Consider the following 111,174-nt stretch of genomic DNA (forward strand, 5'->3'; position numbering starts at 1 on the left):
CCCCGTGCTGCGGGGCGAGCAGGCCGTGCAGCTGCGCGAGGCCACGGCCCAGGCCACGCCCAAGCGCTCGCGCCGCGCCGAGGTGGCGCGCGAGCACAACCTGCCGGCCTACGTCATCTTCCACGACGCCACGCTGGCGGCCATCGCCGAGCGCAACCCGGCCAGCATGGCCGAGCTGCAGGGCATCAGCGGCATGGGCACCAAGAAGCTGGAGGCCTATGGCGAGGACGTGGTGCGGGTGTGCCGGCAGTAGGCCGCCGGCGCGTCCAGTGCGTCCCCCGGCCGCCGTAGCGACAGCCAGGCGAACAGCCAGCCCACGAGCGCCCCGGCCATCGCGTCCAGCGCCACGTGCTGCAGCGTCGCCAGCGTGGACCAGGCGATGGCCCCGCAGGCCATGGCGCTGGCGATGGTCCATCCGCGCGGCGCGCCCATGACCAGGAAGATCCGCCGCAGCCAGAAGGCGGCGAACACGGCGGCCGCCACATGCAGCGAGGGGAAGGCGTTGCCGCCGGTGTCCACGCTCTTGAGCAGTGACATGCCGGGGTGGCTGGCCCAGTCCAGCGCGTTGTCGGGTACCTTGGTGGGAAAGACCCAGAACACGGCCAGGCACACGGCGCACATCAGCCCAGCCCACAGGCCGTGCCACAGCAGGCCCCTCAGGTTGCCGATCAGCGCTGGCGGCAGCGACACATAGACCCACAGCGACGCATACACCGGGAACGCCAGCGGGGTGAAGCCTACCCAGTCGTCGATCCACGTCGTAGGCATGGTCCATACGGTCTGGCCGGGGGAGCGCAGCACGTAGAAGTACGCCTGGAAGAAGAGAGTGATGAAGAGCGTGGTGCCGGCTGCCTTCAGGGGCCAAAGGCAGGTCAGGCGCGGCCGCAGCTGGCTGCGCCAGGACGGCGGCTGGAGGGTGGGTGACGGGGCGCTGTGCATGGAGGGGGCCGGCGGCCAGGCGGCATCATATCGGCCGTCCGTGGCGGCAGGGCGGCCAGTGGAGCGCTCGTTAAAATAGCCGATTCGGGCAGGGGTCTTGGCGAGACCTCTGCCGCTGTCTACTTCCGTCCCTCACCACCATGGATTCGATCGAACTGATTCGCAAATTTCTCCAGGAACGCCTGGGTGTCGAGCCCGAGAAGGTCCAGAGGGATTCCGTGCTCGCCGATCTGGGCGTGGATTCGCTGATGGTGGCCGAGCTGATGTTCGAAGCGGAAGACCGCCTGGATATCTCCATCGACAACGACCAGCCGGTGCCCGTCACGGTGGCCGACATGCAGCTCATCATCGACCGGCTGCTCGCGCAAAAAAACGTACAGGCATGACGGCGCGCCGCGTCGCCGTCACGGGCCTGGGACTGGTCAGCCCGTACGGTGGCAACCTGCCGGACTTTTTCAGCCGCCTCATGGACGGTGAGTCCGCGGTCCACCATCTGCAGACCGACGACGTGCCGCGCCCGCTGTCGATGCCATTCGTGACCTGCCGCGACTTCGATGCGAGGGCCGCACTGGGCGGCCCGCTGGCCGCCATGATGGAGCGCTTCGCCCACCTGGGACTGGCCGCCGCCTTCGACGCCTGGGCCGACGCGGGGCTTGAGCGTCAGCCTTGCGAGAGTGAGACGCGCGAGGACTGGGGCTGCGTCTGGGGCACCGCACTGGGCGGCATCCAGGCCTTCGAGCGCGGCTACAAGGACATCTGGCTCAAAGGGCGCGAACGTCTGTCCCCGCTGTCGGTCGTGATGGGAATGAACAACGCCGTGAATGCGCACATTTCCATCCAACTGGGGCTGGGAGGCGTCAGCTCCAGCCATGCCGCCGCCTGCGCTTCGTCGGCCATCGCGATCGGCGAGGCCTACCGGCGCATCCGCGCAGGCCATGCCAGCGTGATGCTGACGGGCGGATCGGACGCCACGCAGACCTACGGCGTGGCCCAGGCCTGGCTGGCGATGCGCCTGATGTCCCCCGACGTGGGCGATGCCGCCGCACAGGCTTGCCGCCCCTTCGCCGCCGACCGTGCCGGCCTGGTGCTGGGCGAGGGTGGTGTGGCGCTGGTCCTAGAGGACTGGGAGCACGCCAGAGCGCGCGGCGCGACCATCCATGCCGAGATGGTTGGCTATGGGGTGAGCTGCGACCACACCCACCTGGTGCGCCCCGACGCCGGGGGGCAGGCGCGCGCCATTCGCGCGGCGCTGGCCGAAGGCGGCCTTGCGCCCGAAGACGTGGAGTACGTCAATGCCCACGGCACGGCCACGCCCGAGGGCGATCCCATTGAGATCCACGCGCTGCAGCAAGTGTTCGGCAGCCACGCCGCGCACCTGCCCGTGAGCGCCACCAAGTCCATGCATGGCCATCTGATGGGCGCCGCCGGCGCGATGGAGGCACTCGCCACGGTGCTGAGCGTGCGTGAACAGGCGCTGCCGCCTACGGCCCATCTCGAAGGCCGCCTCGACCCTGCGTGCGAGGGCGTAGACCACATCCTGCGGGGGCGGCATGACGTGCGCGTGCGCGCCGCCCTGTCCAACTCCTTTGCCTTTGGCGGCAGCAACGCGGTGCTCGCGTTCCGCCAGGCGTCCATTCAGTGAGCTCTTGCATGACCACCACTTCCATCGACACCCTGCGCTCCGAGGTCGCTGCCCTCATCGTCGAGGCGCTGAACCTGGACGTGCAGCCGCAGGACATCGACCCGCAGGCGCCGCTGTACGGCGACGGCCTGGGTCTTGACTCCATCGACATGCTGGAGATCGCGCTCGTGGTCTCCAAACGCTTCGGCTTTCAGCTCAAGTCGGATAACGAGAACAACCAGCAGATATTCGCCTCGCTGCAAGCGCTGACCGAGCACATCGCGGCCCACCGGACGCAATGACCTGCTGGCGCAACGCCCTGGCCGTGGCGCTGCTGCTGCTGTGGGCTGTTTCGGCCCACTTGGCCAGCACAGGTGTCGGCCCCATCGACTTGCACATCGCCGTCGCGGTCACGCCGCTGGCGTTCTCTGCATTGCTGCTGGCGTTCCAGATGCCATGGCCCGGCCTGGCCGCCAGTCTGGTGGCGGGCGTCAGCGGGCTTGTGCTGGCGGTGGCCTGGCCTTGGCTGCGCGGCCACGTCACATGGCTTTATTACCTGCAGCACCTGGGCGCGCATCTTGCGCTGGCGGCATGGTTCGCGCGCTCGCTTGGCGCGGGGCGCGAACCGGTGGTCAGCGCCATGGCGCGCATGATCGCCACGGGCCCCTTGAGCGCGCGCACGCGCCGCTACACGCGCAACGTCACCCTGGCCTGGGCGCTGTTCCTGGCGGGCAATGCCCTTGTCTCCACGCTGCTGTTCGCCTGGGCGCCAGCGGAGGTCTGGTCGGTGCATGCCAACCTCCTCACCGGCCCCCTGCTGGGCGTGTTTTTTCTGCTGGAGATGCTGGTGCGCCAACGGGTGCTGCCGCCCGAGGACCGGCCCTCCATCAAGGACGTGGCCCGCGCCTGGCAGGCCCAGCGTGGCCGCTCCCCGGCCTCGGATCGCGTTGCATGAGTGGCCTGCCTCTGGTCGGCGGCCGTGGGCCGGGTGACATCCTTGCCTGGCGCCCGCAAGGGCCGGTCAGCGTTGCGCGCTACTGCGCCGACGCCCTGGCGCTGGCCGCTGCGCTCCCCCCGGGGCGCTACATCGTCAACCTGTGTGAGGACCGCTACCACTACGCGGTGCTGCTCGCCGCCTGCGCGCTGTCGGGGCGCGTGAGCCTGCAGCCCTCGTCGCAGTCCGAGGCGACGCTGCGCCAGCTGGCCTGTACCTACGCTGGTGCGCTGGCCGTGACCGACGCATCCACGCCGCTGCCCCCCGAATTGCCCGCCTATCCGCTGCCCTCGCTGCAGGAACTGGCTGGCGAGGCCTGCGCGGACGTGCCGCACATCGCGCAGGACACGGTCGTCGCCATCCTGTTCACCTCGGGCTCCACCGGCATGCCCCAGCCCCATGCGAAGACCTGGGGCAAGCTGGTCGCCAACGGCCGCGCCGAGGCCCAGGCCCTGGGGCTGCTGGACGCGCCGCACACGCTCGTCGGCACGGTGCCGGCGCAGCACAGCTACGGTTTTGAATCGACCTTCCTGCTCGCGCTGCATGGCGGCTGCAGTTTCTGGAGCGGCAAACCCTTCTATCCGCAGGACCTGGCCGACGCGCTCGCCGCGGTGCCCCAGCCGGCGATGGTCGTCACCACGCCTTACCACCTGGCGAGCGTGCTGGCCTCGGGCGTGGCGCTGCCGCCGGTGGCGCGCTGGCTCTCGGCCACCGCGCCGCTGGACATGCCGCTGGCCGCGCAGGCCGAGGCCGCCACCGGCGCGCCGGTGCACGAGATCTACGGTTCGACCGAATCCTCGCAGCTCGCCACGCGACGCACCACGGCCGGGGCCGAATGGACGCTCATGCCCGGCGTGCGCCTGGAGCAGGAGGGCGATACCACCTGGGCGAGCGGGGGCCATGTGGAAGGGCGCGTGGCGCTGGCCGACATCCTTGCCTTGCAAGAAGACGGACGCTTCACGCTGCAGGGTCGTCATGCCGACATGGTGAACCTGGCGGGCAAGCGCACCTCGCTCGCCTATCTCAACCACCAGTTGCGCACGATCCCAGGCGTGCAGGATGGGGCCTTCTTCCTGCCGGACGAAGAGGAAGCGGCCCGTGCCGGCCGGCTGGTGGCCTTCGCCGTCGCGCCGGCCGGCGAGCGCGCCGCGGTGCTGGCCGTGCTGCGCACGCGGATCGATCCCATCTTCATGCCGCGTCCGCTGGTGCTGGTCGAGGCGATCGCGCGCAACGCCACGGGCAAGATCGCACGCAGCACGCTGGAGGCATTGCATGAGCGGTGGATACGCAATGCCCGCTGACTGGACCGTCCCGGTCGAACATCCGGCGTTCGCCGGGCATTTCCCAGGCCGGCCCATCGTGCCCGGCGTGGTGCTGCTCGACCACAGCCTGCTGCGCGCCGGCGCCTTGCCCGCGGGCCGGCGGTGGTGCATCGCGCAGGCCAAGTTCCTGCGCCCGGTGGGCCCGGGTGAGACGCTGCGCTGGTCGTTCACCCCCGCCTCGGCCGGCGCGCAGCGCTTTGCCATCCACGCCGACGAGGCCCTGGTGGTCAGCGGTGTGCTGCAGCAGGAGGATGTGGCGTGAGCCAGGCCGCAGCCTGGGCGCGAGAGGGCGAGCGCAGCCACGTGTGGCTGCTGCGCCTGATGGTCTGGATCTCGCTGACGGTGGGGCGCAGCCTGGGCCGGGTCGTGCTGCACGGCATCGCCCTGTACTTCGTGCTCTTCGCGCCCAGGGCGCAGCGCGCGAGCCGCGCCTACCTGGCACGCATGCTGGGCCGGCCGCCGCGCTGGCGCGAGCGCTACAAGCATGTGTTGTGGTTTGCCACCACCATCCACGACCGGGTGTTCCTGCTGCGCAACCGAGGCGCCGGGCTGCAGGTCGAGGTGTGCGGTGCGGATGCTCTGCACGCCGCGTTGCGCGGCGGGCGCGGCGCGCTGCTGATGGGGGCGCACCTGGGCAGCTTCGAGGTGCTGCGCACGGTGGGCCAGAAGCGCGGCGGCATGCGCGTGGCCATGGCCATGTACGAGGACAATGCGCGCCAGCTCAACGCCACGCTCGCGGCCATCGCGCCCGATGCGATGCAGGACGTGATCGCGCTGGGCCGGATGGAATCCATGCTCGCGGTGCGCGATCGGCTCGATGACGGCTGCCTGGTCGGACTGCTTGCCGACCGCTCGCTCGCCGCCGATGATGCTTGCGCCCGCCTGCCGTTCCTGGGCGAGGAGGCTGCCTTTCCCCTCGGCCCCTGGCGGCTCGCCGCCATGCTGCAGCGCCCGGTGTTCTTCATGGCCGGGCTCTACCTGGGCGGCAACCGCTACGAGATCCGTTTCGAGCCCGTCGCCGACTTCCATGCCACGCCGCGCGCGCTGCGCCCGGCAGCGATGGCCGAGGCGCAGCAGGCCTACGTGGCGGTGCTGGAGCGCACGCTGCGCGATGCGCCCCTGAACTGGTTCAACTTCTACGACTTCTGGCACGCCCCATGATTCTGCGCACCCTGTTCACCGCTCTGTTGGCCTGCGCCTCGCTTGCCGCGCACGCTTTCGACGTGGACCAGCTCATGGGCGAGCTGGCCCAATTCAAGGGCGGCCGCGCACGCTTCGTCGAGACGCGCCATGCGGCCCTACTGGACGCGCCCGTGGTCTCCAGCGGTGAGCTGCGCTTCGCCCCGCCCGACCGGCTGGAAAAGGAAACGCTCAAGCCCCGACGAGAAAGCCTGGTACTGGAGAAGAACACGCTCACCGTGGAGCAGGGTGGGCGCAGCATGACCTGGCACGTCGGCAGCCGCCCCGAGGCCATGGCCTTCATCGAGAGCGTGCGCAGCACGCTGGCCGGCAACCGCGCGCAACTCGAAAAGTACTACCGGCTGGAACTGCAGGGCAGCGAGAAGGACTGGAAGTTGATCCTCCTGCCCGCTAATGCCGAAGTGCAGGCGCTGGTCACGCGCATCACGGTGAGCGGTCGCGGACGCGAGGTGCGCCGCATCGAGTACAGCCAAGCCGACGGTGACCGCGTCGAACTGGCCATCGAACCCCTTGCCGGCGAATGAAGCTCACGCCCCTGAAGGCTTTCCTGCTGTGGCTGGTCGCCGTGGCCGCGGGCGTGGCCTGGATCTTCCAGGCCCGCTTCACGGCGGATATGTCCTTTTTCTTGCCATCCGACCCGAGCCCGGAGCAGCGTGTGCTGGTCGACCAGATGAAAGAAGGCGCCGTCTCGCGCGTGCTGATGATCGGCATCGGGGGCGGCACCGAGGCAGAGCGCGCGAACGCCTCGGTCGCTCTGCGCAAGGCCATGACCGGCAGCGGCCTGTTCGTCTCGGTGCAGAACGGCGAGCCCGGCGGCCTGGAGGCCGAGCGCGACTTCCTGCTGCGCTTTCGCTACCACCTGAGCCCGGCGCTCACGCCCGAGCGCTTCTCGCCCGAGGGCCTGCGCGAGGCGGTGGGCCGCACCATCGACGTGGCGACTTCGCCGGTGGGCTTTCTGTTCAAGCCCTACCTGCTGCAGGACCCGACCGGCGAGATGATCGCAATCCTCACGCAACTGCACCCGGGCACCGAGCCCGACACCCGCGGTGGCGTCTGGACATCGCGCGACGGGCAGCGCGCCCTGCTGCTGGCCCAGACCCTGGCGCCGGGCAGCGATACCGATGGCCAGGAACGGGCCATCGAGGCCGTGCGCGCGCAGTTTGAGGCCCTGCAGGCAGAGCCGTCGCTGGCTCCGCTCTCGCTGACGATGTCGGGGCCAGGGCAGTTCGCGGTGCAGGCGCGCGAGGCCATCCGCTCGGAGATCGAGCGCATTTCGCTGGTCAGCTCGATCGGCATCGGCCTGCTGCTGCTGTGGATCTACCGCTCGCCGCGCATGACGGCGCTGGGCCTGCTGCCCGTGGTGGCGGGCACGGTGGCGGCCATCGTCTCCGTCGACCTGGTATTCGGCATGGTGCATGGCATCACGGTGGGCTTCGGCGCGGCGCTGGTGGGCGAGGCGGTGGACTATGCGATCTATTTCTTCGTGCAGTCCGGGCGCGTGGGCCTGCAATCCTGGCGCAAGACCTTCTGGCCCACGATTCGCCTGGGCGTACTCACGTCCATCGCCGGTTTCGGTGTGATGCTGCTGGCGGGCTTCCCGGGCCTCGCGCAACTGGGCGTGTACGCGCTCTCGGGCATTGCCGTGGCGGCGTTGGTGACGCGCTTCATCCTGCCGGTGGTGGCGGGGGACCGGCACGAGATCCCGCCCCCCGGCGTGCTGGGCAACACGACGCTGGGCTGGCTGGGCCAGGCCTGGCGCCTGCGCTGGCCGGCGTGGATCGTGACGGCGGTGGCGCTGTTCTATCTTGTGCAGCACCACGACAGCCTGTGGAGCACCAACCTGTCGACCCTGTCCACCGTGAGCGAAGCCGAGGCCGATGCCGACGCGCGCCTGCGCGCCGACATCGGCGCCCCCGATGCCCGCTACCTGGTGCTGGTGACGGCGCCTGACCAGGAGGCGGCGCTGGTCGAGGCCGAAACTGCTGGCCGTCGCCTGGACCGCCTGGTGGAGCAGGGCCTGATCGGCGGCTACGACAACCCGGCTCGCTTCCTGCCCAGCGCGCAGGTGCAGCGCGAGCGCCTGGCGGCGCTGCCGCCGAGACAGGCGCTGCAGCGCGACCTGGCGCAGGCGCTGCAGGACTCACCGCTGTCGGCGGGCCGGCTCACGCCTTTTCTGGACGCGGTGGACGCGGCGCGGCGGGGGCCGTTGATGACGCGCGCAGACCTGGATGGCACGGCCATGGCGCTGGCGGTCGATTCACTCATGTCATCAAACGATGGCCAGTGGCACGTGGTGCTGCCGCTGCGCCCGGCCGCCGTGGGCGTCACCGACATCCCGGTCGATCAGGTGCGGCAGGCGCTCGAAGGCACTGGCGCAGTGTTCATCGACCTGAAGGCGGAGTTCGAGACGCTGTACGCAGGCTACCTGCAGCAGGCGGTCTACCTGGCGCTGGGCGGCGTGCTGGCGATCACCGTCATGCTGGCCTTCGCCATGCGCTCGTGGACGCGGCTGTGGCGCATGATGTTGACGCTGGCCATGACGGTCACCATCGTGATGGCCACGCTGCATGCCCTGGGCACCGAGCTGAACCTGCTGCACTTGATTGGGCTGCTGCTGATCGTGGCCGTGGGCTCCAACTACACCCTGTTCTTCGACCAGATCGACGCCGACGGCGGGCTGGCGGTCGATGTCTGGTCGTCCATGAGCGTGGCCGTGGTAACCACGGTGATCGGCTTCGGTGCCCTGGCGGTGTCGCACGTGCCGGTGCTCAAGGCCATGGGCGTGACGGTGGCGCCTGGCGTGGTGATCGCGCTGGTGTTGTCGGCAGCCTTCATCGTGCCGCGCCGGGAGGCCGCCGCATGACGCCACTGTGGCGGACCGATGGCGCCGACGGTGCGTTGGTGCTGCTGCCCGGTGCCCAGATGGGCGCGGCCGATATGGCCCGGGCCGGGCTGCCGGACGTGCTGGCAACGTCGGGCGTTCGGCTGGACCTGTTCGCCCCCGAACTGCCCATCGACCTGGCCCATGTCGAGAACACCGTGCGGCTGCTCGCGAGCGACGTGCTCGCGCCGCTGCGCCAGCGCTACCGCCGCCTGTGGCTGGGTGGCATATCGATGGGCGGCTTGCTGGCGTTGGCCCAGGCGCAGCGCGATCCGGCTGGCCTGGCGGGGCTGTGCCTGCTGGCACCGTACCCGGGCAGCCGCCTGACGACCAACGCCATCGCCCGCGCGGGCGGGCTCGACGCCTGGCTGCCGACGCCTGCGCAGGCGGGCGACCTGGAATTCCAGCTCTGGCAGGGTTTGCGCGAAGGGCGGCCCGATCTGCCCGTCTTTCTGGGGATAGGGCGCGAGGACCGCTTCGCCTATGCCATGTCGATGCTCGCGCGGCGCCTGCCCCGGGCCGCGCCGCACGAAGTACCCGGTGGCCACGGCTGGGATGCCTGGCTGCCCTTGTGCCACCAGTTCCTGCGCTGGCTTGCGGAGCAGAAGCAGGAGCAGGAGCAGGAGCGCTGATGGTGAGGCGCTGGAAACCCACACCGTTCTTGGCGGGTTCGGCCGCGCTGCATGGCGCCGCCGCCCTTGGCGTGCTGGCCCAACCCGCGCTGTGGCCCTGGGCCGCAGGCGCCGTGGCGGCCAACCATGCCCTCATCACCGCCGCCGGGCTGTGGCCCCGTTCGCGGGCGCTCGGGCCCAACATCACGCGGCTGCCGCTGGTGCCCGCCGGCGTGGCCGGGCGCGTGGCCCTGACCATCGACGACGGCCCCGACCCGCAGGTCACACCGCGCGTGCTCGACCTGCTGGCCGAGCACCGGCTCAAGGCCAGCTTCTTTCTCATCGGTCACCGGGCCGAGCGGCATCCCGCGCTGTGCCGCGCCATCGTCCAGCAGGGGCACCGGGTGGAGAACCACGGCTACAGCCACTCGCACGCGCTGTCGCTGTTTGGCCCGGCGCGGCTGGCCATGGACATCGCGCGCGCCCAGGCGGTGCTGCAGGATGCGAGCGGCCAGGCGCCGCGCTTCTTCCGCCCCACGGCGGGGCTGCGCAACCTGTTTTTGGAGCCGGTGCTCGCCCGCCAGGGCCTGCAACTGGCGAGCTGGACACGCCGCGGCTACGACACGCGCGAGCCGCGTCCCGACCGGGTGCTGCAGCGCCTGACGCGGGCGCTGGGCGACGGCGACATCCTGCTGCTGCACGACGGGCACGCGGCACGCGCGGGTGACGGCCGGCCCGTGATCGAGCACCTGATTCCCCGGCTGGCTCAGCGCCTGGACCAGGCCGGTTTGACCACCACCACATTGCACGACGCTCTGGCATGACTTCCGTTCCTGCGCTTTCCCGCGCCCTCGTCGATGCGGCAAGCGCACGCTTCCGTCCGGCAGGGCGCTTTGCCTACCACTACGCACGCGGAAAAATCGGGGGCGATGCGGCGTTTGCCGCCCTGCTGCACCAAGGCGTACTGCCTGCGCGTGGGCGCTGGCTGGACCTGGGCTGTGGCCAAGGCAGCCTGTTCGCCCTGGTGCTGGCGGCCCAGGAGCAGCATGCAAGGGGCGAGTGGCCGGGAGACTGGCCCGCGCCCCCTCAGCCGCTGCACATGCGCGGCGTGGAGCTGATGCCGCGCGACGTGGAGCGCGCGGCGCAGGCCTTTGGCGCCGCCCACCCCGTCGTGCGCGTCGAGCAAGGCGACATGAACCAGACGGATTTCGGGCGGTGCGACGTGGTCACGATCTTCGACGCGCTGCACTATTTCGACCATGAAAGCCAGCGCCGGGTGCTGCAGCGCATCCATGCGGCACTGGCACCCGGCGGCCTGTTCATCACCCGCATCGGCGATGCGGGGGCGGGCCTGCCGTTTCAGCTCTCCCAGTGGGTGGACCGCATCGTCACCTGGTCGCGCGGCCACCGCATGCCGCCGCTGTACTGCCGCAGCCTTGCCGACTGGCGGGCCCTGCTCACGTCCATCGGATTCGAAGTCAGCAGCCAGCCCATGAGCGGAGCCCTGCCTTTCGCCAATGTGCTTCTGGTGTGCCGGGTGCGGGACAATGCCCCTCCCGCCGCCTGATATCGTCCACGTGTCTCCCCTGCTTCTTTCCGCCACCACGCTGACGACCTGTCTCGGAAGAGGCCTTGCCGCGCATGCCGAGGCGCTGCGCACCGGCCGATCGGGCCTGCGCCCCTGCGATTTCGAAACGGTGCGGCTGGACACCTGGATCGGCGAGGTGGAAGGCGTTGACGCCACCGCACTGCCTGCCAGCCTGCAAGAGTACGACTGCCGCAACAACCGCCTGGCCCTGGCGGGCCTGGAGGCCGACGGCTTCGTCGAGCGCGTGCGTGCCGCCGTGCAGCGCTACGGCAGCCGGCGTGTGGGCGTGTTCCTGGGCACCAGCACCTCGGGCATCCTGGAAACCGAGCTGGCCTACCGTGCCCGCGACGCAGCCACTGGCGCGCTGCCTGCCTCCGTCCGCTATGCCACCGCGCACTGCCCCTTTTCCGTCACCGACTTCGTGCGCCAGTACCTCGGGCTGGAGGGCCTGGCGCTGACCATCTCCACGGCCTGTTCGTCCAGCGCCAAGGTGTTTGCCGCCGCCGCGCGGCAGATGGCGCTGGGCACCATCGACGCGGCCGTGGTCGGCGGGGTGGACAGCCTGTGCCTGACGACGCTGTACGGCTTCGCCTCGCTGCAGCTCACCTCCACGCAGCCCGCGCGGCCCTACGACGCGCGGCGCGACGGCATCTCCATCGGCGAAGCGGCGGCGTTCGCGCTGCTGGAGCGTGCCGACGCGGCGCAGGGCGGCGGCGTCTGGCTGCTGGGCACGGGCGAATCCAGCGACGCCCACCACATGTCCGCCCCCCACCCCGAGGGCCTGGGCGCACGCCTGGCGATGCAGGCCGCGCTGCGCTCGGCCGGCCTCGCGCCGCAGCAGTTGGACTACGTGAACCTGCACGGCACGGCCACTCCCGCCAACGATGCGGCCGAGGGATTGGCCATGGCGGCGCTGTTCGGCGCCGGCGTGCCCTGCAGCTCGACCAAGGGCGCGACCGGCCACACGCTGGGCGCCGCCGGCGCGGTGGAGGCGGTGATCGCCGCGCTGGCGCTCACGCACGGCTGGATTCCCGGCAGCCCCGGCACGCAGGTGCTCGATGAGGCGCTGGCGCTCGACTACCGCCTCGCGGGCAGCGCGGCGCCGCTGCGCACGGTGCTCAGCAACTCCTTCGGCTTTGGCGGCAGCAACTGCGCGCTGGTATTGGGAGCGCGGCCATGAACCGAGCATTGACGGCCTGGATCGACGGCATCGGCCTGATCGCCCCCGGCCTGCCCGACTGGCCCAGCGCCGCCGCCGTGCTCTCGGGGGCGCAGCCCTGGCGCAGCGAGCCTTCGGTGCTACCCGCTGCCGCCCTGCTGCCGCCCGCCGAGCGCCGCCGCGCCAGCCGCGTGATCCGCCTGGCGCTGGCGCTGGGCCAGCAGGCCGCCGCGCAGGCGGGTGCCGACCTCGCGCAACTGGCCACTGTGTTCGCCGCCTCCGGCGCCGACGGCCACAACTGCCATGCGCTGTGCGAACAGCTGGCGGGCGACGATCGGCAGATCTCGCCCACGCGTTTTCACAACTCGGTGCACAACGCCGCCGCCGGCTATTGGGGCATCGCCACGCGCAGCATGGCGCCCTGCCAGGTGATCTGCGCCTACGACGGCAGCCTGGGTGCCGGTTTGATGGATGCGCTGGCGCAGGTGGCGCTCGATGACCGCTCCGTGCTGCTGGTCTGCTATGACAGCGAGTACCCCGAGCCGCTGCACGCCAAGCGCCCGCTGCCCGATGCGGCGGGCATGGCCTGGCTGCTGGCGCCGCGGCGCTCCGGCGCATCGCTGGCGCAGATCAGCGTGACGCCCGGCGGGCAGGACGCGCCCACGCGCATGCAGGAGGCGGCGCTGGAAGCGTTGCGCGCGCAATTCCCCTCGCTGCGCGCGCTGCCTGCGCTGGATGCGCTGGCCCGCCGCAGCACCGCCGACGTGGCGCTCGACTACCTGCCCGGCCACAGCCTGGGCCTGCGCTTGCAGCCATGCTGAAGCCCGACCTGCTACCCGACCACGCCTGGATCGCGGCGCACATTCCGCACCAGGGCGGCATGTGCCTGCTCGACCGCGTGCTCGTCTGGGACGCGCAGCACATCCGCTGCAGCGCTACCAGCCACCGCAGCCCCGCCAACCCGCTGCGCGAGCAGGGCCGCCTGGGCGCGGCCAACGCCGTCGAATACGCGGCCCAGGCCATGGCCGTGCATGGCGCGCTGCTGGCGGGTGCGGGCCGGCCGCTGGGCGCGGGCTACCTGGCCAGCGTGCGCGGCGTGCGCCTGCATGCCGAGCGCATGGACGACATGGCGGACGACCTGCAGGTCGAGGCCACGCGGCTTTCGGGCGACGACGCTGTCATCCTCTACGCATTCACCGTTGGCACCGCCGGCCGCTGCCTCGCCGAAGGGCGGGCATCGGTCGTGCTGGACGCCGCTTCCTTTCCCGCCACCCCATGAACACCCCTGCATCCCCTGCGCGCCGCGCGCTCGTCACCGGCGGCAGCGGCGGCCTGGGCGCCGCTATCTGCGAGCGCCTGGCCGCCTCAGGCCTGCACGTCATCGTGCACGCCAACCAGGGCCTGGCGCGGGCGCAGGCGCTGGCCGCGCAGCTGCAGGCCGGCGGCGCCAGCGCCGAGGCCGTGGCCTTCGACGTCACCGACCGGCCGGCGTGCGCGAGCGCTCTTGAAAGGCTGCTGGAAGAGGGCCCCATCCAGGTGCTGGTGAACAACGCCGGCGTCCACGACGATGCGGTGTTCGCCGGCATGGCCGGTGCGCAATGGGATCGCGTGCTGGACGTGTCGCTGAACGGCTTCTTCAACGTCACGCAGCCGCTCACGCTGCCCATGCTGCGCACGCGCTGGGGGCGCATCGTCAATGTCTCGTCCGTCACTGCCGTGGCAGGCAACCGGGGCCAAGTGAACTATGCCGCCGCCAAGGGCGGGCTGCATGCCGCCAGCCGCTCGCTGGCGCTGGAGTTGGCCAGCCGCGGCGTGACGGTGAACGTCGTGGCGCCCGGCATCATCGACAGCGGCATGGCGGAGGGCCAGTTCGGCGCGGACGCGCTGCGCCAGATGGTGCCCATGCAGCGCGCGGGCCGGCCGCAGGAGGTGGCGGATCTGGTGGACTTTCTCGTGTCCGAGCGCGCGGCCTACATCACCGGGCAGGTGATTTCCATCAACGGCGGGATGGCGTAGGGAGTTTGAGGCCAAAACGGCCTCCAGCGCTTATCCAGCAAGCGCGAGTAGCTATGATTTTTGAAGCTGACGCCACCGCGCCAGCTTCGGCTCCACGATCGGAATGGTCACCATGGTGCTGGCCACCGCCATCAGCAGCAGCGCGGTGAAGGTGGCGCTAGTGATGATCTGCCGGTCCAGCAGCACGTTGGCGAAGATGATCATGATGAGCGCCTTGGTCTGCAGCAGCCAGCCGATCATGCTTGCTTCGCCCGGGCGCCAGCCTAGCACCCGGCCCGCCAGGTGAACGCCGAGCAGCTTGCCGGCGACGGCGGCCGCCAGCAGCCAGGCCGCGGCCAGCACCACGTCCAGACCGCCCATGCTCCAGCCGGTGCGCAGGCCGGTCGAGAGGAAGAACACCGGCATCAGCGTCAGCAGCACGTGGTGGCGCAGCAGGTCCATCTGTTGCTGGTTGAACCATTCGGCGTCGAGTACGGCGCCGGCCAGGAAGGCGCCCACCATGAAGTGCAGGCCGGCCCAGTCGGCACCGAACGCGCACAGCGCCAGCCACACCAGCGCCAGGTACCAGCGGTCCTGCTCGGGCACGCGGCGCATGAGCCGGCGGCACAGCCAGGCCGCCAGGCCGAAGGCCAGCAGGAACAGCGCCTGCCGGCCCACACGCTCCCAGTCCATGACGATCAGCGCCAGCACGCCCCAGATGGCGATGTCGTCCAGGCTGGCGTAGCGCAGGATGCGCTGGCCCAGGGGGGCGCGCAGGATGTCCAGCTTTTCCAGCAGCAGGATCAGGATCGGCAGCGCCGTCACCGCGCAGGCCATGCCGATGCCGAGCACGAACTGCCAGGGCCGGGCCTCGGGCGTGAGCCAGCCTGGCCAGTGCAGCATGGCCAGGGCCGCGCTGCAGCCCAGCAGCATGGGCGTGCCCAGCGCCAGGCCGGCGGTGATGCCGCTCTCGCGCCGGTGCTGCCAGGCGGCTTTCAGGTCCAGCTCGATGCCGGCGATCATCACGAACAGCGTCACGGCCCACCAGGCCAGGCCGTTGAGGGCGTGGCTCACCTCGGGGGTGAACACGGCGCTGTAATAGTCCGGGTACCAGTGGCCCAGCACCCCGGGGCCGAGCACGATGCCCAGCAGGATCTGCACCACCACCAGCGGCGCCCAGCGGTCGGTGCGGCCCAGGCGCCAGATCAGCCAGGGGACGGTGAAGATGATCAGCAGCGCGATCAGGAAGCGCTCGGCGGTGCTCATGGCTGTGCCCGCGTGCCGGTGTATTCGCGGAAGATGCCCAGCGTCACGCCGCAGCGCACGTCCTGGAAGCCGGCGCGGCGCAGCGCGGTCAGCACGGTGTCGGGGTCCACGGCGGCCTCGATGGTGTCGCCGTAGTAGGCCCACAGGCGCTTGACGTCCGCATGGCGGCCGCTCAGGCGCGCCATCAGCGGGACCATGACGCCGATGTGCAGCTTCAGCAGCGCGCGGCCCAGGCGGCTCGCGGGCTGGCTGATTTCCATGATGCAGGCCTTGCCGCCGGGCTTGAGCACGCGCAGGTATTCGGCGAAGGCCTGGTCCATGTCGCCCACGTGCCGCAGCGCGTAGCCCATCGACAAGAAGTCCACCTGCGCGTCGGGCAGGGGGATGGCCTCGGCATAGGCCTCGACGGTCTCGCAGCTGAGCTTGCGGCGCAGCTCGGCCAGCATGCCGGGCGACGGGTCCAGCGCCACGACGCGGCCCTGCGGCCCGGCCAGCGCCAGCGCCTCGGCGGTGACGAGGCCGGTGCCGGCCGCCACGTCGAGCACGTGCATGCCGGGCCTGAGGCCTTCGCGCTGCAGCACTTCGCGCCGGTACCAGCTGCCGCTGCCCAGGGCCGTCAGCGCTTCGGCTCGGTCGTAGCCCGTGGCGGCCTCGTTGAACATGACCTGGGTCACCTGGCGCCGCTCGGTCTCGTCCGAGAAATAGGCCTTCAGGTGCGCGTCGCCGCTCTTCATGGCGCGCTGGGCGCGGGGGGTGGGTTCGGTCATGGTCTTTCTTCTGGTGGACGCAGGCGGCGCCAGGCCAGCAGGGGCAGGCGCAGCACGAAGCCCAGGAACAGGCGCGTGTGCATCCAGGTCAGCAGGGCGTTGTCGCGCAGGTAGCGAAAGTGCGAGACGCCGCCTTCGCTGGCGTGCAGGTAGCGCACCGGCGCGTCCAGGTTCACCGGCCGCACTCCCGCCCAGCACAGCCGCACAACGGCCTCGGGGTCGAAATCGAAGCGGCGCATGAAGCGCTGGCCGCGCATGACCTGCATCAGCGGCGCGATGGGATAGACGCGAAAGCCATAGAGCGAGTCGCCAATGCCAGCCCACAGGGTCTCCAGGTTGGCCCAGGCGTTGGACACCTTGCGCCCGTTGACGCGCAGGGCCGGCGCTTCGGGGCCGAACACCGGCTTGCCCAGCACCATGGCAGAGGGCTGCGCCTGCGAGGTGGCCATGAACGCCGGGATGCGGTCGGCTGGGTGCTGGCCGTCCGAGTCCATGGTCAGCGCGTGGGTGAAGCCGGCGGACTGCGCCTGGCGGATGCCTTCGAGCACGGCGGCGCCCTTGCCCTGGTTCACGGCCTGCACGATCACGCGCAGGCCGGGGTCCTGCTGGGCCATCTCGCGCAGCCAGGCGTCGCTGCCATCGGTGCTGCCGTCCACGACCACCCACACCGGGTTCCACTGGCGCCGCGCCGCGCGGACGGTGTCGATGACGGTGCGCCCTGGGTTGTAGCTGGGGATCAGCACCAGGTGCGTGCTGGAGGCGGCAGGGGGCGTATTCATGGAGTCGGGTGGGCCAGTTCGGTGCGGAAGTGCTGCTCCAGCGCCCGGGTGAAGGCGACGTGGTCGGCCGCCGGCTCGAAGCGCCCACCCAGCCGCGCCGTGCAGCGCAGCGGCAGCACGGGCGGCCTCCACAAGGGCCAGTGCTTGCCCAGGTAGGGCGTGGAGAACTCCAGCAGCACGGTCTGCACCGGCACCTGGGCGCGTCGGGCCAGCAGACCCAGCGTCCGTCCGAACGGGTCCAGCGGGAAGTGCTGCGTGCGCGAGCCTTCGGGAAACAGCACCACCTGCGCGCCTTCGGCCAGGCTGTGGCAGCCATGCCTGACCAGCTGCAGGGCGTCGTCGTTGCGCACGTAGCGCGCCATCCGTGCGGCGGCGCCGAACAGGATGTTGTCCAGCAGGCTGGCCTTCATGATGCACACGGCGTTGGGCAGGCGCGAGACCAGCAGCACCGCGTCCAGCAGCGACGGGTGGTTGGCGGCGATGATCAGCGCGCGCTCGTGGCGCAGCGCATCCAGCTCCGACAGATCGAACCGGCAGGCGCACAGCAGCGACAGCACGCCCAGGTAGAAGCGGAAGGCGAGCGTGATGACCCGGCGCCCCAGCCACTGCGCCTGCGCGCGCGGCACGATGGGGTGCAGCACGGCCGCGAACGGCAGCCACACCAGGCACAGCAGCGCCAGGGTGCCCAGGCCGATGCACATGGCCAGGCGCTCATACAGGTGCCACAGCGCGCGCGCCAGGCCCCGGCGCTGCAGGTCAGGGCTGGTACTGCGCTGCGTCATCGACCGTGCGGATGTTCCAGCGCCGCTTTCTCCAGGCCATGAAGGCGCGGCGCGGCTGCAGGACGTTGGCCGAGTAGTACAGCGCCTTGAACACCAGCAGCGAGCGCCAGATGGGCGTCTTGCCGAAGATGTCACCCGCCAGCACCGACAGCAGCGCTTCCTTCACGCGAAAGACGTTCTTCGGGTACATGAAGAAGTCGCGCATGATGGGGTTGGTCATGCGGTAGATGAACCAGGAAAAGTGGCGCGGCCCGTGGCGCATGACGCGGTCGAAACGGCGCAGCGCGGCCGGCGCGGCCGCCGGGTCGCGCAGGCAGGCGTCCACGGTGTCGGCGCCGACCACGCCGCTGTTCATGGCCAGCCAGACGCCGGAGGAAAACACCGGGTCCACGAAGGCGTAGGCGTCGCCCAGCATCAGGTAGTTGGCGCCGTGGTTGCGGCTGGCGGAATAGGAGAAGTTGCCGGTCGCCTCCACGGGCGTCATGCGCTCGGCGTGCGCCAGCCGCTCCTGCAACGCCGGGCAGGCGGCGATGTTGTCCATCAGGAAGCGCTCCAGGCTGCGGCCGGCGCGCGTCTTCATGTGGTGCGGCCAGGTCACCATGCCGACGCTGGTGGTGTCGTTGCTCATGGGGATGAACCAGAACCAGCCGTGCTCGAACCAGAAGATGGAAATGTTGCCCTCGGCCAGGCCCTCGTGCCGCCGCGCGTGGGCGAAGTGCGCGTACACCGCCGAGCTGTTGTGGTCCGGGTTGCGCTGCTTGATGCGAAAGCGGTTGGCCAAGAAGGTGTCGCGGCCCGACGCGTCGACCAGGAAGCGCGCGTGCCAGCGCCGCTGCGTGCCGTCGCCGTGTTTGGCGTCGACCTGCACGCTGCCGTCGTCGGCGAAGATCACGCCGGTGGCCTTGCTGCCCTGGTGCACCTGCGCGCCGCGGCGCTCGGCGTTCTTCAGCAGCAGCGTGTCGAACTCCGCGCGCTTGACCTGGTAGGCGTGCGGCATGGACTTGTCCCAGGCGTCGGCGAACACGAAGGTCTGCGTGTGCGCATGGTGCGGCGAGATGAATTCCGCGCCCGCCTTGTGCATGCCGATGGCGCGCATCTCCTCGGCCACGCCCAGGCGCTCGAACAGCGGCAGGTTGGCCGGCAGCAGCGACTCGCCGATGTGAAAGCGCGGGTGGCGGTCCTTGTCCAGCACCACCACCTTGTAGCCACGCTCGACCAGCAGGGCGGACACCGTGGAGCCCGCCGGCCCGCCACCGACCACCAGCACGTCGCAATGCTCTTCTTCGATGGGATGCGACGGGCTTTCAGAAACAGCGTTCATGGGAGTGTGGGCTCCTGGGAAAACGGGGAGTCGATCATACGTGCGGCGGGCGCTGGCGCAGGCCGCGCCCAGGCACCGTTACTTCGCGGCGACGACGGCCGGCAGCCACGTCGACAGCCCCGGCACGGCGGCGACCCGCACCAGCACGGCGATCACCGCCAACAGGAGGGCAGCGTGGCCCGGAACAGCGGGGCGCTGAAGAAATAGCGCAGCAGGAGCTGCGCCGCGTGGCGCGGCATGACGCGCAAGGGTTTTTCACTGTTTTTATAATCAGTATTTTGCGCGCAGCAGCCCATGCCGCCCCCACTACTCGCCCGCCATCACCGTACGCGCCTGCTCGAAGTCTGGCGCTCGGCCGGCTGGCCCTGCCAGGACGGAGTGGAGATTGACCTGCTGGCCGCCGGCCTGCTGGAGCGCTGCACGGACGAGTGCGGCCGCACCCTGCTGCGCCTGACGGACGCCGGCATCGCCCATCTGGCCGAGGCGCGGCGCGCCGGCAAGCGCAGCGAAAGCCTGCACGACCGCATGGCGCTGGCCTTTGCGCGCCAGCAGCTGCTGCCTGCCGGGCGCGTGGTCTGGCGCGAGCTGTCGCTGCGTGCGGCACTGGAGGTCGAGGAGGAGTCGCCCTGCGCCGCCGAGGGCGCTGCGCCTGCCGCCCCGCCGGCTGCCCAGCCCCTGCCCGCCCTGTGGGGCGACGACGCACCCACGCCCGCCGCGCGCCGCGCCGCCCGGCTGTGGCGCGTGGCGCGGCCGGATTTGTTCTCCATCCGTCACACCACCGTGCCCGGCTACCTGCGGCCCATGGTGCACGAGGTCAAGGCCAGCCGCGCCGACCTGCAGTCCGATCTGCGCCACGCTGCCAAGCGCAATGCCTACCAGTGGCTGTGCGAGGAGTGCTACTACGTATTTCCCGCCGGCATCGCCGCGCCCGACGAGGTACCGGCGCAGTTTGGCGTGTGGCTGATGCACGGCGCGCCGGGCGAGGATGGCCGGGGCGCGCGCTTCGAGCTGGCGCGCGCCGCCCGGCATGCGCGCTGCACGCTGCCCTTCGACGTGTGGATGGCCCTGTGCCGGGCCACGCCGCTGGCAGGCGCGCCCGTGCCCGCCCAGGACGGCCTGGGCGCGCCATGACCGCGCCCGCTGCCTGCGAGCCGCAGGACGATGCGCTGCGCTACACGGTGGCCGTGCGCGCGCTGTGCGAATTCACCGCCCGCTGTGGCGACCTGGACCTGCGCTACACCCCGGCGCCCACGGCGCTGGAGGGCATCGCCGGCCACGCCCGCGTGGCAGCCGGCCACGGGCCGGGCTACGAGGCCGAGATCGCCCTGCAGGGCCGCTACGGCCCGCTGCGCGTGCGCGGCCGGGCCGACGGGTTCGACCCGGCGCTGCGGCGGCTGGAGGAGATCAAGACCCACCGCGGCAGCCTGGCGCGGCACAACCCCGGCCAGCGCGCGCTGCACTGGGCGCAGGCCAAGGTCTACGGCTGGCTGCTGTGCGCCGCGCGCGGCCTCGATGCGCTGGAGGTGGCCCTGGTCTACCTGGACGTGGACAGCGGCCAGCAGACGGTGCTGACCGAAACCCACACCGCCGAGGCCCTGCGCGCGCATTTCGACGGGCAGTGCGCCCGCTACCTGGCCTGGGCGACGCGCGAGGCCGCGCACCGTGCCGCGCGCGACGCGGCGCTGGCGGCGCTGGCCTTTCCGCACCCGGCCTTTCGCAGCGGCCAGCGCGAACTGGCGGCGCAGGTCTGGCGCGCGGCCACGGCCGGCCGCTGCCTGCTGGCCCAGGCCCCCACCGGCATCGGCAAGACGGTGGCCACGCTGTTCGCCCAGCTCAAGGCGGCGCCGGGACAGCGGATCGACCGGGTGCTGTACCTGGCGGCCAAGACCTCGGGGCGGCAGATGGCGCTGGACGCGCTGGCGCAGCTGGCCGGCAGTGGAGGCGCGCCCGTTCCGCTGCGCGTGCTGGAGCTGGTGGCGCGCGACAAGGCCTGCGAGCACCCGGGCAGCGCCTGCCATGGCCAGTCCTGCCCGCTGGCGCTGGGCTTTTTCGACCGTCTGGACGCGGCACGCGGCGCGGCGCTGGACGGACACGTGCTCACTCAGGCGCGGGTGCGCGAGGTGGCGCTGGCGCACGGCATCTGCCCCTACTACCTGTCGCAGGAGCTGGCGCGCTGGGCCGACGTGGTGGTGGGCGACTACAACTACTGGTTCGACGGTGGCGCGCTCTTGCACGCGCTGGCGCAGTCGCTGGGCTGGCGCGTGGCGCTGCTGGTGGACGAGGCGCACAACCTGGTCGAGCGCGCCCGCGGCATGTACGGCGCGCAGCTGCCGCCTGAGCTGCTGCGCCAGGCGCGGCAGTCGGCCACCGCCGCGCGCGAGCCCGGCGTGAAGAGGGCCCTGGCCGCAGTGCGCCGCGCCCTGGCGGCCCTGGAGCGCGGCATGGAAGGCGATTACGCCGTGCACGACGGCCTGCCCGCACCGCTGGCCGGCGCGCTGGCGCGCTGCGCCCAGGTGCTGTCGGAGCACATGGCCGCGCACCCCGAGCAGTTCGACGCGCCGCTGCTGCAGTGGTACTTCGCGCTGCTGCAATTCAATGGCCTGTTGGAGGGCTTCGACACGCAGCACGCGCTCATCGACAGCCAGCGCGCCGGGCCGCGCCAGCCGTGCACCGTCAGCCTGCGCTGCATCGTGCCGGGGCCGCACCTGGCGCCGCGCTGGGCCGCGGCGCACACGGCCACGCTGTTTTCCGCCACGCTGCAGCCGGCGCACTACCACGCCGACCTGCTGGGCCTGCCCGACACGCACGGCGCGACCGAAGTAGCCGCGCCGTTCGCCGCCAGCCAGCTGCAGGTGCGCGTGGCGCGCCACATCTCCACGCGCTGGGCGCACCGGGCGGCCTCGGTGACGCCCATCGTGGCGCTGCTGGCGCGGCAGTTCGCCGCGCAGCCGGGCAACTACCTGGCTTTCTTCAGCAGCTACGACTACCTGGACCAGGTGGCCGGCGCCTTTGCCGCGCAGCACCCCGGCGTGCCGATGTGGCGCCAGGAGCGGCGCATGGGCGAGGCGGCGCAGCGCGACTTTCTGGCCCGCTTCACCGAGGGCGGCCAGGGCATCGCCTTCGCCGTGCTGGGCGGCGCCTTTGCCGAGGGGGTGGATCTGCCCGGGCGCCGGCTGATCGGCGCCTTTTTGTGCACGCTGGGCCTGCCGCAGGTCAACCCGGTGAACGAGCAGGTGCGCGCGCGCATGCAGGCGCTGTTCGGGCGCGGGCACGACTACGCCTACCTCTACCCTGGCCTTCACAAGGTGGTGCAGGCGGCCGGCCGCGTCATCCGCTCGCCCGAGGACCGCGGCGTGGTGCACCTGATCGACGACCGCTTCGCCCGCCCCGAGGTGCGCGCGCTGCTGCCGGCGTGGTGGCGGGTGGAGGGGGGCTGACCGGGAGCCAGTCGCGGACGAAAAAAAAGCCGGCCCGAAGGCCGGCTGTAAAAGCAAGGTGCCCCTATGCCCTTGCCGATGGAAAGCGTTTTCGGGCTCCAGCGCACGCCAGGAAAGCGCTGGCAGCTATTGAAAAATGAGCGGCGGCGCTTATGGGACGCACACGGCTTCCTGCGCCTGCTCGATGCGCGGGTAGAAGTCATGGTCTTCGCGGCGCATGCGCTCGTAGACGCTGCGCAGCGCCACGTTGGCCTCGGCGCGAAAACCCTCTGGGTCGGCGGCCACGCGCTCGGCGGTGTTCCAGCGCCGGGCGAAGGCCGCGTAGCTGCCGGCGATCTCGCCCATCTCGTGCTGGAAGCGTGCGCCCAGGCGGGCCAGGTCGGCGTCGCCGCCGGCCTGCAGCGCGGGGTACAGCAGGCGGTCTTCCACGGCCAGGTGCAGGCGGATGGTGGAGCTCATGGCGACGATGCCGCGGGCGATCTCGGCGGCGTGCTGCGCCGGGCCGGCATGGCTCAGGGTGCGCAGCCGGTCGATCTGCGCGAGGATGTCCACGTGCTCGTGCTTGAAGCGGTCGATGTTCATGGCAGACAGTCTTGAAAGGCGGGGGGAAGGGGAGCGGCGGGGCGCGCCAGCGCGCCCCGCCGTCCGCGTCAGCGGGCTGCGCCCACCAGGGTGCCGGTGCCGGGGGCGGCGCTGGCGCGCGAGCTGAACAGCACGCCGCTGATCACCTGCCAGGTCACGCACAGGGCGCCGGTGATGAACACCACGTCGCCGAAGGTGCGTACCCAGCGCAGCGTCACCAGGAAGGGCTGCTGCATGAAGGCTTCGCTGCGGGCGTACCACAGGCCTTCGGTCACGCTGGCGTGGAACTGGAACAGGCCGATGGGTAGCAGGCTGGTGGCGATCATCAGCACCAGGCCGGCGTTGAGCCACCAGAAGCCCGTCTTCATCAGCCGCTCGTTGAACTGCAGCTCGGGGCGCACGTAGCGCAGCACCATCAGCGTGAAGCCCAGGGCCAGGAAGCCGTAGACACCGAACAGGGCGGCGTGGGCGTGCACCGGCGTGGTGTTCAGACCCTGGATGTAGTACAGCGAGACGGGCGGGTTGATCATGAAGCCGAAGACGCCCGCGCCCAGCATGTTCCAGAAGGCCACGGCGACGAAGCACATCAGCGGCCACTTCAGGCGCTTCATCCACTCGGCCTTGTGCTGCAGGCGCCAGTGTTCCCAGGCCTCATGGCCCAGCACCACCAGCGGCACCACTTCCAGTGCGCTGAACGATGCACCCACGGCCATCACCGGGGTGGTGGTGCCCGAGAAGTACAGGTGGTGGAAGGTACCGGGCACGCCGCCCAGCATGAACAGCGAGGCAGATGCCAGGCTGGCAGCTGTGGCCATGCGGTAGGACACCAGGCCCAGGGTGGAGAAGATGAAGGCCAGCGCCGTGGTGGCGAAGACTTCGAAGAAGCCCTCCACCCACAGGTGCACCACCCACCAGCGCCAGTACTCCATCACCGAGATGTGGGTGCGCTCGCCGTAGAACAGGCCGGTGCCGTAGAACAGGCCGATGCAGACCACCGAGGAGGTCAGCAGCGCCAGCAGGTTCTTGTCCTGGCCGTTGGGGGCCAGCAGGGCGGGGAAGATGGCGCGGGCCATCAGCACCAGCCAGAAGGCGATGCCGGCGAACTTGCCGATCTGCCACAGGCGGCCCAGGTCCACGTACTCATAACCCTGGTGGCCCAGCCAGAAGTTCAGGTTGGGCGGCAGGATCTGCGCGATGGCCAGGTAGTTGCCGATGAACGAGCCCACGCAGACCACCACCAGCGCCCAGAACAGGATGTCCACGCCGAGCTTTTGGTACTTGGGGTCCTTGCCGCCGTTGATCACCGGCGCCAGGAACAGGCCTGCGGCCAGGAAGCCGGTGGCGATCCAGAACAGCGCCGCCTGCAGGTGCCAGGTGCGCACCAGCGCGTAGGGGAACCAGCGGGAGATGTCGATGCCGTAGAACTGCTGGCCTTCCACCGTGTAGTGCGCGGTGAAGCCGCCCAGCAGCACCTGGGCGGTGAACAGCGCCACCACCAGGAACAGGTACTTGCCCAGCGAGCGCTGCGAAGGCGTCAGCGGCACGCGGGTGAGCGGGTCGTGCGCGGGCACGGTGGGCTCTTTCTCGTCTTCCTTGCGCAGGAAGGCCCAGCCCCAGATCAGGAAGCCCACGCCGGCCATCATGACCACCACGCTGGCGATGGACCAGATGATGTTCTCGCCCGTGGGGTGGTTGCCGACCAGCGGCTCGTGCGGCCAGTTGTTGGTGTAGGTGGCGCCGTTGCCGCCATGGTCGGCGGGACGCTCGGTCGAGGCGACCCAGGCCGTCCAGAAGAAGAAGCCGGCCATCTGCGCGCGCCGCTCGGCGCTGGGCAGGGTGTTTTCCTTCATGGCGAAGTGCTCGCGCGACTTCTGCAGCGAGGCGTCGTCGCTGAACAGCTTGTCGTAGTACTGCGTCACCTCGGCGATGGCCTGGGCGCGCACCTTGGACAAGGTCGCCGTATCCGTCGCCTTGTCATAGGTGTTGGTGCGGTACTCTTTCTTCAGGCGGGCCTTCAGGGTTGCCTGGGCGTCTTCGTCCACCTGGGCGAACGGCTTGCCGTAGGTCTGCTGGGCGGAGATGTCCAGCCAGGCCACCAGCTCGCGGTGCAGCCAGTCGGCCGTCCAGTCCGGCGCCTGGTAGGCGCCGTGGCCGAAGATCGAGCCCAGCTGCATGCCGCCCACCGACTGCCAGGCGGTCTGGCCGTCCAGGATGCCGTCCTTGGTGTAGAGCGGCTCGCCGCTGCCTTCCACCAGCACCTTGCCCGGAATGGGCGGCGCGGTGCGGTACACCTCCGCGCCGTAGTAGCCCAGCAGGCTGAAGGTGACGATCAGCACGCCTATCAGCGTGTACCAGTACTTCGCGTACTTACCCATGAAGGGCCTCCATCATCGTGTAGTTGTGAAACGGAAAGGAAAGGGGAGAGAGAAGAAGCAGGGCGGCCGCGCCGCCGCACGGTGCGGCAGAAGGAGGCAGGGAGCGGGGCAGTGGCATGGGCACGACTTCAGCTTGAGGAAACGGTTTGCAACACCCAAGGGCGGAACAGCACCGGTACCCTGTCTTTGCAAGCCTTGGGCCAGCTCTGCAGGCTCCGAAAATCAAGGGTTTACACGGGTGAGGGTAGAATTCACCCCACTCGAATTGGGTTGAAAATACCGTAACAAGGTGAATATGACCGTATTCGAGGCCGCCGCTGCACCCGCGGCCGCCTCGCAAGACCCCCTGCTGGCCCTGTGCACCGACCTGGGCGCCGAGATGCCCCAGGCCGTCCGCCTGCAGCGCCTGGTGGACCTGTTGCGCGCGCAGTTCGGCTGCGGCGCCGTGGCCCTGCTGCGGCTGCAGGAAGAGCAGCTGCGCCCCGTGGCCGTGAACGGCCTGGTCAGCGATGCCCTGGGCCGGCGCTTTGCCGTGGCGCAGCACCCGCGCCTGGCAGCCATCCTGGCGCGCCACGAGGTCACCTGCTTCGAGCACGACAGCACCCTGCCCGACCCCTACGACGGCCTGCTGGACACCCTGGTCGGCGAGCCCCTGCCGGTGCACGACTGCATGGGCGTGGCCCTGCACCTGGAAGGGCGCCCCTGGGGCGTGCTGACGCTGGACGCGCTGGACACCGGCACCTTCACCGCCGCGGCGCGCGAGCGCCTGGCCCAGTGCGTGCCCCTGGCCGAGGCCGTGGTGCGCGTGGCCCGGCTGGAGCAGGAGCTGCGCACCCTGCGCATGGCCGCCACCGCGCCCGGCCTGGGCGGCGCCGGCGAGGTCGGTGCTTCTTCGTCCTCCTCCGCCCGGCGCGCCGGCGAGGTGGAGATCGTCGGCGAAAGCCCGGCCCTGGCGCGCCTGCTGCACGAGCTGTCGGTCGTCGCCGCGTCCGAGCTGCCCGTGCTGCTGCTGGGCGAGACCGGCGTGGGCAAGGAGCTGTTCGCGCGCCTGGTGCACCAAAGCTCGCCCCGGCGCACCCGGCCGCTGGTGCACGTCAACTGCGCGGCGCTGCCCGAGTCGCTGGCCGAGAGCGAGCTGTTCGGCCACGTGCGCGGGGCGTTTTCCGGCGCGGTGAGCGACCGGCCCGGCCGCTTTGAGGCGGCCGAGGGCGGCACGCTGTTTCTGGACGAAGTGGGCGAGCTACCCCTGGCCGTGCAGGCCAAGCTGCTGCGCACGCTGCAAAACGGCGAGATCCAGCGCCTGGGCGCCGACCGGCCGCGCAGCGTCAACGTGCGCGTCATCGCCGCCACCAACCGCAACCTGCGCGAGCAGGTCGCCAGCGGCGCCTTCCGCGCCGACCTGTACCACCGCCTGTCCGTCTACCCCGTGCCCATCCCGCCGCTGCGCGAGCGCGGCAACGACGTGCTGCTGCTGGCCGGGCGCTTCCTGGAGCTGAACCGTGCCCGCCTGGGGCTGCGCAGCCTGCGCCTGTCGCCCGACGCCCAGGCCGCGCTGCGCCGCTACCCCTGGCCGGGCAACGTACGCGAGCTGGAGCACGTCATCAGCCGCGCCGCCCTCAAGGCCCTCTCGCGCGGGGCGGACGCCACCGCCATCGTCACGCTGGAGGCGGGGCTGCTGGACCTGGATGCGCTGGATGCGCCGGCCACCGCCGCGCCCCCCGCGCCGCCGGGCGCACCTGTTCCTTCGCCAGCCACCACCACCACGCTGCGCGACGCGGTGGACGCCTGCCAGCGCCAGGCCATCGACGCTGCCTTGGCGCGCCACGGCGGCAACTGGGCCCAGGCCGCGCGGGCGCTGGAGGTGGATGCGAGCAACCTGCACAAGCTGGCGCGGCGGCTGGGGATGAAGGACTGAGCTTGCTCAGGATGTGAGCCAAAACATCCTCCAGCGCCCTCCAATCAAGCGCCAACAGCTACATAAAAGATAGTAATACTGCGGCAAAGCCCGCTTCCCAGGCGCCCCCACCTGAGCCACCATGGCTGCTTTCCATCGCCTCGGGAGCCGCCAGTGGCCGTCAGCGTTTTCGACCTGTTCAAGATCGGCATCGGGCCGTCCAGCTCGCACACCGTGGGGCCCATGCGGGCGGCGCGGCTGTTTGCGCAGCGGCTGGGGCGCGAGGGGCACCTGGCCTGCGTGTCGCGCGTGCGCGTGCGGCTGTACGGCTCGCTGGGCGCCACCGGGCGCGGGCACGCCAGCGACCGGGCCGTGCTGCTGGGCCTGGCCGGGCATGCGCCCGACACCGTGGACGTGCAGGCCATCGAGCCTTTGATCGCCCGCATCCGCACCACCGGCCGCCTGCCTCTGGCCGATGGGCCGGAGATCGCCTTCGACCCCGCCCGCGACCTGCTGCTGGTGCCCGAAACCACGCTGGCCGTGCATACCAACGGCATGCGCTTCGAGGCCTTCGACACGCGGGGCGCGCTGCTGGACGAGCAGGTGTACTACTCGGTTGGCGGCGGCTTCATCGTCAGCGAGCAGGCGGCGCAGGACGCGCAGCGCCAGGCCGAGCTGGCCCCTGCCACCGACGTGCTGCCGCTGCCCTTTCACAGCGGCGAGCAGCTGCTGGCGCGCGCCCGCGAGGCGGGCGGCTCGATTGCAAACGTCATGCGTACCAACGAGCGGCATTGGCGCAGCGATGAGGACATCGACGCCGGCCTGCTCGCCATCTGGCGTGCCATGCAGGACTGCGTGGCGCGCGGCTGCGAGACGGGCGGCGTGCTGCCCGGCGGCTTTGCCGTGCGCCGGCGCGCTGCGACGCTGCACAACGCACTGGTCGAGCGGCAGGCCTGGGACAAGGACCCGCTGCTGGTCATCGATTGGGTCAACCTATTCGCCCTGGCCGTGAATGAGGAGAACGCCGCCGGCGGGCGCGTGGTGACGGCGCCCACCAACGGCGCGGCCGGCATCGTGCCGGCGGTGCTGCACTACTACTGGCGCTACGTGGCCGGCGCCAGCCAGGCGGGGGTGATCGACTTTTTGCTCACCGCCGGCGCCATCGGCATTCTGTACAAGGAAAACGCCTCCATTTCCGGCGCCGAGGTCGGCTGCCAGGGCGAAGTCGGCGTGGCCTGCTCCATGGCCGCGGCCGGCCTGTGCGCCGTGCTGGGCGGCACGCCCGAGCAGGTGGAGAACGCCGCCGAGATCGGCATGGAGCACCACCTGGGCCTGACCTGCGACCCGGTGGGTGGGCTGGTGCAGATTCCGTGCATCGAGCGCAACGCGCTGGCCTCGGTCAAGGCCATCAACGCCGCGCGCATGGCGCTGCACGGCGACGGCACGCACCACGTCAGCCTGGACCAGGTCATCAAGACCATGCGCGAGACCGGCGCCGACATGCTGACCAAGTACAAGGAAACCTCGCGCGGCGGGCTGGCGGTGAACATCGTCGAATGCTGACCACAATGCCTGCCATGACCACCCACGTACACCCCCGCCCCGCCATTCGCGACCTGGGCGGCTCCCTGATCCGCGAAGTCGCCAACGCCGGCATGGGCCGCGCCGACGTGCTGCCGTTCTGGTTCGGAGAATCCGACCAGCCCACGCCGCAGTTCATCCGCGACGCGGCCATCCAGTCCATCGCCACGGGCGAGACCTTCTACAGCGAGAACCTGGGCCGGCCCTGGCTGCGGGACGCCATCGCGCAGTACCTGTCGCGCCTGCACGGGCGGGACATCGGCGTGCAGCGCATCGGCGCCGTGGCCTCGGGCGACGCGGGGCTGATGCTGGCCAACCAGCTGCTGCTGTCGCCCGGCGACCGCGTGGTGGCCGTCACGCCGCTGTGGCCCAACCTGCTGGAGATGCCGCGCATCCTGGGCGCGCAGGTCGAACGCGTGCCGCTGGCTGTGCGCCAGGGCCGCTGGGCGCTCGACCTGGACCGGCTGCTGGCCGCCCTCACGCCCGGCACGCGCATGCTCATCATCAACTCGCCCAACAACCCCACGGGCTGGACCATCGACGAGGAAAGCCTGGCCGCCGTGCTGGCGCACTGCCGCCGCCACGGCATCTGGATCCTGAGCGACGACGTGTACGAGCGCCTGGTGTACGACCCGGGGCAGGCCAGCGCCCCGTCCTTCCTGCGCCACTACCAGCCGGGCGACCGCCTCATCTCCGTCAACAGCTGCTCCAAGGCCTGGCTGATGACCGGCTGGCGCGTGGGCTGGATGGTGGTGCCCGAGTCGCTGGAGGCCGACCTGGGCAAGCTCATCGAATACAACTTCTCCTGCATCTTCGAGCCCGTGCAGCGCGCCGCCGCCACTGCCCTGGCGCAGGGCGAGGCCCACGTCGCCCGGCTGCGCGCCGGCCTGGTGGACAGCCGCCGGCTGCTGGCCGACGCCCTGCGCGCCGTGCCCGGCGTGGAGGTGCCGGAGGCCGGCGGCGCCATGTACGTGTTCTTCCGCCTGGCTGGCGAGGGCGACTCGCTGCAGCTGGCCAAGCGCCTGGTCAGCGAGGCCGGCCTGGGCCTGGCCCCCGGCGCGGCCTTCGGGCCCGAGGGGGAAGGCTGGCTGCGCTGGTGCCACGCCGTGGCCGACGGCGCCAGGCTGCTGGACGGCGTGCAGCGCCTGGCGCGTTTCGTGGGCAATTAGGCGATTCTTCAGCTGGGTGCGTGGTGCGTCTGCACCGCCGCCATCAGCGCCTGCACGTGCGCGGGCAGGCCGTCCAGCTGGCGCACCAGCATGTGGCGCGGGCGCACGGCCCAGGCGTCCTGCAGGCGGATCTGGTGCACGTGCGCGCCGTCGGCGTAGCGCTGCGCGCCGCTTTCGGGCACCACGGCGATGCCCACGCCGGCCGCCACCATGCGGCACATGGCGTCGAAGCTGGCCAGCTGGATGCGCAGCTTGAGCGTGGCGCCCAGCTGCTGGGCCACCCCGTCCAGGAAGGTCTGCAGCGTGCTGCCTCGGTGCATGCCCACGAAGCGCTCGTGCAGCACCTGGGCAAACGGCAGCTCCTGCAGCGCGCGCCAGGCCGGCGTGGGCGGCGTTACCAGCACCAGGCGGTCGGTGCTGAAGTGCACGCTGGCCAGGCCGTGCGTGTCCACCTCGCCGGCGACGATGCCCAGGTCGGCCCGGCCCTCGCGGATGTCGTCGGCGATGCGCGCGTTGGGCCGCTCCTGCAGGTCCACGCTGATGTGCGGATGCGCCATCAGGTAGGCGGCCAGGATGTCGGGTAAAAAGTCCGTCACCGCCGTGGTGTTGGCGAACACGCGCAGGTGGCCGCGCAGGCCGGCGCCGTACTCCTGCAGGTCGGCCTGCAGCTGGCGAGACTGCTGCAGCATGGCCTGGGCGTGGTGCAGGAAGGCCTCGCCCGGCGGCGACAGGCGCACGCCCCGAGCCTCTCGAATCAGCAAAGGCATGCCGGCCTGCTCCTCCAGCGCCCTGGCGCGCGCGCTGGTGGCCGCCAGCGACAGGTGCGATTGCTCCGCGGCCCTCGTCAGGCTTCCGGTTTGCGTTATCAAAACGAAGAGACGCAAGTCCTTCAGATCGAATTGCATGGAGGTTCAGGGTTTCTATTGAAAAGGGCGAGCCTTTGGAAAAAGCGAAGGCTGGCTTGCAAACTGCGAGATTGTAGAAAGCCGGCGCGCCGGGGAAGATCGCCGCATGAGCCGTACCAGCAGCCCCGCAATCCAGCCCCTCGACCCCGCCACCCTGGCCCACCTGCAGTCCTGGCAGGGCAAGAGCGAAACCACGCCCGACACGGTGACCGCCGCCCCGCTGCGAGCCCTGTCGGCCACGCTGGACCGCGACGATCCGCCGCCCGCCCCCGGCACCGAGGTGCCGCCACTGTGGCACTGGCTGTACTTTCTGCCGCATGCGCGCGCCAGTGAGATCGGGCCCGACGGGCACGCCCGGCGCGGCGGTTTTCTGCCACCCGTGCCGCTGCCGCGCCGCATGTGGGCCGGCGGGCGCCTGCGCTGGCAGGCAGGCAACCCGCTGCAGGTCGGGCAGGAGGTGCGGCGCACCTCCACCATCCGGTCCGTCACGCACAAGGCGGGGCGCTCGGGCGAGCTGCTGTTCGTGCTGGTGGAGCATCAGTTCCACAACGACCACGGCCTGTCGTTGACCGAAGAGCACGACATCGTCTACCGACCCCTGGCCCAGCCCGGCGACGCCGCCCCGCAGCCACAACAGCCGCCCGCGCAGGCCGCCTGGTCGCGCAGCATCGTGCCGGACGACGTGCTGCTGTTTCGCTACTCGGCCCTCACCTTCAACGGCCACCGCATCCACTACGACCGCAAGTACGTGACCGAGGTCGAGGGCTACCCCGGCCTCATCGTGCACGGCCCGCTGATCGCCACGCTGCTCGTCGACCTGCTGCGCCGCAGCCTGCCCGGTGCGCGCGTGGCGGCGTTCGACTTCCGCGCCGTGCGGCCCACCTTCGACCTGCACCCGTTCAGCGTGCACGGCCAGCCGTCGGCGGATGGAAAGACGGTGGCGCTGTGGGCGCAGGACCACGAGGGCTTTCTGACCATGCAGGCCACGGCCACGCTCGCTTGAAGACTCTTAAAACAATAGCTGCCAGCGCTTGCTCAGCAAGGGCTGGAGGCCAAAAAGGCTTGAAATGATCGAACGCACCAGCTCCGACAACCACCACGAGATCCGCGACGCCATCCGCGCCCTGTGCGCCCAGTTTCCGGATGAGTACTTTCGCAAGGTGGACGAGGAGCGCGCCTACCCCGCCGCTTTCGTCGATGCGCTGACCCAGGCCGGCTGGCTGGCCGCGCTGATCCCGCAGGAATACGGCGGCAGCGGCCTGGGCCTGACCGAGGCCAGCGTGGTCATGGAGGAGATCAACCGCTGCGGCGGCAACTCCGGCGCCTGCCACGGGCAGATGTACAACATGGGCACGCTGCTGCGCCACGGCTCCAAGGCGCAAAAGGACACGTACCTGCCGAAGATCGCCTCGGGCGAATGGCGCCTGCAGTCCATGGGCGTGACCGAGCCCACCACCGGCACCGACACCACCAAGATCAAGACCAGCGCCGTGAAGAAGGACGGCCGCTACGTGGTCAACGGCCAGAAGGTGTGGATCAGCCGTGTGCAGCACAGCGACTGGATGATCCTGCTGGCGCGCACCACGCCGCTGGCCGAGGTGATGAAGAAGAGCGAGGGCATGTCCATCTTCATGGTCGACCTGCGCGAGGCCGAGAAGAAGGGCATGACCGTGCGCCCCATCGCCAACATGGTCAACCACGAGACCAACGAGCTGTTCTTCGAAGACCTGGAGATCCCCGAGGAGAACCTGATCGGCGAGGAAGGAAAGGGCTTCAAGTACATCCTGGACGGCCTGAACGCCGAGCGCACGCTGATCGCCGCCGAGTGCATCGGCGACGGCTACTGGTTCCTCGATCGCGTGACGAGCTACGTGCGCGACCGCCAGGTCTTCGGCCGGCCCATCGGCCAGAACCAGGGCGTGCAGTTCCCCATTGCCGACGCCTTCATCGAAGTCGAGGCCGCCAACCTGATGCGCTGGAAGGCCTGCGAGCTGTTCGACGCGCACCAGCCCATGGGCGCCCAGGCCAACATGGCCAAGTACCTGGCGGCCAAGGCCAGCTGGGAGGCGGCCAACGCCTGTATCCAGTTCCACGGCGGCTTCGGTTTTGCCTGCGAATACGACGTGGAGCGCAAGTTCCGCGAGACGCGCCTGTACCAGGTGGCGCCGATCTCCACCAACCTCATTTACTCGTACGTGGCCGAGCACATCCTGGGCCTGCCCCGTTCTTTCTGACATGGACACCCCCCTGAGCGGCTGCGCCGCTTCCCCCCGCTCTCGCACTGCTGCGCAATGCGGGCAGGGGGACGACGCCAGCGCGGCGGGGCGGCCCTTGCGCGGCGTCCGCTGGTCTGTGGCGCGCCGGTTGCATGCGCTGATCAACCCAAGCCAATCCAGGGAATGACTGATTCATGACCCCAACCATCCGACCTCTTGACGGCATCACCGTCGTTTCACTCGAACACGCTGTCGCCGCGCCGTTCTGCACGCGCCAGCTGGCCGACCTCGGTGCGCGCGTCATCAAGGTGGAGCGCCCCGGCAGCGGCGACTTCGCGCGCGGTTATGACCAGCGCGTGCAGGGCCAGTCGTCGCACTTCACCTGGATCAACCGCAGCAAGGAAAGCCTGGCGCTGAACGTCAAGCAGCCCCAGGCCAAGGCCGCGCTGATGCAGCTGCTGGCCACGGCCGACGTGCTGGTGCAGAACCTCGCGCCCGGCGCCGCGGCGCGCATGGGCCTGTCGTACGAAGCGCTGAAGGCGCACAACCCGAAGCTCATCGTCTGCGACATCAGCGGCTACGGCAGCGATGGTCCCTACCGCGACAAGAAGGCCTACGACCTGCTGATCCAGAGCGAGGCGGGCTTTCTGTCGATCACCGGCACGCCCGACACGCCCTCCAAGGCCGGCATCTCGGTGGCCGACATCGCCGCCGGCATGTATGCCTATACCAACATCCTCTCGGCCCTGCTGCTGCGCGGCAGGACGGGCGAAGGCAGCCACATCGACGTCTCCATGCTCGAAGCCATGGGCGAGTGGATGGGCTACCCGATGTACTACGCCTTCGATGGCGCGCCGCCGCCGCCGCGCACCGGCGCGTCGCACGCCAGCATCTACCCCTATGGCCCGTTCGTGGCCGGCGACGGCGGCACGGTGATGCTGGGCCTGCAGAACGAGCGCGAGTGGAAGGTGTTTTGCGACAGCGTGCTGCTGCGCCCCGAGGTCGCCACCGACGCGCGCTTTGACAGCAACGCCCGGCGCAACCAGCACCGCGCCGAGCTGCAGGCGCTGATCCTGCGCGAATTCGCGCAGCTCAGCGCCGCCCAGGTGGTCGAGCGGCTGGACGCCGCTGGCATTGCCAACGCCCGCGTCAACGACATGGCCGGCCTGTGGGCGCACCCGCAGCTGGCCGCGCGCGGGCGCTGGCGCAGCGTGGCCACGCCCGTCGGCGAGGTGCCGGCGCTGCTGCCTCCGGGCGTGAACAGCGCCTTCGACTACCGCCTGGACCCGGTGCCCGCCGTGGGCCAGCACACCGCCGCCATCCTGGCCGAGCTGGGCTGGAGCGCCGCGCAGATCGATGCCCTGCAGGCAACGCCTCAAGCCACCTAAAACCATAGCTGCCCGCGCTTGCTGCACAAGGGCTGAAGGCCAAAATGACCATGAATACCGACGCACCCATCCACCCCCTGGCCGCCTTCGCCGCCACGCTGCAATGGGGCGGCGTGCCGGCCGCCGTGCAGCGCCGCGCCGAAGACCTGTGGGTGGACTGGTTCGGCTCCGTGCTGGCCGGCTGCCGGGCGCGGCCCGTGGCCAGCATCGCGCGCTTCGCGCTGTCGCAGGGCCCCGCCCAGGGCCCCAGCGAGGTGATCGGCCTGGGCGCCAGCAGCTCGCCGCTGATGGCGGCGCTGGCCAACGCCGCCGCCAGCCACTTCGCCGAGCAGGACGACGTGCACAACGGCTCGGTGTTCCACCCCGCGGCGGTGGTCTTCCCGCCGGCGCTGGCCGTGGCGCAGAGCATCGGGGCCAGCGGCGCCGCGCTGATGGCCGCCTGTGTGGCCGGCTACGAGGTCGGCATCCGCGTGGGCGAATTCCTCGGCCGCAGCCACTATCGTGTCTTCCACACCACGGCCACGGCCGGCACGCTGGCGGCGGCCGCCGCCGTGGGCCGCCTGCTGGGGCTGACGCCCGTGCAGATGCAGCACGCCTTCGGCTCGGCCGGCACGCAGTCGGCGGGGCTGTGGGAGTTTCTGCGCACCGGTGCCGACAGCAAGCAGCTGCACACGGCCCACGCCGCCGCGGCGGGCCTCACGGCTGCTTACCTGGCCAAGGACGGCTTCACCGGCGCGCAGGACATCTTCACCGGCGCGCAGGGCCTGGCGGCAGGCATGTCCAGCGACGCCGATCCGGCCAAGCTTATCGACGGCCTCGGCACCCGCTGGGCCACGGCCGAGACCAGCTTCAAGTGGCACGCCTCGTGCCGCCACACGCACCCGGCGGCCGATGCACTGCTGCAGGTGATGCAGCAGCACGGCCTGCAGCCGGCCGACCTGGCCGAGGTCACCTGCCATGTGCACCAGGGCGCCATCGACGTGCTGGGCCCCGTGACGGCGCCCGCCACGGTGCACCAGAGCAAATTTTCGATGGGCACCGTGCTGGCCCTGGCCGCGCGCCACGGCCACGCCGGCCTGACCGAGTTCGACCGCGACTACCTGGCGCCCGAGACCGTGGCCCTGCGCGAGCGCGTGGCCATGGTGCTGGACGCCGAGGTGGACGCTGCCTACCCCCGCCGCTGGATCGGCAAGGTGACGGTGCAGACCACCGACGGCCGCCTGCTGCACGGCCGCGTGGATGAACCCAAGGGCGACCCCGGCAACACCCTGTCGCGCGACGAGATCACCGCCAAGGCGCTGCGCCTGGCCGCCTACGGCGGGGCCGTGCGAGGGCCCGAGGCCGAGGCCGCCGTGCAGCGCCTGTGGCAGGTGGCGCAGTGGCCGCGCGTGGGGCCACTCTTGGCATGATGCAATCCGCGCCGGCGCACTGGGGCTGCGCCGGCGCCTGTCCGTGAAAAAGACCCCGCACAGGCGCACCGCGCCATACAACCAGGAGACATACCATGAAGCACGAAACGACCATCCGCGCCCGCCGCCGAGCGGCCGCAGCCATCGCCTCCGCCTGCACCCTGCTGGCCGCGGGCCTGGCCCACGCCGCCCCCTGGCCCGACAAGAACGTCACGCTGGTCGTGCCCTACAGCGCCGGCGGCCCCACCGACGTGGTGGCGCGCCTGCTGGCCGTGCCCATGGGCCAGTCGCTGGGCCAGACGGTGGTGGTGGAGAACACCGTGGGCGCGGGCGGCACCATCGCCCCCAACCGCGTGGCCAAGGCCAAGAACGACGGCTACACCATCCTCATCCACCACATGGGCATGGCCACGGCGCCGGCGCTGTACAAGAAGCTGCCCTACGACCCGCTCAAGGACTTCGAGTACATCGGCCAGGTGCTGGACGTGCCCATGACGCTGCTGTCGCGCAAGGACTTTCCGGCCAATACCTTCCCCGAGCTGCTGGACTATGTGAAGAAGAACCAGGACAAGGTGACGCTGGCCAACGCCGGCGTCGGCGCCGTCTCGCAGCTGTGCGGCATGCTGTTCATGCACCAGGTGGGGGTCAAGCTGACCACCGTGCCCTACAAGGGCGCGGGCCCGGCCATGAACGATCTGATGGGTGGCCAGGTGGACCTGCTGTGTGACCAGACCACGCAGACCGTACCCGTTATTCAGGACGGCAAGCGCGCCAAGGTCTTCGGCGTGACCACGCCGCAGCGCCTGTCCACGCTGCCCGACATCCCCACCCTGGACGAGCAGGGCCTCAAGGGCTTCGACGTGAAGGTCTGGCATGGCATGTACGCGCCCAAGGGCACGCCCAAAGAAGTGATCGCCGCCCTCAACAAGGCGCTGAACGTGGCCATCAAGGACGAGACCGTGAAAAAGCGCATCTCCGAGCTCAGCTCCGACCTGGTCTCGCCCGACAAGGCCACGCCCGAGGGCCTGCGCAAGCACCTGGAGTCCGAGGTCGCCCGCTGGGACAAGGTGATCAAGGCCGCCGGCGTCAGCGCCGAATGACCTGCCTGCGCCCCGGCCCCGCAGGGTTCGCGGGCCGGGGCGCAGCAACCGGAGCCATCCACTCATGATCGACCGCCTCGACCACCTGGTGCTGACCACCGCCCACGAGGCGCAGTGCGTGCACTTTTATTGCACCGTGCTCGGCATGGCGCTGCAGACCTTCGGCGCCGGCCGCAAGGCCTTCGTCTTCAACGGCCAGAAGATCAACCTGCACGTGCAGGGCCATGAGGTCGAACCCAAGGCACAGCACCCCACGCCCGGCGCGCTGGACCTGTGCTTCATCGCCAGCGTGCCGCTGGCCCAGGTGCAGCAGCGCCTGGCCGCGTACGGCGTGGCCATCGAATGCGGCCCGGTGCAGCGCACTGGCGCGCGCGGGCCCATCACCTCGATCTACGTGCGCGACCCGGACGGCAACCTGGTCGAGATCTCCGAATACGCCTGACCTGGGCTTGCCCCGTGACGACCGACCTGGCCCGCAGCGCCTGCTCCTTCCTGTTCGTCCCCGCCACCCGGCCCGAGCGCCTGCCCAAGGCCCTGGCCAGCGGCGCGGACATGGTCATCGCCGACTGGGAGGATGCCGTCGCCCCCGCCGACAAGGCCGCCGCCCGCGCCGCCCTGCAGCAGGCCGTGCAGGCGCTGCCGGCCGCCGACCGCGCGCGGCTGCTGGTGCGCATCAACGCCAGCGCCAGCGAGTGGTTCGGCGCCGACCTGGCGGCCTTAGGCCCGCTGGTGGCTGCCGGCGTGGCCGGCGCCATGCTGCCCAAGGCCGAGGGGGCCGGCGCGCTGCAGCAGGTGGCCGCCGCCGCCGGGCCGCGCTGCGCGCTGGTGCCGCTGATCGAGAGCGTGGCCGGGCTGGACGCGCTGGACGCCATCGCCGCCGCCACGCCCCAGGTGGCGCGCCTGGCGTTCGGGCACCTGGACTTCCAGGTGGACGCGGGCATGCAGTGTGGCCCGGACGAGGGCGAGCTGCTGCCCGCGCGCTGGGCGCTGGTCATGGCCTCGCGCCGCGCCGGGCTGGCGCCGCCCATCGACGGCGTCACCACCGACACGCAGGACGCCGCGCGCATCGGGGGCGACACCCGCCGCGCCCTGCGCCTGGGCTTTGGCGCCAAGCTGTGCATCCACCCGGCGCAGGTGCCCTGGGTCAACGGCGTCTTCGCGCCCGATGCCGCCGCCGTGGCCCACGCCAGCGTCGTCGTGCAGGCCATGCAGGCCCGCCATGGCGGCGTGTGCGTGGTGGACGGGCGCATGGTCGACGCGCCCGTGCTGCGCCTGGCCGAACAGACCCTGGCGCGCCACGCCTGGGCGCAGCAGCGGCTATCGAATTAGGAGCTTCCAGCGCTTGTCTGGCAAGCGCTGGAGCCCGATTTCATGCATAAACCTGCCGCCCGCGGCGGGCCGGGCCGGCGCGCTGCTACGCTTGGCCACCTGCTTTTTTTATCCCCCCACCATTACCCCGAGGAGAGGCCATGAAGGTGTTGGACAGCGTGCGCGTGCTGGAGATCGGCGGCTTGGGGCCTGGCCCGTTTTGCGCCATGCACCTGGCCGACCTGGGCGCCGACGTGATCTCCGTCGTGCGCGAGCCGACGGGGCAGGCCATCACCTCCGACCTGCTCAACCGCGGCAAGCGCTCGGTGTTCGCCGACCTCAAGAGCGAGGCAGGCCGCGCCCTGGTGCTGCGCCTGGTGGCCGACGCCGACGTGCTGATCGAGGGCATGCGCCCCGGCGTCATGGAGCGCCTGGGCCTGGGCCCGGCCGAGTGCCACGCGGCCAACCCGCGCCTGGTCTACGGCCGCATGACCGGCTGGGGCCAGGACGGCCCGCTGGCCCAGCGCGCCGGGCACGACACCAACTACGTGGCCGTGGCCGGCGCCCTGTGGGGCAGCAGCCCGGCGGACGCACGCCCGGTCTCGCCCTTTGCCGTGCTGGGCGACATCGGCGGCGGCGCGCTGTACCTGATGGCGGGGCTGCTGGCGGGCATCGTGCAGGCGCGCGAGAGCGGGCGCGGCACGGTGGTGGATGCGGCCATCGTCGACGGCGCGGCGCACATGCTCAACCTGATGCTCAGCGCCCGCGCCACCGGCCTGGTGGGCGACGCGCGCGGCGCCAGCGTGCACGACAGCTCGCCCTTCTACGACACCTACGTCTGCGCCGACGGCGGCCACATCACCGTCGGCGCGCTGGAGCGGCAGTTCTATGCCCTGCTGCTGGCCACGCTGGGGCTGGAGGGTGACGCCGACTTCGCCGGCCCCCAGTGGGACCGCGCCGCCTGGCCGCGCCGGCGCGCGCGTCTGGCCGCGCTGTTCCTGACGCAGCCGCGGGCGCACTGGCAGGCGCTGCTGGAGCCCACGGATGCGTGCTTCGGCGTCGTGCTCAGCCCGCTGGAGGCGGCCGAGCACCCGCACCTGCGCGCGCGCGGCGTGTACCGGCAGGGCGAAGGCGGCACGCTGCAGGCGGCCCCGGCGCCGCGCTTCGATGGCGCGGCCTACGCCGCCGGCCCGGCCTGCGCCGCCGGCGCGCACACGCAGCAGGTGCTGCAGCAGCTGGAGAGCGGCGGCGCCTGGCGCGCGCGCTGAGCAGCCAAAAGCCTCAGCGCCCCGCGCCCAGCAGCGGCGAAGCCGGCAGCCGCCGGAAGGCCAGCGAGGCCAGCGCCAGCCAGGCGGCGATGGCCAGCATGACGGCGCGGTAGGGCTCCCAACCCTGCGCGGCGGCCCAGGCCGCCACGATGCCGGTGAACCACTGCATCAGCGCCACGCCCAGGAACATCGCCATGGTGAACAGCGACAGCGCCCGGCCCGTCAGCTCGGGCGGGTAGGAGGCGCGCACGTCGGCGTACTGCAGCACGCCGTAGCCCGACAGCAGGCCCATCAGCACGATGGTCGCCACGGCGGCGCCCGCGCCCTGCAGCAGCGCCAGCGCCACGAAGAACAGCGCCATCAGCGTGCTGGCGCGGGCGATCCAGGCGCGGCGGCGGCGCACGCCGGGGTCCATGCGGCCGAACGCCGCCGGGGTGAACAGGGCGATCAGCGACAGCACCAGCGCCACGTTGCCGCTTTCCACCAGCGTGAAGCCGAAGCGCTCGATCAGCAGCGGCCCCAGCCACAGCCCGCGCAGCGACAAAAAGGCCGCGTAGCAGGACATGCTCAGCACCAGGATGCCCCAGGTGTGCGGCAGGGTGAACAGCGCCCCCATGCGGGCGAAGGCCTGGCCCCAGCCCTCGCGCTCCTCATGAGCGGCACGGGCCGGGGCGTAGGCCGCCGGCGGCTCGTGCACCACGCGCCAGACCAGCAGCCAGGCCGCCAGCGACAGGCCGGTGAGCACGCCGTAGCCCACACGCCAGCCCCAGTGCTGCACCACCCAGGCCAGCGGCGTGCCGGTGAAGATCAGCCCCAGCCCGCCCACGCCCATGCTCATGCCAGAGAAGAAGGCAAAGCGCTCGGCCGGAAAGTGCCGCGCCACGAACAGCGTGGAGGCCAGGAACACTGGCGAGCAGCCCACGCCGATCAGCAGCTGCCCGGCCATCAGCCAGCCGTAGCTGGGCGCCAGCGTCGACAGCGCCGAGCCGGCGATGGCCAGCGAGAACGCGGCCAGCACCGTGCGGCGCAGGCCGTACACGTCCACGCCTATGCCCATCAGCAGCTGCGCCACGCCAAACGACAGGCCGAACAACCCGGCAAAGGCGCCCAGGGCCCGCCCGTCCAGCCCGAAGTCGGCCTGCAGGCTGGGCGCCAGGATGGCGGTGACGGTGCGAAAGGCCTGGCTCATGGCGAAGGCCGACAGCAGGGCCAGCAGCATCAGCGCCAGGCGAGGCGAGCGGGAAGAGGAGGGCGGTGGGGGCATGAAGGGGGCAGGGAGGCGGCGCGCCGGGCATTGTGCGCGAGGCCCGCGCGCCGCGCCGGCGCCGGCTGTCGAGCAGGGCCATGGCGGGGGCGGGCCAAAGCGGGCATGCTCGCGGCATGCGCCCGGCCCGCCGGGGCGCCATCAGGCCTGGGTCGATTTGGGCATCAAAAGTGCCTCCAGGCCAATACCGACAAGCGCAAGCAGCTATTGTTTCAGTAGTGAATCCCGTCCTGCCATGAACACCACGACCTCTCCCTCTTCCTCTTCTTCTCCCGCCGCCGGCGCGCTGGACGGCCTGCGCGTGCTCGATCTGTCGCGCGTGCTGGCCGGCCCCTGGTGCACGCAGAACCTGGCCGACCTGGGCGCGGACGTGGTCAAGATCGAAAAGCCCGGCGCCGGCGACGACACGCGTCACTGGGGCCCACCCTTTTTCCCTGACGAACACGGCCAGCCCACCGATGAGGCCTGCTACTTCGCCGCCTGCAACCGTAACAAGCGCTCGGTCACCGTGGACATGGCCACGCCCGAGGGCCAGCAGCTCATCCGCCAGCTGGCCAGCAGCAGCGACGTGGTGGTGGAGAACTTCAAGACCGGCGGCCTGGCGCGCTACGGGCTGGACTACGCCAGCCTGTCGGCGCTGAACCCGCGCCTGGTGTACTGCTCCGTCACCGGCTTCGGCCACACCGGCCCCTATGCCCAGCGCGCCGGCTACGACCTGCTGGTGCAGGCCATGAGCGGGCTGATGAGCATCACCGGCCATGCCGACGGCGAGGCCGGGGGCGGGCCGCTGCGCGTGGGCGTGGCCGTCATCGACCTGTTCACCGGCATGTACGCCACCACCGCCATCCTGGCGGCGCTGCACGCACGCGAGCGCACCGGGCGCGGCCAGCACATCGACATCGCCCTGCTGGACGTGGCCATGGCCACGCTGGCCAACCAGGGCGCGAGCTACCTGAACGCCGACGTGGTGCCGCAGCGCCAGGGCAACAGCCACCCCAGCCTGGTGCCTTACCAGGACTTTCCCACGCAGGACGGACGCATGCTGCTGGCCATCGGCAACGACGGGCAGTTCGCGCGTTTTTGCGAGGCCGCGGGGACGGACTGGGCGGGTGACGCACGCTTTGCCACCAACGCCGCGCGCGTGCGCCACCGCCAGGCGCTGGTGCCGCTCATGAGCGAGGTCACGCGCCAGCGCCCCACGGCCGCGTGGATCGCGCTGCTGGAGGACAAGGCCGTGCCCTGCGGGCCCATCAACGACATCGGCCAGGCCTTCGACGACCCGCAGGTGCGCGCGCGCGGCCTGCGCGTGGCGCAGCAGCGCTGGCCGGACGGCACGCCGCCCGCGGGCCGGGCGGTCAACACCGTGGTCAGCACCGCCAGCCCGCTGCGCCTGTCGGACACGCCCGTGCAGCTGCGCCACGCACCCCCGGCGCTGGGCCAACACACCGAGGAGGTGCTGCGCGAGCACCTGGGGCTGGACGGCGAGCGGCTGGCGGCGCTGCGCGCGCGGGGAGTGGTCTGACCGGCACGGGCCAGGCGTTGCCAGGCCGGTGCCTGGCAGCGCGGGTGCCTGGCGGCACGCAGCCCGCCAGGCGGCCCAAGAGCCGTTACGCGCCTGCCGTCTCGGCGCCGGCGCGGACGCGGCGGCGGTAGGCGCGCACCGCCTGCAGGATCGACAGCGCGGTCAGGGCCATGATGAACAGCGACAGCGGGCGGGTGAAGAAGCTGCCGATCAGGGTGGGAATGCTGTCCTGCACCAGGGCCATGGAGCGGGCCAGCTCGCCTTCGGCCATGCTGCCCAGCACCAGGCCCAGCACCAGCGGCTCGCGCGGCACGTCGAAGCGCTTCATGGCGTAGCCCAGCAGGCCCATGGCCATCATGATCCAGACGTCCACCAGCGACATGTTGATGGCGTAGGCGCCGATCACGCCCAGCCCGATCACCAGCGGGCCCAGGATGCTGGCCGGCGTCTTGATGAAGCTCACGCCGAAGCGCGCCACCATCAGCCCCACCGGGATGAAGAACAGGTTGGCCAGGAACATGCTCAGGATGAAGCCGTAGGTGATGCCGCCGCTGTCGGTGAACAGCCCCGGGCCGGGCTTGAGGCCGTGGATCATCAGCCCGCCCAGCATCACCGCCGACACCGCGTTGCCGGGAATGCCCAGCGTCAGCGCCGGCACCAGCGAGCCGCCGACCACGGCGTTGTTGGCCGTCTCCGACGAGACCACGCCTTCGGGGTTGCCACTGCCGAAGGTCTCGGGCGACTTGGAGACGCGCTTGGCGTCGTCGTACGCCAGGAAGCCCGCGATGCTGGAGCCCGCGCCCGGCACCACGCCGACGACGATGCCGATCAGCGTGGCGCGCAGCAGCAGCATCTTGTACTTGAGGATCTCCAGCATCTGCCGGAACCCGCCGCGCACCTCGGCCACGCTGGCCTGGGCCATGTTGGCGGGCTGGGACAGGTTCTCGATGATCTCCGGCAGCGAGTACAGGCCGATCAGCGCGACCACCATGGGCAGGCCGTTGAACAGCTCCGGGATGTCCATCGTGAAGCGGATGTCGCCGGTGAGCGGGTGCATGCCGATGATGGCCAGGAACAGGCCCAGCGTGCCCGAAATGAAGCCCTTCAGGATGTTGCGCTCGGACAGCGAGGCGATCACCGACACGCCGAACAGGGCCAGCAGGAAGTACTCCTGCGAGCCGAAGCGCAGCGCCAGCGCGGCCAGCGGCGGCGCCAGGAACAGCAGCGCGCCGTTGCTGACGAAGCCGCCGATAGCCGAGCCGGCGGTGGCCAGCGCGATGGCCTCGCCCGCGCGTCCCTGGCGCGTCATCGGGTAGCCGTCGAGCACGGTGCTGCAGTTGGACGGCGTGCCGGGAATGTTCAGCAAGATGGCGCTGATCGCGCCGGCGTAGGTGGACGAGCAGTACACCGCGCCCAGCAGCGACAGGCCCTGCACCGGCGACATGGTGAAGGTGACGGGCACCAGCAGGGCCACGCCCATGGTGCTGGTCAGCCCGGGCAGCGAGCCGATGACGATGCCGAAGACGGTGCCGAAGGCGATCAGCAGCAGGGCGACGGGGTCCAGCATCTGGGCGGCGCCCAGGGCGATGCCGTTGAAGATCGTGTCCATGGTGGGTCGGGGCCTCTAGTGCGGGTGGCGGGGGGTCAAAAGAGCAGGCCCTGGGGCAGGCGCACGCCCATGAACGCCACGAACAGCGCGTACGTCAGCGCCAGGAAGCAGGCCGTCACCAGCGCCATGACGGGCAGGCGCCGGTTGCCGAACAGCGCCATGCTGCCCAGCAGGAAGGCGGCGGTGGCCACGAAGTAGCCCAGGTAGTCGATCGCCAGGATGTACAGCGACGTCACCAGGAACACCTTCAGCGCCGGCACCAGCGAGGCCAGCACGCCCGGCTGGCCCTGCGGTGCGGCCTCCAGGGGCAGGCGCCAATGCTGCACCAGGAACACCAGCGAGAACAGCAGCTGCACGCCCATCAGGAACCGCGGAAACTGCGACGATTCCGCCGGGTACTGGAAGGACTGCGCGAGCAGCGCCGCCGAAAGCAGCACCAGGATCACGGCAAGGGCGCGGTCCCGCTTCTGGGAATGGAGTGTCATGGCGTGCGTTCCTGCACGGCCCGGGTGTCGTGCCAGGCCGGGCAGGCCCCGGGCCCGGCACGGCACCCAAGCCGCATCACTTCTTCAACAGGTCCTTCAGGGACTCGACTTCCTGGGTGGAGGTCTTGACCAGCGCCTCGGCGTCGGCCATGCCCATGTACTGGACGGCGATGCCCAGGTCCTTGGCCTCGGCGACGAACGCCGGGGCGGTGACGATCTTCTTGCAGGCGTCCTCCAGCTTGGCCAGGCGGTCGGCGGGAACGCCCTTGGGCGCCGCCAGCCCGCGCACCGCCATGCCCACCGGGGCGATGGGCTTGTCGAACACCTTGGAGGCGATGGGCACGTCGGGCAGCAGCGCGGCCGGCTCGTCGCTGAAGACCACCAGCGCGCGCAGCTTGCCAGCCTCGATGTTGGCCATGGCGGCGCTCAGCGTGGACGCCGCGACGTCCACCTGTCCGCCCAGCAGCGCCGTGATCGCCGGGCCGGAGCCGTTGAAGGAGATGAAGTTGGTCTGCAGGCCCAGCGCCTTGGCGGCTGCCAGGTGCTGCAGCTGCACGTTGCTCTGCGGGCCGTCACCGGCGACGTTGACCTTCTTCTTCGCGTCCATGGCCTGCGCGGCCAGGTCCTTGGCGGTCTTGAGCGGGCTGTCGGCGCGCACCACCCACACCACCGGGTCCGACTGGATGTTGCACACGTAGTGGAAGTCGTCCAGGGCGTACGGCGTGGCGGGCCGCAGCGCCTTGAGGATGACCATGGAGGGCAGGCTGGTGGCGCCGATGCTGTAGCCGTCGGCGCGCGACTTGGCGATGGCCGTCCAGCCGATCTGCCCGCCCGCGCCCGGCTTGTTCTCCACGATCAGGTTCTGTCCCAGCACCGGGGCAGCGTGCTTGGACAGCAGGCGCAGCAGGATGTCGTTGCCGCCGCCCGGGGAAAACGGCACGGTGGCGATGATGGGCTTGCTGGGGAAGTCGCCCTGCGCGTGGGCTGCGGGCAGCGCTGCCGCGCAGCACAGGGCGATGGCGCTCAGGCGGGCCAGGGAGGTGGTGCGGATGCTCATGTGTGTCTCCTCGAGGATGGGCGTGGCGTTGCAGGAAAGCCCTTCCGTGCAGGCGTGCCGGCAGCGGAAGGTCGGGGCGGGTCTCCGATGGTCAGGCGCCCACGATGCCGGACACGTCGAGCACGTACATCTGCCGCTCGTGCTCGTGCACCGAGTCGATGCAGACGGACTGGCCGTCGCGGCTCCAGCGCGGGTGCAGGTCGCAGCGGTTTTCCTTCTTCAGGTTCGGGTCCGCATAGAAACTGCCGATGTCGTGGCGCACGTTGTCGCGCGTGTCGTAGAGGAACAGGATGCGCTCGTGCGTGTCCGGGTCCGGGTAGGTGTCGCTCAGCAGCCAGCGCGCGTCCACCGGGGAAAACGACATGTGGCCGTTCTCGGTCAGGATGCCGCGGCCGATGACCTCGACCGGCGCGCCTGGCGCGTCGGTGTAGCGGTGGTAGTGGATGCTGCCCGCGTGCGGGCCCCAGACGATGATGCGCCCGTCCGCGCACCACAGCGGGTGCGAGATCTGGTACTCGGACTTCTCGTAGTCGTAGGTGCCGACGGCACTGGGGTCGAAGTCGTCGGCCAGCTGCGGCAGCGGGTGGTCGGAGTCCTCCAGCAGGCGCATGTCGGAGCCGTCCGGGTTGGCGGTGATCAGGCGGTGCAGGAAGCAGGTCTCGTCCTTGACCCGCTCGGTCCAGCGGTGCAGGAACAGGAAGCGCGACGAGTCAGGGCTGATCTCGATGTGGCTGACCCAGTGGATGGCCTTGTCCATCGACGCCACCGGGTGGAAGTTGCGCAGGTCCGCGTAGCTGATCACTAGGCGCGACTGGCCGGTGGCGATGTCCATGCAGTGGATGCCGTCTTCGGCCGGCGCGTTGGGCATGGCCTCGGGGGCCTGCGTCCAGGCGTAGCCGATGGTCTCGTGGGTGATGTACAGGCGGCTGTAGTTCACGCACAGGGCGAAGCTGCTGTCCGGCGCCACCGAGTACACGGGCAGGGGCAGCATGCGCTGCGCGCCGCTGTCCACGTCGTGCACCACCGAGGCATAGCCCGGATAGACCGCATCGGGGTTGTCCGCGCGGCAGTTGTAGATCAGCTGCCGGCCGGCCAGGCCGTCGAGCCACTGCAGCTGGCAGCCCATCTGCCAGTTCCAGGCGCGGGTGGTGCCGGCGCGGTGGAAGCGGTCCTGCTCCGTCAGATCAAAGAAACCCACTTCCGCTTCCAGCTCGGGCGTCAAGGGGGCGTCGGCCATGGGCACGCGGTTGGCCAGCACGTACCGGCCGGTGCGGTCCCACACGGTCTTGTTGTAGTAGCCGAAGAAATGGTGGCCCGCATCGCTGCCGAGGCGGCGGATGGGACAGGGGGAATTGATGATCGGTCCAGTCATGGAAGTGCCCTACGAACTGACAGGGGTAACGCGGTGCGCAAGCGCGCCGCTCCCGAAATAGCCATTGCCGGGGACACTGTAGGTCGCCATGGGGCATGCAATCCAATACTATTGCGGGCACTGGCTATGCATGCTGGATATAGGATTGCGCCTTTTTCCGTACCATCCGGACGGCGCGACCGGCCATTTGCGGAGCGCTCTGATCCGCAGACTCCCTGAGGTTTCCTCCATGGTCCGACCCCTCCAAGCCCGGGAAATCGAGGCCTTCCAGGCCGTCATCCAGACCGGCACCACGACGGCGGCCGCGCAGCTGATGCACACCACCCAGCCCTCCATCAGCCGGCTGCTGGCGCAGATGCAGGCGGCCGCGGGCGTGAAACTGTTCGAGATGCACAAGGGCCGGCTGCGTCCGACGCGCGAGGCCATGGAGCTGTATGCGACCGTGCAGCAGCACTTCGTCGGGCGCGAGCGCATCGAGCGCGAACTGGCGGTGCTGCGGCAGTCGGGCGCGGGCTCGCTGCGCATCGGCTGCACCCCGGCGCTGGCGCTGAGCGTGGTCCCGCCGGTCATGGGCCGGTACCTGCAGCGCTACCCCGGCGCGCACCTCAGCATCCAGACGCTGGGCGCCAACGAGCTGCGCGACGGGGTGCTGCACGGCAAGTTCGACCTGGTGCTCAGCACCATGGTGCTGGCCTCCGAGGCGCTGGACGCCACCGTCCTGCACCGCGGCCAGGGGGTGTGCGTGATGCACCCGGACCACCCGCTGGCCGGGCGCGCGCAGCTGCACGTGCAGGACCTGCAGGACCAGCTGCTGCTGACCCTGAACGCCAGCGACAGCATCTTCATGCAGCTGCAGCAGAAGATGCTGGCCTTCGGCGTGACGCCGAGCGCCACCATCGAGACCAACTACTCGTCCACCATCTGCCGCCTGGCGGCGCAGGGGTTGGGCGTGGGTGTGGTCAATCCCTACATGGCGGCGGTCTTCGACCAGGACCTGAAGATCCTGGCGCTGCAGCCCGAATGCTCGGTCGAGGTGGTGCTGGCCCTGCCGCCGCAATATGCCCCGTCGGCCCGGGTGGACATGCTCACCGCGTTGCTGCGCGAGCAGTTCCTGACCTATGGCTGACGCCTGAGGTCAGGGCGCCCAGGGCGCTTCACGCGCCGGCCGGCTCGGGCGGCCGGGCTGCCGGCGTGGCAGCGCTCAGGGGTACAGCCCGCGCATCTCGCGCGCATGCAGGATGCGCTTGCAGGCCACGATGAAGGTGGCGGTGCGCAGAGTCACCTTGTGCTCCTGCGCCACCTGCCACACGCCGGCGAAGGCCTCGCGCATGATGCGCACCAGGCGGGCGTTGATCTCGTCCTCGGTCCAGAAGAAGCTGGTGAAGTCCTGCACCCACTCGAAGTAGCTCACGGTGACGCCGCCGGCGTTGGAGATCACGTCGGGCAGCACCAGCACGCCCTTGTCGTTCAGGATGTCGTCGGCCTCGGGCGTGGTCGGGCCGTTGGCGCCCTCGATGACCATCCTGGCCTGGATGCGGCTGGCGTTGTCCTGGGTGATCTGGCCCTCCAGCGCGGCCGGGATCAGGATGTCGCAGGCCACGCCCCAGAACTCGGCGTCCTGCATCGTGTCGGCACCGGCAAAGCCGGCCACGCCGCCGGTCTGCTCCACGTGCGCCAGCAGGGCGGGCACATCCAGGCCGCTGGCGCGGTGCACGGTGCCGGTGTGGTCCTGCACGGCCACCACCTTGGCGCCGGCCTCGGCGAACAGCCGGCCGGCCGTGCCGCCCACGTTGCCAAAGCCCTGCACGGCCACGCGCGCGCCCTCGATGGGCATGCCGGTGAGCTTGGCCGCTTCGGCGCCCACGGTGAACACGCCGCGGCCGGTGGCCTCCATGCGCCCCAGCGAGCCGCCTAAGTCGACGGGCTTGCCGGTGACCACGCCGGTGGAGGTCTCGCCCACGTTCATGGAGTAGGTGTCCATCATCCAGGCCATGATCTGGCCGTTGGTGTTCACGTCCGGCGCGGGGATGTCCTTGGAGGGGCCGATGATGATGCCGATCTCGCTGGTGTAGCGGCGCGTCAGGCGCTCCAGCTCGCCGCGCGAGAGCTTCTTCGGGTCGACGCGGACGCCGCCCTTGGCGCCGCCGTAGGGCACGTTGACGGCGGCGTTCTTGATGCTCATCCAGGCCGACAGGGCCATGACCTCGGACAGCGTCACGTCCTGGTGGAAGCGCACGCCGCCCTTGCCCGGGCCGCGCGAGGTGTTGTGCTGCACGCGGTAGCCCTCGAAGTGGGCGATGGTGCCGTCGTCCATCTCGATGGGCACGTCCACGATCAGCGCGCGCTTGGGGCGCTTGAGCGTTTCCACCCAGCGCGCCAGGTTGCCCAGGTAGGGCGTGACGCGGTCCACCTGTTGCAGGTAGATGCCCCAGGGGCCGAGGTGGCTGGGGTCGAGGTAGGAGGGCAGGGTGTGGCGGGTGGCCGGTGCGGCGGGCTGGGCTGCGGACATGGAAGGGTTCCTCGGGCGGAGTGAAGCTTGCAGGCGGACCACTCTATGCCTGCGTCTGCGCGCTGTCCAACGCCGCCGTGTTTGCATGGCATGCACGGTTGGCATGGGTTGGGCATGCGCGGCGTCCCGTTCTTTCGCTATCAAAAAAAGAGCTGCCAGCGCAGTCTGGAAAAGGGTTGGAGGCCGATTTGACCCGCATGTGTGCTAGGGAATACCCCCGTTCCTATACTGCCGGCCATGCCAGCAACAACAACATCGGCCACGGGGCTGCAGGGCCCCCGGCGCCGGGTGGTCTTCGTCGCCCTCTACGAATTCATCGCCATCCTGGCCTCCAGCGCGCTGTTCATCGCCATCGGGCAGGAGGCCGCGGCTTCGGGCGTGATGTCGGTCGTCGCCTCCACGCTGGCCATTGTGTGGAACGTGACGTTCAACCACCTGTTCGAGCGCTGGGAGGCACGCCAGCAGGTCAAGGGCCGCTCGGTGCTGCGCCGCGTGGTGCACGCCGTAGGCTTCGAGGGCGGGCTGGCGCTGATGCTGATCCCGCTGATGGCCTGGTGGTTTGGCGTGGGCCTGTGGGAGGCGACGCTGATGGAGGCCGGGCTGCTGCTGTTCTTCCTGGTCTACACCTACCTCTTCAACTGGGCCTTCGACCGCATCTTCGGCCTGCCGGCCTCGGCCCAGCCCGCCGCTACGGGCGCCTGCTGATCCGGCGTGTTCCGATGGAGCCCATCGGCCGGCTGAGGTAGGGCGAGCCCGCCTCGCCAAAGCGCCAGGGCACGTCCGCGGCCTTGCTGATGCCGATGCGCGGGCCCGTGGCCAGCGCGGCCGGCGCCGCGCCACCGGGTGGCGCCAGCAGGGCAAAAGGCGGCGCGTCCAGCGGCAGGTGGTTCAGGCGCAGATCGATGCCCAGCGCCTGCGACAGCCGACCCGGGCCGGCGCACAGCAGCCGCTCGTCCTGCAGGCCGCGGCGTGCGCGCATCGCCTCCAGCCCATGCGTGGGCTGCAGTGCCCGGATCAGCACCGCCGCGCCGTCGCCCTCGCTGGCGCAGACCAGGTTCAGGCACCAGTGCACGCCGTACGAGCGGTACACATAAGCCCGCCCCGGCGGCCCGAACATGGCCGCGTTGCGCGCCGTGGGGCCGTTGAAGCTGTGCGACGCCGGGTCGCTGCCGTCATAGGCCTCCACCTCCACGATGCGCCCGCCCACGCCGTCGACCAGCAGGGTCACGCCGACGAGCAGCGGGGCCAGTTCGTGCGCGGGCCGGGTGAAGTCGAGGGCGGCAGGCTGTAGCGCCGGCGTAGCAGGAGGCGAGGAGGGGCGGGAGGTAGGCATGGCGCCGCCATCCTAAGCGGCCGTGCGGCCATCGTGTCTATGCAGCATGCCGCAAGGGGCGCGACGATAGAATCGCAGGCTTTCCCCCAAGGAGCGTTGCAGCGGGCCGCAGCCCGTCAGGCTTGGGGGCGCGCTCTTTCTTCTACTTTCGCAACGACGCTCACCTGTCCTCCAACTGTCTGCACAGGTGAGTCCGATGTCTGCTGCCCTCGTCCCCCCCATGAAACTCTCGGGCCTCGAGCCCGTATTGATCGGCCAGGGCAGCCTGTTCGTCAACGTCGGCGAGCGCACCAACGTCACCGGCTCCAAGGCCTTCGCCCGCCTGATCCTGGGCGAGCAGTACGAGCAGGCCCTGTCGGTGGCGCGTCAGCAGGTGGACAACGGCGCGCAGATCATCGACGTGAACATGGACGAGGCCATGCTGGACAGCAAGGCCGCGATGGTGCGCTTCCTGAACCTCATTGCCTCCGAGCCCGACATCGCCCGGGTGCCGGTGATGGTGGACAGCTCCAAGTGGGAGGTCATCGAGGCCGGCCTGCGCTGCCTGCAGGGCAAGGGCATCGTCAACTCCATCAGCATGAAGGAGGGCGTGGAGGAGTTCAAGCGCCAGGCCAAGCTGATCCGCCGCTACGGCGCGGCCGCCGTGGTCATGGCCTTCGACGAGAAGGGCCAGGCCGACACCTTCGCGCGCAAGACCGAGATCTGCGAGCGCGCCTACCGCATCCTGGTGGACGAGGTGGGCATGGCGCCCGAGGACATCATCTTCGACCCCAACATCTTCGCCATCGCCACGGGCATCGAAGAGCACGCCAACTACGCCGTAGATTTCATCGAGGCGGTGCGCTGGATCAAGGCGAATCTGCCCGGCGCCAAGGTCTCGGGCGGCGTGTCCAACGTGTCGTTTTCCTTCCGCGGCAACGACCCGGTGCGCGAGGCCATCCACACCGTGTTCCTGTACCACGCCATTGCCGCCGGCATGGACATGGGCATCGTCAACGCCGGCATGGTGGGCGTCTACGACGACCTGGACCCCGAATTGCGCGAGCGCGTGGAGGACGTGGTGCTCAACCGCCGCCCCGACGCGGCCGAGCGTCTGCTGGAGATCGCCGAGGCGGCCAAGGGCGCGGCCAAGGACGACAGCAAGAAGCTGGAGTGGCGCGGCACGCCCGAGCAGCCCAAGAGCGTGGGCGAGCGCCTGTCGCACGCGCTGGTGCATGGCATCACCGACTTCATCGTCGAGGACACGGAAGAGGCGTATCAGCAGATCGTGGTGCAGGGCGGCGGCCGTCCGCTGCACGTGATCGAGGGCCCGCTGATGGACGGCATGAACATCGTGGGCGACCTGTTCGGCGCCGGCAAGATGTTCCTGCCCCAGGTGGTCAAGAGCGCGCGCGTGATGAAGCAGGCCGTGGCCCACCTGATCCCCTACATCGAGGAAGAAAAGAAGGCGCAGGAGGCGGCCGGCCTGGACGTGTCCAGCAAGGGCAAGATCGTGATTGCCACCGTCAAGGGCGACGTGCACGACATCGGCAAGAACATCGTCACCGTCGTCCTGCAGTGCAACAACTTCGAGGTCATCAACATGGGCGTGATGGTGCCCTGCCATGAAATATTGGCGCGCGCCAAGGCCGAAGGGGCGGACATCGTCGGCCTGTCCGGCCTGATCACCCCCAGCCTGGAGGAGATGCAGTACGTGGCCGGCGAGATGAGCCGCGACGACTACTTCCGCATCAAGAAGATTCCGCTCCTGATCGGCGGCGCCACCTGCTCGCGCGTGCACACCGCCGTGAAGATCGCGCCGCAGTACGACGGCCCCGTGGTCTACGTGCCCGATGCGTCGCGCAGCGTCAGCGTGGCGCAGAGCCTGCTGGGCGAGAACAAGGACAGCTACCTGGCCGAGGTGCGCGCCGACTACGACCACGTGCGCGACCTGCACGCGAAGAAGAAGAAGGTGCCGCTGTGGCCCATCGAGCGCGCCCGCGCCAACGCCGCGCGCGTCGACTTCGAGCGCTTCACGCCCACCACGCCGCGCGCCCTGGGCCGGCGCGTGCTGCGCAACTTCGACCTGTCCGAACTGGTGCGCTACCTGGACTGGGGCCCGTTCTTCCAGACCTGGGACCTGGCCGGGCCCTATCCGGCCATCCTGCAGGACGAGGTGGTGGGCGAGGAGGCGCGCAAGGTCTTCGCCGACGGCCAGGCCATGCTGAAGAAGATCATCGACGGGCGCTGGCTCACCGCCAACGGCGTGATGGGTCTGTACCCGGCCAACCGCGTGGGCGACGACATCGAGTTCTACACCGACGAGACGCGCAGCGAAGTGGCCATGACCTGGTACGGCATGCGCCAGCAGACGGAAAAGCAGGTGGACGCCGAGGGCAACCTGCGCCCCAGCCGCTGTCTGGCGGACTTCGTGGCGACCAAGGAATCGGGCGTTCGTGACTACGCCGGCCTGTTCGCGGTGACGGCCGGCATCGGCGCCGAGAAGAAGGAAAAGGAGTTCCTGGACGCGCTGGACGACTACTCCAACATCCTCTTCAAGGCCATCGCCGACCGCCTGGCCGAGGCCTTCGCCGAGTGCCTGCACGAGCGCGTGCGCAAAGACCTGTGGGGCTACGCGGCCGATGAGGCCCTGGGCAACGAAGAGCTCATCAAGGAGAAGTACCAGGGCATCCGCCCCGCCCCCGGCTACCCGGCCTGCCCCGACCACACGGCCAAGGTGGGCCTGTTCCAACTGCTGCAGGCGCAAGAGATCGGCATGGAGCTGACCGACAGCTTCGCCATGTACCCGGCCTCCAGCGTCAGCGGCTTCTACATCGCCCACCCCGAGGCGAAATACTTCAGCGTGGGCCAGATCGGTGACGACCAGGTGCAGGACATGGCCGCGCGCCGCGGCATGGACCTGGACGAGTTGCGCCGGCGCCTGGCGCCCAACCTGGGCTGAGCCGCGCCGCACGGTGCTGACTACTCCTGAAAAAGGAGCTGCCAGCGCATGCTGGATAAGGGCTGAAGCCCAAAAAGGCTTGCAATTCCTGCGGCCGCGGCCGAGCTGGCGCGCCGCCTGTTATGCCGTGGGCTTGAGGCTCTGCAGGGCGAAGTCGGCGAACGTTTCGGCAATGTCCGGGCCGGCGGCGGGCCCCTGGTCGGAGAACCAGCGGTTGATGTTGTTGATGGCGCCCATGATGAAGAACACCGCGAACTTCGGGTCGCAGGGCGCGATGTCGCCGCGCTCGACGGCCTGGGCCACCATGTCGCGCAGGCCGCGGTCGATCACGCGGCGGCGCTGCTGGATGCGCTCGTTGTGCTCGGCCGTCATGGAGTAGTACTCGGTCAGCATGACGCAGGTGCCCAGCTCGCTGGTCATCTTGCGGATGTACAGCGCCACGAAGCTGCGCAGCGCTTGCAGCGGCGCGTCGGCGTGCAGCTGCCGGGCCTGCTCCAGCGCCTCCTCGGCCAGCCCCACGGCCATGCGGTGGCATTCGTACAGGATCTCGTGCTTGTTCTGCACGTAGCGGTACAGCGCCGGCTTGGTGACCGAGAGCGCGCTGGCGATGTCGTCCAGCGTGGTGTTGTGGAACCCCTTGTCGCCGAACACCCGGCCCGCGGCCAGGATCAGCGCGCGCTTGCGCAGCGCATGCGGGTCGGGCGTGGCAGCCAGGGCGTTGTTCCAGCGCGCGGGCGCGGCGGTGGGCGCGGTACGGGGCGAGGGAGCGGACTTTTTCATGGACAGGGATTTCCCGGACAGAGGGCGCGGCAGCAGCCATTGTGCTTGACGCTGGCAGTCCGGGGGTTTTAGGATTCACTCGGAGTTACCGAGCAGTAACTCAGAGTGACCTACAAGCAAACCGTGGCTGCACGCACGCGGATCCCAGGAGACACCATGACCTTTCGACGTTTCGCCCGTTCGGCCACCGTGGCCGCCTTGGCCAGTACCGCCGTGCTGGCCTGGGCCCAGCAGCCGCCCATCCGGGTGGCGCACATCGACACCTTCTCCGGGCCGACGGCTTCCACCGGAGCGACGGTGGCCAAGACGCTGCTGTACGCCGTGCAACGCATCAACGAGCGCGGCGGCGTGCTGGGACGCAAGTTCGAGGTCGTGCAGATGGACAACGCTGGCGACTCCAACAAGGCCGTGGCCAGCCTGACCAGCACCGTCGACCAGAACATCCGCCTGCTGGTGCAGGCCGGCAATTCCGGCATCGCCGGCGCGCTGCTCACGGCGGTGGACAAGCACAACCAGCGCAACCCCGACAAGCGCGTGCTGTACCTGAACTACGGTTCGGCCCTGCCCGAGCTGACCGAGGCCAAGTGCAGCTTCTGGATGTTCCGCTTCGAGGCGCACCAGCGCATGAAGATGCGCGCCATTGCCGACTACGTGGCCAAGACCCCTTCGATCCAGAAGATCTACCTGCTCAACCAGGACTACAGCTTCGGCCACGAGGTCTCCAAGGATGCGCGGGAGATCATCGGCAAGGCGCGTGCGGACGTGCAGTTCGTGGGCGACGAGTTCCACCCCTTCGGCAAGATCAAGGACTTCTCGCCCTACGTCCTGAAGATCAAGCAGGCCGGCGCCGACACCGTGCTCACAGGCAACTGGGGCAACGACCTGGCGCTGCTGGTGCGTGCCAGCAAGGAGGCGGGCCTGAAGACCAAGTACATCACCTACTACGGCGGGCTGTACGGCGTGCCCACCGCCATTGGCCCGGCCGGCGAGGACACGGTGCTGCAGATCGCCTCCTGGCACCCCAACGTGCCGGTGGAGGACAAGCAGCCCGAGCTGGAGAAGCTGCAAAAGGACTTCAAGGCCAACTTCGGCGAGGACCTGTACTACACCTCGATCCTGGTGCAGATGGACATGCTGGCCAAGGCCATCGAGAAGGTGGGCAACGCCGACGACGTGGCGGCCATCGCGCGGGCGCTGGAGGGGATGGAGTACGACTCGCCCTTCGGCAAGATCAAGATGCGCAAGGATGACCACCAGGCCACGCATCCGCTGTACATCAACCAGCTCGTCAAGGGCGTGAAGTACGACGCCGAAGGCCTGGGCCTGGGCTGGAAGACGGTGGCCAAGGTGGACGGCTCCGTCACCGAGCCGCCGCTGGCGTGCAAGATGAAGCGGCCCGACTGATGCCGCAGCACCCTTACACGGCCGAGGACCACCTGCAGGGGCGCGTGGCCGTGGTCACCGGCGGCGCCTCCGGCCTGGGCGCCGCCGCCGCCCGGGCGCTGCAGGCGCGCGGTGCCCAGGTGGTCGCGCTGGACCGCGCCGCACCGGGGGATGCGCCGCAGGGCATCGCCTGGATGGCCGCCGACGTCAGCGACGACGAGGCCATGGAGCAGGCTTTCGAGCGCATCCGCGAGCGCCATGGTTCCGTCTACGTGCTGGTCAACTGCGCGGGCGTGGCCCAGCCGGGCAGCGTGGTGCGCAAGGGCCAGGCCATGCCGCTGGCGGAGTTCGAGCAGGTGATCGCCGTCAACCTGCTGGGCAGCATCAACGCCATCCGCTGCGCCGTGCCACAGATGATCGAGGCCCGGCAGGACCCTTCGGCGCAGGCGGGTGTGGTCATCAACACCGCGTCCATCGCCGCCTTCGACGGGCAGGTGGGGCAGGCCGCCTACGCTGCATCCAAGGGCGGGTGCGCCGGCATGGTGCTGCCGCTGGCGCGCGAGCTGGGCGAGTGGGGCATCCGCGTCATGGGCATTGCGCCGGGCGTCTTCGAGACGCCCATGACCCTGGGTTTGGCGCCCGCCTCGCGCGAGGTCGTGTTTTCGGCCGTGCCGCCCTTTCCCCGGCGGGCCGGCCGGCCCGAGGAATTTGCCCGCCTGGTGCTGGACATCGTGTTCAACCCCATGCTCAACGGCGAAGTCATTCGCCTGGACGGCGGGCTGCGCATGCCCGCCCGTCTGTGAAGGAGGGACAGGCCATGCAACTGCAAGACAGCATTGCCGTGGTGACGGGGGCGGCGTCCGGCCTGGGCCGCGCGACGCTGGACATGCTGCGCCAGCACGGCGCGCGGGTGGTGGCCATCGACCTGCCAGAGGCCCTGTCGGCCCTGCCCGCCGCCCCGGACCTGCTGCCCCTGGGCGGTGACGTGGCCGACGCGGCGGCGATGGAGCAGGCCTTCGCCCAGCTGCGCGCCCAGTGGGGCGCGCCGCGCATCCTGGTCAACTGCGCCGGCGTGCTGGGGCCGGCGCGGGTGTTCCGGCGCGACCGGGACAGCGGGCGCTTCGTGCCGCGCGAAATGGAAGCGTTTCGCCGCGTGATCGCCATCAACCTCACGGGCACCTTCAACACCCTGCGCCTGTTTTGCGAAGCGCTGGTGCAGGCCGGCGCCGGAGCCGACGGCCAGGAGCATGGGGTGGTCGTCAACACTGCCTCGGTGGCGGCCTACGAGGCGCTGTCGGCCCAGACGGCCTACGGCGCCTCCAAGGCCGGGGTGGCCAGCATGACGCTGCCCCTGGCGCGCGAGCTGGCCCGCTACGGCATCCGCGTCGTCGCCCTGGCGCCGGGCACCTTCGAGACCGGCATGTACGACGTGATCCCCGACCACACGCGCCGCACCCTGATCGAGGACGTGCCCTTTCCGCCCAGGCCGGGCCGTCCCGAAGAATTCGCGCACATGGTGCGGGCCGTGCTGGAGAACTCCATGATGAACGGCTGCGTCGTGCGCATCGACGGCAGCGTGCGCATGCGCGAGCCGCAGGCTGCCGCGCGCGGCGGCTGAACACCCCACGGAGACGACATGGACCGCTTGACCCCCAGTGGCATCCGCACCGAGGCGCTCTACGGCGACCGCCTGGTGCCCTGCCACGCGCCTCGGCCAACGAACCTGGACGCCATGCTGCGCGCCACGGTGGCCCGCCACGGCAACGCGCCTGCGCTGGAAGAAGGCGAGCGCACCTGGAGCTACGCCGAGCTCGACCGCGAGGTCAACCGCATCGCTACTGGCTTGCGCGCGGCCGGGCTGCACGAGGGCGAGCGCGTGGCGCTGTTCATGGGCAACCGCCTCGAATTCACCGCGCTGCTGTTCGGCATCTGGCGCGCGGGCGCCATCGCCGTGCCCATCGGCATCCGGCAAAGCGCGCAGGAACTGGAGTACATGCTCGGGCAGTGCCAGGCCAGTGCCCTGGTGCTGGATGCGGCCCTGGCCGAGCGCCTGCCGGAGCCGGGGCGCATCCCCAGCGTCCGCACGGTGGTGTATTGCGCCGATGCCGGCGAGGCCTGGACGGGCGGGAGCGCGGCGCTGGCCTACGGCGAACTGCTGGCGCTGGGCAGCGACACGCCGCTGCCGGCCAGCTTCAGCGACCACAGCCCGGCGTGCATCATGTACACCTCGGGCACCACCGGCCACCCCAAGGGGGCGGTGCTGTCGCACCTGGGTTTTTTCCACACGGCGCACAACTACGCCGTGCGCTTCGGCTACCGCGCGGGCGACCGCACCTTGCTGGTGATTCCCGGCTCGCACATCTCGGGGCTGCTGGCGGTGGTCGTGGTCAGCATGCTGGTGGGTGCGTGCATGGTTTCGCTGCGCGAATACCAGACGCGCCGGGTGCTGGAGGTGCTGGCCACGCGGCGCATCACCGCCGCGGTGATGGTGCCGGCCATGTACAACCTCATCGTGCTGGAGCCTGGCGTGGAGCGCTGGGACCTGTCGGCCTGGCGCATCGGTCACTTCGGCGGCGCCGCCATGCCCGAGGTGACCATCCAGCGCTTGGCGGCGCTGCTGCCCCGGCTGGAGCTCTACAACGGCTTCGGCGCCACCGAGACCACTTCCGCCGTCAGCCTGACCGAGCGCGGCGGCGCGGCGCTCCATCCCGATTCGGTGGGCACGGTGCTGCCCTGCGTGGACATCCGCGTGCTCGACGAGCTTGGCCACGAGGTGGCGCCGGGCGAGGCCGGCGAGCTGTGGATCCGCAGCCCCGGCAACGCCATCGGCTATTGGGGCAACCCGGAAGCCACCGCCAAGGCCTTCATCGCCGGCTACTGGCGCTCGGGCGACGTGGGCAGTCTGGATGCGCAGGGCCTGCTGCGCGTGTTCGACCGCATCAAGGACATGATCAACCGCGGCGGCTTCAAGGTGTATTGCGTGGAGCTGGAGAACGTGGTCCAGCGCTACCCCGGCGTGATCGAGGTGGCCGCCGTGCCCAGCCCCTGCCCGGTGCTGGGCGAGCGCGTGCACGTTTTCGTCCACGCCAGCCAGCCCGTGGAGCTGGAGCCGCTGCGCGCCTTCTGCCGCCAGTACCTGGCCGACTACAAGCTGCCGGACTATGTCACCCATAGCGCCACGGCGCTGCCCCGCAACCTCAACGGCAAGCTGACCAAGGCGCCCCTGCGCGAGCAGGCGCGCGCCCTGGCTGCCCATGCGACGACCAAAGGCTGACCCCATGAACACACCCATCTACCTCCTGGGCGGAGCCCAGACCGACTTTGCCGAGAACGCCGCGCGCCAGGGCAAGGGCCTGTTCGAACTGATGCGCCAGGCGGTGCAGGGCGCGCTGGCCGACAGCGGCCTGCAGGCGCAGGACATCCAGTCCGGCCACGTGGGCAACTTCGTCGGCGAACTGTTCGCCGGCCAGGGCCTGCTGGGCGGCATGTTCGCAGCCATCGACCCGGGGTTCGGCGGCATGCCCTCGGGTCGGCACGAGGCGGCCTGCGCCTCGGGCAGCATCGCCATGCTGTCAGCCATGGCCGAGATCGAGGCGGGGCGTTATGACTGCGTGCTGGTAACCGGAGTGGAGCTGGAGCGCAACGTGCCCGGCGCGCTGGCCGCGCAGCACCTGGGCGCCGCCACCTGGGTGGGCGCCGAGGCGCAGGACGCGACCTACGCCTGGCCCCACATGTTCAGCCTGATCGGCGAGGAGTACGAGCGCCGCTACGGCCTGCGCTACGAGCACCTGGGCCGCATCGCCGAGATCAACATCGCCAACGCGCGGCGCAACCCCTACGCCCAGACCCGAAGCTGGCAGTTCACTCCCGCCAGCTTCAGCCAGGACGACGAGGCCAACCCGGTGATCGAGGGCATGATCCGCCGCCAGGATTGCGGCCAGGTCACCGACGGCGCGGCGGCGCTGGTGCTGGCTTCGCCCGCCTATGCCCAGCGCTGGGCGGCGCAGCGCGGGCGCACGCTGGCGCAGGTTCCGCGCATCACGGGCTGGGGACACAGTTCGGCGCACCTGCGGCTGCAGGCCAAGCTGCAGGCCAGCGCCGGGCAGCCCTATGTGTTCCCCCACGTGCGCCAGGCCATCCAGGATGCCTTTCGCCGGGCCTCCATTGCCGATGCGTTCGCGCTGGACGGCATCGAGACGCATGACTGCTTCACCACCACCGAATACATGGCCATCGACCACTTCGGCATCACCCCGCCCGGCCAGAGCTGGCAGGCGATCGAGGACGGCACGATCGCTGCCGATGGGCGGCTGCCCGTCAACCCCAGCGGCGGGCTGATCGGCGCCGGCCACCCCGTCGGGGCGACGGGCGTGCGCATGGTGCTGGACGCGGCGCGGCAGGTGAGCGGCACGGCCGGCGCCACGCAGGTCGAAGGCGCGCGGCGCTTTGGCACGCTGAACATCGGCGGCAGCGCCACCACGGTGGTCAGCTTCGTGGTGGAAGGCGGCGCGTAAGCGCGCGCCAGCGCTCAGGTGCGCGCGGGCACGGCGCCCGCCATCTCCAGCTGCATGGCCACCATGTTCACCAGCGTGTGCACCGTCGGCCGGCCCGTTTCGATGACGTAATTTGCCGCCTCGCGGTACAGCGGGTCGCGCACGCGGTGCAGCTCGCGCAGGCGGGCCAGGGGGTTGTCCACCTGCAGCAGCGGGCGGGTCTGGTCGTGGCGCAGGCGGCGCCACAGGTCCTCGGGCGTGGCGCGCAGGTAGAACACCTGGCTGAAGCCCTGGCGCAGGGCGCTGCGGTTGGCCTCGCGCAGCACGGCGCCACCTCCGGTGGACAGCACCATGGGGCCGGGCTCGGCGGCCAGCTCGGCCAGCAGGGCCTGCTCGCGGTCGCGAAAGGCGTCCTCGCCGCACTCCTCGAAGTATTGGCGGATGCTGGTGCCCAGCACCTCTTTCAGCCGCTGGTCCAGGTCGACCAGGGGCAGCTGCAGGCGGCGTGCCAGTTGGCGGCCCACGGTGGATTTGCCCGAACCGGGCAGGCCGACGAGGGCGCAGCGTGTTGGCGGCATGGCTGGAGTGGCGGATGAGGCGGCTGGTGGCTAAGGCTGCCGAGTTTACGGGCCACGGCAGTGCCACGCGGCCTGCGCTGACGCCGCTGGCTGCGTCCCGCCCGCACAATGCGGCGCATGTCCCTGTCGCCATCGCTGCAATCCCTGAAGGCCCGCGCAGAGAAGCTGGCGGAGCCGGCCAAGCCCTTCATGCGGGCCGTATCCCTGTGGATGGACGCCGACGGCCTGCGCATGAGCGCCGCCATGTCGTTCTACGGCATGCTCAGCCTGGCGCCGCTGCTGCTGCTGGTGGTGGGCGTGCTGGGCTGGTGGTTCGACCGCTCGTACCTGGAGAGCAGCCTGATCGCCCAGGTGCACAGCGTCGTCGGCGAGCGCGTGGCCGAGGTGGTGCGCGGCGCACTGGAGAGCGCCAAGGAACCGGCGCAAGGTCGGCTGGCCTCCATCGCGGCGCTGGTGCTGCTGGCTTCGGGCGCCACGGGGGTGTTCGTCGAGCTGCAATCGGCGCTGGAGCGGCTGTGGGCCACCGAGACGGCCAAGGACCCCGTCGGCGGCAAGCCGGCCTGGTGGCGCCTGGCGTCGCTGCGCCTGCGCGGGCTGGCCTACGTGCTGGCCATCGGTTTCCTGCTGCTGGTATCGCTGGTGCTGTCCACCGCCATCAAGGTGCTGGCCACCTGGGCCGGGAACTGGCTGCCGTTCGACTCCTCCGGCGTGGTGCTGAGCCTGATCAACGAGCTGGTGGCCTTCGCCGTCACGGTGCTGCTGTTCGTCGGGCTGATGCGCATGGGCGGCGGGCGCCACCCGCCCATGCCCTGTCTGGTCTTCGGCGGTTTCGTGGGCGCGCTGTTGTTCACCGTGGGCAAGCAGGCGCTGGCGCTGTACCTGTCCACTGCCGCCGTGGTCTCCGCCTACGGCGCGGCGGGTTCGCTGGTGGTGCTGCTGATGTGGATCTACTTCTCGTCGGCCGTGCTGCTGTTCGCCGCCAGCTGCGCCCGCGCGCTGCATGAACAATCCAGCCCCCTGGAAGCCGCCGCTGCCCGTCCCGCAGCCGCCGACACACAGGGCGGCCGCAAGCAGCCGCCCCAGGCCAGCTTCGAGCAGCCTGCCGACTTCACCGAACTGGCCCGCATGGCCCGCCAAGACGCTGCGCCAAGCGGCGCAGGCACGTCACCAAAAAAAGCATAGAAAACGGCTGCAGCGCCCGCCGAATAAGCGCTAGCAGCTATTAAAAAAAGAGCGCTGCTAAAAACCGGCGCTACGCCCTACCAGCAGACGCCGTGGATCCGGCTCTGCCGGTCCAGTGGCGTCGTCCCCCTTCCCGAATGGCGCAGCCATTCGAGAGAAGGGGGAAGCGGCGTCAGCCGCGCAGGGGGTTGTTCCCTATTTCTCTACAAACGCCCGCTCGATGACGAAGTCGCCCGGGCGCGTGGTGTTGCCTTCCTCGAAGTCGCGCTTTTCCAGCAGCTCCTTGAGCGAAGCCAGCATCTCCGGGCTGCCGCACAGCATGACGCGGTCTTCCAGCGGCGACAGCGGCGGCACGCCCAGGTCGGTGAACAGCTTGCCGCTTTCGATCAGCTCGTTGGTGCGGCCCTGGTTGCGGAAGGGCTCGCGCGTGACGGTGGGGTAGTACTTGAGCTGCTTGGTGACCAGCTCGCCCAGGAACTCATGCTTGGGCAGCTCCTCGGTGATGTAGTCGTGATAGGCCAGCTCGGCCACCTCGCGCACGCCGTGGATCAGGATGACTTCCTCGAACTTCTCGTAGGTCTCCGGGTCGCGGATCAGGCTCATGAAGGGCGCCAGGCCCGTACCGGTGGAGATCAGGTACAGCCGCTTGGCCGGCAGCAGGTAGTCGATGAGCAGCGTGCCGGTGGGCTTCTTGCCCACGACGATGGTGTCGCCCACCTGGATGTGCTGCAGGCGCGAGGTCAGCGGGCCGTCGGGCACCTTGATCGACAGGAACTCCAGGTGCTCCTCGTAGTTGGCGCTGACGATGCTGTAGGCGCGCAGCAGCGGCTTGCCATCCACCTTCAGGCCGATCATGGTGAAGTGGCCATTGGAGAACCGCAGCGCCGTGTCGCGCGTGGTGGTGAAGGAAAACAGGCGGTCGGTCCAGTGGTGCACCGACAGGACACGCTCTTCGAGGAATGCGCTCATGGGTGATGGGATGGGTGGCAAAAAGAGAGGAGGATTGGGGCTGGCAATGTGCGGGCAAGAGTGTCGCCGCTTTGATATGCAACGCCGTCATAAGCCGACATACACAACGACACACGTTGCGCCGTCGCTGCGGGCAAACCCGTAAATTGTGGAGCAAACGCGCCCCGCGGGTACATTTGCCTCCCCTTGCACTGACCTGCGACAAAAGGAAACCACCGATCATGCTGCCCCGCTTGCACGTCGCCGCCTTCGCCCTTGTCACCACCACCCTGCTGGGCGCCCAGGCCCACGCCCAGGGCGTCTACAAGATCGGCGAGATCAACAGCTACAAGGCCCAGCCGGCCTTCCTGGAGCCCTACAAGAAGGGCATGGAGCTGGCCGTAAGCCAAGTCAACGCGGCCGGCGGCGTGGCGGGCCGCAAGCTGCAACTCGTCACCCGCGACGACAACGGCAACCCGGCCGACGCGGTGCGCGCCGCCGAGGAGCTGTATGCGCGCGAGAAGATCGACGTGCTCACCGGCAGCTTCCTGTCGCACGTCGGCCTGGCGCTGACGGACTACGCGCAGCAGAAAAAGCGCTTCTTCCTGGCCGCCGAGCCGCTGACCGACAAGATCGTGTGGGAGAACGGCAACCGCTATACGTTCCGCCTGCGCCCCTCCACCTACATGCAGGTGGCCATGCTGGTGCCCGAGGCGGCGGCCATGAAAAAGCAGCGCTGGGCCATCGTCTATCCCAACTACGAATACGGCCAGTCGGCCGTGGCCACGTTCAAGCAGCTGCTCAAGGCCGCGCAGCCCAATGTGGAGTTCGTCGCCGAGCAGGCCACGCCGCTGGGCAAGGTGGACGCCGGCAGCGTGGTGCAGGCGCTGCAGGACGCCCGGCCCGACGCCATCTTCAACGTGCTGTTCGCGGCCGATCTGGCCAAGTTCGTGCGCGAAGGCAACACGCGCGGCCTGTTCGAGGGCAAGGGCGTGGTCAGCCTGCTGTCGGGCGAGCCCGAGTACCTGGACACCCTGAAGACCGAGACGCCCACCGGCTGGGTCGTCACCGGCTACCCCTGGTACGCCATCCAGACACCCGAGCACAAGGCCTTTCTGGACGCGTATCAGGCTCGCTTCAAGGACTACCCGCGCGCGGGCTCGGTGGTGGGCTACAACGCCATCCTGTCGATCGCCGCGGGCCTGAAGAAGGCCGGCAGCGCCGACACCGAAAAGCTCATCGCCGCCTTCCGCGGCCTGGAGGTGAAGACGCCCTTCGGCCCCATCACCTATCGCACGCAAGACCACCAGTCCACCATGGGCGCCTACGTCGGCAAGACCGCGCAGCAGCAGGGCAAGGGCGTGATGGTGGACTTCACATACAGGGATGGCGGCAAGTTCCAGCCCAGCGATGAGGAAGTGAAAAAGCTCCGCCCCGCGGCCCCCTGATGGACCTCTCCGGGCTGCTGGCCCAGCTGCTCAACGGCCTGGCGGGCGCATCCACGCTGTTCCTGGTGGCGGCGGGGCTGTCGCTGATCTTCGGCGTCACGCGCATCGTCAATTTCGCCCACGGCTCGTTCTACATGCTGGGGTTGTACGTGGCGTATTCGTGCGTGGAGCGGCTGTCCGGCGCCATGGGCTTTTGGCCCGCGCTGCTGCTGGCGCCCTTGGCCGTGGGCCTGCTGGGCGCGGCGGTGGAAGTGCTGCTGCTGCGCCGCCTGTACCGCGCGCCGGAGCTGCTGCAGCTTCTGGCCACCTTCGCCCTGGTGCTGGTCATCAAGGACGCCGCCCTGTGGCTGTGGGGGCCCGAAGAGCTGTTCGGCCCGCGCGCGCTGGGGCTGGAGGGCGCGGTGGACCTGCTGGGCCGTCGCTTTCCCGCCTACGACCTGTTATTGATCGCCGTCGGCCCCGTCGTGCTGCTGCTGCTGTGGCTGCTGCTCACGCGCACGCGCTGGGGCACGCTGGTGCGAGCGGCCACGCAGGACCGCGAGATGCTGGGCGCCCTGGGCGTGAACCAGGCCTGGCTGTTCACGGGAGTGTTCGCGCTGGGCGCGCTGCTGGCCGGCCTGGGCGGCGCGCTGCAGCTGCCGCGCGAGCCCGCCAGCCTGGAGCTGGACATGCTCACCATCGGCGCGGCCTTCGTCGTGGTGGTGGTGGGCGGCATGGGCTCGCTGCCCGGCGCCTTCGTTGCGGCGCTGGTCATCGCGGAGCTGAAGGCCGTGTGCATCTGGCTCGGCCTGGTGCAGATCGGCGGGGTGGAGGTGTCGTTCTCCAAGCTCACGCTGGTGGTCGAATTCCTGGTCATGGCGGCCGTGCTCATCTGGCGCCCCTGGGGCCTGATGGGCCGCGCCCAGGCCGCCGCACGCACGCCGGGCGCGCCCGAGCGACCGCTGCGCCCCGCGGGCCGCGCCGCCACCGTGGCCTGGTGGGCGCTGCTGGCCGTGCTGGCGCTGCTGCCCTTCGCGGCGGGGCAGGAGAGCTACGCCACCGTGCTGCTGACTGACATGGCGATTGCCGCGCTGTTCGCCGCCAGCCTGCACTTCATCCTGGGGCCGGGCGGCATGCACTCCTTCGGCCACGCAGCGTACTTCGGCCTGGGCGCCTACGGCGCGGCGCTGCTGGTGCGCTGGGCCGATGCGCCGTTCGGCGTGGCGCTGCTGCTGGCGCCCTTGCTGGCGGCGGCGGGCGCGCTGCTCTACGGCTGGTTCTGCGTGCGCCTGTCGGGCGTGTACCTGACCATGCTCACGCTGGCCTTCGCGCAGATCACCTGGGCCATCGCCTTCCAGTGGGACGGCGTGACGGGCGGCAGCAACGGCATCACCGGCGTCTGGCCGCCCGAGGCCCTGGCGCAGGGTGCGGGCTTTTACTGGCTGGCGCTGGCCGTGTGCGCGGCGGGCCTGTACCTGCTGCGGCGCATGCTGTTCGCGCCGCTGGGCTGGTCGCTGCGCGCGGCGCGCGACTCGGCCGCACGGGCGCAGGCCATCGGCCTGGACGTGCGCGGCACGCAGTGGGTGGCCTTCGTCGTGGCCGGCCTGTTCGCGGGCCTGGCGGGGGCGCTGGCGGCGTACTCCAAGGGCAGCGTGGCGCCCGATGCGCTGTCGGTCACCAAGTCGGTGGATGCGCTGGTCATGGTGCTGCTGGGCGGCATGCAGCAGCTTTCCGGCCCCATCGTGGGCGCGGGCGCGTTCACCTGGCTGCACGACAGCGTGGCGCGCGGCACGGAATACTGGCGCGCGCTGCTGGGCGGCGTGATGCTGCTGCTGGTGCTGCTTTTTCCACAAGGAATTTCGGGTTTTTCGCAGGCGTGGCAAGCGCGGACAGCTCTCAAAAAGGGAGCGCCATGACCTTGCTGCGCGTGGAGAATCTGGCCAAGTCCTTCGGCGGTGTGCAGGCCGTGCAGGGCATCTCGTTCGACCTGGCCGAGGGCGAGCTGCTGGCCCTCATCGGCCCCAACGGCGCCGGCAAGACCACCACCTTCAACATGGCCGGCGGGCAGCTCGCGCCCGACGGCGGGCGCGTGCTGCTGGGCGGCCGCGACATCACCGGCCTGCCGCCGCGCGCCATCTGGCGCCTGGGCGTGGGCCGCACCTTCCAGATCGCGCAGACCTTGATGAGCTTCACCGTGCTGCAGAACGTGCAGCTGGCGCTGCTCTCGGCGGATGGCCATGCCTGGCGCTGGTGGCGCCGCGCCGGCGCGCACCGGGCGCAGGACGCGCTGGCGCTGCTGGCGCAGGTGGGCATGCAGGAGCAGGCGCAGCGCCCGTGCAGCGAGCTGGCCTATGGCGACGTCAAGCGCGTGGAGCTGGCCATCGCCCTGGCGCACGGGCCACGCCTGCTGCTCATGGACGAGCCCACGGCCGGCATGGCGCCCGCCGAGCGCGTGCAGCTGATGCAGCTAGTGCGCCGCATCGCGCGCGAGCGGCGCATGGGCGTGCTGTTCACCGAGCACAGCATGGACGTGGTCTTCGGCCAGGCCGACCGCGTGGCCGTGCTGGTGCGCGGCCAGCTGCTGGCCGAAGGCACGCCCGAGGCCATCCGCCAGGACGCGCGCGTGCAGGCGGCCTATCTCGGCAGCTCCGAAAACAATAGCTGCCAGCGCTTGCCGGACAAGGCTGAAGTGCCAAAAACACCCTTGCTCGCCGTGGAGGGGCTGAACGCCTGGTACGGCGCCGCCCACATCCTGCACGGCGTGTCGCTGAGCGTGGCGCGCGGCGAGGTCGTGGCCCTGATGGGGCGCAACGGCGCGGGCAAGTCCACCACGCTCAAAAGCATCGCCGGACTGCTGGCGCGCACCGAGGGCCGCGTGGACTTCATGGGCCAGCCGCTGCGCGGCCGGCCTGCGCACCAGATCGCCCGCGCCGGGCTGGGCTACGTGCCCGAGGACCGGCGCATCTTCACCGACCTCACGGTGCTGCAGAACCTGGAAACCGGCCGCCAGCCGCCGCGCACCTGGCCCGGCGGGGAGCCCGCGCCGCACTGGACGCCCGAGCGCCTGTTCCAGCTCTTTCCCAACCTGGGCGAGATGCCGCACCGCCCGGGCGGGCGCATGAGCGGCGGCGAGCAGCAGATGCTCACCGTCGCGCGCACCCTCATGGGCCAGCCCTACCTGGTGCTGCTGGACGAACCCTCCGAGGGCGTGGCGCCCGTCATCGTCGAGCAGATGGCCCACGCCATCCGTGCACTGAAAGAGCAGGGCGTCGGCATCCTGCTGTGCGAGCAGAACCTGACCCTGGCCGAAGCCGTGGCGGACCGCGCCTGCGTGCTGGAAAAGGGCCGCATCGTGCACCAGGCGCCGATGGCGGCATTGGCGGGCGACGCGGCGGCGCGGCGGCAGTACCTGGGCGTGTGATGCACAACAGCCCGTGGCCGCAGGGGTGTTCCGGACATCAAAAAAGCCTGCGGTGGCCGACCAGCATGCACTGGTAGCTCCTTTTTCAGGAGCGACGGGCCGGTCGACTGGTGCACAGATTCAGAAGCTTTCCCACTCGTCGTCGGCGCCGCGCGCGGCGGCAGCCATGGGGGTTGGCGCGGGGGCCAAGGTCTTGCGCGCCGGCGCCGGCGCCGGCGCCGGACGTGCGGCCGCGGGCAGGGGCGCGCGCGCCGGTGCGGCCATGGCGGCCGGTTTCGCAGCCGCAGCGGCACGCACGGTCGCAGCGGCACCGCCTTCCACGCGGAACACGCTCACGGCCGCCGCCAGCTGCGAGGCCTGTGCCTTCAGCGCGCCGGTGGCGGCGGTCGATTCCTCCACCAGCGCGGCGTTTTGCTGCGTCACCTGGTCCATCTGGGTGACGGCCTGGTGCACCTGCTCGATGCCGCCGCTTTGCTCCTGGCTGGCGGCGGTGATCTCGGCCACCAAATCGCTCACGCGCTGCACGCTGTCCACCACGGCCTGCATGGTGCGGCCGGCCTCGCCCACCTGGTGCGAGCCCTGCTCCACGCGCGCCACCGAGTCCTGGATCAGCGCCTTGATGTCCTTGGCGGCGGCGGCCGAGCGCTGGGCCAGCTGGCGCACCTCGCCGGCCACCACGGCAAAGCCCCGGCCCTGCTCGCCGGCGCGGGCGGCTTCCACGGCGGCGTTCAGCGCCAGGATGTTGGTCTGGAAAGCGATGCCGTCGATCACGCCGATGATGTCGGAGATGCGGCGGCTGGCGTCGTTGATGGCGTCCATGGTCTGCACCACGCCGGCCACCACCTCGCCGCCCTGCACGGCGGTCTGCGCGGCGCTGGTGGCCAGCTGGTTGGCCTGGCGCGCGTTGTCGGCGTTCTGGCGCACGGTGCCGGTGAGCTGCTCCATGGAGGCGGCCGTCTGCTGCAGCGAGCTGGCCTGCTCCTCGGTGCGCGCCGACAAATCCTGGTTGCCCGCGTCGATCTGGCTGGAGGCCGTGGCGATGCCCTCGGCACCGGTGCGCACGTGCACCACCACCTGCGACAGGCTGGCGTTCATGTCGTGCAGCGCCTGCAGCAGCTGGCCGGTCTCGTCCTGGGAATGCACCTGCACGCGGCTGGTCAGGTCGTTGGCGGCCACGGCGCGCGCCACCTGCACGGCCTGCGCCAGCGGACGGGTGATGCCGCGCGTGAGCCACCAGGCGCACAGCGCGCCTGCCGCCAGGGCCAGCACGCCCAGCGCGATCAGCCACAGCCGGCTTTGCCCATAGGTGGCGGCGATGGAGCGGGCGGTGGCGTCGATGCGCGCGCGCTGCATGTCCAAGAGGCGCTGGATGACGTTGACGTACGCCTCGGTGGCGGGCTGCACCACCTCCATCAGCAGGCGCTCGGCCTCCTCGGCGCGGCCCTCGCCCTTGGCCTTGACGGCCTGGTCGCGCGTGGTCAGGTACTGCTTGCGCGCCTGCTGGATCTCGGCCCACAGGGCCTTTTCCTCGGCGCTGGAGAGCAGCGCCTCGATGCGCTTTTGCAGCTCGGCCGCCTCGCGCGTGGTCATGGCCGTGTCGGCGGCGAAGAACTGGGCCAGCGACGGGTCGGAGCTCTTCACGATGGCGCTGGTGCGCCGCGCCGCCGCGTACACGTAGCGGTACCAGTCGCTGATCATGCGCTCCATGGCCAGGGGCTGCTGCGTCATGGCGCCCGTGGCCTGCGCCACGGTCTGCAGGCGCCACACGCCGACGGCGGTGATCAGGGTCATGAGCAGCAGGACAAGGGCAAAGCCGCCGGCCAGGCGGGTGCCGATTTTGAGGTTCTTCATGGGGGAGGTGAGGTGAAAGACGGGAGCGCGCGGCGTGCACGCCAGGGCCGCAGGCCCCGTTATCGGCAGGTGCGGGCCATCGCTTGAGTGCCGCGCGGCTTCGGCGCGGCGGCAGGGCGGAGGCAGGCCCCGGCGAGTTTCAAGCAAAAAGTGGCTGCAGCGCCCGCCAGTCAAGCGCTGGCAGCTATGAAAAAGAAAGCACTTTAGCCGGGCGCGGCGCGCAGCACGCGCCGGTACTGCACGGCCTCGGCCACATGGGCGACGCCCACGGCCTCGCTGCCGGCCAGGTCGGCGATGGTGCGCGCCACCTTCAGCGCCCGGTGGGTGCCGCGCGCCGACCAGCCCAGGCGCGCGGCGGCGGTCTGCAGGAAGGCCCGGGCGGCGTCGTCCAGGTGAGCCCGCTGGTCGATCTCCTGGCCGGCCAGCGCCTGGTTGGCCTTGCCCTGGCGAGCCAGCGCACGCGCATGGGCGGCGGTCACGCGCGTGCGCACGGGGGCGCTGGCCTCGCCCGGCGGGGCGGCCAGCAGCTCTTCGGGTGCCAGCGCGGGCACTTCCACGTGCAGGTCGATGCGGTCCAGCAGCGGCCCGCTCAGGCGCGCCTGGTAGCGCGCCACCTGCTCGGGGCTGCAGCGGCAGGCGCGCTGGCGCGAGCCGGCGAAGCCGCAGGGGCAGGGGTTCATGGCCGCCACCAGCTGAAAGCGCGCCGGGAAGTCCGCACGCTGCGCCGCACGGGCGATGGTGATGCGCCCGCTCTCCAGCGGCTCGCGCAGCGCCTCCAGCGCGCTGCGGGCGAATTCGGGGAACTCGTCCAAAAACAAAACCCCCTCGTGCGCCAGCGAGATCTCGCCCGGGCGCGGCGGCGAGCCCCCGCCCACCAGCGCCACGGCGCTGGCGCTGTGGTGCGGGGCGGCGGTGGGGCGCTGCATCCAGCGCCCGGGCTCGAAGCGCCCGGCCAGGCTGGCCACGGCCGCGCTCTCCAGCGCCTGGCCGACGCTCATCGGTGGCAGCAGGCCGGCAAAGCGCTGCGCCAGCATGGACTTGCCCGAGCCCGGCGGGCCGACCAGCAGCAGGCCATGGCCGCCGGCCGCGGCGATCTCCAGCGCGCGGCGCGCACCGGCCTGGCCCTTCACGTCGGCCAGGTCCGGGCCGTGCGCGGCGGCCGGGGCGGCCTGCGGGCGCAGCGCCTGCCAGCCGTCGTTGTCGTCGTCCTCCTCCTTCTGCACCGGCTCGGGCAGGAAGCGCCGCACCACGTCCAGCAGGTGCCGCGCGCGGTGGATGCGCGCCCCCGGCACCAGGGCAGCTTCCTCGGCGCTGCCCGGTGGCAGCACCATGGGCACGGCTGCGCCGCCCTCGGCGGCCAGGGCCAGCGCCGTGGCCAGCGCGCCGCGCACCGGGCGTAGCTGGCCCGACAGTGACAGCTCGCCGGCGAACTCCCAGCCGGCCAGCCGCGCGGCGTCGATCTGGCCGCTGGCCGCCAGCAGGCCCAGGGCGATGGGCAGGTCGAAGCGGCCCGAGTCCTTGGGCAGGTCGGCCGGCGCCAGGTTGACGGTGATGCGCTTGTTGTGCGGGAACTCCAGGCCGGCGTTGGTGAGGGCCGAGCGCACGCGCTCGCGCGCCTCCTTCACCTCGACCTCGGCCAGCCCCACCAGCGTGAAGCTGGGCAGCCCGGGGGCCAGGTGCACCTCGACGGTGACGGCGGGCGCCGCCAGGCCCAGCAGGGCGCGGCTTTGCACCAGGGCAAGGCTCATCGCGTGTTTCTCCCTCGTTTGGTGCGCCGCGTGCACGCATGTGGTGCAGCGGGCCATTGATCTGCCCGCAATGTACCCCTGCGCGGGGCGTGGCACGGTCCCTGCAATGCAGGGGATGTATCCACATCATCCTTGCGAAGGAGCGCCCCCATGAAACTGGTCACCGCCATCATCAAACCCTTCAAGCTCGACGAGGTGCGCGAAGCCTTGTCCGAGCTGGGCGTGCAGGGCCTCACCGTGACCGAGGTGAAGGGCTTCGGCCGCCAGAAGGGCCACACCGAGCTGTATCGCGGCGCCGAGTACGTGGTGGATTTCTTGCCCAAGGTGAAGGTCGAGGCCGCCATGGCCGACGCCCTCGTGGAGCGCGCCGTCGAGGCCATCGAGCGCGCCGCACGCACCGGCAAGATCGGCGACGGCAAGGTCTTCGTCACCACGCTGGACGAGGTGGTGCGCATCCGCACCGGCGAATCCGGTGAACAGGCCCTGTGAGCGGGAGGAACACCATGATGATGAAAAAGCACATGTTTCGTGCCCCTTGCGTCCTGGCGCTGCTGGCGGTCAGCGTCCCCGTGCTGGCCCAGGCGCCCGCCGCCCCGCGCATCGACGCGGGCGACACCGCCTGGATGCTGACCTCCACGCTGCTGGTCATCCTGATGACCCTGCCGGGCCTGGCGCTGTTCTACGGTGGCCTGGGCCGCGCCAAGAACATGCTGTCGGTGCTGATGCAGGTGTTCGTGATCTTCGCCCTGGTCTCGCTGCTGTGGGCGCTGTACGGCTACAGCCTGGCGTTCTCAGGCGAGGGCCGTTTCGTCGGCGATTTCGCCAAGGTATTCCTGCGGGGCGTGAGCATGGAGACCTTCGGCGCCCTCCCGACCATTCCCGAGTACGTGTTCCTGTCGTTCCAGGGGACGTTCGCGGCCATCACGGTGGCGCTGGTCGTGGGCTCGTTTGCCGAGCGCATGCGCTTCGCCGCCGTGCTGGTCTTCGCGCTGCTGTGGTTCACCTTCAGCTACGTGCCCATGGCGCACATCGTCTGGGGCGGCGGCCTGCTGGGCGCCGACGGCGCGCTGGACTTCGCCGGAGGCACCGTGGTGCACATCAACGCCGGCATTGCCGGGCTGGTGGGTGCCTACATGGTGGGCAAGCGCATCGGCTACGGCCGCGAGGCGTTCACGCCGCACTCCCTCACGCTGACCATGGTGGGCGCGTCGCTGCTGTGGGTGGGCTGGTTCGGCTTCAACGCTGGCTCGGCCGGTGCTGCCAACGCCGCGGCGGGCCTGGCTTTTGTGAACACGGTGCTGGCCACCTCGGCCGCCACGCTGTCGTGGATTGCGGGGGAGGCGCTGCACAAGGGCAAGGCATCCATGCTGGGCGCGGCCTCGGGCGCGGTGGCGGGCCTGGTGGCCGTCACGCCGGCGGCGGGCTTCGTGGGGCCCATGGGTTCCATCGCCATCGGCCTGATCGCCGGCCTGGTGTGCCTGTGGGGCGTGGGCGGCCTGAAGCGCATGCTGGGCGCCGACGACGCGTTCGACGTGTTCGGCGTGCACGGCGTGGGCGGCATCGTCGGCGCCCTGCTGACTGGCGTGTTTGCCGCGCCCGGCCTGGGCGGCACGCAGGGCGCGGACTTCGCCATGGGGGCGCAGCTGTGGATCCAGGCCAAGAGCGTGCTGTTCACCGTCGTCTGGTCGGGCGTGGTGTCGCTCGTCGCCTACAAGGTGGCTGACCTGCTCGTGGGCCTGCGCGTGTCCGAGGAGGCCGAGCGCGAGGGCCTGGACCTGAGCAGCCACGGCGAGCGCGCCTACCACCGCTGAGCGCAGGCCCGGCGCGCTCTGGCTGACGGGTTTGGGCGCGGCCGGGCCGATGCCAGACAATGGTCCGATGACCGCTCACTGGACCTCCCTGGCTCCGTCCGCGCCCGCGCAGCTGGGCGAATCCCCCTTCTGGCACCCGCAGGAGCAGCGCCTGTACTGGGTGGACATCGCCGGCCGCGGCCTGCTGCGTGCGGCCCTGGACGGCGGCGCGCCCGAGCGCTGGGCCATGCCGTCCGAGCCCGGCTGCATTGCCCCCGCGCGGCGCGCCGGCCAGCCGGCCGGCCTGGTGGTGGCGCTGCGCGATCGCATCTGCCATGCGCCCGAGTGGGGCGGGTCGCTGACCGAGCTGGCGCGCCTGCCCATCGATCCGGCCACCCAGCGCGCCAACGACGGCAAGTGCGACGCGCTGGGGCGGCTGTGGGTTGGCACCATCCACGAACCGGCCAGCGGCCCGCGCCAGCCGGTGTCGGCGCTGTACTGCATCGACCTGCGCGCCGGCGCCGCACCGCGGCGCATCTGGGGCGGCGTGACGACCTGCAACGGCCTGGCCTGGTCGCCGGACGGGCGCATGCTGTACTTCGCCGATACGCCCACCCACGCCGTTCGCGCCTGGGACTGCGACGCCCGGCATGAGCCCGTGGGCGCGTCGCGCCTGCTGCACCAGTTCGCGCCGCGCCAGGAGGGCGAGCCCTACGGCGGCCGGCCGGACGGCGCCTGCGTCGACGCCGAGGGCGCCTACTGGTGCGCGCTGTACGAGGGCGGGCGCCTGCTGCGCCTGTCGCCCCAGGGCCGGGTGCTGACCGAGCTACCCCTGCCCGCGCAGTACCCCACCATGCCCTGCCTGGGCGGGCAGGACGGGCGCACGCTGTTCGCCACCACGGCGCAGGCCTCGGACCGGGGGCCACTGGCCGGCCAGGTGCTGCACACGCGCGTGGACGTGCCCGGCCTGCCCGTGGCCTGGTGCGAACTGGCCTGAGCCGACCTGACCTGGACTTGGCCGGCCCATGCGCCGGCGTCACGCCGGGCGTTCAAAAAAATCAAAAGCCCCGCCTGACGCCACGGCGGGGGGCGGGCGTACCATCGTCGGCCATGGACGCTGCCCTTGCCCAGATCTCGGAGTGCGTGCGCGACGCCGCTGCACGCCACGCCGCCTTGCGCATCACCGGCGCCGGCACCAAAGCCTTCCACCCCGACAGCCGCGCCGATCGCGACGCCCAGGCGCTGGACATGCGCGCGCTGGCCGGCGTCGTCAGCTACGAGCCCAGCGAGCTGGTCATCACCGTGCGCGCCGGCACGCCGCTGGCCGAGGTGGAGGAGCTGCTGGCCGCGCACGGCCAGTGCCTGGCCTTCGAGCCGCCGCGTTTTGCCGCCGGCGGCACCGTGGGCGGCATGGTGGCGGCCGGCCTGTCGGGCCCGGCGCGCGCCAGCGTGGGCGCGGTGCGCGACTTCGTGCTGGGCGTGGAGATCATCAACGGCCGCGGCGAGCTGATGCGCTTTGGCGGCCAGGTCATGAAGAACGTGGCCGGCTACGACGTTTCGCGTCTGATGGCCGGCAGCTGGGGCCGCCTGGCCGCCATCACCGAGGTCAGCCTGAAGGTGCTGCCCTTTGCCCCGGCCGAGGCCACGCTGCGCTTCGATTGCGGCCAGGCCGAGGCGCTGGCGCGCCTGAACGCCTGGGGCGGCCAGCCGCTGCCACTGAACGCCAGCTGCTGGGTCGAAGACGGCGGCACCGGCCAGCTGTACGTGCGCCTGCGCGGCGCCCAGGCCGCCGTGCAGGCCGCCTGCCGCGGCATGGGCGGCGAACTGCAGAACGCGCCCCATGTGCCCCAGGACTGGCTGGACTGCCGCGACCAGCGCCTGCCCTGGTTCGCCGAGCGGGCGTCGCAGCTGGCGCTGTGGCGCCTGTCGCTGCCGCAGACCGCGCCGGTCCTGCTGCTGCCCGCGGGCGTGGCCGCCCCGCTGGTGGAGTGGCACGGCGCCCTGCGCTGGGTGCAGGCTGCGCCCGAGCACGGCCCGCAGCTGGCCGCGCTGGCCCGGCAGGCGGGCGGTAGTGCTAGTCTTTTCATAGCTGTTGACGCTGATGGGGCGGGCGCTACAGGCCTTTTTGATATTGAAAATCCGGCGCTGGCGGCGATCCACCAGCGGCTGTCCCAGGCCTTCGATCCGGCGGGAGTCTTCGGCGCCGGCACTGGCGGATGAACCATGCGCGTGCTGCGCCACCTCACGACGCGCCACCGCACGCTGGCCACCAACCGCACGCTGGGGCTGATGCTGGCCTTCAACGCCGGGGCGATGAACGCCGGCGGCTTCATGGCGGTGCACATGTACACCTCGCACATGACGGGCTTCCTGGCCACCCTGGCCGACAGCCTGGTGGTCGGCGAATTCGCGCTGGTGCTGGCGGCCGTGGGCGCGCTGTGGGCCTTCATGTCCGGCGCCGGCACCACGGCCATCCTGGTCAACTGGGCACGCCAACAGCATCTGGAGGGCACCTGGGCGCTGCCGCTACTGCTGGAAGCCGTATTGATGCTGATGTTCGGCCTGCTGGGCGCGGCCCTGCAGCAGTGGCCCACGCCGTTCGCCGTGCCGCTCACGGTGCTGCTGCTGGCCTTCATGATGGGGCTGCAGAACGCCGTGGTCACCAAGATGAGCTCGGCGCAGATCCGCACCACGCACATGACGGGCGTGGTCACCGACCTGGGGATCGAGCTGGGCAGGATGCTGTACTGGAACCGCCGCGGCACGCCCCCCGCGGCAGGTGTACGCGCCAACCACGGGCGCGCGCGGCTCTTCGCCAGCCTGCTGGGGCTGTTCCTGGTGGGTGGCGTGGTGGGCGCTGCCGGCTTCAAGCACGTGGGTTTCGTGTGGGTGGTGCCCCAGGCCGCGCTGCTGCTGGCCTTGTCGCTGCCGCCTCTGCTGGCCGACCTTCGCCGCACCGCGCGGCTCCGAGACTGAACTGATACCTGAGCGATACACACCATGCAGACCACGCTAGCCCCCCAATACGCCGGTACGCCCGAAGGGCAGGAGGCCGAGGCCATCCTGCGCAAGTGCGTGCACTGCGGCTTTTGCACCGCCACCTGCCCCACCTACCAGCTGCTGGGCGACGAGCTGGACGGCCCGCGCGGACGCATCTACCTCATCAAGCAGGTGCTGGAGGGCGAGCAGCCCACGCGCAAGACGCAGCTGCACCTGGACCGGTGCCTGACCTGCCGCAACTGCGAGAGCACCTGCCCCAGCGGCGTGCAGTACGGCCACCTGGTGGACATCGGCCGCAAGATCGTCGACGAGCAGGTGCCGCGCCCGTTCCCCGAGCGCGCCGTGCGCTGGATGCTCAAGGAGGGCCTGCCCTCGCCGCTGTTCGGCCCGGCCATGAAGGCCGGCCAGGCCGTGCGCGGCCTGCTGCCGGCGCGCCTGCGCGAGAAGGTGCCGACCGCTTCCTCGCCCGAGCAGCGTGCCCGCCCCTGGCCCACGCGCAGCCACGCGCGCAAGGTGCTGATGCTGGCCGGCTGCGTGCAGCCGGCCATGGCGCCCAATATCAACGCCGCCACGGCGCGCGTGCTGGACGCGGCCGGCATCGAGTGCGTCATCGCCCGCGAGGCCGGCTGCTGCGGCGCCGTCAAATTCCACATGAACGACCAGGACGGCGGCCTGGCGCAGATGCGTGCCAACGTCGACGCCTGGTGGCCCTACATCGAGCGTGCCGAGATCGAGGCGCTGGTTATCAACGCCTCGGGCTGCGGCGTCACCGTCAAGGAGTACGGCCATCTGCTGCGGCACGACGCGCAGTACGCCGAGCGCGCCGCCCGCATCAGCGCCCTGGCGCGCGACCTCTCCGAGCTGCTGCCCGACCTGGTGGCGCAGCTCCAGGGCCGCGTGCACCCGCCCGCTGCGCCGCTGGCCTACCACCCGCCCTGCACGCTGCAGCACGGCCAGAAGCTGCGTGGCGGCGTCGAGCGCGGCCTGGGCGCCCTGGGCTTCACGCTGCGCCTGGCGCGGGTCGAGTCGCACCTGTGCTGCGGCTCGGCCGGCACCTATTCGGTGCTCAACCCCGAGCTGTCGCACCAGCTGCGCGACCGCAAGCTGGGCGCCCTGGGCGAGGTCTTCGCCGACCAGCCGCCGGCGGCCATCCTGTCGGGCAACGTGGGCTGCATACAGCACCTGCAAAGCGGCACCGAGACGCCCGTGCGCCACTGGATCGAGGTGCTGGACGACGCCCTGGCCGAGCCCGGCGCCCCCGCCTGACCGGCACGGCCCGCCGCCGGCGGGTGCTGGCATGATGGCGGGTTCCGTCCGCTTCGCCGCATCCGCGATGCGGCGCTTTTTCTTGCAGCCATGACCGATCCCGTAAACGCCCCTTCCGCACCCGAAGCCTCTCCCGCACCCGCGCCGCAAGAAGGCCAGCAGCGGCCCGCCCGGCGGGGCCGCCGCGGCGCAGGCGCGCCCGGCGCGCAGCAGCAGGGCGCCGCCGCGGCGCCGCGCCGCACCCATCCGCTGCTGGAGCAGCTGGCCCAGTGGCACCCGCAGCTGTTCGGCGCGCAGCCGCTACCGCTCAAGCGCGGCATCTTCCACGACCTGCTGGCGGCCCACGAAGAGATCGACAAGGACGCGCTCAAGCTGGCGCTGGCCATCCATACGCGCTCCACGCGCTACCTCAACGTGGTGGCCAACGGCCAGCAGCGCCACGACCTGTCGGGCCAGCCCGTGGAAGCCATGGCGCCCGAGCACGTGCACCACGCCCTGCTGGAAGTGTTCCGCCGGCGCAAGCCGCGCGATGGCGAGGACCTGACGGCCAAGCTGCGCCGGCGCATCGCCCAGGCCTTCGAGGCCAGCGGCCTGACGCGCGAGGCCTACGACGCCCTGGCGCGCGGGCGCGACGACAAGGCCAACGCCCTGCTGGACGAGGCCTTTGCCGAGGTTGCCGAGCGCGACGCCCGCGCCGAGGCGCTGCTGCGCGCCTTCGAAGCCAGCGGCGCCACGCCCGAGCACTTCGCCGACATGTACGGCATGGACCGCCGCCAGGTCACCCAGCAGCTGGCCCGCGCACGCCGCCTGCGCGAGGCAGCGCAAGGCCCGGCGAGCGAGGCTCCGGCCGCGGGCTGATCAGCTCTGCCCGGCGCGGCCGGGCGCTCTGCTATTGCGTACCCGCGCCTGCGGCGCCGCCCTGGCCCGAGGCCGCACCGCCGGTCTGCGGGTTGCCCGACGTCGTGCCAGCCGCTCCGGGGCTGCCGGACGTGGTGCCGGTCGTGCTCGGGCTGCTGGAGCCTACCCCTCCCGCAGCATTGCTGCCGGCTGGCGGGCCGGAGGCGCCGGCGTCTGCCGTGCCCGGGCCCATCAGGGGTGGCGAGCTGGTGCTGGCGCCGGCCGGGTTGACTTCGGCACGCTCGCCCTGGGTAGGCGCAGGTACGGGTGTGGCGTCGCCCTGCGCAGGACTGCGGTTGCCCTCCGACGGCGTGGCCGGGTCCGATGGCAGGGCGGGTGGCTGCTGGGCGGCCGGCGCAGCCGCCTGGGGAGTGGCCGGTTCGCTGCCGGGCATATCGCGCAGCGCCGGCTGGTTGGTGATGGGTGGCGTGTGGTCGTTGCGCTGGCAGCCGGTGAGGGCAGCGGCGCCGGCCACGGCCAGGGCGATGCACAGGCGCGTGCCGGTGAGAGGGAAGGCAGAGGGCATGGAAACGCTCCTGTCAGGGGATGGGGACACTCCCGCGCATCCTGACGGCGCGCCGCGGCGTTGCCGGGTGCCTGGGTCGACGGAGCGCGTCGGCCCGGGCCGCCAGCGGCTGTAGGTCAGGGGTGTCAGCGTCGCCGCGCCGCTGCCAGGGCCGCACCGATGACCAGCGCGCCGCCCAGCAGCGTGCGCAGCGAGGGCTCGCTGCTGCCCGCCAGCATGGACGACACGCTGGCGAACGCCACCTCCGAGAGCATGACCACCGCCGTGGTGCCCGCCGCCAGGCGTGCCGCGCCGTACTGCAGCGCCCAGTTGCCGGCCAGCAGCAGCAGCGTCAGCACGGTGGCCACGCCGGCCCAGGCGATGTCGAACGGCGGAAAGGCCGGCACCTGGCCCAGCGCGTGGCCGGCCGCGGCGGCGGCCAGCGCCATCAGCGTGCAGCCGGTGAACATGGCCAGCATGCGCGCCTGGGCCTCCACGGCTTGCAGCCGGCGCAGCAGCACGTTGGTCAGCGCGAACATGAAGCCGCCCAGCAGGGCCAGCACGTCCGCCAGGCCCAGGGCCGCGCCCAGCCGGGCGGCGCCGCCGGCCGGCCACAGCACCAGCAGCACGCCGGCGAAGGCTACGAGCAGGCGCGCCAGCGCGGCGCGCGTGGGCCGCTCGCCCAGGATGCGCCAGGCCAGCAGCACGGCCCACGCGGGCATCAGATAGAACAGCAGGATGACGCGCACCACGTCGCCGATGGAGATCGCCCAGTTGAAGGCCACGTTGTTCAGCCCCGAGCTGAAGGCCAGGAGCGCCAGCGTCGGCACGGCGCGCACCTGGCGCCACACGCCGGAGCGCAGCGCGCTGAAGCCCAGCACGATGGCGGCGTACATCAGCGCCGTGGCCCACAGCGGGTGCAGCCCGGCGCCCAGCATCTGCCGGAACGGCCACCAGGCCAGACCCCAGATCAGGGCGTTGGTCAGCAGGGCCAGGACGGGCAGGGGGGGATGCATGCGAAAAACGGCTCCAGCCCTTGTGCGTCAAGCGCTGACAGCTATGAAAACAGGAGTTGCGCGGGGGTCAGTGGTGGTCGCTGCGCGCGATCTTCAGCAGCTGCTCCATCTCCTGGGCATGGCAGCGCGTGTTGTAGCGGTGCCAGCGCCCTATCAGCGCCATGACCACGGCCACCACCAGGCCGAAGATGGTGATGGCGCCAAAGGCCGACAGGCCGAACTTGGTGGACAGGCTGTAGAACGCCCCCATGCCCAGGATGGCCGCCTGCTCGTTGAAGTTCTGCACGGCGATGGAGCGGCCCGCGCCCATCAGGTTGTGACCGCGGTGCTGCAGCAGGGCGTTCATCGGCACCACCAGGAAGCCGCCCAGCCCGCCCAGGATGATCAGGAAGGGGATGGCCAGCCAGATGCTGTGGATGACGTTCATCAGCATCACGAACACGCCCATGGCGATGCCCAGCGGGATGACGCGGGTGGCGGTGTCCAGGCGCATGCGCATGGACGCCAGCACCGCGCCGACGGCCGTGCCGATGGCCACCACGCCGACCAGGGCCGAGGCCTGGGTGACGCCGTAGCCTAAGGCGGCGGCGCTCCAGGCCAGCACGATGTAGCGCAGGTTGCCCGACACGCCCCAGAACAGGGTGGTGGTGGACAGCGAGATCTGCCCCAGGCGGTCGCGCCACAGGCGGCTGTTGCAGGTCCAGAAGTCGGGCAGCAGCGCCAGCGGGTTGCGTGGCATGGGGCGCATCTCCACGTCGGTGCGAGGGATGCGCAGGTTGAACCAGGCGGCCAGGCCGTAGATCGGCACCAGCGCCATGATGGCCGCCTCGGCCGGCATGGTGATGCCGAAGTCCAGCACCGGGAAGTCCAGCCCCAGCAGCACGCCCGACAAATGCGGCGCCACCAGCTGCCCGCCCAGCAGCACGCCGAGGATGATGGAGGCGATCGTCAGCCCCTCGATCCAGCCGTTGGCCTGCACCAGCTGGGACGCCGGCAGCAGCTCGGTCAGGATGCCGTACTTGGCCGGTGAATACGCCGCCGCGCCCAGGCCGACTACGGCGTAGGCCAGCAGCGGGTGCGAGCCGTAGAGCATCATCAGGCAGCCCACCATCTTGATGGCGTTGCTCAGCAGCATGACGCGGCCCTTGGGCTGGGAGTCGGCGAACGCGCCGACAAAGGGCGCCAGCACCACGTAGAACAGCGCGAACATGGGCACCAGGGCGGCGCGCTGCCACTCGGGAGCGCCGCTGGTGCGCAGCAGTTCAACCGCGGTCACGAACAAGGCATTGTCGGCCAGCGAGCTGAAAAACTGCGCCGACATGATGGTGTAGAAACCGCGCTTCATCGGGGGGCGAGAAAACCATCAGCAGCGCTGATGGTCATTGAAAAGTCCAAACACTCCGGGGAGCGACGGGCGGTTATAGCACGCAGGCTGCGGGGGGCGATGCCAGAATAGGACGCGTTTTCCCCTCTGTACGAGCTGCCATGCCGCGCCCCATCCAAGCCACCATCCACCCTGCGGCGCTGCGCGCCAACCTGGAGCGGGCGCGCCGCGCCGCGCCGGACGCGCGTGTCTGGGCGGTGGTCAAGGCCAATGCCTACGGCCACGGCATCGAGCGCGTCTGGGGTGCGCTGCGCGGGGCCGACGGCATCGCCCTGCTGGACCTGGACGAGGCCGAGCGCGTGCGCCAACTGGGCTGGCGCGGCCCCATCCTGCTGCTGGAAGGCGTGTTCGAGCCGCGCGACCTGGAGCTGTGCTCGCGCCTGTCGCTGTGGCATGCCGTGCACTGCGACGCGCAGATCGACTGGCTGTCGGCGCACAAGACGCACGCGCCGCACCGCGTCTTCCTGAAGATGAACTCCGGCATGAACCGCCTGGGCTTCAGGCCCGAGCGTTTTCGCGCCGCCTGGGCGCGCCTGTCGGCGCTGCCGCAGGTCGAGGAAATTTCGCTGATGACGCACTTCTCCGACGCCGACGGCCCGCGCGGCATCGCCCACCAGCTGGCCGCCTTCCAGGCCGCCACCGAGGACTTGCCGGGCGAGCGCAGCATCTGCAACAGCGCCGCCCTGCTGCGCCACGGCCTGCAGGCCGACGTGCGTCTGGACTGGGTGCGCGCCGGCATCGCCCTGTATGGCGGCGCCCCCGACCACCCGCAGCGCACGGCTTCGGACTGGGGCCTGCAGCCGGCCATGACGCTGGCCTCGCGCCTCATCGGCGTGCAGCAGCTGAGCGAGGGCGAGACCGTGGGCTACGGCTCGCGCTTTGCCGCGCCCGGCGCCATGGCCATCGGCGTGGTGGCCTGCGGCTACGCCGACGGCTATCCGCGCCACGCGCCCACCGGAACGCCGGTGCTGGTGGATGGGGTGCGCACCCGGGTCGTGGGCCGGGTCAGCATGGACATGCTGGCGGTGGATCTGACGCCCGTGCCCGACGCCGCCATCGGTAGCGAGGTGACGCTGTGGGGCCGCGGCCCCGGCGGCGCCGTGCTGCCGGTGGACGAGGTGGCCGAGGCCGCCGGCACCATTGGCTACGAGCTGATGTGCGCTGTGGCGCCACGTGTTCCGGTAGCCGTTGAGCCGGACTGAAAGCGCTCGCCGCCGGCCAGCCCTTTTTGGCCCTTTTTTCAAAAGGGTCTTTGCTTGTTTTGCATCAAAAGGCGCCCCTGGGTCTTCCCGAACAATGCAGTTGCAGTGCCAGACGCTGCTGCAACAAAAACACATTGGTGGAGTGCCCATGCGAAGCAACAAGACCCCGTCCCTCATTCCCCTCATGCGCCTGACGCTGGGCTCCGCGGTTGCCGCGGCACTGCTGGCCGCCACGGCGGCGCGTGCCGCCGAGCCGGTGCAGCCCATCGAGCCGCCCAAGGCCGTGAACGCCGCGCAGGCCGAGCTGGGCAAGAAGCTGTGGTTCGACCCGCGCCTGTCGCGCTCGGGCTTCATCTCCTGCAACTCGTGCCACAACCTGAGCATGGGCGGCTCGGACAACCTGAAGACCTCCATCGGCCACAACTGGCAAAAGGGCCCGATCAACTCGCCCACGGTGCTCAACTCCAGCCTGAACATGGCCCAGTTCTGGGACGGGCGCGCCAAGGACCTGCGCGAGCAGGCCGGCGGCCCCATCGCCAACCCGGGCGAGATGGCCTTCACGCACGAACTGGCGGTGGACATGCTGCGCTCCATCCCGCAGTACGTGGCCGAGTTCAAGCAGGTCTTCGGCACCGACAAGCTGTCCATCGCCGAGGTCACCACGGCGATTGCCGCCTTCGAGGAGACGCTGGTCACTCCCAATGCGCGTTTCGACCAGTGGCTCAAGGGCAACAAGCAGGCCATCAACGACCAGGAGCTGCGCGGCTGGCAGCTGTTCAAGAGCGCCGGATGCGTGGCCTGCCACAACGGCCCCAACCTGGGCGGCACGTCGTTCCAGAAGATGGGCCTGGTCGAGCCCTACAAGACCGACAACCCGGCCGAGGGGCGCTTCGCCGTCACCGGCAACGACGCCGAGCGCTTCAACTTCAAGGTGCCGACGCTGCGCAACGTGGAGCTGACCTATCCCTACTTCCACGACGGCGCCGCCGACACGCTGGCGCAGGCGGTGGACACCATGGGCCGCATTCAACTGGGCAAGACCTTCACGGCCCAGGAGAACGCCGACATCGTCGCCTTCCTGAAGACGCTGACCGGCGACCAGCCCCAGCTGGTCATGCCCATCCTGCCGCCCTCGAGCGACAAGACCCAGCGCCCCCGGCCCTTCGACTGAGAAAAGCGGTCCGGCGGAAAAATGAAAGCCGGCTGCGCCTGCGGGCGTGGCCTTGACAGGTCGGTGCCCTCGCCCGGCTCCGGCCTTTTTTTGGGTCGCTAGCTCCTCAAATAGGAGCTGCCAGCGCTTGTCCTGCAAGGGATGAGGGCCAATTTGGCTGCAATTTTCGAGGCGGCCCGTCAGCCGCCCGCGGCGGGCGCGGTGGCGGCCGATGGGGCTGGCACGGGCGGCGCGGTGGGCTTGAGCGGACGGTCGGCCGGGCGGGGGTCGCAGGCCGACAGGGCCAGCGCCGCGGCGGCCGCCATCAGCGCGGCTGCCAGCTTGGAAGAGGCGGGGAGCGGCATGGTCGGACAAGGCAAAAGGGCTTGCAGCCATGGTAGGCGCGCCGCCGCAAGGGCGCGGGTAGGATGGGGCCGACAGCCCTGCGCACCCGTTCCACTCCTCATTTCATGGCCAAGGAAAAAACCCTCTACACCTGCACCGAGTGCGCCACCACCAGCCCGCGCTGGCTGGGCAAATGCCCGGGCTGCGGGGCCTGGAACACGCTGATCGAGACCCTCCCCGAGGCGGCGGGCGCCGGCAAGAACCGCCTGAGCACGCCGCAGTACGCCGGCCTGGCGCAGGCCCAGGCCGTGGCGCCGCTGTCCAGCATCGAGGCCACCGAGGTGGTGCGCACGCCCACCGGGCTGGAGGAGTTAGACCGCGTGCTGGGCGGTGGCGTGGTCGAGGGCGGCGTGGTGCTGATCGGCGGTGACCCGGGCATCGGCAAATCCACGCTGCTGCTGCAGGCGCTGGACGCGCTGCAGCGCGCCCACCTGCCCACGCTGTATGTGACGGGCGAGGAAAGCGGCGCCCAGGTGGCCCTGCGCTCGCGCCGGCTGGGCCTGGAGGGCAGCCAAGTCAATGTGCTGGCCGAGATCCAGCTGGAGAAAATCCTGGCCACGGTGCAGGCCACGCAGCCGGCGGTGTGCGTGATCGACTCCATCCAGACCATGTACTCCGACCAGCTGACCAGCGCGCCGGGCTCGGTGGCGCAGGTGCGCGAGTGCGCCGCGCACCTGACGCGCCTGGCGAAGGCCACGGGCATCGCCATCGTCCTGGTGGGCCACGTGACCAAGGAGGGGGCACTGGCCGGTCCGCGCGTGCTGGAGCACATGGTGGACACGGTGCTGTACTTCGAGGGCGACACGCACAGCGCCTTCCGCCTGGTGCGGGCCATCAAGAACCGCTTCGGCGCCGTCAACGAGATCGGCGTGTTCGCCATGACGGAAAAGGGCCTCAAGGGCGTGGCCAACCCCAGCGCCATCTTCCTGTCGCAGCACAGCGAGCCGGTGCCCGGCAGCTGCGTGCTGGTCACGCTGGAGGGCACGCGGCCCCTGCTGGTGGAGATCCAGGCGTTGGTGGACAGCGGCGGGCCCAGCCCGCGGCGGCTGTCCGTGGGCCTGGAGCGCGACCGCCTGGCCATGCTGCTGGCGGTGCTGCACCGCCACGCGGGCATCGCGTCGGCCGACCAGGACGTGTTCGTGAACGCCGTGGGCGGCGTGCGCATCAGCGAGCCGGCGGCCGACCTGGCGGTGCTGCTGTCCATCACCTCCAGCCTGCGTGCGCGCGCGCTCCCCAAGGGCTTCATCGCCTTCGGCGAGGTGGGCCTGGCCGGCGAGGTGCGTCCGGCCCCGCGCGGGCAGGAGCGCCTGAAGGAGGCCGCGAAACTGGGCTTCACCGTGGCCGTGGTGCCCAAGGCCAATGCGCCCAAGAAGCCCATCCCCGGCCTGACCATCCACGCCGTGGAGCGCGTGGAAGAGGCCATGCAGGCGGTGCGCGAACTGGCCTGAGCACGAATGAGGAAGGGCGGCGTCTACGCAGCAGCCACAGTGCGCAGCGGCCCGCCAGCAGGGACAATGCGCGCCATGAATCTGCGCAACGTCGCCATTCCCATCGTTCTCATCGTGGTGCTGTTTGCCGGCTGGCGTGCCTGGGGCCTGCAGGGCCTGCTGGTGGTGGGCGGCGGCGTGCTCATGTGGGGCCTGCTGCACCTCACGCGGCTGATGAACGTGATGCAAAAGGCCTCCAGGAACCCCATCGGCCACGTGGGCAGCGCCGTGATGCTCAACGCCAAGCTCAAGCCCGGCGTCAACCTGATGCACGTGGTGGCCATCACGCGCTCGCTGGGCCAGCAGCTGTCCGTGGAAGGCGGCGAACCCGAAATCTACCTGTGGAAGGACGCCAGCGGCTCACAGGTAACGTGCGAATTCATGCACGGGCGGCTGAAGCGCTGGCAGCTGGAACGGCCCACGCGCGCGGACGGAACGTAAAATTGCCGGTTTCCCGGGCCGCGCGGCCCGGCGTTCTCTTCCGAGTGACAAAGGATTCCCATGAGCCCCGTAGTACCTTCGCTGGCCGACCGTGACGGCAAGATCTGGATGGACGGCCAGATGGTGGACTGGCGCGACGCCAAGATCCACGTGCTGACCCACACGCTGCACTACGGCTGCGGCGCCTTCGAAGGCGTGCGCGCCTACGAGACGGCTGACGGGACGGCCATCTTCCGCCTGCAGGAGCACACCCAGCGCCTGTTCAACAGCGCCAAGATCCTGCGCATGGCCATGCCGTTCTCGCAGGACGAAATCAACGAGGCGCAGCGCGCCGTGGTGCGCGAGAACAACCTGTCCTCGTGCTACCTGCGCCCCCTGGTGTGGATCGGCTCGGAAAAGCTCGGCGTGTCGCCCAAGGGCAACCGGATCCACGTCATGGTCGCGGCCTGGGCCTGGGGCGCCTACCTGGGCGAGGAAGGCATGAAGCGCGGCATCCGCGTCAAGACCAGCAGCTACACCCGCCACCACGTCAACATCACCATGACGCAGGCCAAGACGGTGTCCAACTACACCAACTCCATCCTGGCCAACATGGAGGCCCTGGACGACGGCTACGACGAGGCGCTGCTGCTGGACGCCTCGGGTTTCGTTTCCGAGGGCGCGGGCGAGAACATCTTCGTCGTCAAGGATGGACGCATCTACACCCCCGACCTGTCGGCCGGCGCCCTGAACGGCATCACGCGCAACACGGTGCTGCACATAGCCCAGGACCTGGGCCTGGAGCTGGTGCAAAAGCGCATCACGCGCGACGAGGTCTACATCGCCGATGAGGCCTTCTTCACCGGCACGGCGGCCGAGGTCACCCCGATCCGCGAGCTGGACCGCATCCAGATCGGCGCGGGCAGCCGGGGGCCTGTCACCGAGAAGGTGCAAAACGCGTTCTTCGACATCGTCAATGGCCGCAATCCCAAGTACGCCCAGTGGCTCACCAAGGTCTGAACGCCATGACGCAAGAAGCTGTCGTTGAATTGCTGGCCCGCGACCTGCTGCGCGGCAACGGCGTTTACTGCCCGAATCCCCACGCGGAGATGAAGCTGTGGAACAGCCACCCGCGCATCTACCTGGACGTGGCCCACACCGGTGAGGCCAAGTGCCCGTATTGCGGCACGGTCTACCGGCTCAAGGCGGGCGAGGTGGTGTCCGGCGGACACTGAGGGCCGGCGCCCGCGCTGCACCACAGGCACGTTGAACAATTCGGCGCAAACCATGCCGGCGCAGCCTGCGGGCAGGCCGCTGCGGGTGCTGCATTTCGTCACTGGCGGCTTCTCTGGCGCGACCCAGGTGGCGGTCGACCTGTGCCTGGCGGCGCGGGAGGACGCGGGGCTGCAGACACTGCTGGTGCTGCGTCGCAAGCGGGGCACCACCGAGCAGCGGGTGCAGGCGCTGCGCGCGCAGGGCCTGCAGGTGCAGGTGGTCTCCAACTGGCTGCATGCGCTCACCGTCTGGCAGCTGCGCCGCGTGATCCGTGCGTGGCGCCCGGACGTCGTCTTCGCCCATGGCTTCAGCGACCACATCTGGGGCCGGCAGGCCGCCGCGGCCGAGGGTGTGCCGCACATCTTCCACGTGGAACACAACGCGCGCGAGCGCTACACGCCGCACCGCCTGCGCCAGGCGCTGGCACTGGCCCCGCACACGCGCGCCAGCATCGGCGTGTCCGAAGGCGTGCGCGCCAGCCTGGTCGAGCGCGGATTCGCGCCGCGGCAGTGCATCGCCATCCCCAACGGCATCGCCCTGGAGCGCTTCCCGGACGCACTGCTGCCCGCGCGCTGGCAGGGCCGTGCGCCTGCCATCCTCATGGCCTCGCGCTTTGCCCGGCAAAAGGACCACGCCACGCTGATCCGCGCCCTGGCCTTGCTGCGCCAGCGCGGCCTGGCGCCGGCGCTGTACCTGGCCGGCGGCGGCAGCCGGCGGCTGCAGCGCCAGGCACAGGCACTCGTGCGCCGGCTGGGGCTGAGCGATCAGGTGCACTTTCTGGGCAGCGTGTCCGACCTGCCGCAGCGGCTGGCGACCACGCAGGTGTTCGCCCTGTCCACCCGCTGGGAGGGCATGCCGCTGGCGCTGGTGGAGGCCATGGCCGCCGGCTGCGCCTGCGTGGGTTCCGACGTGGTGGGCGTGCGCGAGGTCATCGCGCACGGCAGCACCGGCCTGCTGGTGCCGCCGCAGGATGCCGCTGCCCTGGCCGATGCACTGCAGCAGTTGTTGAAAGACGCCGCCCTGGCCCAGCGCCTGGGCCAGGCCGCACGCCTGCAGGCGCTGCGCGAACATGGCCATGAACTGATGTGGCAGCGCTACCGCGCGCTGCTCGAACCGAAAGCACTCGAATCATGAAGGGCCACTGGACCGTTCCCGCCCTGGCGCCGCAGCTGACCACGCTGGCGGCCTTCCTGCTGCCGGCATTGGCGCTGTGGGTGCCTTCGGGCTATTCCTACGCAGCGGCGCTGCTGCTGCTGGGGGCGCTGGGTTGTGCGCCCTGGTGGCTGGGCCGCCGCCCGGACCGGGACACGCTGGGCCTGGCGCTGCTGCTGTGCGCCATGGGCTTCATGTGGTTCCTGCTGTCGCTGGACAGCGGCTTCGCGCGCGCCGACAAGGGCCTGAAGTGGCTGCTGGGCGTGCCCTGCCTGCTGTTTCTGACCACCTTCGCGCCCCGACCGCAGGCCTTCTTCGCCGGGCTGCCCATCGGCTGCATCGGCATGGGCCTGCTGGCGCTGTGGCAGGCCTGGGCGCAGGGCATGGAGCGGGCCACCGGCTTCACCAATGCCATCCAGTGGGGCAACGTGGCCCTGCTGCTGGGCTGCATGAACGCGGTACAGCTGGTGGTCTTCTGGCGCCAGCACGGCTGGGCGTGGCGCTCGCTCATGGCCCTGGCCGTGGGCCTGGCGCTGTGCGCCTCGCTGCTGTCGCAGTCGCGCGGGGGCTGGGTGGCGCTGGCGGCGCTCATTCCCATGGCGCTGCTGCTGGCCTGGCGCATTCGGCGCCGACTGTTCGGCCGGCTGCTGGCCGGGTCCGTGGTGCTGGTGGCGGTGCTGGCGGTGCTGCTGGCCACGGCCCCGCGCCTGCGCGAGCGCGTCGACCTGGCCGCGCTGGAGGTCAAGAGCTTCGTCGAACACGGCCAGGAGGACACCTCGGTCGGCCTGCGCCTGACGCAGTACCGGCTGGTGGCCGAGCTGATCCCGCAAAAGCCCTGGCTGGGCTGGGGCGCACACGGCTACGTCGACGAGGTGCAGCGACGCGTGGACCGCGGCGAGCTGGCGGCCGAGATGACGCGCTACCCCCAGGTGCACAACGACCTGCTGGACGTCTGGGTCAAGGTCGGCTTTGTCGGGCTGCTGCTGCAGCTGGCGCTCTACGGCTGGGCGCTGCGATTGTTCTGGCCGGGCGCCCGCCGGCTGCAGCTGCATGCCGAAGACACGCCGCCCTGGCGTGACGCGCTGGCGCTGCGCATCATGGGCAGCGTGCTGGTGGTGGCCTACGTGGTGTTCGGCATGTCCCAGCCGTTCTTCAACCACAACAGCGGCATCATGACCTTCGTCTTCTACGTGGCGGTGCTGTGGGCCGCGCTGCGGGGCGTGGAGGCGCGGCGCTGATGGCCGCCTGCTGGCTCAGCATCCTGGTGCCGGTCTACAACGTCCGGCCCTGGCTGCTGGAATGCCTGCAGTCCGTCATGGAGCAGACTGCGCCCGGCGACGGCGTGCAGGTGCTGGCGCTGGACGACTGCTCCACCGACGGGTGCGGCGAGCTGCTGCAGGAGCTGGCACTGCGCTGGCCCGGCCGGCTGCAACTGCTGCGGCACGAGCGCAACGCCGGCCTGAGCGCCGCGCGCAACACGCTGCTCGAGGCGGCTCAGGGTGAATACCTGTGGTTCCTGGACTCCGACGACCGCCTGCTGCCTGGCGCCGTGGCCGGGCTGCGCGCCATCGTGCAGGCCTACGGGCCCGACGTGGTGCTGTGCGACTTCGCCCTGCTGCGCGAGCGCACGCGGCTCAAGCACCGGCTGCGCGGCGAGGGTCACCGGCGCAGCTTCTGCGGCCCGGCGCGACGGCTGGTGCGCGACCGCTGCGCACTGCTGGCCGGCCTGCTGGACACCGGCCAGCTGCATGCCTGGTCCAAGATTTCGCGCCGCGCTCTGTGGACGGACGACCTGCGCTTTCCGGCCGGCCGCTATTTCGAGGACATGGCGACCATGCCGCTGCTGGCCCTGCGCGCGGCCAGCTTCTATTACCAGCCCAGCCCCTGGGTGGCCTATCGCCAGCGCGCCAGCAGCATCCTGGCCACCATGACGCCGGCCAAGGCGCTGGACCAGTCCGCCGCGCTGGCGCCGCTGGCCCAGGCGCTGCGCGACACCGAGTGCGCTAGCGACCCCCGGGTGCAGCGGGCGCTGGCACACCAGGCGGCGCGCTGCCTGGCCGGGGCCATGCGCTACCTGTGCCGCCAGGGCTGCGCCGCCGACTGGGGTGAGCCGCCCACTGCAGCGGCGCAGCGCCTGCGCGAGAATTTCCTGCGCATTTCGCCGCTGGCACCCCAGGCGCTGGCGCGAGACTGGCTGCTGCGCGGCTGGTGGCTGCGCCGGCAGCGCCTGCTGCGCTGGTTCAACGCCCGGCCAGGTGCCTGACTCCAAGGACGCCGCAATCGCCATGAAACGCCGCAAGACTTCGTTCGAAAAATGGTTCTCCTTCAACCGCCACCGTCGGCGCTTCGGCGCCGCCGCAGTGGCCGCGCAGCAGAGCGAGGACTGGCAGGCGCTGAAGGACGCGCTGGTGCCCGGCGGCCCGCAGGGCGGCGAACCCAGCTACGCCCATGGCGCCTCGACCGACCTGAGCGAGCACCTGCGGCGCCTGCAGGGCGAGTTCGCCGGCCAGCCGCAGCTGCTGTATCAGCACGCCCAGCTGATCGTGCTGATCCGCCGCGAGGCCGACGTGGCCGGCAATTACCAGCGCCTGGAGCGCATGTGGCTGGCCGAGACCGACTTCCTGCGCACACGGCTGGACCTGCGCTGGCTGGTTGCCGCCTGCGACACCTTCATCGACCACGCCGCTGACCCGGTGCTGCGCGCCGTGGCCATGAACGGCCCGCTGCTGGTCAACACCATCAAGCTGCAGGAGACCGAGCGCTACCTGCAGGCCGCGCACGGCCTGAGCGACCGTCCCGATGCGCTGCAGGCCCTGCACAGCCACCGCGTCGGGCTGTTCGACGGGCTGACGGCCTTCATCGCCGGCACCGACGACACGCTGCGCAACATGCGCTGGCGCCTGGGCGACGTGTGTGCGCTGCATCCCCTGGGCGCGCTGGTGCTGGAGATCTTCGATCGCCTGCAGCGCGCGGGCAACGACAACGTGTACCTGCGCTTTCGCCAGCGCCACACCCGCGAGCGCACGCGCTGGTGGGATGGTGATTGACAGTCAAATAGGGCTCTAGCGCCCACCAGTCAAGCGCGAGCAGCTACTGAAAGCATAGCGTCCGGCGTGCCGCCGCGGCATTCCCAGCGCCAGGCGTCGGCCACGATGGTCTGCAGGTCCGCGCGGCGCGGCTGCCAGCCCAGCACCGAGCGCGCCCGTGCCGCATCGGCCACCAGCCGGGCCGGATCGCCCGGGCGGCGCGCGCCCTCCTGTACGGCAATCTCCCGCCCCGTCACCCGCTGCGCGGTGTCGATCACCTGCTGCACCGAATAGCCGTCGCCGTTGCCCAGGTTGAAGGCGCCGCCCGCGCCGCCTGCGGCCAGGTGCTGCAGCGCCAGCCAGTGCGCCTCGGCCAGGTCCATGACGTGCACGTAGTCACGGATGCAGGTGCCGTCCGGCGTGTCGTAGTCGCGCCCGAAGACGCTCACGTGCGCCCTGCGACCGGCGGCGGCCTGAAGCACCAGCGGGATCAGGTGTGTCTCGGGCTCGTGGCGCTCGCCCAGCAGGCCCAGCGGATGCGCGCCGGCGGCATTGAAGTAGCGCAGGCTGACGGAGCGCAGGCCGTACGCGGCGGCGTAGTCGGCCAGCACCTGCTCGACCATCCACTTGGTACGGCCGTAGGGGTTGATGGGCGCGCAGGGGTGGTCCTCGCCGATTGGGATGCGCAGCGGTTCGCCAAAGACCGCCGCGGTGGAGGAGAACACGAATTGCCGCACGCCGTGGGCACGCATGGCCTCCAGCAGCGCCAGCGTGCGGGCGACGTTGTTCACGTAGTACTTCGCCGGGTCGGCCACCGACTCGCCCACCTGGATGCTCGAGGCGAAGTGCATCACGGCGTCGAAGGGCCGGGCGGACAGCACGCGGTCCAGCAGCGCGCGGTCGGCCATGTCGCCCTCCACCAGTTCGCCGTGCAGCACGGCGTCGCGGTGCCCGGCGCTCAGGTTGTCCAGCACCACCACCTGCAGGCCGCGCTGGCCCAGCAGCCACACCATGTGCGAGCCGATGTAGCCGGCGCCGCCGACGACCAGGATGTTCTTCATTGCTTGCTCGCTCCCGCGCGGCGCGCCGGTCAAAGGGACGATTGTCAGGCCTGGATTCAAGCGGCCAGGGCAGCAAGCGCGGCGCGCCACTCGCCAGCCAGCGTCTGCACCAGCTCCGCGGCTGGCAGCGCCCGCGCCAGCGCCACGCCCTGGCCGGCCCACAGAGACAGGTGGTCGGCCCGTCCCTGCGCGGCCGCGGCGCGGCGCAGCGCGCCGGTCAGGGCGTTTTGCACCGGGTAGGCGGGCAGCTCGGCCTCGTGCGCATCCAGTCGCTCCATCATGGTGTTGACGATGCCGCGCGCCGGGCGGCCCGAATAGGCGCGGGTGATGCGCGTGTCGCTGCCTTGGGCCTGGGCCATGGCCGCGCGCTGGGCGACGCCGATGGCCGACTCCGGGCAGGCCAGGAAGGCGGTGCCCATCTGCACCGCCTGAGCGCCCAGAGCCTGGGCGGCAGCGATGCCGCGCCCGTCCATGATGCCGCCGGCGGCGATCACGGGGATGTCCAGGGCATCCACGCAGGCCGGCACCAGGGCCATGGTGCCGATCTGGCTGCTGCTTCCCAGGTCCAGAAAGCTGCCGCGGTGCCCGCCGCCCTCCATGCCCGAGGCGCAAACCGCGTCCACCCCCACCTCGGCCCAGGCGCGCGCCTCGGCCACGGTGGTGGCGGTGCCGATGACGAAGCTGCCGGCCTCGGACTTCACACGCGCCACCTGCGCCGCCGTCAGCAGCCCGAAGGTGAAGCTGGCCACGGCCGGGCGCTCGGCGATCAGGGCCTCGAACTGGGCGCCGAAATCCTCGCACCAGCGGGTGGGTGGCTCGGGCGCGGCCAGGCCCAGGTCGGCGTACAGCGGCGCCAGGCGCTCAATGGCGGCGCGCACCGTGGCCGCGTCGGGCGAGGGCGTCTGCAGCACGAACAGGTTCATGCCGAAGGGCCGGCCGGTGGCGGCGCGCACGGCGGCCGCCGCCTCGTGCATGGCCTGCGGTGAGCGCATGCCGCAGCCCAACATGCCCAGCCCGCCGGCCTCGGACACGGCCACCGCCAGCTGCGGCGTGTCCGAGCCGGTCATGGGCCCCTGGATGATGGGCAGGGCGATGGACAGGCGTTCGAGCAGGACGTTGGCAGTGGGCATGACAGGCTCCTAGGCAGTTTCAGGCAAGAGAAGAGGGCAGCGCATCCGGGCGCAGCGCCTGCAGCAGCGCGGCCAGCGCCGGCGTGTCGTAGCCGGGGCGGTGCACCAGCACGGTCTCGCACTCGCCCAGGTCCAGCCATTGCAGAGGCGGCGGCGTGCGCAGCAGCTCGCGTACCGACTGCGGCACCACGCCGGCGCAGCGCCCGGCAGCCACGCAGGCCAGGATGGTGGCGTAGGAGGCCAGCTCCAGCACGCGCGGCGCGCGGCCCAGGGCGTGGTGCATCCAGTCCTCGCCGATGCGCCGGTAGGTGCAGCCGCGGGCAAAGGCGGCCAGCGTGTCCAGCTGCAACTGTCCCGGCCCGCTCACGGGCGGGTGGCCGGCGGGCAGGGCCAGCAGCAGGCGTTCGGTGAAGACAGTGGTGCGCGCCAGGGGCACGTCGGCGTCCTCCAGCCCGGGCGGGGGCCAGGCCAGCAGGGCGCAGTCCAGGCGATGGGCCAGCACGTCGTCGGCCAGCGGGCGCGAGGAGCCGGTGCGTAGCTCCAGCAGCAGCTGGGGCCACTGGGCGTGCAGCCGCGCCAGGGGACCGGGCAGGCGGGCAGCGGCGGTGCTCTCCATGGCGCCCAGGCGCAGGCGGCCGCTGGGCCGGTCCGAGCACACGGCCTGGCGCGCCTCCTCGGCCAGCGCCAGCAGCCGCTCGGCATAGCCGGCCAGGCGCTGGCCGGCGGGTGTCAGCACCATGCCGCGGCCCTCGCGCACGAACAGGGCGCAGCCCAGCGATTCCTCCAGCTGCTGCACGCGCGTGGTCACGTTGGACTGCGCGCGCTGCAGCCGCTCGGCGGCGCGGGTAGCGCTGCCCTCCTGAGCCACGGCGGCGAAGATTTCCAGCGCGATCAGGTCCATGTGTCGAATCCGTTTGTGAGATGATTATTAGATAAATCAATCTTAAAACAGTATGGACGCCGCAAGCATTGAAGGGCCGTCGTTTCGCCATCAGCCGCGCGCTGTGGCGCTGACCGGGCTGCTGTCCCTGGCCGTGGCCATGGGCGTGGGGCGCTTTGCCTTCACGCCGCTGCTGCCCATGATGCTGTCCGACGGCGTGATCACGCTGGCCGGTGGCAGCTGGCTGGCCACGGTCAACTACATCGGCTACCTGCTCGGAGCGCTGGCCTGCATGGCCCTGCCCTGGCTGGCCCCGGGGTGGTATGCGCGCTGGCATCCGGCGCGGCTGGCGCGCGCGGGTTTGGTGGCCACGGTGCTGCTGACGGTGGCCATGGCGCTGCCGCTGCCCGGCAGCTGGCCCCTGCTGCGCTTTGCCGCCGGGGTGGCCAGCGCCTTCGTGCTGCTCAACGTGGCCTCCTGGTGCATGGTGCGCCTGACGGTGCTGGGCCGGCCGGCGCTGGGCGCGCTGATCTTCTGCGGCCCGGGGGTGGGCATTGCGCTGACCGGCTTCATGACCAGCGCCATGGTGGCCGCGCACTGGCGCGCGGCGGCCGGCTGGGCCGCCTTCGGTGCGCTGGCGGTGCTGCTGTGCGCCCTGGTCTGGCCGGTGCTGCAGGGGCGGGCGGCGCCAGCGGGTAGCCACGCACCGGCCGCGGGAGCGGCGCGGCCGGCGGCCAGCGGCGCGGCGCGGGCGCTGCACGCCATCGCCTACGGCCTGGCGGGGCTGGGCTACATCATCACCGCCACCTTTCTGCCGGTGATCGCGCGCGGCGCGCTGCCGGTGGGCTCGCCCTGGCCCGACCTGTTCTGGCCCATCTTCGGCGTGGCCGTGGCAGCGGGCGCGGCCCTGAGTTCGCGCGCCAGCGCGGCGTGGGACCGCCGCTGGCTGCTGGTGGGCGGCTACGCGATGCAGGCCCTGGGCATCGCCGTGGGACTGTGGTGGCCCACGCCCGAGGGCTTTGCCCTGGGCAGCGTGCTGCTGGGCCTGCCGTTCACGGCCATCACCTTCTTCGGCCTGCAGGAGGCGCGCCGCCTGTGGCCGGCCTCGGCCGACAGCTTCGCCAGCCTGGTGACGGCCGCCTACGGCCTGGGCCAGATCGCCGGTCCGCCCATGGCGGCCGCGCTGGTGGCCGCGGGCGGCGAGGCGGCGGGCTTTGCGCGCGCCCTGGCAATGGCCGCGGCGGCGCTGGCGCTGGGGGCGGGGATGTATGCGCTGTCGGCCTGGCGCTGGCCCGTGCGTACCTGAGAAGCCGCCTATCCGTTGACGCGCGCGCTCCAGTCCTCGGCCTGGCCAGCCTCCAGGCGCCGGGTGAACAGCCGCTGCCACGACGGCGGCAGCGGCAGCGCCAACAGCTCGCTCAGCAGCTCGGGTGTGCACTCGCGCTCGGCGATCACCCGCAGGATGCGCGCCAGCGGCCATTGCGGGTGAGGGCGCGCCAGCAGCCGCACGACGTCACCTTCCTGCACCTGGCCGGGCTGCAGCACGCGCAGGTACCAGCCGGTGCGCAGGCTGGCTTGCAGGCGCAGGGCCATATCAGGAACGCCGAAGCGGTCGTTCAGCTTCCAGCAGGGCTGGCGGCCCTGGCTGACCTCCAGCCGCGCGCTGCCCACCTGCCACTGGTCGCCCAGGCAGACGCCGGCCTCGTCCAGGCCGTCCAGGCTGAAGTTCTCGCCGAACGCCCCGGGGCGCGAGAGCAGGTCATGCGCCTGCGCCTGCCCGGCCAGCTCCCGGCGCCAGAGTTCGTAGTGTTCCCAGGGGTAGCAATGCACCGCCTTGTGCGGCCCGCCATGCACGCGCAGATCGCCTTGCTCGTCGCCTTCCAGTCCCAGCGTGCCGACGGCCACCGGCCCGCCGCGCGGCTGCTTGTCGATGGCGCTGCAGCTGCCGGGCCGGGTATAGGGCCGGGCCGGGCCGGCGAGCACGCGGCGCAGCGTGCCCAGGGCGGGGACCTGTGGAAGGAGAAGGGACGTCATGCCAGCGATGATGCCGCGCCCTGGGCCGGCAGACGCAGCACGAAGCAGGCGCCCTGGCGTCCGTCGGGGCGGCCTTCGCAGTGCACGTTGGCGCCGTGTCGCTCCGCGATGGAGCGCACCAGCGCCAGGCCCAGGCCCACGCCGCCGCTGCGCTCGCTGGCGCCGGGCAGGCGATAAAAGGGCTCGAAGATGCGCTCGCGCTGCTCGGGCGGCACGCCGGGCCCCAGGTCGCACACACGCAGCACGTTGACTTCGCCCTGGCGCTGTAGCGACAGCGTGACCTCGCCCTGGCTGTAGCGGCGGGCGTTCTCCAGCAGGTTGCGCAGCACGCGGCGCAGCAGCCGGCCATCGCCCAGCACCTCCAGCGGACCCGTGCCATCGGTGCTCAGCTCGGCGTCCACGCGCACGCACTCCTCGGCCGCCAGGCCGAGCAGGTCCACGCTTTCGATGTGCACCCCGTCGCTGACGCCGGCGTCCAACCGGCTGGCCAGCAGGATCTCGTCCACCAGCTGGTCCAGCTCGGCGATGTTGCGCTCGATCTCGGCACGCGCGGCCGGCGGGGCGGACCCGGCCTGCAGCAGTTCCAGCCCCATGCGGATGCGCGTCAGCGGCGAGCGCAGCTCGTGCGAGGCATTGGCCAGCAGCGACTTGTGCGACTGCACCAGCGCCTGGATGCGCGCCGCGGCGGCGTTGAACTGGCGCGACAGGCGGGCCACCTCGTCGTGGCCCTGCTCGGGCACGCGCACTGACAGGTCGCCCTCACCAAAGCGCTGCACGCTGCGCTCGAGCTGCTCCAGGCGCTGCAGCAGCCGCCGGATGATGGGAAACACGCCCACGGTGACAGCAATGCCCACCAGCGCCAGCATCCACAGAAAGCTGAAGGGCGGGCGGAACCAGGAGGCCGGCCCGTGCTCGCCCGGGCGCGTGCGGGGCGGGCGCGGCGACAGCTCCATCTCGTACACGCTGCCGGCCTCGGACTCGATGCGGTAGCGCACGCCCTCGCCCGGCTCGCGCCGCTGGCGGATGCCCACGCCGTCCACCAGCGTGCGGCCCTGGGCGTCGGTGATGACGATCTCGCGCGCAGGCGGCTGCTGCTGGCTCTGTTCGGCCGCCCAGCGCCAGGCGATGCCGACGGCGAACGCGAACACCAGCACGCCGCCCACCACGGCGAGCCAGATGCGCAGGTACAGGCGGCGCGAGAAGGGGCTGATCAGGGACATTTCAGCGCAAGGGGTCCTGGCAGGGGTGCCGTCGCATCGGTCTCAGTCCTGCTGTCTGGCGAAGACGTAGCCCACGCCGCGCACGGTGAGGATGCGCCGCGGGTTCTTCGGATCGGCCTCGATGGCGGCGCGGATGCGGCCCATGTGCACGTCGATGGAGCGGTCGAACGCCTCCAGCTCGCGCCCGCGCACGGCCTCCATGATCTGTTCGCGCGTGAGCACGCGGCCGGCGCGCTCGGCCATGGTGACCAGCAGGTCGAACTGGTAGGAGGTCAGCTCCGCCGACTGCCCGGCCACGCTCACCGTGCGCGCGTCGCGGTCGATCTCCAGCTGGCCGAAGCGCATGACGTTGGCCGGCGGCGCGCTGCCGGCCTCGCGCCGGCGCAGCAGGGCGCGCACGCGCGCCAGCAGCTCGCGCGGCTCGAAGGGCTTGGGCAGGTAGTCGTCGGCGCCGATCTCCAGGCCGATGACGCGGTCCATGGGGTCGCCCTTGGCCGTGAGCATCAGCACCGGGATGCGCGCGGACGCGCCGGGCAGGGCGCGGATGCGCCGGCACACCTCCAGACCGTCGATGCCCGGTAGCATCAGGTCCAGGATGACCAGGTCGGGGGGCGGCGCGCCGCCATCGGGGCTTTGCAGGTGCGCCAGACCACTCTCGCCGTCGGCCATGTGCGCCACGCGCAGGCCCGACTGGGCCAGGTATTCGCTGACCATCTGCGCCAGGCGCAGGTCGTCCTCGATCATCAGAAGCTGCGAACTCATGCGGGCCATCCTCCGCTGCGGCTGTCTCGCCAGGGTTTCGGATACGTAAAGCCGCGGTAAACCACGGCACTATCAAATATATAGCTGCCAGCGCTTGTGCATCAAGGGCTGGAGGCCTTTTTCATGCTACGCGCCGCCAGGGCCACCAGCACCAGCACTGGCAGGCCCAGCAGCGCGGTGGACGTGAAAAAGCGGGCGTAGCCGTAGGCGTCCACGAACTGCCCGGAAAAGCCCGCCAGCCATTTGGGCAGCAGCACCATCATGGAGCTGAACAGCGCGTACTGCGTGGCCGAGTACTGCACGTTGGTCAGCCCCGACAGGTAGGCGATGAAAGCCGCCGAGGCGATGCCCCCGGCCAGGTTGTCGGCCGAGACCACGGCCACCAGCGCCCGCACGTCGTGCCCGTGGCCGGCCAGCCAGGCGAACAGCAGGTTGCTGGCCGCGCTCAAGACCGCGCCCAGCATCAGCACGCGCATGACGCCCAGGCGCATGGACAGCACGCCGCCCACGAAGGCGCCGGCCAGCGTCATGGCCACGCCGTAGACCTTGGTGACGGCGGCCACCTCGTCCTTGGTGTAGCCCATGTCCACGTAGAACGGGTTGGCCATGATGCCCATGACCACGTCGCTGATGCGGTAGGTGGCGATCAGCGCCAGGATCAGCCCCGCCTGCCAGCGGTAGCGGGTGATGAAGTCGGCGAACGGCGCCACCACGGCGCCGCGCAGCCACTCGCTGAAGTCTCGTGCGGGCGACAGCGGGCGCGGCGCGGGCTCGGGCGACAGCGCCACGGTGAGCATGCCCACCAGCATGGACGCGGCCATGGCCAGGTAGGCCACCTGCCAGGCGCCGGCCTGGTAGCCGGTGGCGCCCGCTTCCTCGGCGCGCGCGGCCAGCCACAGCACGCCCGCGCCGGCCCAGATCATGGCCAGCCGGTAGCCCGTCTGGTAGGTGGCGGCCAGGGCAGCCTGGCGCTCAAGCGCGGCCGACTCGATGCGAAAGGCGTCCAGCGCGATGTCCTGCGTGGCCGAGCCGAAGGCCACCACCAGCGCGCAGGCCACCAGCGCGCCCAGCTGCGTGCGCGGATCGACCAGCGCCATGCCGGCCAGCCCCGCCGCCACGGCCAGCTGCGCCAGCAGCAGCCAGCTGCGCCGCCGGCCCAGGCGGCGGGTGAGCAGCGGCAGCGGCAGCCGGTCCACCAGCGGCGCCCAGGCCCACTTGAAGGCATAGGCCAGCGCCACCCAGGACAGATAGCCGATGGTGGTGCGGTCGATGCCCGCCTCGCGCAGGCGAAACGACAGCGTGCCCAGCACCAGCAGCAGCGGCAGCCCGGCGGAAAAGCCCAGCGCCAGCATGCGCAGGCTGGCTGGCTCCAGGTAGACGCGCCAGGCCTGCAGCCAGGAGCGGGAGGGCGGGGCAGGGGCGTGGTGTTCGGGCATGGAGCGGGCATTATCCGCAGCCCCGCTGCCGTAGCATGATGGCCCCATGCGCCCACCCGCCGCCCCCGCCCTGCCCGTCGCTTCCGTGCGCTGCTACGACGGCGAGCACCGGGCGCATGCGCACGACGGCCACGCGCAGATCCTCTACGCCCTGCACGGGCGCATGGAGCTGGAGGTCGCCGGCCACGCCGCCTTCGTCGACACCGCCTGCGGCCTGCTGGTGCCGGCGGGCACCGAGCACGGCTATCTGGCGCGGCCCGGCACGCGCATCTACGTGATCGACGCGCCGCCCGCCGCCGGGCTGCAGCGCGTGCGCCGCTTCGCCGTGCCGCCGGCCGCGCGCAGCGCGGACACCTGCGCCGCCGAGGCCCGGCTGGCGCTGCTGCTGCAGTCGCCGCGGGTGCTGGCGCGCCGGGCCCTGGACGCGCGCGTGCTGCAGGCCGCCGTGGACGCCGCCCTGCACGAGGCCTGGCCCACGGCCCGCATGGCGCAGCTGTTCCACCTGAGCGCCGCGCGTTTTCACGCCCGCTGGCTGGAGCTGACCGGCCTGACGCCCCAGGACTGGCTGCGCGCGCGCCGGCTGGACGCCGCCGGGCGCGCCCTGGCGCGCGGCCAGCCGCTGGAGGCCACGGCCCTGCGCACCGGCTACGCCAGCGCCAGCGCCCTGGCCTACGCGCTACGGCGCGAGCGCGGCGTGGGCGCGCGGGCGCTGCGGCGCACGGGTGCAGGGGCAGATTGAGCGTTCAGCATCGAAAAGGCTCCCAGCCCTTGCTGAGCAAGCGCTGGCAGCTACTGTTTGAATAGCATCCAGCCCTCGCACCCCGCGCGTTGCTCGACATTTGCCGGCCGCGGCGGCGGCACCATCGGGGCATGGCCTCGTCATCGCTGTCGTCCTCTGCTGCCGCTGTCCTTTCCGCGTCCTCGCCCGCGCGCGCCATCGGCATGGTGCTGCTGGCTGCCATGCTGTGGGGCACCACGGGCACGGCGCAAAGCCTGGCGCCGGCCGGGCTGTCGCCCTACTGGGTGGGGGCTCTGCGCCTGGTGTTCGCCAGCGCGTTCTTCGCCGTGCTGGCCTGGCCGGGGCTGCGCGCGGGCCAAATACGGCAGCTGCACTGGCCGGCGGCGCTGGCCGGCGCCGTCTGCGTGGCCGCCTACAACCTGAGCTTTTTCGCCGGCGTGCGCTCGGCCGGCGTGGCTCTGGGAACGGCCCTGGCGATCGGCAGCGGCCCCATATGGGCCGGCCTGCTGCAGACGGTGTGGCAGCGGCGCCTGCCCCCGCCGCTGTGGTGGCTGGGCACGCTGCTGGGCGTGGCCGGCGGGGCGGCCATGGCGCTGGACGGGCGCGCCAGCGTCAGCGCGCCGCCGGCGGGGATCGCGCTGTGCCTGCTGGCCGGACTGTCCTACGCCGGCTATGCCCTGGTCAACAAGCGCCTGGTGGCGCAGGCCGGGGCGGCCACGGTCAACCTGGCCGTGTTCGGCGGCGCGGCCGTGCTGTCGCTGCCTGCGGCGCTGGCGCTGGGCGGGCCGCTGGCGGCGGCGCAGGCCGGCACCTGGGCGGTGGTGGCCTACCTGGGGCTGGTCGCCACGGGCCTGGCCTACCTGCTGTTCAGCAGCGCGCTGCGCCACATCAGCGGTGCCACGGGCGTCACGCTGGCCCTGGCCGAGCCGGTCACGGCCTTCGCCCTGGCCATCGCGGTGGTCGGCGAGCGGCCCTCGGCCATGGCGTTCGCCGGCCTGGGCGGGGTGCTGGCGGGGCTGCTGATCGTGGTGGCGGCCGAGCTGCGCGGCCCCCGGAGCTGACGGGCCGGCGCTGCAGGCGCCTGCCGACGCCCCGCTGGCGCAGCCACCTGCAACGCCGGCTGCCCGGGCGCGCATAGACTCTGCGCCACCTATGAGTACGCCCGAATCCTGCCAAAACGCTCCCCTGGTGCAGCCCTGCGGCTGCTGCCGTGTCTGGAACGCGCGCCGCGCCTTCGTGCTGGCGGGCCTGGCTGCCGTCGCGCTGCCCGCCGCCGCCCAGGTCGACGTGGGCGACGCCTCGCGCCTGCGCAGCCTGGTGCCGGCCGAGACGCTGGAGGGCTCGGCCACCCAGCAATACCACCAGCTGCTGGAGCAGGCTCGCGCCAAGCGCGCGCTAGCGCCCGAGGGCCATCCGCAGCTGGTGCGCCTGCGCACCATCGCCCAGCGCATCATTCCCCACGCCGCGCAGTGGAACCCGCGCGCGCGGGACTGGCGCTGGGAGGTCAACCTGATTGGCAGCAAGCAGATCAATGCCTTTTGCATGCCCGGCGGCAAGATCGCCTTCTATACCGGCATCCTGGAGCAGTTGAAGCTGACCGACGACGAGGTGGCCATGATCATGGGCCACGAGATGGCCCACGCCCTGCGCGAGCACGCCCGCTCGCGCATCGCCAAGAGCCAGGCCACCAGCATCGGCCTGTCGCTGGGCGCACAGTTGCTGGGCCTGGGCGACCTGGGCAACGCCGCGGCCAACCTGGGCACGCAGCTGCTGACGCTGAAGTTCAGCCGCGGCGACGAGACCGAGGCCGACCTGGTCGGCCTGGAACTGGCCGCCCGCGCCGGCTACGACCCGCAGGCCGCCGTGAGCCTGTGGCGCAAGATGGGCGAGGCCACGGGCAGCAGCGGCATCGGTTTTCTGTCCACCCACCCCACGGGGCCAGACCGCATCCGCGAGCTGGAGCAGAACGTGCCGCGCGTGCAGGGCCTGTACCGGCAGGCGCGCTCGCGCTAGCCGCTCCTACCGATCCGTCGTTTTGTCGCCCAAAAGGGCGATAGACAGCGCGGCGCATCGTCGCTAGCCTCGCGGTTTTTCCGAAGGCGAGCATGTCCAAAATCTTCCCCTACCTGGGCCTGGCGGCCCTGCTGTGGCAGGCCCCCGGGGTCGCCGGTGTCTGGAGTGCCGACGTCCCGATGGCCATGCCGCGGGGGCAGCATGCCGGGGTGCTGCTGGACGATGGCTCGGTGGCCGTCTTTGGCGGGGTCAATCGGCTCGGATTCGTTACCGGTGGCGAACGCTACGGCGGCGCGGCCTGGTCGCCGATCGCCGCCAGTGGCTTGACGGGCAACGTGACCGAGGCGGTCACCCTGGGCACCGGACAGGTGCTGGTGCGCTCTGACGGCAGTGCGCAGGCGCACTTGTTCGACCCCGTGGCCAACGCCTGGCTTCCCGGCGGCACCCAGACCGCCGTGCGCAGCCTGCCCTCGATGACGCTGCTGGCCGACGGCCGGGTGCTGGTGGCGGGCGGCTCCAGCCTGGCTTCGGCCGAGCTGTACGACCCGCAGACCGGCACGTGGACGGCGACCGGCAGCATGGCCCATGCCCGCCGGGCACATGCGGCTGTGCTGTTGCGCGATGGGCGGGTGCTGGTGGCCTCGGGGTTCAACAACGTTGTGGGCGAGGTGCCCGCGGCGGAAATCTACGATCCGGCCCCGGGAACGTGGAGCGCCGTGGCACCCCCGCTGGTGCCGCGCCACTACGCCAGCCTGAACCTGCTGCCCGACGGCCGTGCGCTGCTCGCGGGAGGATGGACGGGCCCGGGCGCCACGACGCATGCCGAACTCTACGATCCCGCGGCCAATACCTGGACCGCGACAGGGCCGATGAACTTTCCCCGCAACGGCGCCATGGGCACGCCGCTCGCCCATGCCACGGTGCTGCCGTCCGGCCTGGTGCTGATGGTGGGCGGCTCCGATACCGCGAGAGCTGCCCAGCCCGATGCGGAACTCTATGACCGCACGACGGGCACGTGGACCATCGACGGATCGATGGGCGTGGGACGGGAGAACGGCTCGGCCCACCTGCTGCCCGATGGCGACGTGCTGCTGACGGGGGGCTTCGCCCAGCAACCCGCCACGACCTTCTACGCATCGGTGGAGCGCTATACGCCCGACGTCCCCGCGGGGCCTGCGCCAGTGGTGAACGCCGTGCCCCTGCTGCAGCGGCACGGCGCGGCGCTAACCCTGACGGGCGCAGGGTTCACGGGCGCCCTGGGCGCCAGCACGCCGCAGCTCCATTTGCAGCGCGTGGGCAATGGCGCCATCACCCTCTGGGGCCCGGCCAGCCATACGGATGCCAGTTTCACCTCGCCGCCGCTGGGCGCCCTGCCGGCGGGGCTCTACATGGCGCGGGTGGTGGTCGACGGCGTTCCGTCCGCGGCGGCGTTGGTCCGGTTCACCGATCCGGCAGGCACGCCGGGCGGTACGGCGGGCAATGGCCAGGTCACCGTGAGCTGGACATCCCCCGCCTACACCGGCGGCAACCCGCCGGAGGGCTATGCGGCCACCGCCAGCCCCGGCGGCGCGGGCTGCACGGCCGTGGCGCCCGCCACCACCTGCACGGTCACGGGGCTGACGAACGGCACGCCGTATACGTTCACGGTGCGGGCGCTGCATCCCAACGGCGAGGGGCCGGTGTCGCAGGTTTCCGCGCCGGTCACGCCGACGGCGGCAGGGCCCGGCCCCGTGCCCCGGCCTGTGCCCGTGCCGGGGCTGTCTCCGGCCGCGGTGGCGCTGACGGCGCTGGCTGCTGCGGCGCTGGCCGCCAGGGCGCGGCGGGCGGCAAGGCCCAGCACTCGCTCCCAGTTTTAGCAGCCAAATTGGCCTCTAGCGCTTGTGCAGCAAGCGCTGGCAGCTATTTTTCTAATAGCGCAGGATCAGGTGCCACCCACGAAGGGATTGCTGCGCCGCTCCTGCCCGAAGCTGCTCTCCGGTCCGTGGCCGGGGATGAACACCGTGGCGTCGCCCATGGGCCACAGGCGCTGGGTGATGCTGTCGATCAGCTGCTGGTGGTTGCCCTGCGGGAAGTCAGTGCGGCCGATGCTGCCGGCGAACAGCACGTCGCCGACGAAGCAGCGCTCGATCTGCGGCGCGTGGAACACCACGTGGCCGGGCGTGTGGCCGGGGCAGTGGCGCACGGTCAAGGTCTCCTGTCCGATGCTCACCGTATCGCCGTCATGCAGCCAGCGCGTGGGCACGAAGGCCTGCGCCGGCGGAAATCCGAACATGGCGCTTTGCTGCGGCAGGCCGTCGATCCAGAACTGATCGCCCTCGTGCGGGCCAACGATGGGCAGCTGCAAGCGCTCGGCCAATTCGCCCGCGCCGCCGGCGTGGTCGATGTGGGCGTGCGTCAGCCAGATGGCTTTCAGCTGCAAGCCCAGGCCCTGCACGGCGGCCAGCAGCCGGCCCAGGTCTCCGCCGGGGTCGATGACGGCGGCGTCCATGGTCTGGTCGCACCAGACGAGCGAGCAGTTTTGCTGGAAGGGCGTGACGGGGATGGTCTGGTAATGCAGCATGTCAGAGCGTGAGGTCGTAGCCGATGGTGATGGGCGCGTGGTCGCTGAACTTCTCGGCCTTGTAGATGTGCTCGGTGCGCGCCAGGGCGGCCAGGGCCGGCGTGGCCAGGTGGTAGTCCAGGCGCCAGCCCACGTTGTTGGCGTAGGCCTGGCCGCGGTTGCTCCACCAGGTGTAGCACTCGTCGGTGGTATCGGGCTTGAGCCGGCGGTACACGTCCACCAGGCCGCCGCCGGCGTCCTCCGTGTGCAACAACTTTGTCATCCAGGCGCGCTCCTCGGGCAGGAAGCCGCTGTTTTTCTGGTTGCTGCGCCAGTTCTTCAGGTCGGCCTGGCTGTGGGCGATGTTGATGTCGCCGCACAGGATGAACTCGCGCTCGGCCTTCAGGCTCATCAGGTGGGGGTGGAAGTTGGCCAGGAAGCGGTACTTGGCCAACTGGCGCTCCTCGCCCGAGGAGCCGCTGGGAAAGTAGGCGCTGATGAGGGACAGGCGGCGCGCGGGCGTGTCAAAGCGCAGTTCCACGTAGCGGCCCTCGGGATCGAACTCGTTGCAGCCGTAGCCCACGCGCACGTCGCTGGGCTCGTGCCGGGTGTAGATGCCCACGCCCGAGTAGCCCTTCTTGGCGGCGAAGTGAAAATGCCCTTTCAGCCCGGCCAGCTCCTCGAAGCGGCCGGCCATGTCCGGCGCCTGGGCCTTGAGTTCCTGCACGCAAATACAATCCGGCGCCTGCCGGGCGATCCAGGCCTCCACCCCTTTGGACGTGGCCGAGCGGATGCCGTTGAGATTGAGGCTGGTGATTTTGAACAAGGAAGAGGCATCCATGGTGAACGCGAGTCAGGGAGAAGGGCAGGCGCAGCTGGCACAGGATTTCGTGCGCTTTGCGGTCGAGGCCGGCGTGCTGCGCTTTGGCGAATTCAAGACCAAGGCGGGGCGCATGAGCCCCTATTTCTTCAACGCCGGACTGTTCGACGACGGTGCCAAGCTGGGCCGGCTGGCGCAATTCTATGCACAGGCCCTGCTGGCCAGCGGCATCGGGTTCGACATGGTCTTCGGCCCCGCCTACAAGGGCATCCCCCTGGCCGCCACGGTGGCCGTGGAGCTGGCGCGGCTGGGCCGCAACGTGCCGTTTGCCTACAACCGCAAGGAGGCCAAGGACCACGGCGAGGGCGGCACGCTGGTGGGCGCGCCCCTGGCCGGACGGGTGCTCATCATCGACGACGTGATGAGTGCCGGCACGGCGGCGCGCGAGTCCATCGCCCTGATCCGCGCCGCCGGCGCCACGCCGCACGCCATGGCCATCGCCCTGGACCGGCAGGAGATGGCCACCGAAGGCGGGCAGGACGTGCCGCACAGCGCCGTGCAGTACGTGCGCGGCACCCTGGGGCTGCAGGTGTGCACTATCGCCAAGCTGGCAGACTTATTGCAATATCTATCGGCCAGCGGCGCCGACGCGCAGATGCGCGAGCACCACGCGCGCGTGCTGGCCTATCGCCAGCGCTACGGCGTGGTCGACTGATGGCAATGACGTAACGACCGGCCCGTGCGGGCCACAGCAGCGGGAGCAGGATTGTTGAAGCACAGCGCACGACGATTTCAGGGATTCGGGCATGCCCTGGCCACCGCCGGCCTGTTGCTGCTGGCGGCCGCACCGACCGGCGCGCAGGAGCGCAAGGGCCCGCAGGAGGTGTACACCTGCATCGACAAAAATGGCCGGCGCCTGACGGCCGACCGCCCCATTGCCGAGTGCATCGACCGCGAGCAGCGCGTGCTGGACCTCACCGGCACCGAGCGCCGCCGCGTCGGCCCCACCCTGACCGAGCACGAGCGCGCGGCGCTGGAGGAGCAGCGCAAGAAGGCGGCGCAGGAGCGCATCCGCATCGCCGAGGAGCGCCGGCGCGAGCGCGTGCTGCTGGCGCGCTACCCGGACGAGGCGGCGCACCAGGTCGAGCGTGTGCGCGCCCTGGAGCTGGTGGACGAGGTCATCGCGGTGGCGCACAAGCGCATCGGCGAGCTGAGCGTGCGGCGCAAGCAGCTGGGCGTGGAGCTGCAGTTCTACCAGGGCGACCTGGCCAAGGCGCCGCCGAAGCTGCAGCGCCAGTTCGCCGAGAACGACGAGGAGGTGAGCGAGCAGCAGCGCTTCATCGCCACCCAGGAGCAGGAAAAGCGCCGCATCGACCAGCGCTTCGACGCCGAGCTGGCACAGCTGCGCCAGCTGTGGGCCGCGCAGCGCGCCGCTGCCGAGCAGTGGGCCCAGCCGCCGGGGGCGAGCAGCGTCCGGTAAGCCCGCCGCGCCCATGAAAAAAGCAGCCGCGGGCTGCTTTTTCGTGTCCGTTCGCTATGTTTTTAATAGCTGCTGGCGCTTGCTGGATAAGGTTTTGAGCCGATTTTGACTCAAATTTCTCAATCCAGCCGGCTTTTGAGCAGGGCGTTGACCTGTTGCGGGTTGGCCTTGCCCTTGGAGGCCTTCATGACCTGGCCGACCAGGGCGTTGAAGGCCTTGTCCTTGCCGGCGCGGTACTGCTCCACGTTGCCCGGGTTGGCGGCGATGACCTCGTCGACGATGGCCTCCAGCGCGCCCGTGTCGTTCATCTGCTTGAGGCCCTTGGCCTCGATCAGCGCGTCCACCTCCTGGCCTTCACCGGCCCACAAGGCATCGAAGACCTGGCGCGCGGCGTTGTTGCTGATGGTGCCGTCGTGGATGCGCGCGATCAGCGCGGCCAGCTGGGCGCTGCTGACCTTGGCCTGCTCGATGCCGATCTCCTCGGCATTGAGCCGGCGCGAGATCTCGCCCATGACCCAGTTGCTGGCCAGCTTGGGCTGGCCGCTGCCCCGTGCCGCCTCTTCGAAGTAGGCGGCCATCGCCTGGCTTTGCGTGAGCGTGGTGGCGTCGTACTCGGGCAGGCCGTGCTGCTGCACGAAGCGCGCGGCCATGGCGCGCGGCAGCTCGGGCATGCTGGCGCGCACCTGCTCGATCCACTCGGGCTGCACCACCAGCGGGGGCAGGTCCGGGTCGGGGAAGTAGCGGTAGTCGGCCGCGTCCTCCTTGGTGCGCATGGCGCGGGTCTCGCCGGTGTCGGGGTCGAACAGCACCGTCGCCTGCTGGATGGCGTGGCCGTCCTCGATCTGCTCGATCTGCCAGCGGATCTCGTAGTCGATGGCCTGCTGCATGTAGCGGAACGAGTTCAGGTTCTTGATCTCGCGGCGTGTGCCCAGAGGTGCCCCGGGCTTGCGCACCGAGACGTTGGCGTCGCAGCGGAACGACCCTTCCTGCATGTTGCCGTCGCAGATGCCGATCCAGGTCACCAGCTTGTGCAGCTCGCGGGCATAGGCCACGGCCTCCTCGGTGGAGCGCATGTCCGGCTCGGTCACGATCTCCAGCAGGGCCGTGCCGGCGCGGTTCAGGTCGATGCCGCTCATGCCGATGAAGTCCTCGTGCAGCGACTTGCCGGCATCTTCCTCCAGGTGGGCGCGCACCAGGCGCACGGTTTTCTTCTCCTGGCCCAGCAGGAAGGACACCTCGCCGCCCTGCACCACGGGAATCTCGAACTGGCTGATCTGGTAGCCCTTGGGCAGGTCGGGGTAGAAATAATTCTTGCGCGCGAAGATGCTCTCGGGTGCGATGTGCGAACCCAGCGCCAGGCCCAGGCGGATGGCGCACTCCACGGCCTTTTTGTTCATCACCGGCAGCGTGCCGGGCAGGGCCAGGTCCACGGCGCTGGCCTGAGTGTTGGGCTCGGCACCGAAGGCGGTGCTGGCGCGGCTGAAGATCTTGCTGGCAGTGGCCAGCTGGGCGTGGGTCTCGAAGCCGATCACGACCTCGTAGCCCTGGATGAGTGGTGCGGACATGGCGGGTGAAGCGTCTGGGGTCGGGGCAGCGTCAGGCAAGGGCCGGGCGGCGCTGGTGGAAGTCGGTGGCCTGCTGCAGGCGGTGCGCCAGGTTGAGCAGGCGCGCCTCGCCGAAGTGGTTGCCGATCAGCTGCAGGCCCACGGGCATGCCGCCTTCGCCAAAGCCGGCCGGCACGCTCATGGCCGGCAGGCCGGCCAGCGACGCGGGCAGGGTGTAGATGTCGGCGAGGTAGGTGGCCAGCGGGTCGCTCTTGCCGCCGATGGTCCAGGCCACGCTGGGCGCCACCGGGCCGGCGATCACGTCGCACTGGGTGAAGGCCTGCTGCAGGTCGTCGGCAATCATGCGGCGCAGGCGCTGGGCCTGCAGGTAATACGCGTCGTAGTAGCCCTCGGACAGGACGTAGGTGCCGATCATGATGCGTCGCTTGACCTCCTCGCCGAAAGCCTCGGAGCGCGACTTCTTGTACATGTCCATCAGGTCGGTGTACTGCGCGGCGCGGTGGCCGTAGCGCACGCCGTCGAAGCGCGACAGGTTGGAGCTGGCCTCGGCCGGACTGAGGATGTAGTAGACGGGCACGGCCAGGTCGGTGCGCGGCAGGGAGATGTCCACCAGCTTGGCGCCCAGCTTCTCGTACTCCCGGAGTGCCGCCTGCACGGCGGTGCGCACGTCATCCTGCAGGCCTTCGCCGAAGAACTCGCGCGGCACGCCGATGCGCAGGCCTTCGATGCGGCCGTCCAGCTGGCGGCTGAAATCCTCGGGCGGCATGTCCAGGCTGGTGGAGTCGCGCAGCACATCCGGGCCGCACAGCTGGCTCAGCAGCAGGGCGCAGTCCTCGGCGCTGCGGGCCACCACGCCGGCCTGGTCCAGGCTGGAGGCGAAGGCGATCATGCCGTAGCGGCTGGCGCGGCCATAGGTGGGCTTGATGCCGGTGGTGCCGCAGAACGCGGCCGGCTGGCGGATGGAACCGCCGGTGTCGCTGGCGGTGGCGCCGGGCACCAGGCCCGCGGCCACGGCGGTCGCGCTGCCGCCCGAGGAGCCGCCGGGCACGCGCGCCGTGTCCCAGGGGTTGCGCACCGGCTGGGGTTCGCTCAGGCCCACGGCGGGGACGGCCACGTTCTCGTTGCTGCCGCCCATGGCGAACTCGTCACAGCTGAGCTTGCCCAGGCTGACGCAGCCGGCCGCGGCCAGGTTGGCGACGATGGTGGCGTCAAACGGCGAGCGGTAGCCGGCCAGCATGCGGCTGGAGGCGGTGCTGGGAAAGTCCCGCGTGACGAACACGTCCTTGTGCGCGATGGGTACGCCCGCCAGCGGGCCGGCACGACCGGCGGCCAGGGCCTCGTCCTGAGCGCGGGCCTGGGCCAGCGCCACGTCCTCGTCCAGCGCCAGGAAGGCGCCCAGCGCCTGTTGCTGGCGCGCGCGCTGCACGAAATGCCGGGCTGCCTCCACGGCGCTGACCTGGCGGGCCTGCAGGCGCGCGGCCAGGCCGGCCACGCCGAGGTCGTGCAGTTCGGTGTTGTTACTGCTGCTCATGCGGCGCTCCTTTTATTCGATCACCCGGGGCACCAGGAACAGGCCGCGCTCCACGGCCGGAGCGCCCGCCTGATAGTCCTCGCGCCGGTTGGGCTCGCTGGCCACGTCATCCTGCAGGCGCAGGGCCACGGGTTGCACGGCGGCCAACGGGTGCGACAGGGGAGCCACGCCGGTGGTATCCACAGCCTGCATCTTCTCGACGATGGCGAAGAAGTCGTTGATGGTGGTG

At 70.9% G+C, this 111,174-nt stretch carries 104 protein-coding genes and 1 riboswitch (1 of these 105 only partly in view); of the genes, 67 read left to right on the plus strand and 37 right to left on the minus strand.

Going from position 1 to position 111,174, the window contains the following annotated elements; genetic code table 11:
- The coding region (locus RT282_RS13720) for an HRDC domain-containing protein (protein WP_313315025.1) at positions 1-253 on the plus strand (253 nt) is incomplete at its 5' end.
- Here the strand turns inward: RT282_RS13720 and RT282_RS13725 are convergent.
- Positions 217-939: a phosphatase PAP2 family protein gene (locus RT282_RS13725; protein ID WP_313315027.1), complete on the minus strand. Its 723-nt coding sequence runs from the start codon at positions 937-939 to the stop codon at positions 217-219. The genes RT282_RS13720 and RT282_RS13725 overlap by 37 nt on opposite strands.
- A gap of 140 nt (positions 940-1,079) precedes the next feature.
- On the opposite strand from RT282_RS13725, the gene RT282_RS13730 reads away from it, so the two are divergent.
- From RT282_RS13730 to fabG, 16 genes are read left to right on the plus strand one after another with little or no spacing between them, the layout of a single operon-like run.
- Positions 1,080-1,325 (plus strand): acyl carrier protein, encoded by a 246-nt coding sequence (locus RT282_RS13730; protein WP_312306136.1) that lies wholly within the window; start codon positions 1,080-1,082, stop codon positions 1,323-1,325.
- The gene (locus RT282_RS13735) at positions 1,322-2,581 is read left to right on the plus strand and encodes a beta-ketoacyl-[acyl-carrier-protein] synthase family protein (RefSeq protein ID WP_313315030.1); all 1,260 of its coding nucleotides are present in this window, start codon (positions 1,322-1,324) and stop codon (positions 2,579-2,581) included. The genes RT282_RS13730 and RT282_RS13735 overlap by 4 nt, the downstream gene beginning before the upstream one ends.
- An 8-nt stretch (positions 2,582-2,589) precedes the next feature.
- Positions 2,590-2,862 (plus strand): phosphopantetheine-binding protein, encoded by a 273-nt coding sequence (locus RT282_RS13740; RefSeq protein WP_312306134.1) that lies wholly within the window; start codon positions 2,590-2,592, stop codon positions 2,860-2,862.
- On the plus strand, positions 2,859-3,515 hold the full coding sequence (locus RT282_RS13745; protein WP_313315034.1) for a hypothetical protein: 657 nt from the start codon (positions 2,859-2,861) through the stop codon (positions 3,513-3,515). Before RT282_RS13740 ends, RT282_RS13745 begins: the two co-directional genes overlap by 4 nt.
- Positions 3,512-4,855 carry an AMP-binding protein gene (locus RT282_RS13750; RefSeq protein WP_313315036.1) on the plus strand — a complete coding sequence of 448 codons (1,344 nt, stop codon included), beginning with the start codon at positions 3,512-3,514 and terminating at the stop codon, positions 4,853-4,855. The genes RT282_RS13745 and RT282_RS13750 overlap by 4 nt, the downstream gene beginning before the upstream one ends.
- Positions 4,845-5,138: a hypothetical protein gene (locus RT282_RS13755; RefSeq protein ID WP_313315038.1), complete on the plus strand. Its 294-nt coding sequence runs from the start codon at positions 4,845-4,847 to the stop codon at positions 5,136-5,138. The genes RT282_RS13750 and RT282_RS13755 overlap by 11 nt, the downstream gene beginning before the upstream one ends.
- Entirely contained in the window at positions 5,135-6,037 is a 903-nt protein-coding gene (locus RT282_RS13760; RefSeq protein ID WP_313315040.1) for an acyl-CoA synthetase, read from the plus strand. Before RT282_RS13755 ends, RT282_RS13760 begins: the two co-directional genes overlap by 4 nt.
- Positions 6,034-6,600, plus strand: coding sequence for a LolA-related protein (locus RT282_RS13765; protein WP_312306126.1), 567 nt, complete (start codon positions 6,034-6,036; stop codon positions 6,598-6,600). The genes RT282_RS13760 and RT282_RS13765 overlap by 4 nt, the downstream gene beginning before the upstream one ends.
- Complete coding sequence (locus tag RT282_RS13770; RefSeq protein ID WP_313315042.1) at positions 6,597-8,939, plus strand: MMPL family transporter; 2,343 nt, start codon at positions 6,597-6,599, stop codon at positions 8,937-8,939. The genes RT282_RS13765 and RT282_RS13770 overlap by 4 nt, the downstream gene beginning before the upstream one ends.
- On the plus strand, positions 8,936-9,589 hold the full coding sequence (locus tag RT282_RS13775) for a hypothetical protein (RefSeq protein ID WP_313315044.1): 654 nt from the start codon (positions 8,936-8,938) through the stop codon (positions 9,587-9,589). The genes RT282_RS13770 and RT282_RS13775 overlap by 4 nt, the downstream gene beginning before the upstream one ends.
- Positions 9,589-10,392, plus strand: a complete 804-nt coding sequence (locus tag RT282_RS13780; protein WP_313315046.1) for a polysaccharide deacetylase family protein — start codon at positions 9,589-9,591, stop codon at positions 10,390-10,392. The genes RT282_RS13775 and RT282_RS13780 overlap by 1 nt, the downstream gene beginning before the upstream one ends.
- Positions 10,389-11,135: a class I SAM-dependent methyltransferase gene (locus RT282_RS13785; RefSeq protein ID WP_312306120.1), complete on the plus strand. Its 747-nt coding sequence runs from the start codon at positions 10,389-10,391 to the stop codon at positions 11,133-11,135. Before RT282_RS13780 ends, RT282_RS13785 begins: the two co-directional genes overlap by 4 nt.
- A 10-nt stretch (positions 11,136-11,145) precedes the next feature.
- On the plus strand, positions 11,146-12,336 hold the full coding sequence (locus RT282_RS13790; protein ID WP_313315049.1) for a beta-ketoacyl-[acyl-carrier-protein] synthase family protein: 1,191 nt from the start codon (positions 11,146-11,148) through the stop codon (positions 12,334-12,336).
- Positions 12,333-13,136, plus strand: a complete 804-nt coding sequence (locus RT282_RS13795; RefSeq protein WP_313315051.1) for a beta-ketoacyl synthase chain length factor — start codon at positions 12,333-12,335, stop codon at positions 13,134-13,136. The genes RT282_RS13790 and RT282_RS13795 overlap by 4 nt, the downstream gene beginning before the upstream one ends.
- Entirely contained in the window at positions 13,130-13,594 is a 465-nt protein-coding gene (locus RT282_RS13800; RefSeq protein WP_313315054.1) for a hydroxymyristoyl-ACP dehydratase, read from the plus strand. The genes RT282_RS13795 and RT282_RS13800 overlap by 7 nt, the downstream gene beginning before the upstream one ends.
- On the plus strand, positions 13,591-14,331 hold the full coding sequence (gene fabG, locus RT282_RS13805; RefSeq protein ID WP_313315056.1) for a 3-oxoacyl-ACP reductase FabG: 741 nt from the start codon (positions 13,591-13,593) through the stop codon (positions 14,329-14,331). Before RT282_RS13800 ends, fabG begins: the two co-directional genes overlap by 4 nt.
- A 51-nt stretch (positions 14,332-14,382) precedes the next feature.
- On the opposite strand, the gene RT282_RS13810 is transcribed toward fabG, so the two are convergent.
- Genes RT282_RS13810 through RT282_RS13830 form a run of 5 tightly spaced genes read right to left on the minus strand, consistent with a single transcriptional unit; the run spans position 14,383 to position 19,225 of the window.
- Complete coding sequence (locus tag RT282_RS13810; RefSeq protein WP_313315057.1) at positions 14,383-15,576, minus strand: cation:proton antiporter; 1,194 nt, start codon at positions 15,574-15,576, stop codon at positions 14,383-14,385.
- Positions 15,573-16,343: a class I SAM-dependent methyltransferase gene (locus tag RT282_RS13815; protein WP_313315060.1), complete on the minus strand. Its 771-nt coding sequence runs from the start codon at positions 16,341-16,343 to the stop codon at positions 15,573-15,575. The genes RT282_RS13810 and RT282_RS13815 overlap by 4 nt, the downstream gene beginning before the upstream one ends.
- Entirely contained in the window at positions 16,340-17,122 is a 783-nt protein-coding gene (locus tag RT282_RS13820) for a glycosyltransferase family 2 protein (RefSeq protein ID WP_313315062.1), read from the minus strand. Before RT282_RS13820 ends, RT282_RS13815 begins: the two co-directional genes overlap by 4 nt.
- Positions 17,119-17,904 carry a lysophospholipid acyltransferase family protein gene (locus RT282_RS13825; protein WP_312306103.1) on the minus strand — a complete coding sequence of 262 codons (786 nt, stop codon included), beginning with the start codon at positions 17,902-17,904 and terminating at the stop codon, positions 17,119-17,121. Before RT282_RS13825 ends, RT282_RS13820 begins: the two co-directional genes overlap by 4 nt.
- Positions 17,879-19,225, minus strand: coding sequence for an NAD(P)/FAD-dependent oxidoreductase (locus RT282_RS13830; RefSeq protein WP_313315066.1), 1,347 nt, complete (start codon positions 19,223-19,225; stop codon positions 17,879-17,881). The genes RT282_RS13825 and RT282_RS13830 overlap by 26 nt, the downstream gene beginning before the upstream one ends.
- A 294-nt stretch (positions 19,226-19,519) precedes the next feature.
- On the opposite strand from RT282_RS13830, the gene RT282_RS13835 reads away from it, so the two are divergent.
- Positions 19,520-20,356: a hypothetical protein gene (locus RT282_RS13835; RefSeq protein WP_313315068.1), complete on the plus strand. Its 837-nt coding sequence runs from the start codon at positions 19,520-19,522 to the stop codon at positions 20,354-20,356.
- The gene (locus RT282_RS13840) at positions 20,353-22,662 is read left to right on the plus strand and encodes an ATP-dependent DNA helicase (protein WP_313315071.1); all 2,310 of its coding nucleotides are present in this window, start codon (positions 20,353-20,355) and stop codon (positions 22,660-22,662) included. Before RT282_RS13835 ends, RT282_RS13840 begins: the two co-directional genes overlap by 4 nt.
- 150 nt (positions 22,663-22,812) lie before the next feature.
- Here RT282_RS13840 and RT282_RS13845 read toward each other — a convergent pair whose 3' ends face one another.
- Together RT282_RS13845 and RT282_RS13850 are read right to left on the minus strand one after the other, a co-directional pair.
- The gene (locus RT282_RS13845) at positions 22,813-23,244 is read right to left on the minus strand and encodes a hemerythrin domain-containing protein (RefSeq protein WP_313315072.1); all 432 of its coding nucleotides are present in this window, start codon (positions 23,242-23,244) and stop codon (positions 22,813-22,815) included.
- 68 nt (positions 23,245-23,312) lie between these two features.
- On the minus strand, positions 23,313-25,619 hold the full coding sequence (locus RT282_RS13850; RefSeq protein ID WP_313315074.1) for a nitric-oxide reductase large subunit: 2,307 nt from the start codon (positions 25,617-25,619) through the stop codon (positions 23,313-23,315).
- Between the two features lie 295 nt (positions 25,620-25,914).
- On the opposite strand from RT282_RS13850, the gene norR reads away from it, so the two are divergent.
- The 3 genes from norR (at position 25,915) to RT282_RS13865 (ending at position 30,263) form a co-directional block, all read left to right on the plus strand.
- A complete protein-coding gene (norR, locus tag RT282_RS13855) occupies positions 25,915-27,534 on the plus strand; it encodes a nitric oxide reductase transcriptional regulator NorR (RefSeq protein WP_313315076.1) in 1,620 nt (539 codons plus the stop codon).
- Positions 27,535-27,687: 153 nt separating this feature from the next.
- Positions 27,688-29,076, plus strand: a complete 1,389-nt coding sequence (locus RT282_RS13860; RefSeq protein ID WP_313315078.1) for an L-serine ammonia-lyase — start codon at positions 27,688-27,690, stop codon at positions 29,074-29,076.
- A gap of 5 nt (positions 29,077-29,081) precedes the next feature.
- Positions 29,082-30,263, plus strand: a complete 1,182-nt coding sequence (locus RT282_RS13865; protein WP_409519491.1) for a pyridoxal phosphate-dependent aminotransferase — start codon at positions 29,082-29,084, stop codon at positions 30,261-30,263.
- A gap of 8 nt (positions 30,264-30,271) precedes the next feature.
- Here the strand turns inward: RT282_RS13865 and RT282_RS13870 are convergent, their stop codons facing one another.
- Positions 30,272-31,168: a LysR family transcriptional regulator gene (locus tag RT282_RS13870; RefSeq protein WP_313315082.1), complete on the minus strand. Its 897-nt coding sequence runs from the start codon at positions 31,166-31,168 to the stop codon at positions 30,272-30,274.
- Positions 31,169-31,274: 106 nt separating this feature from the next.
- On the opposite strand from RT282_RS13870, the gene RT282_RS13875 reads away from it, so the two are divergent.
- The 8 genes from RT282_RS13875 to RT282_RS13910 all read left to right on the plus strand — a co-directional run bounded on the left by RT282_RS13875 (position 31,275) and on the right by RT282_RS13910 (position 39,857).
- Complete coding sequence (locus RT282_RS13875; RefSeq protein ID WP_313315084.1) at positions 31,275-32,171, plus strand: MaoC family dehydratase N-terminal domain-containing protein; 897 nt, start codon at positions 31,275-31,277, stop codon at positions 32,169-32,171.
- Between the two features lie 64 nt (positions 32,172-32,235).
- Positions 32,236-33,402 (plus strand): acyl-CoA dehydrogenase family protein, encoded by a 1,167-nt coding sequence (locus tag RT282_RS13880; RefSeq protein WP_313315086.1) that lies wholly within the window; start codon positions 32,236-32,238, stop codon positions 33,400-33,402.
- A 176-nt stretch (positions 33,403-33,578) separates the two neighbouring features.
- Entirely contained in the window at positions 33,579-34,772 is a 1,194-nt protein-coding gene (locus tag RT282_RS13885) for a CaiB/BaiF CoA-transferase family protein (protein ID WP_313315088.1), read from the plus strand.
- A gap of 44 nt (positions 34,773-34,816) precedes the next feature.
- Positions 34,817-36,181, plus strand: coding sequence for an MmgE/PrpD family protein (locus tag RT282_RS13890; protein ID WP_313315090.1), 1,365 nt, complete (start codon positions 34,817-34,819; stop codon positions 36,179-36,181).
- Between the two features lie 95 nt (positions 36,182-36,276).
- Positions 36,277-37,281 carry a tripartite tricarboxylate transporter substrate binding protein BugD gene (locus RT282_RS13895; RefSeq protein ID WP_313083930.1) on the plus strand — a complete coding sequence of 335 codons (1,005 nt, stop codon included), beginning with the start codon at positions 36,277-36,279 and terminating at the stop codon, positions 37,279-37,281.
- A gap of 64 nt (positions 37,282-37,345) precedes the next feature.
- Positions 37,346-37,723, plus strand: a complete 378-nt coding sequence (locus RT282_RS13900; protein ID WP_313315094.1) for a VOC family protein — start codon at positions 37,346-37,348, stop codon at positions 37,721-37,723.
- Positions 37,724-37,737: 14 nt separating this feature from the next.
- Positions 37,738-38,610 carry an HpcH/HpaI aldolase/citrate lyase family protein gene (locus RT282_RS13905; RefSeq protein WP_313315095.1) on the plus strand — a complete coding sequence of 291 codons (873 nt, stop codon included), beginning with the start codon at positions 37,738-37,740 and terminating at the stop codon, positions 38,608-38,610.
- A gap of 140 nt (positions 38,611-38,750) precedes the next feature.
- Positions 38,751-39,857 carry a CaiB/BaiF CoA-transferase family protein gene (locus RT282_RS13910; RefSeq protein ID WP_312756785.1) on the plus strand — a complete coding sequence of 369 codons (1,107 nt, stop codon included), beginning with the start codon at positions 38,751-38,753 and terminating at the stop codon, positions 39,855-39,857.
- A 13-nt stretch (positions 39,858-39,870) separates the two neighbouring features.
- Here RT282_RS13910 and RT282_RS13915 read toward each other — a convergent pair whose 3' ends face one another.
- On the minus strand, positions 39,871-41,121 hold the full coding sequence (locus RT282_RS13915; RefSeq protein WP_313315098.1) for an MFS transporter: 1,251 nt from the start codon (positions 41,119-41,121) through the stop codon (positions 39,871-39,873).
- 235 nt (positions 41,122-41,356) lie between these two features.
- On the opposite strand from RT282_RS13915, the gene RT282_RS13920 reads away from it, so the two are divergent.
- Complete coding sequence (locus RT282_RS13920) at positions 41,357-42,643, plus strand: CaiB/BaiF CoA-transferase family protein (protein WP_312756782.1); 1,287 nt, start codon at positions 41,357-41,359, stop codon at positions 42,641-42,643.
- Between the two features lie 85 nt (positions 42,644-42,728).
- Here the strand turns inward: RT282_RS13920 and RT282_RS13925 are convergent, their stop codons facing one another.
- The 4 genes from RT282_RS13925 to RT282_RS13940 all read right to left on the minus strand — a co-directional run bounded on the left by RT282_RS13925 (position 42,729) and on the right by RT282_RS13940 (position 47,166).
- Positions 42,729-44,252, minus strand: a complete 1,524-nt coding sequence (locus tag RT282_RS13925; protein ID WP_312756780.1) for a tripartite tricarboxylate transporter permease — start codon at positions 44,250-44,252, stop codon at positions 42,729-42,731.
- 35 nt (positions 44,253-44,287) lie between these two features.
- The gene (locus RT282_RS13930) at positions 44,288-44,737 is read right to left on the minus strand and encodes a tripartite tricarboxylate transporter TctB family protein (protein ID WP_312306478.1); all 450 of its coding nucleotides are present in this window, start codon (positions 44,735-44,737) and stop codon (positions 44,288-44,290) included.
- Positions 44,738-44,813: 76 nt separating this feature from the next.
- Positions 44,814-45,794, minus strand: coding sequence for a tripartite tricarboxylate transporter substrate binding protein (locus RT282_RS13935; protein ID WP_312306480.1), 981 nt, complete (start codon positions 45,792-45,794; stop codon positions 44,814-44,816).
- A 91-nt stretch (positions 45,795-45,885) separates the two neighbouring features.
- Positions 45,886-47,166, minus strand: coding sequence for a hypothetical protein (locus RT282_RS13940; protein WP_313315102.1), 1,281 nt, complete (start codon positions 47,164-47,166; stop codon positions 45,886-45,888).
- 229 nt (positions 47,167-47,395) lie between these two features.
- On the opposite strand from RT282_RS13940, the gene RT282_RS13945 reads away from it, so the two are divergent.
- The gene (locus RT282_RS13945) at positions 47,396-48,292 is read left to right on the plus strand and encodes a LysR family transcriptional regulator (protein ID WP_313315105.1); all 897 of its coding nucleotides are present in this window, start codon (positions 47,396-47,398) and stop codon (positions 48,290-48,292) included.
- A 75-nt stretch (positions 48,293-48,367) separates the two neighbouring features.
- Here RT282_RS13945 and RT282_RS13950 read toward each other — a convergent pair whose 3' ends face one another.
- Complete coding sequence (locus tag RT282_RS13950; protein ID WP_313315107.1) at positions 48,368-49,675, minus strand: Glu/Leu/Phe/Val dehydrogenase; 1,308 nt, start codon at positions 49,673-49,675, stop codon at positions 48,368-48,370.
- 237 nt (positions 49,676-49,912) lie between these two features.
- Between RT282_RS13950 and RT282_RS13955 the strand changes: the two genes are divergently transcribed.
- Positions 49,913-50,380, plus strand: coding sequence for a PACE efflux transporter (locus tag RT282_RS13955; protein ID WP_313315109.1), 468 nt, complete (start codon positions 49,913-49,915; stop codon positions 50,378-50,380).
- On the opposite strand, the gene RT282_RS13960 is transcribed toward RT282_RS13955, so the two are convergent.
- The gene (locus RT282_RS13960) at positions 50,364-51,008 is read right to left on the minus strand and encodes a DNA-3-methyladenine glycosylase (RefSeq protein ID WP_313315111.1); all 645 of its coding nucleotides are present in this window, start codon (positions 51,006-51,008) and stop codon (positions 50,364-50,366) included. The genes RT282_RS13955 and RT282_RS13960 overlap by 17 nt on opposite strands.
- 82 nt (positions 51,009-51,090) lie before the next feature.
- Positions 51,091-51,177, plus strand: a riboswitch (S-adenosyl-L-homocysteine riboswitch).
- A 51-nt stretch (positions 51,178-51,228) separates the two neighbouring features.
- Here RT282_RS13960 and metH point away from each other — a divergent pair.
- Positions 51,229-53,949 (plus strand): methionine synthase, encoded by a 2,721-nt coding sequence (gene metH / locus RT282_RS13965; protein ID WP_409519492.1) that lies wholly within the window; start codon positions 51,229-51,231, stop codon positions 53,947-53,949.
- A 120-nt stretch (positions 53,950-54,069) separates the two neighbouring features.
- On the opposite strand, the gene RT282_RS13970 is transcribed toward metH, so the two are convergent.
- Positions 54,070-54,729 carry a TetR/AcrR family transcriptional regulator gene (locus RT282_RS13970; RefSeq protein WP_313315115.1) on the minus strand — a complete coding sequence of 220 codons (660 nt, stop codon included), beginning with the start codon at positions 54,727-54,729 and terminating at the stop codon, positions 54,070-54,072.
- Positions 54,730-54,885: 156 nt separating this feature from the next.
- On the opposite strand from RT282_RS13970, the gene RT282_RS13975 reads away from it, so the two are divergent.
- Genes RT282_RS13975 through RT282_RS13995 form a run of 5 tightly spaced genes read left to right on the plus strand, consistent with a single transcriptional unit; the run spans position 54,886 to position 60,626 of the window.
- Complete coding sequence (locus tag RT282_RS13975) at positions 54,886-56,133, plus strand: branched-chain amino acid ABC transporter substrate-binding protein (protein WP_313315117.1); 1,248 nt, start codon at positions 54,886-54,888, stop codon at positions 56,131-56,133.
- Complete coding sequence (locus RT282_RS13980) at positions 56,133-56,915, plus strand: SDR family NAD(P)-dependent oxidoreductase (RefSeq protein ID WP_313315120.1); 783 nt, start codon at positions 56,133-56,135, stop codon at positions 56,913-56,915. Before RT282_RS13975 ends, RT282_RS13980 begins: the two co-directional genes overlap by 1 nt.
- A gap of 14 nt (positions 56,916-56,929) precedes the next feature.
- Positions 56,930-57,730, plus strand: coding sequence for an SDR family NAD(P)-dependent oxidoreductase (locus RT282_RS13985; protein ID WP_313315122.1), 801 nt, complete (start codon positions 56,930-56,932; stop codon positions 57,728-57,730).
- 18 nt (positions 57,731-57,748) lie between these two features.
- A complete protein-coding gene (locus tag RT282_RS13990; RefSeq protein WP_313315125.1) occupies positions 57,749-59,386 on the plus strand; it encodes an AMP-binding protein in 1,638 nt (545 codons plus the stop codon).
- Positions 59,387-59,390: 4 nt separating this feature from the next.
- On the plus strand, positions 59,391-60,626 hold the full coding sequence (locus RT282_RS13995) for an acetyl-CoA acetyltransferase (protein WP_313315128.1): 1,236 nt from the start codon (positions 59,391-59,393) through the stop codon (positions 60,624-60,626).
- 14 nt (positions 60,627-60,640) lie between these two features.
- Here the strand turns inward: RT282_RS13995 and RT282_RS14000 are convergent, their stop codons facing one another.
- Positions 60,641-61,183, minus strand: a complete 543-nt coding sequence (locus tag RT282_RS14000; RefSeq protein ID WP_313315129.1) for a shikimate kinase — start codon at positions 61,181-61,183, stop codon at positions 60,641-60,643.
- Positions 61,184-61,300: 117 nt separating this feature from the next.
- Here RT282_RS14000 and RT282_RS14005 point away from each other — a divergent pair, with 117 nt between their 5' ends.
- A complete protein-coding gene (locus RT282_RS14005) occupies positions 61,301-62,365 on the plus strand; it encodes a YihY/virulence factor BrkB family protein (protein WP_313315131.1) in 1,065 nt (354 codons plus the stop codon).
- Between the two features lie 195 nt (positions 62,366-62,560).
- Here RT282_RS14005 and RT282_RS14010 read toward each other — a convergent pair whose 3' ends face one another.
- Complete coding sequence (locus RT282_RS14010) at positions 62,561-63,334, minus strand: ferredoxin--NADP reductase (protein WP_312304039.1); 774 nt, start codon at positions 63,332-63,334, stop codon at positions 62,561-62,563.
- A gap of 221 nt (positions 63,335-63,555) precedes the next feature.
- Between RT282_RS14010 and RT282_RS14015 the strand changes: the two genes are divergently transcribed.
- From RT282_RS14015 to RT282_RS14025, 3 genes are read left to right on the plus strand one after another with little or no spacing between them, the layout of a single operon-like run.
- Complete coding sequence (locus tag RT282_RS14015; protein ID WP_313315134.1) at positions 63,556-64,761, plus strand: ABC transporter substrate-binding protein; 1,206 nt, start codon at positions 63,556-63,558, stop codon at positions 64,759-64,761.
- Complete coding sequence (locus RT282_RS14020) at positions 64,761-66,656, plus strand: ABC transporter permease (protein ID WP_313315137.1); 1,896 nt, start codon at positions 64,761-64,763, stop codon at positions 66,654-66,656. The genes RT282_RS14015 and RT282_RS14020 overlap by 1 nt, the downstream gene beginning before the upstream one ends.
- Complete coding sequence (locus RT282_RS14025; protein WP_313315140.1) at positions 66,653-68,161, plus strand: ATP-binding cassette domain-containing protein; 1,509 nt, start codon at positions 66,653-66,655, stop codon at positions 68,159-68,161. Before RT282_RS14020 ends, RT282_RS14025 begins: the two co-directional genes overlap by 4 nt.
- A gap of 120 nt (positions 68,162-68,281) precedes the next feature.
- Here the strand turns inward: RT282_RS14025 and RT282_RS14030 are convergent, their stop codons facing one another.
- Both RT282_RS14030 and RT282_RS14035 read right to left on the minus strand, forming a co-directional pair.
- On the minus strand, positions 68,282-70,012 hold the full coding sequence (locus RT282_RS14030; protein WP_313315143.1) for a methyl-accepting chemotaxis protein: 1,731 nt from the start codon (positions 70,010-70,012) through the stop codon (positions 68,282-68,284).
- Positions 70,013-70,215: 203 nt separating this feature from the next.
- The gene (locus RT282_RS14035) at positions 70,216-71,760 is read right to left on the minus strand and encodes a YifB family Mg chelatase-like AAA ATPase (protein WP_313315145.1); all 1,545 of its coding nucleotides are present in this window, start codon (positions 71,758-71,760) and stop codon (positions 70,216-70,218) included.
- Between the two features lie 150 nt (positions 71,761-71,910).
- Here RT282_RS14035 and RT282_RS14040 point away from each other — a divergent pair, with 150 nt between their 5' ends.
- The 7 genes from RT282_RS14040 (at position 71,911) to RT282_RS14070 (ending at position 78,674) form a co-directional block, all read left to right on the plus strand.
- A complete protein-coding gene (locus tag RT282_RS14040) occupies positions 71,911-72,249 on the plus strand; it encodes a P-II family nitrogen regulator (protein WP_312304050.1) in 339 nt (112 codons plus the stop codon).
- Between the two features lie 32 nt (positions 72,250-72,281).
- Positions 72,282-73,571, plus strand: coding sequence for an ammonium transporter (locus RT282_RS14045; protein ID WP_313315147.1), 1,290 nt, complete (start codon positions 72,282-72,284; stop codon positions 73,569-73,571).
- Positions 73,572-73,638: 67 nt separating this feature from the next.
- Positions 73,639-74,547 carry an SMP-30/gluconolactonase/LRE family protein gene (locus RT282_RS14050; protein WP_313315149.1) on the plus strand — a complete coding sequence of 303 codons (909 nt, stop codon included), beginning with the start codon at positions 73,639-73,641 and terminating at the stop codon, positions 74,545-74,547.
- Between the two features lie 113 nt (positions 74,548-74,660).
- Positions 74,661-75,770 carry a glycolate oxidase subunit GlcE gene (gene glcE, locus RT282_RS14055; protein WP_313315152.1) on the plus strand — a complete coding sequence of 370 codons (1,110 nt, stop codon included), beginning with the start codon at positions 74,661-74,663 and terminating at the stop codon, positions 75,768-75,770.
- Between the two features lie 3 nt (positions 75,771-75,773).
- Positions 75,774-76,526: a YoaK family protein gene (locus RT282_RS14060; protein WP_313315154.1), complete on the plus strand. Its 753-nt coding sequence runs from the start codon at positions 75,774-75,776 to the stop codon at positions 76,524-76,526.
- A 24-nt stretch (positions 76,527-76,550) separates the two neighbouring features.
- Entirely contained in the window at positions 76,551-77,816 is a 1,266-nt protein-coding gene (glcF, locus tag RT282_RS14065) for a glycolate oxidase subunit GlcF (RefSeq protein WP_313315156.1), read from the plus strand.
- 90 nt (positions 77,817-77,906) lie between these two features.
- Positions 77,907-78,674, plus strand: a complete 768-nt coding sequence (locus RT282_RS14070) for a ProQ/FINO family protein (RefSeq protein WP_313315158.1) — start codon at positions 77,907-77,909, stop codon at positions 78,672-78,674.
- 31 nt (positions 78,675-78,705) lie between these two features.
- Here the strand turns inward: RT282_RS14070 and RT282_RS14075 are convergent, their stop codons facing one another.
- The 3 genes from RT282_RS14075 to lplT all read right to left on the minus strand — a co-directional run bounded on the left by RT282_RS14075 (position 78,706) and on the right by lplT (position 81,579).
- Complete coding sequence (locus RT282_RS14075) at positions 78,706-79,239, minus strand: hypothetical protein (RefSeq protein ID WP_313315159.1); 534 nt, start codon at positions 79,237-79,239, stop codon at positions 78,706-78,708.
- A gap of 125 nt (positions 79,240-79,364) precedes the next feature.
- Positions 79,365-80,234: a DMT family transporter gene (locus RT282_RS14080; protein WP_313315161.1), complete on the minus strand. Its 870-nt coding sequence runs from the start codon at positions 80,232-80,234 to the stop codon at positions 79,365-79,367.
- 67 nt (positions 80,235-80,301) lie between these two features.
- Complete coding sequence (lplT, locus tag RT282_RS14085) at positions 80,302-81,579, minus strand: lysophospholipid transporter LplT (protein WP_312304067.1); 1,278 nt, start codon at positions 81,577-81,579, stop codon at positions 80,302-80,304.
- Positions 81,580-81,719: 140 nt separating this feature from the next.
- Here lplT and alr point away from each other — a divergent pair, with 140 nt between their 5' ends.
- Positions 81,720-82,820 carry an alanine racemase gene (gene alr, locus RT282_RS14090; RefSeq protein WP_313315165.1) on the plus strand — a complete coding sequence of 367 codons (1,101 nt, stop codon included), beginning with the start codon at positions 81,720-81,722 and terminating at the stop codon, positions 82,818-82,820.
- A 184-nt stretch (positions 82,821-83,004) separates the two neighbouring features.
- Positions 83,005-83,991 (plus strand): cytochrome-c peroxidase, encoded by a 987-nt coding sequence (locus RT282_RS14095; protein WP_409519495.1) that lies wholly within the window; start codon positions 83,005-83,007, stop codon positions 83,989-83,991.
- A 179-nt stretch (positions 83,992-84,170) separates the two neighbouring features.
- On the opposite strand, the gene RT282_RS14100 is transcribed toward RT282_RS14095, so the two are convergent.
- The gene (locus RT282_RS14100; protein ID WP_313315168.1) at positions 84,171-84,335 is read right to left on the minus strand and encodes a hypothetical protein; all 165 of its coding nucleotides are present in this window, start codon (positions 84,333-84,335) and stop codon (positions 84,171-84,173) included.
- 105 nt (positions 84,336-84,440) lie between these two features.
- Here RT282_RS14100 and radA point away from each other — a divergent pair, with 105 nt between their 5' ends.
- The 8 genes from radA (at position 84,441) to RT282_RS14140 (ending at position 91,756) form a co-directional block, all read left to right on the plus strand.
- Positions 84,441-85,823 (plus strand): DNA repair protein RadA, encoded by a 1,383-nt coding sequence (radA, locus tag RT282_RS14105; RefSeq protein WP_313315171.1) that lies wholly within the window; start codon positions 84,441-84,443, stop codon positions 85,821-85,823.
- A gap of 75 nt (positions 85,824-85,898) precedes the next feature.
- The gene (locus RT282_RS14110) at positions 85,899-86,303 is read left to right on the plus strand and encodes a glycerate kinase (protein ID WP_313315173.1); all 405 of its coding nucleotides are present in this window, start codon (positions 85,899-85,901) and stop codon (positions 86,301-86,303) included.
- Between the two features lie 60 nt (positions 86,304-86,363).
- Positions 86,364-87,302 carry a branched-chain amino acid transaminase gene (locus RT282_RS14115; RefSeq protein WP_313315176.1) on the plus strand — a complete coding sequence of 313 codons (939 nt, stop codon included), beginning with the start codon at positions 86,364-86,366 and terminating at the stop codon, positions 87,300-87,302.
- Positions 87,303-87,307: 5 nt separating this feature from the next.
- Entirely contained in the window at positions 87,308-87,517 is a 210-nt protein-coding gene (locus tag RT282_RS14120; protein ID WP_312756393.1) for a zinc-finger domain-containing protein, read from the plus strand.
- A 52-nt stretch (positions 87,518-87,569) separates the two neighbouring features.
- Complete coding sequence (locus RT282_RS14125; protein ID WP_312756395.1) at positions 87,570-88,691, plus strand: glycosyltransferase; 1,122 nt, start codon at positions 87,570-87,572, stop codon at positions 88,689-88,691.
- On the plus strand, positions 88,688-89,947 hold the full coding sequence (locus RT282_RS14130) for an O-antigen ligase family protein (protein ID WP_313315180.1): 1,260 nt from the start codon (positions 88,688-88,690) through the stop codon (positions 89,945-89,947). Before RT282_RS14125 ends, RT282_RS14130 begins: the two co-directional genes overlap by 4 nt.
- Positions 89,947-90,972, plus strand: coding sequence for a glycosyltransferase family 2 protein (locus tag RT282_RS14135; protein WP_313315183.1), 1,026 nt, complete (start codon positions 89,947-89,949; stop codon positions 90,970-90,972). The genes RT282_RS14130 and RT282_RS14135 overlap by 1 nt, the downstream gene beginning before the upstream one ends.
- Before the next feature lie 22 nt (positions 90,973-90,994).
- On the plus strand, positions 90,995-91,756 hold the full coding sequence (locus RT282_RS14140; protein ID WP_313315186.1) for a hypothetical protein: 762 nt from the start codon (positions 90,995-90,997) through the stop codon (positions 91,754-91,756).
- 29 nt (positions 91,757-91,785) lie between these two features.
- Here RT282_RS14140 and galE read toward each other — a convergent pair whose 3' ends face one another.
- From galE to RT282_RS14155, 3 genes are read right to left on the minus strand one after another with little or no spacing between them, the layout of a single operon-like run.
- Positions 91,786-92,796 carry a UDP-glucose 4-epimerase GalE gene (gene galE, locus RT282_RS14145; RefSeq protein WP_313315189.1) on the minus strand — a complete coding sequence of 337 codons (1,011 nt, stop codon included), beginning with the start codon at positions 92,794-92,796 and terminating at the stop codon, positions 91,786-91,788.
- A 56-nt stretch (positions 92,797-92,852) separates the two neighbouring features.
- Entirely contained in the window at positions 92,853-93,926 is a 1,074-nt protein-coding gene (locus RT282_RS14150; RefSeq protein WP_313315190.1) for a nitronate monooxygenase, read from the minus strand.
- Positions 93,927-93,945: 19 nt separating this feature from the next.
- Positions 93,946-94,827 carry a LysR family transcriptional regulator gene (locus RT282_RS14155; protein ID WP_313315191.1) on the minus strand — a complete coding sequence of 294 codons (882 nt, stop codon included), beginning with the start codon at positions 94,825-94,827 and terminating at the stop codon, positions 93,946-93,948.
- Between the two features lie 52 nt (positions 94,828-94,879).
- On the opposite strand from RT282_RS14155, the gene RT282_RS14160 reads away from it, so the two are divergent.
- A complete protein-coding gene (locus RT282_RS14160) occupies positions 94,880-96,112 on the plus strand; it encodes a YbfB/YjiJ family MFS transporter (RefSeq protein WP_313315193.1) in 1,233 nt (410 codons plus the stop codon).
- Between the two features lie 8 nt (positions 96,113-96,120).
- Here the strand turns inward: RT282_RS14160 and RT282_RS14165 are convergent, their stop codons facing one another.
- From RT282_RS14165 to RT282_RS14180, 4 genes are all read right to left on the minus strand, one after another.
- Positions 96,121-96,840, minus strand: a complete 720-nt coding sequence (locus tag RT282_RS14165) for an MOSC domain-containing protein (protein WP_313315196.1) — start codon at positions 96,838-96,840, stop codon at positions 96,121-96,123.
- Positions 96,837-98,060: an ATP-binding protein gene (locus tag RT282_RS14170; protein ID WP_313315198.1), complete on the minus strand. Its 1,224-nt coding sequence runs from the start codon at positions 98,058-98,060 to the stop codon at positions 96,837-96,839. Before RT282_RS14170 ends, RT282_RS14165 begins: the two co-directional genes overlap by 4 nt.
- 42 nt (positions 98,061-98,102) lie before the next feature.
- Complete coding sequence (locus RT282_RS14175; RefSeq protein WP_312304102.1) at positions 98,103-98,822, minus strand: response regulator transcription factor; 720 nt, start codon at positions 98,820-98,822, stop codon at positions 98,103-98,105.
- Positions 98,823-98,923: 101 nt separating this feature from the next.
- Entirely contained in the window at positions 98,924-100,258 is a 1,335-nt protein-coding gene (locus RT282_RS14180) for an AmpG family muropeptide MFS transporter (protein ID WP_313315201.1), read from the minus strand.
- Positions 100,259-100,304: 46 nt separating this feature from the next.
- Between RT282_RS14180 and RT282_RS14185 the strand changes: the two genes are divergently transcribed.
- The 4 genes from RT282_RS14185 (at position 100,305) to RT282_RS14200 (ending at position 104,866) form a co-directional block, all read left to right on the plus strand.
- The gene (locus RT282_RS14185) at positions 100,305-100,997 is read left to right on the plus strand and encodes a helix-turn-helix domain-containing protein (RefSeq protein ID WP_312304106.1); all 693 of its coding nucleotides are present in this window, start codon (positions 100,305-100,307) and stop codon (positions 100,995-100,997) included.
- 131 nt (positions 100,998-101,128) lie between these two features.
- On the plus strand, positions 101,129-102,058 hold the full coding sequence (locus tag RT282_RS14190; RefSeq protein WP_313315204.1) for a DMT family transporter: 930 nt from the start codon (positions 101,129-101,131) through the stop codon (positions 102,056-102,058).
- A gap of 91 nt (positions 102,059-102,149) precedes the next feature.
- Positions 102,150-103,010 (plus strand): M48 family metallopeptidase, encoded by an 861-nt coding sequence (locus RT282_RS14195; RefSeq protein ID WP_313315206.1) that lies wholly within the window; start codon positions 102,150-102,152, stop codon positions 103,008-103,010.
- A gap of 92 nt (positions 103,011-103,102) precedes the next feature.
- Positions 103,103-104,866 (plus strand): kelch repeat-containing protein, encoded by a 1,764-nt coding sequence (locus tag RT282_RS14200; RefSeq protein WP_313315209.1) that lies wholly within the window; start codon positions 103,103-103,105, stop codon positions 104,864-104,866.
- A gap of 65 nt (positions 104,867-104,931) precedes the next feature.
- Here the strand turns inward: RT282_RS14200 and RT282_RS14205 are convergent, their stop codons facing one another.
- Positions 104,932-105,570, minus strand: coding sequence for an MBL fold metallo-hydrolase (locus RT282_RS14205; RefSeq protein ID WP_313315210.1), 639 nt, complete (start codon positions 105,568-105,570; stop codon positions 104,932-104,934).
- A gap of 1 nt (position 105,571) precedes the next feature.
- Entirely contained in the window at positions 105,572-106,375 is an 804-nt protein-coding gene (locus RT282_RS14210) for an exodeoxyribonuclease III (protein ID WP_312756469.1), read from the minus strand.
- A gap of 13 nt (positions 106,376-106,388) precedes the next feature.
- Between RT282_RS14210 and pyrE the strand changes: the two genes are divergently transcribed.
- The gene (gene pyrE / locus RT282_RS14215) at positions 106,389-107,084 is read left to right on the plus strand and encodes an orotate phosphoribosyltransferase (RefSeq protein ID WP_313315213.1); all 696 of its coding nucleotides are present in this window, start codon (positions 106,389-106,391) and stop codon (positions 107,082-107,084) included.
- A gap of 54 nt (positions 107,085-107,138) precedes the next feature.
- Positions 107,139-107,849, plus strand: a complete 711-nt coding sequence (locus RT282_RS14220; protein WP_409519493.1) for a DUF4124 domain-containing protein — start codon at positions 107,139-107,141, stop codon at positions 107,847-107,849.
- A 119-nt stretch (positions 107,850-107,968) separates the two neighbouring features.
- Here the strand turns inward: RT282_RS14220 and gatB are convergent, their stop codons facing one another.
- The 3 genes in view from gatB to gatC are tightly spaced (at most 31 nt apart) and all read right to left on the minus strand, a layout consistent with a single transcriptional unit that may run on beyond the window.
- Complete coding sequence (gene gatB / locus RT282_RS14225; RefSeq protein ID WP_313315216.1) at positions 107,969-109,414, minus strand: Asp-tRNA(Asn)/Glu-tRNA(Gln) amidotransferase subunit GatB; 1,446 nt, start codon at positions 109,412-109,414, stop codon at positions 107,969-107,971.
- Positions 109,415-109,445: 31 nt separating this feature from the next.
- Positions 109,446-110,945: an Asp-tRNA(Asn)/Glu-tRNA(Gln) amidotransferase subunit GatA gene (gatA, locus tag RT282_RS14230; RefSeq protein ID WP_313315220.1), complete on the minus strand. Its 1,500-nt coding sequence runs from the start codon at positions 110,943-110,945 to the stop codon at positions 109,446-109,448.
- A gap of 12 nt (positions 110,946-110,957) precedes the next feature.
- On the minus strand, positions 110,958-111,174 hold the 3' portion of the coding sequence (gene gatC, locus RT282_RS14235; protein ID WP_312305564.1) for an Asp-tRNA(Asn)/Glu-tRNA(Gln) amidotransferase subunit GatC. The gene runs 83 nt beyond the window's last position; the window shows 217 of its 300 coding nt (coding positions 84-300); its start codon lies off the right edge, out of view; its stop codon occupies positions 110,958-110,960.

It is taken from the genome of Pulveribacter sp. (assembly GCF_032079985.1).
Lineage (GTDB): Bacteria > Pseudomonadota > Gammaproteobacteria > Burkholderiales > Burkholderiaceae_C > Melaminivora.

Excerpts from the sequence above, each read along its gene's own strand:
- RT282_RS14110 (WP_313315173.1), top strand. The coding sequence starts at position 85,899 with ATGAATCTGCGCAACGTCGCCATTCCCATCGTTCTCATCGTGGTGCTG.
- RT282_RS14095 (WP_409519495.1), top strand. The coding sequence starts at position 83,005 with ATGCGCCTGACGCTGGGCTCCGCGGTTGCCGCGGCACTGCTGGCCGCC.
- RT282_RS13865 (WP_409519491.1), top strand. The coding sequence starts at position 29,082 with ATGCCTGCCATGACCACCCACGTACACCCCCGCCCCGCCATTCGCGAC.
- RT282_RS14120 (WP_312756393.1), top strand. The coding sequence starts at position 87,308 with ATGACGCAAGAAGCTGTCGTTGAATTGCTGGCCCGCGACCTGCTGCGC.
- RT282_RS14150 (WP_313315190.1), bottom strand. The coding sequence starts at position 93,926 with ATGCCCACTGCCAACGTCCTGCTCGAACGCCTGTCCATCGCCCTGCCC.
- glcE (WP_313315152.1), top strand. The coding sequence starts at position 74,661 with ATGGACGCTGCCCTTGCCCAGATCTCGGAGTGCGTGCGCGACGCCGCT.
- RT282_RS14070 (WP_313315158.1), top strand. The coding sequence starts at position 77,907 with ATGACCGATCCCGTAAACGCCCCTTCCGCACCCGAAGCCTCTCCCGCA.
- RT282_RS13945 (WP_313315105.1), top strand. The coding sequence starts at position 47,396 with ATGGTCCGACCCCTCCAAGCCCGGGAAATCGAGGCCTTCCAGGCCGTC.
- RT282_RS13985 (WP_313315122.1), top strand. The coding sequence starts at position 56,930 with ATGCAACTGCAAGACAGCATTGCCGTGGTGACGGGGGCGGCGTCCGGC.
- RT282_RS13895 (WP_313083930.1), top strand. The coding sequence starts at position 36,277 with ATGAAGCACGAAACGACCATCCGCGCCCGCCGCCGAGCGGCCGCAGCC.
- galE (WP_313315189.1), bottom strand. The coding sequence starts at position 92,796 with ATGAAGAACATCCTGGTCGTCGGCGGCGCCGGCTACATCGGCTCGCAC.
- RT282_RS13740 (WP_312306134.1), top strand. The coding sequence starts at position 2,590 with ATGACCACCACTTCCATCGACACCCTGCGCTCCGAGGTCGCTGCCCTC.
- RT282_RS14185 (WP_312304106.1), top strand. The coding sequence starts at position 100,305 with ATGCGCCCACCCGCCGCCCCCGCCCTGCCCGTCGCTTCCGTGCGCTGC.
- RT282_RS13995 (WP_313315128.1), top strand. The coding sequence starts at position 59,391 with ATGAACACACCCATCTACCTCCTGGGCGGAGCCCAGACCGACTTTGCC.
- RT282_RS14100 (WP_313315168.1), bottom strand. The coding sequence starts at position 84,335 with ATGCCGCTCCCCGCCTCTTCCAAGCTGGCAGCCGCGCTGATGGCGGCC.
- RT282_RS13825 (WP_312306103.1), bottom strand. The coding sequence starts at position 17,904 with ATGACGCAGCGCAGTACCAGCCCTGACCTGCAGCGCCGGGGCCTGGCG.
- RT282_RS14040 (WP_312304050.1), top strand. The coding sequence starts at position 71,911 with ATGAAACTGGTCACCGCCATCATCAAACCCTTCAAGCTCGACGAGGTG.
- lplT (WP_312304067.1), bottom strand. The coding sequence starts at position 81,579 with ATGAAGCGCGGTTTCTACACCATCATGTCGGCGCAGTTTTTCAGCTCG.
- fabG (WP_313315056.1), top strand. The coding sequence starts at position 13,591 with ATGAACACCCCTGCATCCCCTGCGCGCCGCGCGCTCGTCACCGGCGGC.
- alr (WP_313315165.1), top strand. The coding sequence starts at position 81,720 with ATGCCGCGCCCCATCCAAGCCACCATCCACCCTGCGGCGCTGCGCGCC.
- RT282_RS14050 (WP_313315149.1), top strand. The coding sequence starts at position 73,639 with ATGACCGCTCACTGGACCTCCCTGGCTCCGTCCGCGCCCGCGCAGCTG.
- RT282_RS14175 (WP_312304102.1), bottom strand. The coding sequence starts at position 98,822 with ATGAGTTCGCAGCTTCTGATGATCGAGGACGACCTGCGCCTGGCGCAG.
- RT282_RS13910 (WP_312756785.1), top strand. The coding sequence starts at position 38,751 with ATGAAGGTGTTGGACAGCGTGCGCGTGCTGGAGATCGGCGGCTTGGGG.
- RT282_RS13755 (WP_313315038.1), top strand. The coding sequence starts at position 4,845 with ATGCCCGCTGACTGGACCGTCCCGGTCGAACATCCGGCGTTCGCCGGG.
- RT282_RS13770 (WP_313315042.1), top strand. The coding sequence starts at position 6,597 with ATGAAGCTCACGCCCCTGAAGGCTTTCCTGCTGTGGCTGGTCGCCGTG.
- RT282_RS14005 (WP_313315131.1), top strand. The coding sequence starts at position 61,301 with ATGTCCCTGTCGCCATCGCTGCAATCCCTGAAGGCCCGCGCAGAGAAG.
- RT282_RS13880 (WP_313315086.1), top strand. The coding sequence starts at position 32,236 with ATGATCGAACGCACCAGCTCCGACAACCACCACGAGATCCGCGACGCC.
- RT282_RS13725 (WP_313315027.1), bottom strand. The coding sequence starts at position 939 with ATGCACAGCGCCCCGTCACCCACCCTCCAGCCGCCGTCCTGGCGCAGC.
- RT282_RS13775 (WP_313315044.1), top strand. The coding sequence starts at position 8,936 with ATGACGCCACTGTGGCGGACCGATGGCGCCGACGGTGCGTTGGTGCTG.
- RT282_RS14135 (WP_313315183.1), top strand. The coding sequence starts at position 89,947 with ATGGCCGCCTGCTGGCTCAGCATCCTGGTGCCGGTCTACAACGTCCGG.
- RT282_RS13830 (WP_313315066.1), bottom strand. The coding sequence starts at position 19,225 with ATGAACGCTGTTTCTGAAAGCCCGTCGCATCCCATCGAAGAAGAGCAT.
- RT282_RS14180 (WP_313315201.1), bottom strand. The coding sequence starts at position 100,258 with ATGCCCGAACACCACGCCCCTGCCCCGCCCTCCCGCTCCTGGCTGCAG.
- RT282_RS13815 (WP_313315060.1), bottom strand. The coding sequence starts at position 16,343 with ATGACCGAACCCACCCCCCGCGCCCAGCGCGCCATGAAGAGCGGCGAC.
- gatB (WP_313315216.1), bottom strand. The coding sequence starts at position 109,414 with ATGTCCGCACCACTCATCCAGGGCTACGAGGTCGTGATCGGCTTCGAG.
- RT282_RS14010 (WP_312304039.1), bottom strand. The coding sequence starts at position 63,334 with ATGAGCGCATTCCTCGAAGAGCGTGTCCTGTCGGTGCACCACTGGACC.
- RT282_RS13975 (WP_313315117.1), top strand. The coding sequence starts at position 54,886 with ATGACCTTTCGACGTTTCGCCCGTTCGGCCACCGTGGCCGCCTTGGCC.
- RT282_RS14025 (WP_313315140.1), top strand. The coding sequence starts at position 66,653 with ATGACCTTGCTGCGCGTGGAGAATCTGGCCAAGTCCTTCGGCGGTGTG.
- RT282_RS13970 (WP_313315115.1), bottom strand. The coding sequence starts at position 54,729 with ATGAAAAAGTCCGCTCCCTCGCCCCGTACCGCGCCCACCGCCGCGCCC.
- RT282_RS13930 (WP_312306478.1), bottom strand. The coding sequence starts at position 44,737 with ATGACACTCCATTCCCAGAAGCGGGACCGCGCCCTTGCCGTGATCCTG.
- RT282_RS13840 (WP_313315071.1), top strand. The coding sequence starts at position 20,353 with ATGACCGCGCCCGCTGCCTGCGAGCCGCAGGACGATGCGCTGCGCTAC.
- RT282_RS14155 (WP_313315191.1), bottom strand. The coding sequence starts at position 94,827 with ATGGACCTGATCGCGCTGGAAATCTTCGCCGCCGTGGCTCAGGAGGGC.
- RT282_RS13870 (WP_313315082.1), bottom strand. The coding sequence starts at position 31,168 with ATGCAATTCGATCTGAAGGACTTGCGTCTCTTCGTTTTGATAACGCAA.
- RT282_RS13935 (WP_312306480.1), bottom strand. The coding sequence starts at position 45,794 with ATGAGCATCCGCACCACCTCCCTGGCCCGCCTGAGCGCCATCGCCCTG.
- RT282_RS14170 (WP_313315198.1), bottom strand. The coding sequence starts at position 98,060 with ATGTCCCTGATCAGCCCCTTCTCGCGCCGCCTGTACCTGCGCATCTGG.
- RT282_RS13810 (WP_313315057.1), bottom strand. The coding sequence starts at position 15,576 with ATGAGCACCGCCGAGCGCTTCCTGATCGCGCTGCTGATCATCTTCACC.
- RT282_RS14195 (WP_313315206.1), top strand. The coding sequence starts at position 102,150 with ATGAGTACGCCCGAATCCTGCCAAAACGCTCCCCTGGTGCAGCCCTGC.
- RT282_RS13940 (WP_313315102.1), bottom strand. The coding sequence starts at position 47,166 with ATGACTGGACCGATCATCAATTCCCCCTGTCCCATCCGCCGCCTCGGC.
- RT282_RS14080 (WP_313315161.1), bottom strand. The coding sequence starts at position 80,234 with ATGCATCCCCCCCTGCCCGTCCTGGCCCTGCTGACCAACGCCCTGATC.
- RT282_RS14205 (WP_313315210.1), bottom strand. The coding sequence starts at position 105,570 with ATGCTGCATTACCAGACCATCCCCGTCACGCCCTTCCAGCAAAACTGC.
- RT282_RS14130 (WP_313315180.1), top strand. The coding sequence starts at position 88,688 with ATGAAGGGCCACTGGACCGTTCCCGCCCTGGCGCCGCAGCTGACCACG.
- RT282_RS13750 (WP_313315036.1), top strand. The coding sequence starts at position 3,512 with ATGAGTGGCCTGCCTCTGGTCGGCGGCCGTGGGCCGGGTGACATCCTT.
- RT282_RS14015 (WP_313315134.1), top strand. The coding sequence starts at position 63,556 with ATGCTGCCCCGCTTGCACGTCGCCGCCTTCGCCCTTGTCACCACCACC.
- norR (WP_313315076.1), top strand. The coding sequence starts at position 25,915 with ATGACCGTATTCGAGGCCGCCGCTGCACCCGCGGCCGCCTCGCAAGAC.
- RT282_RS13800 (WP_313315054.1), top strand. The coding sequence starts at position 13,130 with ATGCTGAAGCCCGACCTGCTACCCGACCACGCCTGGATCGCGGCGCAC.
- RT282_RS14000 (WP_313315129.1), bottom strand. The coding sequence starts at position 61,183 with ATGCCGCCAACACGCTGCGCCCTCGTCGGCCTGCCCGGTTCGGGCAAA.
- RT282_RS14125 (WP_312756395.1), top strand. The coding sequence starts at position 87,570 with ATGCCGGCGCAGCCTGCGGGCAGGCCGCTGCGGGTGCTGCATTTCGTC.
- RT282_RS13950 (WP_313315107.1), bottom strand. The coding sequence starts at position 49,675 with ATGTCCGCAGCCCAGCCCGCCGCACCGGCCACCCGCCACACCCTGCCC.
- RT282_RS13780 (WP_313315046.1), top strand. The coding sequence starts at position 9,589 with ATGGTGAGGCGCTGGAAACCCACACCGTTCTTGGCGGGTTCGGCCGCG.
- RT282_RS14115 (WP_313315176.1), top strand. The coding sequence starts at position 86,364 with ATGAGCCCCGTAGTACCTTCGCTGGCCGACCGTGACGGCAAGATCTGG.
- RT282_RS14160 (WP_313315193.1), top strand. The coding sequence starts at position 94,880 with ATGGACGCCGCAAGCATTGAAGGGCCGTCGTTTCGCCATCAGCCGCGC.
- RT282_RS14045 (WP_313315147.1), top strand. The coding sequence starts at position 72,282 with ATGTTTCGTGCCCCTTGCGTCCTGGCGCTGCTGGCGGTCAGCGTCCCC.
- RT282_RS14075 (WP_313315159.1), bottom strand. The coding sequence starts at position 79,239 with ATGCCCTCTGCCTTCCCTCTCACCGGCACGCGCCTGTGCATCGCCCTG.
- RT282_RS13820 (WP_313315062.1), bottom strand. The coding sequence starts at position 17,122 with ATGAATACGCCCCCTGCCGCCTCCAGCACGCACCTGGTGCTGATCCCC.
- RT282_RS13990 (WP_313315125.1), top strand. The coding sequence starts at position 57,749 with ATGGACCGCTTGACCCCCAGTGGCATCCGCACCGAGGCGCTCTACGGC.
- RT282_RS13925 (WP_312756780.1), bottom strand. The coding sequence starts at position 44,252 with ATGGACACGATCTTCAACGGCATCGCCCTGGGCGCCGCCCAGATGCTG.
- RT282_RS14035 (WP_313315145.1), bottom strand. The coding sequence starts at position 71,760 with ATGAGCCTTGCCCTGGTGCAAAGCCGCGCCCTGCTGGGCCTGGCGGCG.
- RT282_RS14200 (WP_313315209.1), top strand. The coding sequence starts at position 103,103 with ATGTCCAAAATCTTCCCCTACCTGGGCCTGGCGGCCCTGCTGTGGCAG.
- RT282_RS14140 (WP_313315186.1), top strand. The coding sequence starts at position 90,995 with ATGAAACGCCGCAAGACTTCGTTCGAAAAATGGTTCTCCTTCAACCGC.
- gatA (WP_313315220.1), bottom strand. The coding sequence starts at position 110,945 with ATGAGCAGCAGTAACAACACCGAACTGCACGACCTCGGCGTGGCCGGC.
- RT282_RS13915 (WP_313315098.1), bottom strand. The coding sequence starts at position 41,121 with ATGCCCCCACCGCCCTCCTCTTCCCGCTCGCCTCGCCTGGCGCTGATG.
- RT282_RS13885 (WP_313315088.1), top strand. The coding sequence starts at position 33,579 with ATGACCCCAACCATCCGACCTCTTGACGGCATCACCGTCGTTTCACTC.
- RT282_RS13745 (WP_313315034.1), top strand. The coding sequence starts at position 2,859 with ATGACCTGCTGGCGCAACGCCCTGGCCGTGGCGCTGCTGCTGCTGTGG.
- RT282_RS13980 (WP_313315120.1), top strand. The coding sequence starts at position 56,133 with ATGCCGCAGCACCCTTACACGGCCGAGGACCACCTGCAGGGGCGCGTG.
- RT282_RS13900 (WP_313315094.1), top strand. The coding sequence starts at position 37,346 with ATGATCGACCGCCTCGACCACCTGGTGCTGACCACCGCCCACGAGGCG.
- RT282_RS13920 (WP_312756782.1), top strand. The coding sequence starts at position 41,357 with ATGAACACCACGACCTCTCCCTCTTCCTCTTCTTCTCCCGCCGCCGGC.
- RT282_RS13765 (WP_312306126.1), top strand. The coding sequence starts at position 6,034 with ATGATTCTGCGCACCCTGTTCACCGCTCTGTTGGCCTGCGCCTCGCTT.
- RT282_RS14020 (WP_313315137.1), top strand. The coding sequence starts at position 64,761 with ATGGACCTCTCCGGGCTGCTGGCCCAGCTGCTCAACGGCCTGGCGGGC.
- metH (WP_409519492.1), top strand. The coding sequence starts at position 51,229 with ATGAAACTCTCGGGCCTCGAGCCCGTATTGATCGGCCAGGGCAGCCTG.
- RT282_RS13795 (WP_313315051.1), top strand. The coding sequence starts at position 12,333 with ATGAACCGAGCATTGACGGCCTGGATCGACGGCATCGGCCTGATCGCC.
- pyrE (WP_313315213.1), top strand. The coding sequence starts at position 106,389 with ATGGTGAACGCGAGTCAGGGAGAAGGGCAGGCGCAGCTGGCACAGGAT.
- RT282_RS13960 (WP_313315111.1), bottom strand. The coding sequence starts at position 51,008 with ATGCCTACCTCCCGCCCCTCCTCGCCTCCTGCTACGCCGGCGCTACAG.
- RT282_RS13890 (WP_313315090.1), top strand. The coding sequence starts at position 34,817 with ATGACCATGAATACCGACGCACCCATCCACCCCCTGGCCGCCTTCGCC.
- radA (WP_313315171.1), top strand. The coding sequence starts at position 84,441 with ATGGCCAAGGAAAAAACCCTCTACACCTGCACCGAGTGCGCCACCACC.
- RT282_RS14165 (WP_313315196.1), bottom strand. The coding sequence starts at position 96,840 with ATGACGTCCCTTCTCCTTCCACAGGTCCCCGCCCTGGGCACGCTGCGC.
- RT282_RS14030 (WP_313315143.1), bottom strand. The coding sequence starts at position 70,012 with ATGAAGAACCTCAAAATCGGCACCCGCCTGGCCGGCGGCTTTGCCCTT.
- RT282_RS13850 (WP_313315074.1), bottom strand. The coding sequence starts at position 25,619 with ATGGGTAAGTACGCGAAGTACTGGTACACGCTGATAGGCGTGCTGATC.
- glcF (WP_313315156.1), top strand. The coding sequence starts at position 76,551 with ATGCAGACCACGCTAGCCCCCCAATACGCCGGTACGCCCGAAGGGCAG.
- RT282_RS13735 (WP_313315030.1), top strand. The coding sequence starts at position 1,322 with ATGACGGCGCGCCGCGTCGCCGTCACGGGCCTGGGACTGGTCAGCCCG.
- RT282_RS14190 (WP_313315204.1), top strand. The coding sequence starts at position 101,129 with ATGGCCTCGTCATCGCTGTCGTCCTCTGCTGCCGCTGTCCTTTCCGCG.
- RT282_RS13785 (WP_312306120.1), top strand. The coding sequence starts at position 10,389 with ATGACTTCCGTTCCTGCGCTTTCCCGCGCCCTCGTCGATGCGGCAAGC.
- RT282_RS13835 (WP_313315068.1), top strand. The coding sequence starts at position 19,520 with ATGCCGCCCCCACTACTCGCCCGCCATCACCGTACGCGCCTGCTCGAA.
- RT282_RS13730 (WP_312306136.1), top strand. The coding sequence starts at position 1,080 with ATGGATTCGATCGAACTGATTCGCAAATTTCTCCAGGAACGCCTGGGT.
- RT282_RS13845 (WP_313315072.1), bottom strand. The coding sequence starts at position 23,244 with ATGAACATCGACCGCTTCAAGCACGAGCACGTGGACATCCTCGCGCAG.
- RT282_RS13955 (WP_313315109.1), top strand. The coding sequence starts at position 49,913 with ATGCCAGCAACAACAACATCGGCCACGGGGCTGCAGGGCCCCCGGCGC.
- RT282_RS13875 (WP_313315084.1), top strand. The coding sequence starts at position 31,275 with ATGAGCCGTACCAGCAGCCCCGCAATCCAGCCCCTCGACCCCGCCACC.
- RT282_RS14060 (WP_313315154.1), top strand. The coding sequence starts at position 75,774 with ATGCGCGTGCTGCGCCACCTCACGACGCGCCACCGCACGCTGGCCACC.